The sequence below is a fragment of the Sulfuricurvum sp. genome, from assembly GCF_028710345.1.
GTDB lineage: Bacteria > Campylobacterota > Campylobacteria > Campylobacterales > Sulfurimonadaceae > Sulfuricurvum.
The window spans coordinates 57,672-173,014 of record NZ_JAQTUH010000007.1 but is presented as its reverse complement, the minus strand read 5'-3'; the positions used below and the strand labels follow the sequence as shown (position 1 = coordinate 173,014).

117 protein-coding genes (2 of these 117 cut by a window edge) are annotated in these 115,343 nt (G+C 40.3%); 59 read left to right on the top strand and 58 right to left on the bottom strand.

The genetic code is table 11. The features are described 5' to 3' along the window. The 7 genes from cysS to PHC76_RS10680 form a co-directional block, all read left to right on the top strand. Positions 1 to 970 carry the 3' portion of a cysteine--tRNA ligase gene (gene cysS / locus PHC76_RS10710; protein ID WP_299971735.1) on the top strand. Its footprint begins 428 nt before the window's first position, so only the last 970 of its 1,398 coding nucleotides appear in the window; its start codon lies beyond the left edge, outside the window; its stop codon occupies positions 968 to 970. Then, positions 967 to 2,679, top strand: coding sequence for an ABC transporter transmembrane domain-containing protein (locus PHC76_RS10705; RefSeq protein ID WP_300210048.1), 1,713 nt, complete (start codon positions 967 to 969; stop codon positions 2,677 to 2,679). The genes cysS and PHC76_RS10705 overlap by 4 nt, the downstream gene beginning before the upstream one ends. Before the next feature lie 9 nt (positions 2,680 to 2,688). Next, positions 2,689 to 3,777 (top strand): glycosyltransferase family 9 protein, encoded by a 1,089-nt coding sequence (locus PHC76_RS10700; protein ID WP_299971730.1) that lies wholly within the window; start codon positions 2,689 to 2,691, stop codon positions 3,775 to 3,777. 66 nt (positions 3,778 to 3,843) lie between these two features. Next, positions 3,844 to 4,902 (top strand): quinone-dependent dihydroorotate dehydrogenase, encoded by a 1,059-nt coding sequence (locus PHC76_RS10695; RefSeq protein WP_299971727.1) that lies wholly within the window; start codon positions 3,844 to 3,846, stop codon positions 4,900 to 4,902. Then, complete coding sequence (locus tag PHC76_RS10690; protein ID WP_299971724.1) at positions 4,899 to 6,200, top strand: pitrilysin family protein; 1,302 nt, start codon at positions 4,899 to 4,901, stop codon at positions 6,198 to 6,200. The genes PHC76_RS10695 and PHC76_RS10690 overlap by 4 nt, the downstream gene beginning before the upstream one ends. Next, on the top strand, positions 6,197 to 7,090 hold the full coding sequence (gene dapA, locus PHC76_RS10685) for a 4-hydroxy-tetrahydrodipicolinate synthase (RefSeq protein WP_299971721.1): 894 nt from the start codon (positions 6,197 to 6,199) through the stop codon (positions 7,088 to 7,090). The genes PHC76_RS10690 and dapA overlap by 4 nt, the downstream gene beginning before the upstream one ends. 3 nt (positions 7,091 to 7,093) lie before the next feature. Beyond that, a complete protein-coding gene (locus PHC76_RS10680; protein WP_299971718.1) occupies positions 7,094 to 7,873 on the top strand; it encodes an enoyl-ACP reductase in 780 nt (259 codons plus the stop codon). A 66-nt stretch (positions 7,874 to 7,939) separates the two neighbouring features. On the opposite strand, the gene PHC76_RS10675 is transcribed toward PHC76_RS10680, so the two are convergent. Further along, a complete protein-coding gene (locus tag PHC76_RS10675) occupies positions 7,940 to 9,727 on the bottom strand; it encodes an alpha-amylase family glycosyl hydrolase (RefSeq protein ID WP_299971715.1) in 1,788 nt (595 codons plus the stop codon). 167 nt (positions 9,728 to 9,894) lie between these two features. On the opposite strand from PHC76_RS10675, the gene pgsA reads away from it, so the two are divergent. The 4 genes from pgsA to PHC76_RS10655 all read left to right on the top strand — a co-directional run bounded on the left by pgsA (position 9,895) and on the right by PHC76_RS10655 (position 14,442). After that, a complete protein-coding gene (pgsA, locus tag PHC76_RS10670; protein ID WP_299971712.1) occupies positions 9,895 to 10,443 on the top strand; it encodes a CDP-diacylglycerol--glycerol-3-phosphate 3-phosphatidyltransferase in 549 nt (182 codons plus the stop codon). Position 10,444: 1 nt separating this feature from the next. Beyond that, a complete protein-coding gene (gene rseP, locus PHC76_RS10665) occupies positions 10,445 to 11,497 on the top strand; it encodes an RIP metalloprotease RseP (RefSeq protein WP_299971710.1) in 1,053 nt (350 codons plus the stop codon). Then, positions 11,494 to 12,168, top strand: a complete 675-nt coding sequence (locus PHC76_RS10660; RefSeq protein WP_299971708.1) for a YggS family pyridoxal phosphate-dependent enzyme — start codon at positions 11,494 to 11,496, stop codon at positions 12,166 to 12,168. Before rseP ends, PHC76_RS10660 begins: the two co-directional genes overlap by 4 nt. 81 nt (positions 12,169 to 12,249) lie before the next feature. Beyond that, entirely contained in the window at positions 12,250 to 14,442 is a 2,193-nt protein-coding gene (locus PHC76_RS10655) for an EAL domain-containing protein (protein WP_299971705.1), read from the top strand. On the opposite strand, the gene PHC76_RS10650 is transcribed toward PHC76_RS10655, so the two are convergent. The 11 genes from PHC76_RS10650 to PHC76_RS10600 form a co-directional block, all read right to left on the bottom strand. Then, a complete protein-coding gene (locus tag PHC76_RS10650; RefSeq protein WP_299971702.1) occupies positions 14,439 to 15,422 on the bottom strand; it encodes a HAMP domain-containing sensor histidine kinase in 984 nt (327 codons plus the stop codon). The genes PHC76_RS10655 and PHC76_RS10650 overlap by 4 nt on opposite strands. After that, complete coding sequence (locus PHC76_RS10645; RefSeq protein ID WP_299971699.1) at positions 15,422 to 16,657, bottom strand: M18 family aminopeptidase; 1,236 nt, start codon at positions 16,655 to 16,657, stop codon at positions 15,422 to 15,424. The genes PHC76_RS10650 and PHC76_RS10645 overlap by 1 nt, the downstream gene beginning before the upstream one ends. 11 nt (positions 16,658 to 16,668) lie before the next feature. Continuing rightward, the gene (locus PHC76_RS10640; protein WP_299971696.1) at positions 16,669 to 16,920 is read right to left on the bottom strand and encodes a type II toxin-antitoxin system RelE/ParE family toxin; all 252 of its coding nucleotides are present in this window, start codon (positions 16,918 to 16,920) and stop codon (positions 16,669 to 16,671) included. Further along, positions 16,913 to 17,143: a ribbon-helix-helix protein, CopG family gene (locus tag PHC76_RS10635; protein ID WP_299971693.1), complete on the bottom strand. Its 231-nt coding sequence runs from the start codon at positions 17,141 to 17,143 to the stop codon at positions 16,913 to 16,915. Before PHC76_RS10635 ends, PHC76_RS10640 begins: the two co-directional genes overlap by 8 nt. Before the next feature lie 79 nt (positions 17,144 to 17,222). Then, complete coding sequence (locus tag PHC76_RS10630) at positions 17,223 to 17,519, bottom strand: HigA family addiction module antitoxin (protein WP_299971691.1); 297 nt, start codon at positions 17,517 to 17,519, stop codon at positions 17,223 to 17,225. Positions 17,520 to 17,529: 10 nt separating this feature from the next. Next, on the bottom strand, positions 17,530 to 17,811 hold the full coding sequence (locus tag PHC76_RS10625; RefSeq protein WP_299971688.1) for a type II toxin-antitoxin system RelE/ParE family toxin: 282 nt from the start codon (positions 17,809 to 17,811) through the stop codon (positions 17,530 to 17,532). A 79-nt stretch (positions 17,812 to 17,890) separates the two neighbouring features. Then, the gene (locus PHC76_RS10620) at positions 17,891 to 18,517 is read right to left on the bottom strand and encodes a hypothetical protein (RefSeq protein ID WP_299971685.1); all 627 of its coding nucleotides are present in this window, start codon (positions 18,515 to 18,517) and stop codon (positions 17,891 to 17,893) included. Positions 18,518 to 18,523: 6 nt separating this feature from the next. Beyond that, a complete protein-coding gene (gene polA, locus PHC76_RS10615) occupies positions 18,524 to 21,298 on the bottom strand; it encodes a DNA polymerase I (protein WP_299971683.1) in 2,775 nt (924 codons plus the stop codon). A 3-nt stretch (positions 21,299 to 21,301) separates the two neighbouring features. Then, positions 21,302 to 22,114 carry an HDOD domain-containing protein gene (locus PHC76_RS10610; RefSeq protein WP_299971680.1) on the bottom strand — a complete coding sequence of 271 codons (813 nt, stop codon included), beginning with the start codon at positions 22,112 to 22,114 and terminating at the stop codon, positions 21,302 to 21,304. A 29-nt stretch (positions 22,115 to 22,143) separates the two neighbouring features. Then, on the bottom strand, positions 22,144 to 24,960 hold the full coding sequence (uvrA, locus tag PHC76_RS10605) for an excinuclease ABC subunit UvrA (protein WP_299971677.1): 2,817 nt from the start codon (positions 24,958 to 24,960) through the stop codon (positions 22,144 to 22,146). 3 nt (positions 24,961 to 24,963) lie between these two features. Continuing rightward, the gene (locus tag PHC76_RS10600) at positions 24,964 to 25,713 is read right to left on the bottom strand and encodes a sulfite exporter TauE/SafE family protein (protein ID WP_299971675.1); all 750 of its coding nucleotides are present in this window, start codon (positions 25,711 to 25,713) and stop codon (positions 24,964 to 24,966) included. Positions 25,714 to 25,823: 110 nt separating this feature from the next. Here PHC76_RS10600 and PHC76_RS10595 point away from each other — a divergent pair, with 110 nt between their 5' ends. The 3 genes from PHC76_RS10595 to PHC76_RS10585 are packed head-to-tail and all read left to right on the top strand — an operon-like array spanning position 25,824 to position 27,474. After that, positions 25,824 to 26,246, top strand: a complete 423-nt coding sequence (locus PHC76_RS10595) for a chemotaxis protein CheX (protein WP_300210047.1) — start codon at positions 25,824 to 25,826, stop codon at positions 26,244 to 26,246. Between the two features lie 2 nt (positions 26,247 to 26,248). After that, on the top strand, positions 26,249 to 26,599 hold the full coding sequence (gene fliN, locus PHC76_RS10590; RefSeq protein WP_299971669.1) for a flagellar motor switch protein FliN: 351 nt from the start codon (positions 26,249 to 26,251) through the stop codon (positions 26,597 to 26,599). Further along, on the top strand, positions 26,596 to 27,474 hold the full coding sequence (locus PHC76_RS10585) for a hypothetical protein (RefSeq protein WP_299971666.1): 879 nt from the start codon (positions 26,596 to 26,598) through the stop codon (positions 27,472 to 27,474). The genes fliN and PHC76_RS10585 overlap by 4 nt, the downstream gene beginning before the upstream one ends. Before the next feature lie 190 nt (positions 27,475 to 27,664). Here the strand turns inward: PHC76_RS10585 and PHC76_RS10580 are convergent, their stop codons facing one another. Then, positions 27,665 to 28,135, bottom strand: coding sequence for a tetratricopeptide repeat protein (locus PHC76_RS10580; protein ID WP_299971664.1), 471 nt, complete (start codon positions 28,133 to 28,135; stop codon positions 27,665 to 27,667). 490 nt (positions 28,136 to 28,625) lie between these two features. On the opposite strand from PHC76_RS10580, the gene PHC76_RS10575 reads away from it, so the two are divergent. Continuing rightward, positions 28,626 to 29,366, top strand: coding sequence for a hypothetical protein (locus PHC76_RS10575; protein WP_299971661.1), 741 nt, complete (start codon positions 28,626 to 28,628; stop codon positions 29,364 to 29,366). Positions 29,367 to 29,491: 125 nt separating this feature from the next. On the opposite strand, the gene PHC76_RS10570 is transcribed toward PHC76_RS10575, so the two are convergent. The 10 genes from PHC76_RS10570 to gltB all read right to left on the bottom strand — a co-directional run bounded on the left by PHC76_RS10570 (position 29,492) and on the right by gltB (position 44,728). Next, complete coding sequence (locus PHC76_RS10570; RefSeq protein ID WP_299971658.1) at positions 29,492 to 33,760, bottom strand: ATP-binding protein; 4,269 nt, start codon at positions 33,758 to 33,760, stop codon at positions 29,492 to 29,494. Positions 33,761 to 33,905: 145 nt separating this feature from the next. Further along, positions 33,906 to 34,895: a tRNA dihydrouridine synthase DusB gene (gene dusB, locus PHC76_RS10565; protein WP_299971655.1), complete on the bottom strand. Its 990-nt coding sequence runs from the start codon at positions 34,893 to 34,895 to the stop codon at positions 33,906 to 33,908. Between the two features lie 11 nt (positions 34,896 to 34,906). Further along, positions 34,907 to 35,923 carry a hypothetical protein gene (locus tag PHC76_RS10560; RefSeq protein ID WP_299971653.1) on the bottom strand — a complete coding sequence of 339 codons (1,017 nt, stop codon included), beginning with the start codon at positions 35,921 to 35,923 and terminating at the stop codon, positions 34,907 to 34,909. Between the two features lie 12 nt (positions 35,924 to 35,935). Beyond that, complete coding sequence (dksA, locus tag PHC76_RS10555) at positions 35,936 to 36,289, bottom strand: RNA polymerase-binding protein DksA (RefSeq protein ID WP_299971650.1); 354 nt, start codon at positions 36,287 to 36,289, stop codon at positions 35,936 to 35,938. A gap of 8 nt (positions 36,290 to 36,297) precedes the next feature. Beyond that, positions 36,298 to 36,756 carry a 23S rRNA (pseudouridine(1915)-N(3))-methyltransferase RlmH gene (locus PHC76_RS10550; protein ID WP_299971647.1) on the bottom strand — a complete coding sequence of 153 codons (459 nt, stop codon included), beginning with the start codon at positions 36,754 to 36,756 and terminating at the stop codon, positions 36,298 to 36,300. Positions 36,757 to 36,772: 16 nt separating this feature from the next. Then, entirely contained in the window at positions 36,773 to 37,333 is a 561-nt protein-coding gene (locus PHC76_RS10545) for a thiamine phosphate synthase (protein ID WP_300210045.1), read from the bottom strand. Continuing rightward, complete coding sequence (accD, locus tag PHC76_RS10540; protein WP_299971641.1) at positions 37,333 to 38,175, bottom strand: acetyl-CoA carboxylase, carboxyltransferase subunit beta; 843 nt, start codon at positions 38,173 to 38,175, stop codon at positions 37,333 to 37,335. The genes PHC76_RS10545 and accD overlap by 1 nt, the downstream gene beginning before the upstream one ends. Further along, positions 38,172 to 38,903 carry an inositol monophosphatase family protein gene (locus PHC76_RS10535; RefSeq protein ID WP_299971638.1) on the bottom strand — a complete coding sequence of 244 codons (732 nt, stop codon included), beginning with the start codon at positions 38,901 to 38,903 and terminating at the stop codon, positions 38,172 to 38,174. The genes accD and PHC76_RS10535 overlap by 4 nt, the downstream gene beginning before the upstream one ends. Positions 38,904 to 38,906: 3 nt before the next feature. Further along, positions 38,907 to 40,286, bottom strand: coding sequence for a glutamate synthase subunit beta (locus PHC76_RS10530; RefSeq protein WP_299971636.1), 1,380 nt, complete (start codon positions 40,284 to 40,286; stop codon positions 38,907 to 38,909). A 5-nt stretch (positions 40,287 to 40,291) separates the two neighbouring features. Beyond that, positions 40,292 to 44,728, bottom strand: coding sequence for a glutamate synthase large subunit (gene gltB, locus PHC76_RS10525; RefSeq protein WP_299971633.1), 4,437 nt, complete (start codon positions 44,726 to 44,728; stop codon positions 40,292 to 40,294). A 152-nt stretch (positions 44,729 to 44,880) separates the two neighbouring features. Here gltB and recO point away from each other — a divergent pair, with 152 nt between their 5' ends. Together recO and PHC76_RS10515 are read left to right on the top strand one after the other, a co-directional pair. Then, positions 44,881 to 45,498 carry a recombination protein RecO gene (recO, locus tag PHC76_RS10520; protein WP_299971631.1) on the top strand — a complete coding sequence of 206 codons (618 nt, stop codon included), beginning with the start codon at positions 44,881 to 44,883 and terminating at the stop codon, positions 45,496 to 45,498. A 164-nt stretch (positions 45,499 to 45,662) separates the two neighbouring features. Beyond that, a complete protein-coding gene (locus PHC76_RS10515; RefSeq protein WP_299971629.1) occupies positions 45,663 to 45,902 on the top strand; it encodes a hypothetical protein in 240 nt (79 codons plus the stop codon). On the opposite strand, the gene PHC76_RS10510 is transcribed toward PHC76_RS10515, so the two are convergent. The 5 genes from PHC76_RS10510 to PHC76_RS10490 form a co-directional block, all read right to left on the bottom strand. Further along, positions 45,899 to 46,303, bottom strand: coding sequence for an Rrf2 family transcriptional regulator (locus PHC76_RS10510; RefSeq protein WP_299971627.1), 405 nt, complete (start codon positions 46,301 to 46,303; stop codon positions 45,899 to 45,901). The two genes, PHC76_RS10515 and PHC76_RS10510, sit on opposite strands and share 4 nt — an antisense overlap. Continuing rightward, entirely contained in the window at positions 46,303 to 46,746 is a 444-nt protein-coding gene (locus tag PHC76_RS10505; RefSeq protein ID WP_299971624.1) for a DUF4395 domain-containing protein, read from the bottom strand. The genes PHC76_RS10510 and PHC76_RS10505 overlap by 1 nt, the downstream gene beginning before the upstream one ends. A 123-nt stretch (positions 46,747 to 46,869) precedes the next feature. Next, positions 46,870 to 47,241 carry a response regulator gene (locus PHC76_RS10500; protein ID WP_299971621.1) on the bottom strand — a complete coding sequence of 124 codons (372 nt, stop codon included), beginning with the start codon at positions 47,239 to 47,241 and terminating at the stop codon, positions 46,870 to 46,872. Then, entirely contained in the window at positions 47,238 to 48,560 is a 1,323-nt protein-coding gene (locus tag PHC76_RS10495) for a methyl-accepting chemotaxis protein (protein ID WP_299971618.1), read from the bottom strand. The genes PHC76_RS10500 and PHC76_RS10495 overlap by 4 nt, the downstream gene beginning before the upstream one ends. Then, on the bottom strand, positions 48,560 to 50,458 hold the full coding sequence (locus tag PHC76_RS10490; protein WP_299971615.1) for an ATP-binding protein: 1,899 nt from the start codon (positions 50,456 to 50,458) through the stop codon (positions 48,560 to 48,562). Before PHC76_RS10490 ends, PHC76_RS10495 begins: the two co-directional genes overlap by 1 nt. Positions 50,459 to 50,563: 105 nt before the next feature. Between PHC76_RS10490 and PHC76_RS10485 the strand changes: the two genes are divergently transcribed. After that, positions 50,564 to 51,076 (top strand): rhodanese-like domain-containing protein, encoded by a 513-nt coding sequence (locus tag PHC76_RS10485; RefSeq protein WP_299971613.1) that lies wholly within the window; start codon positions 50,564 to 50,566, stop codon positions 51,074 to 51,076. Between the two features lie 76 nt (positions 51,077 to 51,152). Here the strand turns inward: PHC76_RS10485 and PHC76_RS10480 are convergent, their stop codons facing one another. From PHC76_RS10480 to PHC76_RS10455, 6 genes are all read right to left on the bottom strand, one after another. Further along, a complete protein-coding gene (locus PHC76_RS10480) occupies positions 51,153 to 51,686 on the bottom strand; it encodes a transposase (RefSeq protein ID WP_299971610.1) in 534 nt (177 codons plus the stop codon). A 153-nt stretch (positions 51,687 to 51,839) separates the two neighbouring features. Beyond that, complete coding sequence (locus PHC76_RS10475) at positions 51,840 to 52,661, bottom strand: hypothetical protein (RefSeq protein ID WP_299971607.1); 822 nt, start codon at positions 52,659 to 52,661, stop codon at positions 51,840 to 51,842. 232 nt (positions 52,662 to 52,893) lie between these two features. Further along, positions 52,894 to 54,276 carry a hypothetical protein gene (locus tag PHC76_RS10470; protein ID WP_299971606.1) on the bottom strand — a complete coding sequence of 461 codons (1,383 nt, stop codon included), beginning with the start codon at positions 54,274 to 54,276 and terminating at the stop codon, positions 52,894 to 52,896. After that, positions 54,273 to 55,388 (bottom strand): tRNA (uridine(54)-C5)-methyltransferase TrmA, encoded by a 1,116-nt coding sequence (gene trmA / locus PHC76_RS10465; protein WP_300210042.1) that lies wholly within the window; start codon positions 55,386 to 55,388, stop codon positions 54,273 to 54,275. Before trmA ends, PHC76_RS10470 begins: the two co-directional genes overlap by 4 nt. A 9-nt stretch (positions 55,389 to 55,397) precedes the next feature. Continuing rightward, positions 55,398 to 56,123 carry a flagellar type III secretion system pore protein FliP gene (gene fliP, locus PHC76_RS10460; RefSeq protein WP_299975107.1) on the bottom strand — a complete coding sequence of 242 codons (726 nt, stop codon included), beginning with the start codon at positions 56,121 to 56,123 and terminating at the stop codon, positions 55,398 to 55,400. 74 nt (positions 56,124 to 56,197) lie between these two features. Further along, positions 56,198 to 57,031, bottom strand: coding sequence for an aldo/keto reductase (locus tag PHC76_RS10455; protein ID WP_299975104.1), 834 nt, complete (start codon positions 57,029 to 57,031; stop codon positions 56,198 to 56,200). Between the two features lie 81 nt (positions 57,032 to 57,112). Here PHC76_RS10455 and glmU point away from each other — a divergent pair, with 81 nt between their 5' ends. The 7 genes from glmU (at position 57,113) to htpG (ending at position 64,846) form a co-directional block, all read left to right on the top strand. After that, entirely contained in the window at positions 57,113 to 58,417 is a 1,305-nt protein-coding gene (gene glmU, locus PHC76_RS10450) for a bifunctional UDP-N-acetylglucosamine diphosphorylase/glucosamine-1-phosphate N-acetyltransferase GlmU (RefSeq protein WP_299975101.1), read from the top strand. Continuing rightward, a complete protein-coding gene (coaBC, locus tag PHC76_RS10445; protein ID WP_299975098.1) occupies positions 58,417 to 59,694 on the top strand; it encodes a bifunctional phosphopantothenoylcysteine decarboxylase/phosphopantothenate--cysteine ligase CoaBC in 1,278 nt (425 codons plus the stop codon). The genes glmU and coaBC overlap by 1 nt, the downstream gene beginning before the upstream one ends. Next, a complete protein-coding gene (locus tag PHC76_RS10440; RefSeq protein WP_300210041.1) occupies positions 59,691 to 60,371 on the top strand; it encodes a di-trans,poly-cis-decaprenylcistransferase in 681 nt (226 codons plus the stop codon). Before coaBC ends, PHC76_RS10440 begins: the two co-directional genes overlap by 4 nt. Beyond that, positions 60,371 to 61,123 carry an A24 family peptidase gene (locus PHC76_RS10435; RefSeq protein WP_299975092.1) on the top strand — a complete coding sequence of 251 codons (753 nt, stop codon included), beginning with the start codon at positions 60,371 to 60,373 and terminating at the stop codon, positions 61,121 to 61,123. Before PHC76_RS10440 ends, PHC76_RS10435 begins: the two co-directional genes overlap by 1 nt. Then, complete coding sequence (locus tag PHC76_RS10430; protein WP_299975089.1) at positions 61,116 to 62,141, top strand: LptF/LptG family permease; 1,026 nt, start codon at positions 61,116 to 61,118, stop codon at positions 62,139 to 62,141. Before PHC76_RS10435 ends, PHC76_RS10430 begins: the two co-directional genes overlap by 8 nt. Continuing rightward, positions 62,138 to 62,866, top strand: coding sequence for a tRNA pseudouridine(38-40) synthase TruA (truA, locus tag PHC76_RS10425; RefSeq protein ID WP_299975086.1), 729 nt, complete (start codon positions 62,138 to 62,140; stop codon positions 62,864 to 62,866). Before PHC76_RS10430 ends, truA begins: the two co-directional genes overlap by 4 nt. Positions 62,867 to 62,965: 99 nt before the next feature. Further along, complete coding sequence (gene htpG / locus PHC76_RS10420) at positions 62,966 to 64,846, top strand: molecular chaperone HtpG (RefSeq protein WP_299975083.1); 1,881 nt, start codon at positions 62,966 to 62,968, stop codon at positions 64,844 to 64,846. Between the two features lie 113 nt (positions 64,847 to 64,959). Here htpG and PHC76_RS10415 read toward each other — a convergent pair whose 3' ends face one another. From PHC76_RS10415 to PHC76_RS10400, 4 genes are all read right to left on the bottom strand, one after another. Next, positions 64,960 to 65,505 (bottom strand): hypothetical protein, encoded by a 546-nt coding sequence (locus PHC76_RS10415; RefSeq protein ID WP_300210039.1) that lies wholly within the window; start codon positions 65,503 to 65,505, stop codon positions 64,960 to 64,962. A gap of 336 nt (positions 65,506 to 65,841) precedes the next feature. After that, positions 65,842 to 66,087 (bottom strand): hypothetical protein, encoded by a 246-nt coding sequence (locus tag PHC76_RS10410; protein WP_299974485.1) that lies wholly within the window; start codon positions 66,085 to 66,087, stop codon positions 65,842 to 65,844. 58 nt (positions 66,088 to 66,145) lie between these two features. Next, positions 66,146 to 66,526 (bottom strand): hypothetical protein, encoded by a 381-nt coding sequence (locus PHC76_RS10405; RefSeq protein WP_299974488.1) that lies wholly within the window; start codon positions 66,524 to 66,526, stop codon positions 66,146 to 66,148. Positions 66,527 to 66,574: 48 nt separating this feature from the next. Next, positions 66,575 to 66,964, bottom strand: coding sequence for a 4Fe-4S dicluster domain-containing protein (locus PHC76_RS10400; RefSeq protein ID WP_299974490.1), 390 nt, complete (start codon positions 66,962 to 66,964; stop codon positions 66,575 to 66,577). Between the two features lie 191 nt (positions 66,965 to 67,155). Here PHC76_RS10400 and PHC76_RS10395 point away from each other — a divergent pair, with 191 nt between their 5' ends. The 3 genes from PHC76_RS10395 (at position 67,156) to PHC76_RS10385 (ending at position 68,653) form a co-directional block, all read left to right on the top strand. After that, the gene (locus PHC76_RS10395; protein ID WP_299974493.1) at positions 67,156 to 67,311 is read left to right on the top strand and encodes a hypothetical protein; all 156 of its coding nucleotides are present in this window, start codon (positions 67,156 to 67,158) and stop codon (positions 67,309 to 67,311) included. A 107-nt stretch (positions 67,312 to 67,418) separates the two neighbouring features. Beyond that, a complete protein-coding gene (locus PHC76_RS10390) occupies positions 67,419 to 68,066 on the top strand; it encodes a hypothetical protein (RefSeq protein ID WP_299974496.1) in 648 nt (215 codons plus the stop codon). 83 nt (positions 68,067 to 68,149) lie between these two features. Continuing rightward, a complete protein-coding gene (locus PHC76_RS10385) occupies positions 68,150 to 68,653 on the top strand; it encodes a DUF2059 domain-containing protein (RefSeq protein WP_299974498.1) in 504 nt (167 codons plus the stop codon). A 65-nt stretch (positions 68,654 to 68,718) separates the two neighbouring features. Here the strand turns inward: PHC76_RS10385 and PHC76_RS10380 are convergent, their stop codons facing one another. Further along, positions 68,719 to 68,949, bottom strand: coding sequence for a hypothetical protein (locus PHC76_RS10380; protein ID WP_299974501.1), 231 nt, complete (start codon positions 68,947 to 68,949; stop codon positions 68,719 to 68,721). A gap of 469 nt (positions 68,950 to 69,418) precedes the next feature. On the opposite strand from PHC76_RS10380, the gene PHC76_RS10375 reads away from it, so the two are divergent. The 4 genes from PHC76_RS10375 (at position 69,419) to PHC76_RS10360 (ending at position 71,835) form a co-directional block, all read left to right on the top strand. Next, positions 69,419 to 69,772, top strand: a complete 354-nt coding sequence (locus tag PHC76_RS10375; protein ID WP_299974503.1) for a 4-fold beta flower protein — start codon at positions 69,419 to 69,421, stop codon at positions 69,770 to 69,772. 85 nt (positions 69,773 to 69,857) lie between these two features. Continuing rightward, on the top strand, positions 69,858 to 70,739 hold the full coding sequence (locus PHC76_RS10370) for a DUF1566 domain-containing protein (protein ID WP_299974506.1): 882 nt from the start codon (positions 69,858 to 69,860) through the stop codon (positions 70,737 to 70,739). A gap of 9 nt (positions 70,740 to 70,748) precedes the next feature. Next, positions 70,749 to 71,579 carry a DNA/RNA non-specific endonuclease gene (locus tag PHC76_RS10365; protein ID WP_299974509.1) on the top strand — a complete coding sequence of 277 codons (831 nt, stop codon included), beginning with the start codon at positions 70,749 to 70,751 and terminating at the stop codon, positions 71,577 to 71,579. 19 nt (positions 71,580 to 71,598) lie between these two features. After that, positions 71,599 to 71,835 carry a hypothetical protein gene (locus PHC76_RS10360; protein ID WP_299974511.1) on the top strand — a complete coding sequence of 79 codons (237 nt, stop codon included), beginning with the start codon at positions 71,599 to 71,601 and terminating at the stop codon, positions 71,833 to 71,835. Here the strand turns inward: PHC76_RS10360 and PHC76_RS10355 are convergent. Then, complete coding sequence (locus tag PHC76_RS10355; RefSeq protein WP_299974514.1) at positions 71,832 to 72,299, bottom strand: heme-binding domain-containing protein; 468 nt, start codon at positions 72,297 to 72,299, stop codon at positions 71,832 to 71,834. The genes PHC76_RS10360 and PHC76_RS10355 overlap by 4 nt on opposite strands. Before the next feature lie 68 nt (positions 72,300 to 72,367). Further along, positions 72,368 to 73,063: a hypothetical protein gene (locus PHC76_RS10350; protein ID WP_299974516.1), complete on the bottom strand. Its 696-nt coding sequence runs from the start codon at positions 73,061 to 73,063 to the stop codon at positions 72,368 to 72,370. A gap of 303 nt (positions 73,064 to 73,366) precedes the next feature. On the opposite strand from PHC76_RS10350, the gene PHC76_RS10345 reads away from it, so the two are divergent. From PHC76_RS10345 to PHC76_RS10305, 9 genes are all read left to right on the top strand, one after another. Continuing rightward, positions 73,367 to 73,531, top strand: coding sequence for a hypothetical protein (locus tag PHC76_RS10345; RefSeq protein WP_299974519.1), 165 nt, complete (start codon positions 73,367 to 73,369; stop codon positions 73,529 to 73,531). A gap of 130 nt (positions 73,532 to 73,661) precedes the next feature. Next, positions 73,662 to 73,823, top strand: a complete 162-nt coding sequence (locus tag PHC76_RS10340; protein WP_299974522.1) for a hypothetical protein — start codon at positions 73,662 to 73,664, stop codon at positions 73,821 to 73,823. 51 nt (positions 73,824 to 73,874) lie between these two features. After that, positions 73,875 to 74,957 carry a spermidine/putrescine ABC transporter ATP-binding protein PotA gene (potA, locus tag PHC76_RS10335; protein ID WP_299974525.1) on the top strand — a complete coding sequence of 361 codons (1,083 nt, stop codon included), beginning with the start codon at positions 73,875 to 73,877 and terminating at the stop codon, positions 74,955 to 74,957. Beyond that, a complete protein-coding gene (gene potB, locus PHC76_RS10330; protein WP_299974528.1) occupies positions 74,947 to 75,810 on the top strand; it encodes a spermidine/putrescine ABC transporter permease PotB in 864 nt (287 codons plus the stop codon). The genes potA and potB overlap by 11 nt, the downstream gene beginning before the upstream one ends. Next, the gene (gene potC, locus PHC76_RS10325; RefSeq protein ID WP_299974531.1) at positions 75,797 to 76,564 is read left to right on the top strand and encodes a spermidine/putrescine ABC transporter permease PotC; all 768 of its coding nucleotides are present in this window, start codon (positions 75,797 to 75,799) and stop codon (positions 76,562 to 76,564) included. The genes potB and potC overlap by 14 nt, the downstream gene beginning before the upstream one ends. Next, on the top strand, positions 76,561 to 77,586 hold the full coding sequence (locus PHC76_RS10320; RefSeq protein WP_299974534.1) for an extracellular solute-binding protein: 1,026 nt from the start codon (positions 76,561 to 76,563) through the stop codon (positions 77,584 to 77,586). Before potC ends, PHC76_RS10320 begins: the two co-directional genes overlap by 4 nt. Before the next feature lie 67 nt (positions 77,587 to 77,653). After that, positions 77,654 to 77,932, top strand: coding sequence for a peptidylprolyl isomerase (locus PHC76_RS10315; RefSeq protein ID WP_299974537.1), 279 nt, complete (start codon positions 77,654 to 77,656; stop codon positions 77,930 to 77,932). 40 nt (positions 77,933 to 77,972) lie between these two features. Further along, positions 77,973 to 78,185 (top strand): hypothetical protein, encoded by a 213-nt coding sequence (locus PHC76_RS10310; protein WP_299974540.1) that lies wholly within the window; start codon positions 77,973 to 77,975, stop codon positions 78,183 to 78,185. A 6-nt stretch (positions 78,186 to 78,191) separates the two neighbouring features. After that, positions 78,192 to 79,454, top strand: coding sequence for an NAD(P)/FAD-dependent oxidoreductase (locus PHC76_RS10305; protein WP_299974543.1), 1,263 nt, complete (start codon positions 78,192 to 78,194; stop codon positions 79,452 to 79,454). A 193-nt stretch (positions 79,455 to 79,647) separates the two neighbouring features. On the opposite strand, the gene PHC76_RS10300 is transcribed toward PHC76_RS10305, so the two are convergent. From PHC76_RS10300 to PHC76_RS10290, 3 genes are read right to left on the bottom strand one after another with little or no spacing between them, the layout of a single operon-like run. Further along, the gene (locus PHC76_RS10300) at positions 79,648 to 82,935 is read right to left on the bottom strand and encodes a type I restriction endonuclease subunit R (RefSeq protein WP_299974546.1); all 3,288 of its coding nucleotides are present in this window, start codon (positions 82,933 to 82,935) and stop codon (positions 79,648 to 79,650) included. A 32-nt stretch (positions 82,936 to 82,967) separates the two neighbouring features. Next, positions 82,968 to 84,242, bottom strand: coding sequence for a restriction endonuclease subunit S (locus tag PHC76_RS10295; RefSeq protein ID WP_300210038.1), 1,275 nt, complete (start codon positions 84,240 to 84,242; stop codon positions 82,968 to 82,970). A 3-nt stretch (positions 84,243 to 84,245) separates the two neighbouring features. Beyond that, on the bottom strand, positions 84,246 to 86,336 hold the full coding sequence (locus PHC76_RS10290; RefSeq protein WP_299975281.1) for an N-6 DNA methylase: 2,091 nt from the start codon (positions 86,334 to 86,336) through the stop codon (positions 84,246 to 84,248). Between the two features lie 177 nt (positions 86,337 to 86,513). Here PHC76_RS10290 and PHC76_RS10285 point away from each other — a divergent pair, with 177 nt between their 5' ends. Both PHC76_RS10285 and PHC76_RS10280 read left to right on the top strand, forming a co-directional pair. Then, entirely contained in the window at positions 86,514 to 87,644 is a 1,131-nt protein-coding gene (locus PHC76_RS10285) for an exonuclease SbcCD subunit D (protein WP_300210037.1), read from the top strand. After that, complete coding sequence (locus PHC76_RS10280; protein ID WP_300210035.1) at positions 87,619 to 88,488, top strand: SMC family ATPase; 870 nt, start codon at positions 87,619 to 87,621, stop codon at positions 88,486 to 88,488. The genes PHC76_RS10285 and PHC76_RS10280 overlap by 26 nt, the downstream gene beginning before the upstream one ends. Before the next feature lie 264 nt (positions 88,489 to 88,752). On the opposite strand, the gene PHC76_RS10275 is transcribed toward PHC76_RS10280, so the two are convergent. Continuing rightward, complete coding sequence (locus PHC76_RS10275) at positions 88,753 to 89,169, bottom strand: helix-turn-helix domain-containing protein (RefSeq protein ID WP_299972201.1); 417 nt, start codon at positions 89,167 to 89,169, stop codon at positions 88,753 to 88,755. Positions 89,170 to 89,312: 143 nt separating this feature from the next. On the opposite strand from PHC76_RS10275, the gene PHC76_RS10270 reads away from it, so the two are divergent. Together PHC76_RS10270 and PHC76_RS10265 are read left to right on the top strand one after the other, a co-directional pair. Beyond that, positions 89,313 to 89,654: a hypothetical protein gene (locus PHC76_RS10270; RefSeq protein WP_299972202.1), complete on the top strand. Its 342-nt coding sequence runs from the start codon at positions 89,313 to 89,315 to the stop codon at positions 89,652 to 89,654. Continuing rightward, entirely contained in the window at positions 89,651 to 90,313 is a 663-nt protein-coding gene (locus tag PHC76_RS10265) for a hypothetical protein (protein WP_299972203.1), read from the top strand. Before PHC76_RS10270 ends, PHC76_RS10265 begins: the two co-directional genes overlap by 4 nt. A gap of 228 nt (positions 90,314 to 90,541) precedes the next feature. On the opposite strand, the gene PHC76_RS10260 is transcribed toward PHC76_RS10265, so the two are convergent. From PHC76_RS10260 to PHC76_RS10250, 3 genes are all read right to left on the bottom strand, one after another. Next, complete coding sequence (locus tag PHC76_RS10260; RefSeq protein ID WP_299972205.1) at positions 90,542 to 91,651, bottom strand: tyrosine-type recombinase/integrase; 1,110 nt, start codon at positions 91,649 to 91,651, stop codon at positions 90,542 to 90,544. Between the two features lie 341 nt (positions 91,652 to 91,992). Further along, the gene (locus PHC76_RS10255) at positions 91,993 to 92,415 is read right to left on the bottom strand and encodes a DUF3995 domain-containing protein (protein ID WP_299972207.1); all 423 of its coding nucleotides are present in this window, start codon (positions 92,413 to 92,415) and stop codon (positions 91,993 to 91,995) included. 1 nt (position 92,416) lies between these two features. Beyond that, positions 92,417 to 93,235 carry a methyltransferase domain-containing protein gene (locus tag PHC76_RS10250; RefSeq protein ID WP_299972209.1) on the bottom strand — a complete coding sequence of 273 codons (819 nt, stop codon included), beginning with the start codon at positions 93,233 to 93,235 and terminating at the stop codon, positions 92,417 to 92,419. 373 nt (positions 93,236 to 93,608) lie between these two features. On the opposite strand from PHC76_RS10250, the gene PHC76_RS10245 reads away from it, so the two are divergent. Next, a complete protein-coding gene (locus tag PHC76_RS10245; RefSeq protein ID WP_299972210.1) occupies positions 93,609 to 93,785 on the top strand; it encodes a hypothetical protein in 177 nt (58 codons plus the stop codon). Positions 93,786 to 93,864: 79 nt separating this feature from the next. Then, positions 93,865 to 94,305 carry a hypothetical protein gene (locus PHC76_RS10240; protein ID WP_299972211.1) on the top strand — a complete coding sequence of 147 codons (441 nt, stop codon included), beginning with the start codon at positions 93,865 to 93,867 and terminating at the stop codon, positions 94,303 to 94,305. A gap of 122 nt (positions 94,306 to 94,427) precedes the next feature. Here PHC76_RS10240 and PHC76_RS10235 read toward each other — a convergent pair whose 3' ends face one another. The 5 genes from PHC76_RS10235 to PHC76_RS10215 form a co-directional block, all read right to left on the bottom strand. Then, entirely contained in the window at positions 94,428 to 94,568 is a 141-nt protein-coding gene (locus PHC76_RS10235) for a hypothetical protein (protein ID WP_299972212.1), read from the bottom strand. Beyond that, complete coding sequence (locus PHC76_RS10230) at positions 94,565 to 96,061, bottom strand: response regulator (RefSeq protein WP_299972214.1); 1,497 nt, start codon at positions 96,059 to 96,061, stop codon at positions 94,565 to 94,567. Before PHC76_RS10230 ends, PHC76_RS10235 begins: the two co-directional genes overlap by 4 nt. Before the next feature lie 2 nt (positions 96,062 to 96,063). Next, positions 96,064 to 96,972, bottom strand: a complete 909-nt coding sequence (locus PHC76_RS10225) for a HAMP domain-containing sensor histidine kinase (protein ID WP_299972215.1) — start codon at positions 96,970 to 96,972, stop codon at positions 96,064 to 96,066. Next, positions 96,973 to 97,752, bottom strand: a complete 780-nt coding sequence (locus PHC76_RS10220) for an MBL fold metallo-hydrolase (protein ID WP_299972217.1) — start codon at positions 97,750 to 97,752, stop codon at positions 96,973 to 96,975. 104 nt (positions 97,753 to 97,856) lie between these two features. After that, on the bottom strand, positions 97,857 to 99,605 hold the full coding sequence (locus PHC76_RS10215; RefSeq protein WP_299972219.1) for a bifunctional diguanylate cyclase/phosphodiesterase: 1,749 nt from the start codon (positions 99,603 to 99,605) through the stop codon (positions 97,857 to 97,859). Between the two features lie 119 nt (positions 99,606 to 99,724). On the opposite strand from PHC76_RS10215, the gene PHC76_RS10210 reads away from it, so the two are divergent. The 9 genes from PHC76_RS10210 (at position 99,725) to PHC76_RS10170 (ending at position 107,012) form a co-directional block, all read left to right on the top strand. Continuing rightward, a complete protein-coding gene (locus PHC76_RS10210; protein WP_299972221.1) occupies positions 99,725 to 100,123 on the top strand; it encodes a hypothetical protein in 399 nt (132 codons plus the stop codon). 184 nt (positions 100,124 to 100,307) lie between these two features. Then, the gene (locus tag PHC76_RS10205) at positions 100,308 to 100,553 is read left to right on the top strand and encodes a hypothetical protein (protein ID WP_299972223.1); all 246 of its coding nucleotides are present in this window, start codon (positions 100,308 to 100,310) and stop codon (positions 100,551 to 100,553) included. Positions 100,554 to 100,605: 52 nt separating this feature from the next. Further along, entirely contained in the window at positions 100,606 to 101,025 is a 420-nt protein-coding gene (locus tag PHC76_RS10200; protein WP_300210033.1) for a hypothetical protein, read from the top strand. Positions 101,026 to 101,140: 115 nt separating this feature from the next. Further along, the gene (locus PHC76_RS10195) at positions 101,141 to 102,184 is read left to right on the top strand and encodes a YjgN family protein (RefSeq protein WP_299972226.1); all 1,044 of its coding nucleotides are present in this window, start codon (positions 101,141 to 101,143) and stop codon (positions 102,182 to 102,184) included. Then, positions 102,181 to 103,197, top strand: a complete 1,017-nt coding sequence (locus PHC76_RS10190; protein WP_299972227.1) for a M48 family metallopeptidase — start codon at positions 102,181 to 102,183, stop codon at positions 103,195 to 103,197. The genes PHC76_RS10195 and PHC76_RS10190 overlap by 4 nt, the downstream gene beginning before the upstream one ends. A 19-nt stretch (positions 103,198 to 103,216) precedes the next feature. Beyond that, entirely contained in the window at positions 103,217 to 104,167 is a 951-nt protein-coding gene (locus tag PHC76_RS10185) for an HlyD family efflux transporter periplasmic adaptor subunit (protein ID WP_299972229.1), read from the top strand. Further along, on the top strand, positions 104,160 to 105,077 hold the full coding sequence (locus PHC76_RS10180) for an ABC transporter ATP-binding protein (RefSeq protein WP_299972231.1): 918 nt from the start codon (positions 104,160 to 104,162) through the stop codon (positions 105,075 to 105,077). Before PHC76_RS10185 ends, PHC76_RS10180 begins: the two co-directional genes overlap by 8 nt. Then, complete coding sequence (locus PHC76_RS10175) at positions 105,064 to 106,206, top strand: ABC transporter permease (protein WP_299972232.1); 1,143 nt, start codon at positions 105,064 to 105,066, stop codon at positions 106,204 to 106,206. The genes PHC76_RS10180 and PHC76_RS10175 overlap by 14 nt, the downstream gene beginning before the upstream one ends. Before the next feature lie 38 nt (positions 106,207 to 106,244). Continuing rightward, positions 106,245 to 107,012 carry a polysaccharide deacetylase family protein gene (locus tag PHC76_RS10170; protein ID WP_299972234.1) on the top strand — a complete coding sequence of 256 codons (768 nt, stop codon included), beginning with the start codon at positions 106,245 to 106,247 and terminating at the stop codon, positions 107,010 to 107,012. A 73-nt stretch (positions 107,013 to 107,085) separates the two neighbouring features. On the opposite strand, the gene PHC76_RS10165 is transcribed toward PHC76_RS10170, so the two are convergent. Next, the gene (locus PHC76_RS10165; protein WP_299972236.1) at positions 107,086 to 107,880 is read right to left on the bottom strand and encodes a hypothetical protein; all 795 of its coding nucleotides are present in this window, start codon (positions 107,878 to 107,880) and stop codon (positions 107,086 to 107,088) included. Positions 107,881 to 108,047: 167 nt separating this feature from the next. Between PHC76_RS10165 and PHC76_RS10160 the strand changes: the two genes are divergently transcribed. After that, positions 108,048 to 109,031, top strand: coding sequence for a hypothetical protein (locus PHC76_RS10160; protein WP_299972238.1), 984 nt, complete (start codon positions 108,048 to 108,050; stop codon positions 109,029 to 109,031). A gap of 127 nt (positions 109,032 to 109,158) precedes the next feature. On the opposite strand, the gene PHC76_RS10155 is transcribed toward PHC76_RS10160, so the two are convergent. Beyond that, entirely contained in the window at positions 109,159 to 110,781 is a 1,623-nt protein-coding gene (locus PHC76_RS10155) for a YcaO-like family protein (protein WP_299972240.1), read from the bottom strand. A gap of 50 nt (positions 110,782 to 110,831) precedes the next feature. Between PHC76_RS10155 and PHC76_RS10150 the strand changes: the two genes are divergently transcribed. Together PHC76_RS10150 and PHC76_RS10145 are read left to right on the top strand one after the other, a co-directional pair. Next, a complete protein-coding gene (locus tag PHC76_RS10150; protein WP_299972242.1) occupies positions 110,832 to 111,443 on the top strand; it encodes a hypothetical protein in 612 nt (203 codons plus the stop codon). After that, on the top strand, positions 111,440 to 113,080 hold the full coding sequence (locus PHC76_RS10145) for a B12-binding domain-containing radical SAM protein (RefSeq protein WP_299972244.1): 1,641 nt from the start codon (positions 111,440 to 111,442) through the stop codon (positions 113,078 to 113,080). The genes PHC76_RS10150 and PHC76_RS10145 overlap by 4 nt, the downstream gene beginning before the upstream one ends. An 87-nt stretch (positions 113,081 to 113,167) precedes the next feature. Here the strand turns inward: PHC76_RS10145 and PHC76_RS10140 are convergent, their stop codons facing one another. From PHC76_RS10140 to PHC76_RS10130, 3 genes are all read right to left on the bottom strand, one after another. Then, entirely contained in the window at positions 113,168 to 114,499 is a 1,332-nt protein-coding gene (locus PHC76_RS10140) for a hypothetical protein (RefSeq protein WP_299972246.1), read from the bottom strand. Between the two features lie 328 nt (positions 114,500 to 114,827). Continuing rightward, positions 114,828 to 115,256, bottom strand: a complete 429-nt coding sequence (locus PHC76_RS10135) for a hypothetical protein (RefSeq protein ID WP_299972248.1) — start codon at positions 115,254 to 115,256, stop codon at positions 114,828 to 114,830. A gap of 11 nt (positions 115,257 to 115,267) precedes the next feature. Continuing rightward, positions 115,268 to 115,343: the 3' end of a Rieske 2Fe-2S domain-containing protein gene (locus tag PHC76_RS10130; RefSeq protein ID WP_299972250.1), read on the bottom strand. Its footprint extends 650 nt past the window's final position; only the last 76 of its 726 coding nucleotides appear in the window; the start codon falls outside the window, past its right edge; the stop codon is at positions 115,268 to 115,270.

Below are 115,343 nucleotides of genomic sequence, written 5' to 3'. Positions count from 1 at the left end.
TGACACCGCCAGTGATACAAACTACCTCTCTCTCAGCAACCGCCAAAGTTCTGAGAATGTGAGCCGTGTCGAAAAAGTCTCTGAGAAAAAAAATGAAGCCGATTTTGCCCTCTGGAAAGCAGTTCACGATGAGGGTGTTGCTTTTGATTCCCCTTTTGGGCGCGGTCGTCCGGGGTGGCATTTGGAGTGTTCGGCGATGATTGAGAACTATGTCAGCCCTCATGTCGGTGAGTATGCTATCGATATCCACGGTGGAGGTGCCGATCTGCTCTTCCCACATCATGAAAACGAAGCGGCACAAACTCGCTGTGCGACGAATCATGAGTTGGCAAAATACTGGATGCACAACGGTTTTGTCACGATTGATGGCGAAAAGATGTCCAAAAGTTTAGGAAACAGCTTTTTCCTCAAAGATGCCCTTAAAAGCTATGATGGCGAAGTGCTCCGATTTTATCTCCTCAGCACCCACTATCGTGGAGATTTTAACTTTAACGAAGAAGATTTAATCGCCTCTAAAAAACGGCTCGATAAACTCTATCGCCTCAAAAAACGGCTCTTTGGACTCACCGCCGAAATTATCGATACTGAATTTAAAAAGAATCTTCTTGAAGCGTTAGGGGATGATCTCAATGTCTCTCGTGCCTATGCCCTCATCGATGAGTTGGTGACACAAGCCAATGAAGCCCTCGATGCGAATCCAAAAGATAAAGGATACCGTCAAACACTCCTCTCATCGCTCTCAACCATTGAAACGGTGTTAGGATTTGGTGCTCAAAACCCATTCACCTACTTCCAGTTTGGAGTGGATGAAGCAACTAAAGAAAAAATCGATGATTTGGTAGAGAAACGCTCCGAAGCCAAAAAAGCTAAAGATTTCGCCGCTTCTGATGCCCTCCGAGACGAACTCACTGCTCTTGGCATTTCGATTATGGATACTCCATTGGGGACATTTTGGGAGAGTAGAGAGTGAGAGAGAGTTATAAACGGTTCTGGCCTTATATCCGAGAATATAAATTTCAATTTCTCATGGTCTTGATTGGGATCATTTTAACCGTCAGTGCAACAGCAGCGACTGCACACATCATGAAACCGTTGATGGATAATATGTTTATCAAAAAAGAGAGCCAAATGCTCTACATCATCCCAATGCTTTTAATAGGGATATATCTTTTTAAAGCAATCGGACGCTATATTCAATCGGTTTTCAATACCTATATCGGTCTCCATATTGTTTCAAAAATTCGAGAAGAGTTACTCTCTAAAATGATTCATTTGGATATGCAATTTCTCTATACTAACCGTAGCGGTGAACTCATCTCACGAATCACCAACGATATTAACCGAATTCAATACTTCGTCTCCTCCATGATGCCTGAATTAGTTCGCGAAAGCCTCACTGTCATTACACTCATCGGATATGTTATTTATCTCAATCCTACCCTTGCTTTTTGGGCATTGATCGTTATGCCTGCTGTTATCATCCCTTTGTTACAAATCACGAAACGGCTCAAACGGCTCGCTCATCGTTCACAAGAGAAAAATGCCGATATGGTTACCCGTCTAACTGAAGTTTTTAACAACTCCGAAATCATTAAATCCAATGCTACCGAGCACTACGAATTGGAACAATTTCGAAATGAAAACATCAATTTTTTTAAAATCAATATGAAATCAACCTATACCAGTGAATTAATTTCACCCATGATGGAGATTATCGCGGCAATCGGTCTCGCTACCGTTATCTATATCGGGGGTAAGCAAGTCTATGACGGCGCCATGAGTGTGGGAGAGTTCACCGCATTTTTAACAGCATTAGGGCTAGTATTCCAACCACTCAAAGGGGTCAGTAATATATTAGGAAGGGTGCAAGATGCCCAAGCGGCGAGTGAGCGGGTATTTCAAATTTTTGATATGGAAAACACGATAACAGATGGTCGACTTCAACTCGATGATCCTATCAAACAAATTCAATTCGATCACGTAACACTCAAATTTGAAGACAAAACGGCGTTAAATGCCATCAGTATAAATATTCATGCAGGAGAGACGATTGCTCTTGTCGGACAAAGCGGAGGGGGGAAAAGTTCTTTTGTCAATCTTCTCCTCCGATTTTACGATCCGATTTCGGGAACCATCTCGATCAACAACCACAATATCAAAGAGTATACGCAACATTCACTCCGTTCCCAAATCGCTTTTGTTTCTCAAAGGGTTTACATTTTTCAAGACACCTTGGCAGCGAACGTTGCGTACGGTGAAGCTATCGATGAAGAACGGGTTAAAGAGGCATTGATTATGGCAGATGCACTCGAATTTGCCCAATCTCTTCCGGATGGCATCTACACGGTGATGCAAGAGTTCGGTGCAAATCTCTCAGGTGGACAGCGACAACGGATTGCTATAGCCAGAGCAATCTATAAACATGCATCGCTGCTTATTTTGGATGAAGCAACCAGTGCACTCGATAATGAGACTGAACGAAAAATACAAAATACTCTCAATGAATACACAAAAGATAAAATCACCATCCTTATCGCTCATCGTCTCAGCACGGTTCAAAATGCAAATCGGATTCTTCTCTTTAAAGCAGGCCATATTCTAGCTGAGGGGAGTCATCAACAACTCTTACATACCTCTGAAGAGTATCAACGTCTCAGTCAAACACTGAGTGAAAGTTAAGGAGAGAGCATGGGAATACCATTCCATTCACAAATGCGAAAAAAAATCAAAAATGGATTTAATGCACTGTTGCGTTTTCTGTTTCCGACACGTGCGCAACACACCATCATTCCATCTGAAAACATCCGTCGTATTTTAGTTATCCGTATCAATTATCGCATCGGAAATATCCTCTTTACAACTCCTCTTCTTCGTGCACTTGAGCAACGATTCCCTGAAGCTTCTATGGATGTATTAATCGGAGCACGCTATCCTGCACCATTACTAAAAGGGTTTTCGACGGTTCACAATGTTTTTGATTTTCCCCGAAAATTACTCAAAAACCCATTACACCTTTTTCGATACATTGCTCAACTTCGTCAACCCTATTATGACCTTGTAATCAATATGAATACTGGATCGGCAAGCGATCGTGGGGCAACATTTTTAGCACGAGGAAAATACAAACTTGGCTTTGATTCTTTGGGGGATTGGTCACCCTCAACGCATGTTGTCAATGCACCAAACGGATCGGTGCATGAAGCGTTAAAACCACTCATTTTAATGGAAGCTTTTGGAAACAAAGCTACCGATTTTCCGCAAAAAATGGATATTGCTATTAATGAACACGAAGAGTCTGAAGCACTCGAGGAACTGAAAAAACGTCTTGTGGAACAGGGATATGTTTGGGGGAGTAAACGAAAGATCATAGGGATATTTCGCGATGCTCGATATGAGAAAAAAATCTCTAATGAGTGGTGGAATGAATGGTATATGTACATGAAACAGCGCAATCCTGATTTCGTGTTTATCGATATTCTCTCACCCGATGTAACCGAAAAACTTTCCAATGAGCTTTACTCTTTGCTCGAATCGAACTTGCGGTTTTTGGGTGCTATACTCTCTCAAATGGATGCGTTTGTATGCGGGGATACAGGTCCCATGCATCTTGCCAGTGCTTCAGGAGTCCCTACAATCGCCCTGTTTAAAGCCACTGCACCAACACTCTACGGAACACTCGGGAAAAACGACTTATCTTTGATACTTAACGATTCTACACCAAAATCTATCGCATTACAAATAACTGAACATATTGAAACACTCCCATTAAAGGGTTGATTAACAAACCATTCAACCTTTTTTGAGTATAATCGCGTCAATTTTAACTCTTGTGAGGCGAATGGCATGTTTGATTACGAATCTCTAAAACCTTGGTTTTTTAAACTACAACCCGAATCGGCTCATACACTGGTCGGTCTTGGTCTCCGTGCTGCTAATTATTGCCCTCCCTTGTTCAACGGCATGATTGCAAAAAATTTCGTAACCCATCCGATTCTCAAACAAGAGCTTTTTGGACGTACCTTTCTTAATCCCGTAGGACTTGCGGCAGGTTTTGATAAAAATGCCACTATGATAGAGGGGACGCTCGCAATGGGATTCGGATTTACCGAAATCGGAACTCTCACCCCAAAACCTCAAGAGGGAAATCCCCGCCCACGCCTTTGGAGACACATCGAAGAGGAGTCTATCCAAAACGCGATGGGATTCAACAATGATGGCTTATTTCGTATCAATCACCGCCTTAAAAACATTTACCCATTCAGCACCCCTATCGGTGTCAATATCGGCAAAAACAAAACAACAACCGAAGAGAATGCGATTAAAGATTACACGACCCTCATCAAAGCACTTCACCCGTATGCTGATTACATGGTTATCAATATCTCCTCTCCCAACACTCCGGGGCTTCGTGATCTTCAAAATGAGACATTTATCCATGATCTTTTTACCGCCGCGAAAGCCCTTACCGATAAACCTATTTTGCTCAAAATTGCCCCCGATATGTCTGAAGATCAAGCGGTTGCACTCTGTAGCCACGCCGTAGCGTGCGGAGCGGATGGGATTATTGCTACCAACACTACAATCGATTATTCTCTCGTATCTGAACCTGAAGATATCGGTGGATTAAGCGGTGAAGTATTACGCGAACGAAGTTTTTATATCTTCGATGCAATTGCTCGTGAACTCTATGGCAAAACAACCCTCATCAGTGTCGGCGGTATTGCATCACCGGAAGAGGCCTATCGCCGTATCCGTGCGGGTGCATCATTAGTTCAACTTTACACCTCATTAATCTACAAAGGTCCTGAAGTAATCGAAGAGATTAATCACGGTCTCATCGATCTTTTAGAGCGTGATGGATTCACCTCTATCACCGAAGCTATAGGCGCTGATCGAGTATGAAAAGACTCAGTGCGTTATTTTTTACAGTAGGAACCCTTATGGCCTCATCTTTGCCTCACTATGAAACAAAAACTTTGGATAACGGCTTACAAGTCGTTGCTATTCCCATGGACAATAACTCCAACGTCATCTCTACCGATATTTTTTATAAAGTGGGAAGCCGTAACGAAGTGATGGGGAAAAGTGGAATCGCCCACATGTTGGAGCATATGAACTTCAAATCGACTAAAAATCTCAAAGCGGGTGAGTTTGATGAAGAGGTCAAAAGCATCGGCGGAATGAACAACGCCTCGACCGGATTTGACCACACCCACTACTACATCAAATCGAGCAGTGAAAACATGGGCAAATCGCTCTCACTTTTTGCGGAACTCATGCAAAATCTCAACCTCAAAGATGAAGAATTCCAACCAGAACGTAACGTCGTTGCCGAAGAGCGTCGTTGGAGAACCGACAACAATCCGATGGGCTACCTCTATTTTCGTCTCTTCAACAGTGCCTATATCTACCACCCTTACCATTGGACGCCGATTGGATTTATGAACGATATCCAAACATGGAAACTCGAAGATATTCAAAAATTTCACGCTACTTACTATCAACCGCGCAATGCGATTCTCGTTGTCACCGGCGATATTAAAGCTGATAAAGTCTTTGAAGAGGCACAAAAGCATTTTGGCTCGATTGCTAACACCGTCGATATCCCTACCGTCAAAACCATCGAACCTGAACAAGACGGTGCACGACGGGTTGAGATACACAAAGAGAGTGAAGTAGAGATGATAGCCCTCTCTTTTCCTATCCCGAACTTTCAACACGCCGATCAGCCGAAACTCTCTGCACTGAGTGAATTGCTTAGTTCCGGCAAAAGTTCCCGCCTTTACCGCACCCTTGTCGATGAAAAACGACTTGTCAATCAAATCCATGCTTACAATATGGAGACCATCGATCCGGGAATATTTTTATTTTTAGCGATTGCCAATAAAGGTGTTACAGCAGAACAAATCGAAAAAGAGCTATGGAAAGAGATTAAAAAGCTCCAAGATAAAGAGGTCAAAACCAGTGAACTCGAAAAAATAAAAATCAGTACAAAATCAGACTTCATCTACTCCCTAGAGAGCTCTACCTCAGTGGCTGAACTCTTCGGCGGATACCTTTCACGCGGTGATTTAGCTCCGTTAGAACGGTATGAAGAGGAGATTAACAATCTCAATGCAAAAGAGCTTCAACGCCTTGCCAAACACTATTTCGTTAGCGAAAAGTCAACTACTATTATCCTACGCAAAGGAAAAAAATGAATCTAGTCACTGGCTCTACTACCGCCCTTATTACACCGTTTAAAAACGGGAAACTCGATGAGCAAAAATACGCTGAGCTTATTCAACGACAGATTAACAACGGTATCAACGCCGTATGTCCTGTCGGAACCACAGGAGAGAGTGCAACCCTCACCTACGAAGAAGATCGTATCTGTATGGAGATTGCCGTAGCCGTTTGTAAAGGAACCTCTACCAAAGTCCTCGCAGGTGCAGGGAGCAACTCTACCGCTGAAGCAATCGAAGCGGCATTAACAGCACAAAAATGTGGCGTCGATGCAATCTTTTCCGTCGCTCCGTATTACAACAAACCATCCCAAGAGGGACTTTATCAACACTATAAAGCCATCGCTGAGTCCGTTCCTGAGTTACCGTTCATGCTCTATAACGTTCCGGGGCGTACAATGGTCGATATCAGTGCCGACACCGTTATCCGACTTTTTGATGATCTTCCTAATATCTATGGAATCAAAGAGGCAACAGGGAGTATCGAGCGCACCATCGAGCTCCTCTCTCATCGCCCTGAACTCAAAGTGTTATGCGGCGATGATGCTATCGATTACGCTATCCTCGCATGTGGCGGAGCAGGTATTACTTCGGTCACCTCGAACCTACTCCCTGATTTCAAAAGTTCACTTGTTGCCAAAGCATTGGATGGTGATATGAACGGTGCAAAAGAGATTAATGATTTCCTTTTCCCGATCAATAAAGCCCTCTTTTTAGAGTCTAATCCGGTTATGATCAAAGCGGCAATGTATATCGCAGGACTACTCGATACCCTCGAATACCGATTGCCACTTGTTGCACCAAGCACGGATAATCTTAAAAAACTCGAAACAGTACTAAAAAATTACACTATTGTAGGAGCATAAAGAATGACAAACACCATGAAAGGTAAAACCCTCGTAATCACCGGAGCAACCAAAGGGATCGGTGAAGCTATCGCAGAGAAATTTGCGAAAAATGGCGTCAATATCGCATTTACCTATAATTCAAATGCCGAAACCGCTAATATTTTGGCACAAAAATGGGAAAGCGAATACGGAATCAAAGCCCGCGCTTATCCTCTCAATATCTTAGAACCTGATGAATTCAAACCCCTCTTTGAAGCCATCGATGCCGATTTCGATCGTATCGATTTTTTTGTTAGTAACGCGATGATTTACGGTCGTCCTGTTGTCGGCGGATACGGTAAATTTATGCGTCTCAAACCACGCGGTCTTAACAACATCTACACCGCTACCGTCAACGCTTTCGTCGTCGGAACCCAAGAAGCGGCAAAACGGATGGAAAAAGTGGGTGGTGGTGCCGTCGTTACGATGTCAAGTACCGGTAATCTCATCTACATCGAAAACTACGCAGGTCACGGAACCAACAAAGCAGCCGTCGAAGCGATGAGCCGTTACGCGGCAGTAGAACTCGGAGAAATGAATATCCGTGTTAATGCCGTCTCAGGTGGTCCTATCGATACCGATGCGCTTAAAGCATTCACCAACTACGAAGAGGTCAAAGCCGAAACTATCAAACGCTCCGCGATGAACCGTATGGGAAGCCCGAACGACATCGCAGGAGCCGTCTATTTCCTCTGTACCGAAGAAGCGAGTTGGATTACCGGACAAACTATCATCGTCGATGGCGGAACAACGTTTAAATAATTTTCCTCATTCCGTGATTGGCACGGAATTCACATCCTTTTTTCCCAGCTCTCTTAAGTAAAACCCTTATTGCGAAAAAATCACTACACTGTAAGCACCGATAGACACCGAAGCATAATAGGGGAGTCCATCACACTCTCCTCGGTCGGTGAGAATATCGGTACTCAGAAAATTACCGAAATCATCATTGTACCCTTCCCAGTCACTGTTGAAACGGAGTTTCCAAGCTCCTTCAGAGGGAAATCCGATAACGTAGTCTTCTTGTGCCTCATGCGAGAAGTTAGCAACAATAACAACATCGTCCGCAATACCCCCCTTATCCCAACGATGAAAAGCAATCACTTTGTGTTCATTATTCATGTGATAGACCTGAGTAAACTGTCCACACAAACCACGCGTAAAGCCATCATGGTTGGAACGTAACCGAATAAGATCTCGATACAATCGAACGATACCGTGAAACTCAGCACATTGATCCCAATCAACGCTAACCGTATCGCGAAACCATCCCCCCTCTAGGAATTCTTGACCTTGAAAAAGCATAGGGATGCCGGGAGAGGTAAAAACCATTGCGGCGGCCAATGTTGAACGTTTCTGAGCGTACCACCCTTTTGGGTCGTTTGGGTTAATCTCTTGGGGTACACGGGCATGACCGTTTGCGACTTCATCGTGCGATTCACTGTAGATAACCCGATCAAAGGCATCATCATTGTAACGGTACAAGATAGCATCACGGATAGAATCGAGTGATCGTTGCTCATCTTGAGGCGCGACCACCGCTTGACGTATGGGATGGACGAACATAGCATCCCACTGAGAGGCGAATCCGGCACCGCCGGCACCCACTTCTTTAGTCACCCATTTATTGTTTTGAAGATCCTCGGCGATTGTGATACGACCGGGAAATTTTTGTGCAATTTGGCTATTAATCCACTGGAGCAGACTCCGCCCCTCAGGAATATCTCTCTTGTCAGAATCATTGACCATACGAATAAACTGGGTGCAGTCTAAACGGATACCATCGATATGATACTCCTCGAACCACATCATAACATTGTCCATAAGATATTGACGAACTTCTCCCTGTCCGTAATCGGGTCTAGTATCTCCCCATGGGGTAATGGCTCTATCATCATTATAAAAATAGATACCGCCACGACCATTTTCACTCCAACCGTCAAACTGCCATAAATTAAGGTCACTGGGGCCAAGGTGATTATAAACAACATCCAGTATCACCGCAATACCCGCTAGATGAGCGCTCTTAATAAACTGTTTAAACGCTAATGGTCCTCCGTATTCACCATCTACCGAAAAAATATGGGAAGGGTTATATCCCCACGATCGCTCACCAGCAAATTCCCCTATCGGCATAATCTGAATCGCATTAATACCAAGCTTTTTCAAATGTCCCAAACGGGCAGATACCGATGAAAATTCACCTTTATGACTAACTTCCTCTTGATCATTGAACGTCCCCACATGCAGTTCATAGATGACAAGTTCATTCCACGGGGCAAGTGTAAAATCGTCCTCTTGCCACTCAAAATGGGTATCGTGAACAATACTGTTTCCGATTGAGCTTGTTACTTCACGGGCATACGGATCGATACGTTTAAACTCACCCTCTGGCGTAGAGAGGAGAAACAGATACTGATCATCCGCATGAGCCTCAGCTACATTGGTATACCAATACCCATTTTCTTCAGAATGCATTGGGTGTTTAGTTGCATCCCATTCGTTAAATGATCCTATAACGGATACGTGATGTGCATGGGGTGCCCACACACGGAAAGTAACTCCATGCGCATGTAGAATCGATCCCATGCCCTTGATTTTTGTTTCATTATTCATAGTTTAATTCTTTGTTGGACTAAGATATGACTTCATTGTATCGGATAGATTATTGTTTTGAATTTATTTAAGTAAATAGTCCAATTATTAACTCTATACCTAAGCCATAATACATTTTAGCTATAATCACGCAAATACAATAAATCGTAATTTAGTAAAGGTTATTTTTGTTCAATATTCCCAATATTTTAGCTTTAATCCGTCTCTTCATCGCTCCAATAATGTTTTGGATCATCCTAAATCCTCAAGTATTCACCGATATGGGATGGCATGTCAGTTGGACCTATTACATCGCCACATTGCTCTTTGTAATCGCCAGTACAACCGATTTTTTCGATGGTTACGTTGCTCGTGAACTCGATCAAATCACTATCGTCGGACAAATCCTCGATCCACTCGCCGATAAAATGCTCACTCTCGCCGCGTTTTTAGGTTTAATGATGAGTGGTGTTGCCTCAGCATGGGCAATTTATATCATTATCGTTCGAGAACTGTTTATCACAGGTCTTCGCACCCTCTCCCTCTCGGAGGGGATTGATGTTAGTGCCTCCATGGCAGGAAAGGTAAAAACTGTAGCACAGATGATTGCTATCGGATTTTTACTAATGCATTGGACTGGTGGAAGCACACTATTATGGATAGCTGTTGCCCTAACCGTCTATTCGGGTGTTGAATATGTAGTTGGGTTTAGTAAAGCCTATAAAGGGAAAATGTAAGATGTCGTGGATTGTCGCTTTTCTCGTCCTCTCTTTACTTATTTTTTTACACGAACTAGGTCACTATAGCGCAGCGAAATTTTTCGGTGTATACGTCGAAGTATTCAGTATCGGATTTGGGAAAAAGCTTTTTTCTTTTCGATGGCTCAATACCCAATGGCAAATATCTGCTATTCCACTCGGTGGATATGTCAAGATGAAAGGACAAGATGATTCTGATCCTACCGCCATTAGCTACGATAATGATAGCTATACGACTAAAAAACCATGGCAACGTATCATCATTCTCCTTGCCGGTCCTTTGGCTAATTTTTTAACCGCATGGGTCCTTTTTTACGCTATAGCACTGGGAGGACCACAAGCTCTCTCTCCAATAGTTGGTAAAGTAGTCGTCAACTCTCCTGCTCAACAAGTAGGGCTGATAGCAAAAGATAAAATTCTCTCAATCAATGGTAAAACCATTACGACATGGGATGAGATATCCGATACTATAAAATCATCTGAAGGCTCTTTAACACTCGGTGTCGAGCGTAATGAAACCAAACTCTTTATTACCCTCACCCCTCAGATCAGTGAAGCTACCAATATTTTTAAGGAAAAAGTTCAAAAACGGATGGTCGGTATCGCTCCATCAGGGATTACTCATAAACTCAATCTTGGCTTTAGTGAAACATTAGAGTATGCCACAAAACAAACCTATGAAACTTCCTTTTTGATTTTCCAAAGTGTTCAAAAACTTCTCACCGGTGTTGTTCCCGCTAAAGAGGTTGGCGGTGTAGTGAGTATCGTCCAAGTGACTGCGGATGCAACGGCATATGGATGGATATCCCTCTTTTTCTTTACCGCACTTATCTCAGTTAACCTCGGTGTCCTCAACCTCCTCCCTATCCCTGCCCTCGATGGGGGACATATTATGTTTAATCTCTATGAGATAATTCGCCGTAAAGCACCTAGTGAAGCGGTAATTACTCAGCTCACTATCGGAGGGTGGGTTCTTCTTCTTGGCTTGATGTTTTTAGGACTTTATAACGATATTACGAGGTTAATGCAATGAATACTTTAGAGCAAAAACGTCACTTTGATGCCATTATAGAGCGGGTAGAAAGAGCACGCTTACGTGTAAGTAATCATCATATCGTTAAAATCGTTGCCGCCAGTAAATACGTCGAACAAGACTCTATCCGTGACCTTTATGCCATCGGTCAGAGAGCATTCGGTGAGAATAAAGTACAAGATTTTGCAACCAAGGTAGAACAACTTGATGATCTCCCCTTAGAATGGCACTTTATTGGGAATTTACAAAAAAATAAAATCAATCACCTCTTAGCCCTCAATCCACATATGATTCACTCCATCGATTCACTCGACCTTGCGCATGCACTTAATGAACGTTTAGTGCGTGATGGAAAAACACTCCGTGCATTGGTTCAAGTAAATTCTGCGTATGAAACATCAAAATCGGGATTTGCACCCGAAGAGTTTTTAGAAGCTTATACCCACATTCATGAGAGTTGTCCGAACTTAAGATTACAAGGTATCATGAGTATCGGTGCCCATAGTGAGGATTCCAAAATTATCCGAAAAAGTTTTGAAATCACCCACACTCTCCATGAAAAACTCCCTCAAGGATCAATTTGTTCCATGGGGATGAGTAGTGACTTTGAACTCGCCATCGAGTGTGGTTCAACGATGATTCGCTTAGGTTCAATCCTTTTCCAAGAGTAATTGTTTTTTATAATTTGTACAAAAATGTGATATTTTTACGATACAATAATTACCATTAATATTTGTATCCTAAGGTCACTTTTGCATAAAATTCAGATACGGGCAACATTACTTGCAATGGGTATTGTCCTCCTCCTAATCGGTTTTTTTGTTTACTCTATTATTCAAGATAAAAAACGTGTTTTAGATGAAAAAACATCCGCACACCGTCAACTTTTAAAAAATACCTTTGAACTCTCCATGCTCGATACCGAAAAAGGGCTTAACCATTATGGCTGTAAAATACTCTCCGATCACCGAATCGTTGACGCATTTGAAGCGGGTGATCGAGATGCATTATACGCATTATCCTTACCCTATTTTAACGAAGCTCACTCTCGAGGTGAAGCTGATTTAACCGGATTCATCAAAGCAGACGGACTCCATTTCCTCAGGATGCAAGATCCGAAAAAATTTGGCGATAATATGAGTAAAAAGCGCCCTATTATTGCTCAAGCAATTCAATCACGCCAACCCATTACCTCTTTGGATGTAACACAGTATAATATCTCTGTTGTCAGTATTTTGCCTATTTTTAAAGACAACCGTTTTCTTGGCATAGTTCAAGTTGCTGCAAATATTAACCATATTCAGCAACGACTCAATGCCTATTCCAGTATTAAATCGGCATTAGCCTTTAATACCGATGCACTTCAAAAAGTTCTCCCTTCTACTAACAAGCTTAAACACTACGGAAAGTATTCCCTCATCTCTTTTAATGACCCACTATTTGAACATTTACCCGATAACTATCCCTTCAACTACTCCACAAGTTATACTATTAACGATAATACCTATATTATTGCATCACGTGAGTTGCGCACCTATGCCAACAAACCTCTCGCTAAAATGATTTGCGCCCTTGATATCACCCAAGATGAGCTTGTTTATAAACATGAGATTAACAAGTTATTGATGATTAGCTCCATACTTCTTTTACTTTTAGCACTTATCCTCCATATCGGATTTAAATCACTTATTCTACGTATTAAGCGCAAATCGGATTATCTCAACAACCAACTAAAACACCAACTCTATACCGAAGCCCTAACACAACTTCCCAATCGCAAAGCACTGATTCACAATATCGGTCATAAAAAATATGTAGGTATTATCCTCATTAATATCGATAATTTTAAAGAGATTAATGATTTTTATGGTCATGAAATCGGAGATAAACTGTTGCAAGCTATCGGAATATCTCTCCAAGATATAGCGCAAACGTATACATTATCACTTTACAAAATGCCCTCTGATGAGTATGCCCTTGCATTAGCAGGGAAGATGGAGAGTGTGCGATTTGATACAATGACTAAAAATATCCTCCATATTCTTAACGAAACCAACTATGAAATTGACGATATTACTATTTTTGCAACCGTCAGTATAGGAGTTGATTATGGGAGTAGTGATTTAGACTTAATGGGACGCGCGGATATGGCTTTAAAAACAGCCAAAAAACAAGGAATGGCACTTCTAAAATACAATGAATCACTTCGTATCAAAGAGGAGTATCTTAATAATATTTTGTGGTCTAAAAAACTCAAAGAGTCTATCAATCATCAACGTTTATCGCTCTATTTTCAAGGAATACATCATCCACTCACCAAAGAAATCCATGAGTATGAAGCACTTATCCGAATTATCGATACCGACAGCTCCGTTGTCTCCCCTTATTTGTTTTTGGATATTGCTAAGAAAACAAGGCTTTATCCCCATATTACCCGTTTTGTTATTAACACTATTTTTGAACAACTACGAACAACGCCACATCACTACTCAATCAATATCTCCATTACCGATATTTTAGATACCGATATTCAAGAACTTCTCTATAAACATCTGCGTGAATCTAATGCCGGAGATCGTCTTATTTTTGAGATTTTAGAGAATGAAGGGATTGAAAATCATGTCGAAATTTCTACCTTTATAGAACAGGTGAAAAAATTCGGTTGCCGGATTGCTATTGATGATTTTGGAACAGGATATTCAAATTTTGCCCATATTTTGCGGTTACATGTTGATTATATTAAAATTGATGCATCACTAATCAAAAACCTCGATACCGATTCCAGTGCACAAGATATCGTCCGAACCATCGTCGAATTTGCCCATCGTTTAAATATCAAAACAATTGCTGAGTTTGTCCATTCCAAAGATATTTACGATGAGTGCAAAGAGCTTGGTATCGATTATCTACAAGGCTACTATCTCAGTGAACCACAACCTCTTTAGGAAAGTGTAATTACAAACCCTTTATTCTCACCTTCATAGAGTGATATCTCTCCCCCATGGGCTTTAGCAATCTCTTGGGAAAGAACAAGTCCTAGCCCATTACCACGCTCTTTAGTGCTTTTAAATGCTTCAAAAAGCCATTTTTTATTGACGATAGGGATACCGGAATCAATAATTGTAAACTGATGTTTTCCATCAACCATTAAATGAGTCAAGCGAATAGCTCCCCCTTCCTCATCATCGAGCTCAATCGCATCGATAGCATTAAAAATAAAATTGGAAAAGAGCATCACCAACAGATCAAAATCACCGCTGAGTTCAAAATCGTGTTCAGGAAAACTAAACTCAATCTGTTTGCCATAGCTATAATACCCTATAGCATTGTGAAGTTCAGAGAGGATATATTCCCAACGAAGCGTGGATTTATGGGCCTGAATACCTTTGGAAAACATCAAAGTCGCTTTGATGATTCTTTCGATACGATAAAGTGATTTTTGGATCTCTACCACAATAGGTTTATTCTCAGGGATAACCCGCTTGATAAGTGTTGAAGTAAGAAGTGCGATAGAGCCGATAGGGTTGCGTATCTCATGGGATAAATGAGCTGCCATCTGTCCCATCGTTGCGAGATTCTCTTTCCGTTTTTGCTCGGTGATATCGGTTGCGCTGAGGAGATATTTTTCGTTATGATGAGCGGATTTAATGAGGTACGACCTCTCATAAAAATTCACCTCATAATCTTCAACATCCCATTGTAAAATTCCAAACAGCTCATCCAGCACTTTAGCTTGTGAGTTTTGTAAAAAAATCGTCCCATCTTCCTCCACAATCCAAATCGCATTGGGCAAAAACTCAATAACCTGCTCTATCGTCGATTGGAGATGCTCATACGAGTGACGAAGAGCCACATACTCCTCTTCTACCTTATAGGTCTGGTCGATTAGGGTTTTTAGCTCTTCGGGGGAGATGGTTTCACTCATTAAAACTCTCCGATATGGATTAGTATTTGACTTAATCCATAAGCATCCTCCGTGCCACACATCTCACGTATCGAATGCATGGAGAGTTGCGGCGTCCCTACATCGATTGTCTCCACCCCAAGGCGTGTAGAGGTAATCGGACCGATGGTTGAGCCACATCCCATATCGCTACGGGTGACAAAGGTTTGCGTTTTGATGCCGATACTCTGAGCGCACTGGACAAATCGTCCCATTGTTCGTGCTGACGTTGCGTAACGCTGATTGGAGTTGATTTTAATCGCAACCCCTTGGTTAAGAAGCGGTGCATGAGCACTCTCATGTTTAGCGGTAAAATTGGGGTGAAGCGCATGAGCATTATCACACGATACCATCAAAGATTGACGCATAAGCAACGAAAAATTCTCTCCAGAGATACGACGTAACACCTCTTCTAAAAACGTCCCCCCTGCTCCGACATGGCTATCACTCCCCACCTCTTCATGATCCATGCACGCTAAAAGCATCGGTGTCTCACACGCCATTATCGCCTTTAACCCCACATAACAGCTCAGGAGATTATCGAGCCGTGCAGAGGCTATCAGTTCCTGATTTACCCCGATGAATGAACCTTTTTGGGTATCGTAAAAACTGAGTTCGTGGGCGAGAAGTTTTCCATTATCTACCCCTGCTTCATTCAAAATCCACGATTCAAAATCGAGTTCACCACATCCAATAATCGGGACAATATCGGTTTGGGCATTGATAGAGTGTGATAAGTTCGCCTCACGATCCAAATGTATCGCCAATGAGGAGATAACACCGATAGGGCGTTTGATATTGATAAGCTTCTCACATCGCTCATTTGTGCTATCTAGGTAAACGATACGCCCTGCGAGGCTGAGATCACGATCAAACCACGGATTAAGCAGTAATCCCCCATACGGCTCAACACGTAACTGCAACACCCCTGCACTGCTACTAAGAGGATTAGGTTTGACACGGAGATTCGGAGAGTCGGTATGTGCTCCCACGATGGTATACCCTTTTTGCGGTGATGGCGGATAGCTAAAGGCGATGAGAGAGGAGTCATTTCGTGTTACAAAATAGTTTTTTCCCTCCTGTAATTCCCACACACGAGACTCATCGAGTTTTGTAAATCCAGATGAGAGGAGATTCTTTTCCATTTCACCAACCGCATGAAACGGTGTCACCGAGGCATCGATAAATTGGATTAGTTCTTCGTTAAATTGTCGCATGATCACCTTCTTTAATAAACTTCTTTTCGATGAGCAATTCGGATAAGAGTAATAAGCAAAATATCATTTTCTCGTAAATATACTATCCGATAATCCCCTGCACGTTTCCGAAATTTTCCTTTATGGTTCCCCTTGAGAGGTTTATCATTTGTAAATACACCATTTTGTAAATCAAGCAGTTTTTTTGCGATTTGCTCTTTGAGTGTTTTGTTTAACTTCAAAAATTCTTTTTCGGCATCTTTGTCAAAAACGACTTTAAACATTAATCCCTGCTCGTCTCAAAACTTCATCAAGCGGTATAACTTCACTTTTTCCACTTTTAATGTCATCGATGCGCTTATCACTAATAATTTCATCAAGAGTATCAAAATAGGCACTCACCGCTTTTTCAATCAAATACGTACGAGAACGATCCAATTCCTGAGCATATTGATCCAAATCACTTAACAACGATTCATCCATCCGAATATTGATCGCTTTTTTCATTGTCTACTCCTATAGAGTTTTGTAGATACATTATACTACAAAATTATTTTAACTCACACCAGTGATTGCTAATTCTTTTTTACGCCACTTGCAGTTTTTTAATCTTTTGAATCGATGTTTTTTCTTGCTTATAAGCTTGATACAAATCAAAATTATCTTGCAACGTCATCCAAAACTGTGGAGTCGTTCCGAAATATTCGGAGAGTTTGAGTGCCATTACCGCACTGATGCCCCGTTTTTGGTTATAAAGCTCACTGAGTGTCTTAATCCCAACTCCGAGGTCTTCCGCCATACGTGCTTGCGTTAGGTTAAGCGGTTCAGCAAATTCGAGTTTGAGGATGATCCCAGGATGGGTGGATGGTCGGATCTCTTTCATAATGTCTCCTTTAATGGTAGTCGATAATGTGAACATCATACGCATCTTTACCGTCAAAGCGGAACACGACGCGAAACTGGTTATTGATACGGATACTCATATATCCCGCCAAATTGCCTTTTAACTCTTCGAGATGGTTGGCGGGAGGGATACGTAAATCTTGTTTTTCTTGTGCAGCATCGAGCATATCGAGTTTGATCTTGGCACGCATCGCGAGATTGGCAGGGAACTTTTTACTGGGCTTTTCCCAAAACAGTTTTTCCGTCTCTTTGCATTTAAACGATTTTATCATATGGATATATTATCGCAATACGATAATAAAGTCAATCCATCATTCCCGCGCAAATGGAAATCCAGCTATAAAAATTATCTTATAAATTTGATTTTTTTGGTTTTACTTTGAACAATTTATGAAATTTGTTTGCTTTTTCCCAAAATCCGAACTGAATAGCGAGGAGAAAAAGGGCTATTTTTGAAAAATAAAACCATATTTTCATTTTTATAGATTCCTTATGACGTTCATATTGATTTTCCATTCTCAAACCGTATATTCTATTTGTCTCCATATTTCTTACTTCAAGAATTAATCTCTCTGTATTGTTATAGATTGGTAACCAAACAATTTTTGTTCGATGCCCATTAATCGACGTGTCACATGAAGTTCCGCCTGAACCAGTACCAAAAACATAACCAAATGCTCGCACATATTTGATACCATCCATTGTATATGTCCCGTAAATACCTCTTCCTGAAGTATTTTTGCAAACTGCAAATCCTTCAGATACTTGAACTTTACTAATATCTAGTACAGGAGGCTCCGCTCCTTTCCAAAATAGAGCTGCAATCAAACAGCCTACGGCAAGTGCATAGCGATATAGATTTATAGCCAGTTGCAATTTTTCCAGTTTGGTTCCGAAGTTTTGATATGCTTCGGTGATCATCATGTACCCAAGTTGAATGGGCATATAGAAGAAAAGAGCTATTAGTAAATATTTCATGAATTATTACTTCAACTCACCCCAGTGATTCCCGATATGCATCGACGTTTTCAACGGAACACGCAGTTCTAAAATATTCTCCATAACCTCAACAAAACGGCTTGCATACACTTCTGCCATATCCTCATCGACTTCAAAAATCAGTTCATCGTGGATTTGTAACAGCATTCGGGCGCGTAACCCCTCAGCGCGGATCATCGTATCAATTTTGTTCATCGAGAGTTTAATGAGATCACTCGCGGAGCCTTGGAATACGGTGTTGACTGATTCGCGCTCGTAGGCGGCTTTGAGCATCGGTGTGGCGGAGGCGAAATCAAAATATCGGCGGCGATGAAGCAACGTCTCGACGTATCCCATCTCTTTGGCTTGCTCTACGATGCCGCTAAAATATCCTTTGACACTCGGAAACGTCTCGAAATAGCGTTCGATTATCTCTTTTGCCTCTTTGGTCGTAATCCCCAGAGTATCGGAGAGTTTTTTTTGCCCCATGCCGTAGAGTAGACCGAAGTTAACCGTTTTGGCGATGTTACGCTTACGAGGTGCATCCTCAGCACCGAACAACGCTATCGCCGTTTGCATGTGGATGTCGTGTGATTCATTAAAGGCATTGACCAACACACTGTCTTGACTGAAATGGGCAAGGAGACGAAGCTCGATTTGGGAGTAATCGATCCCGATCAGTTTTTTCCCAGCAGGGGCAACGAACGCTTCTCGGATACGCATCCCTAACGCCGTTTTGACGGGGATATTTTGGAGATTTGGATTTTTGGAGCTAAGTCGTCCCGTTGCCGTTCCTGTTTGGACAAACGAAGTATAAATACGCGACTGCGGATCATTTTGAGCCAAAGCGATGAGTGGTTCGATGTAGGTGGAGTAGAGCTTATGATATTCGCGGTACTGCAACAACATCGGTATCACGGAATGCTCATCTTTTAGTCCATCTAAAACCTGCTCGTCGGTACTGTAACCCGTTTTAGTCTTCTTGCCGTGAGGAAGTTTTAGTGTTTCAAATAATATTACTCCGAGCTGTTTGGGGGAGTTGAGATTAAACACGGTTCCGCATGCGGTGTGGATTTGTTCGGTTAGGGTGGCGATTTCTAAGGCTACCTCTTTTTTAAAGGTCTCCAATACCGCTGTATCGACAGCTATCCCCTCGCGCTCCATCCCTAGTAACGTCACAGTAAACGGAAACTCGACATTAAATGCTTCATCAAGTGCCTCTTGAGCACCTTTTAGCAAGAGTTGCTCGCGAAGTACGTCGTAAAGGCGATAGGTGATATAGGCATCTTCTCCTGCGTATTTACACGCATCTTCTATCGCGACCGAAGCGAAGTTTTCCCCTTTTTTAACTGTGTCTTTGAAATGGATCATCTCATGGTGTAAAAGATTTTGTGAAAGGTTATCCATCGAGAGTGAACGTGCCGAATCGGTGAGCCATGCCATCACCATCGTATCAGCATAAATACCCAAACGATCCACCCCTAAAAAGCGGGTTACAAAATGGAGATCGAATTTGATATTATGTCCTATAACTTTACGTGTAAACAGTGCTTGTATCGCCTGCTTTGCCGCCTCATGGGTGACTTGATCCCCTACTCCGAGATAACTGTGCATCATCGGAACATAATACCCCGTTTTACCATCATAGCTAAAGCTAAAACCGACTAAATGATCTTTGCTCGGATCGAGTCCTGTTGTTTCGGTATCAAAAGCAACGATAGCATCGTGAGGGATAGCTTGAATAAGATTGTGCAGTGCTTCATTATTATCAATCAGTACACTGCAACCTTCCCCGTCATACCCAAAGGGCACAAGAACCTCTTCGTCATCCTCGTGCTTGACACGGGGATCCATCTTAATGATAGCTGGATTCCCGCCTTCGCGAGAATGACGGTCACTTTGTGACTCTTCAAACAACGCTTTGGCTTTGAGTGTACGGAGTACCGCATTCATCTCATAGTGAACCAAATCGTCATAAATAGGCAAGAACGGATTGTCAAAATGCATAGCATATTCTGAAAAATCGAGCGTCTCGAACACATCATCTTTGAGACGTACCAGTTCACGAGAACGGAAGGCATCGTCTCGATAGGTTTCCAGTAACCCTTTGATTCGTGGCGGAGTTACTTCATCTAATCTCAAATAGATTGCATCCAATGTTCCAAATTGGCTCAGAAGCTTTTGTGCCGTTACTTTCCCTATCCCTTTAACACCGGGGACGTTATCGGCGGTATCCCCGATGAGGGATTGGTAATCGATAAACTGGCGGGGATGGACACCGTATTTTTCATCACAATGACGTTCATTCATCACTTTTTTACTGATGGCATCGACCAATACAACCACATCATCTTCGATAAGTTGATAGAGGTCTTTATCGTGCGAAACAACACGTACTTTATGCCCTTGTGCTCTAGCATGATGGACAACGGATGCTATCATATCATCGGCTTCATAACCACTTTGCATCAGTGATTTGTATCCCATTTTATCAATCCACTCAATCGCTACGGGCAACTGTTGGACTAACTCTTCAGGTGCAGGGGAACGGTTGGCTTTATACTGCGGATCAATTTTTGATCGAAAACTAGGTCCTTTGGCATCGAGGGCAAAAATGAGGTAATCACTACTGTGTTCTTTATGGAGAGTGGCGATGAGATTTATGAATCCGGTCAAAAGGCCGGTAGGAAAACCCTGTTTATTTTTAAGTGGTGGGAGAGCATAAAACGATCGGAAAAAAAATCCGAACGTATCTATGATCGTAACGGTTTTTTGCGCCATACCTTAAGACAAATGTTCGATAATGGTATTGATAGCGTTTTGTAGAGCTGTTGTATTAAGCCCTGCTGCTTCGGCTTTTTTAACCCCTTGAATCACAGCTCTCTCTGATAACGGGTCGTTAATAGGCATTACGGTTTTGATGACACTAAGAACAGCTGAAAGTTCTTTAAGCTCATCCGGTGCTTTATCTGGAGCGTCTGTATGTTCGATCATTTGTACAAACTCACGATCAAAATTCCAATGGGTAAAGATAGCCGCTGTCACTTCCGCAGTCGTTGCTTCAACATAATTACGCTCTACAATAGAGATATCAATAGCCACTTCAATATCCGATTTGAAATTGGTCGTCAAATCTTCTTGGATAATATCGCTAGCGATAACGATTTTTCCCGTCTCTTGCAAAAATGCCGCAAGGAAAAGTTTATCTGCTTTAGCACGATCCACTTGCATATACCATTTTTGTGCCAATACTGCCTGCATCGAGGAAATTTCAGCAAATCGTTCAGAACTAATACCATACGGTTCCATATCAACATTGAGGAGTTTACGAACCGAATTACCAACACCGATAGAACGGGTCATACTCATCCCGAACAACGATACGGCTTGAGCAACGTTCGTAATCTCTCGACGAAGACTATAGAGCGGTGAATTAGCCGCTTTAAGTAGGTTAGCAACAATCATTGGGTCATGTTCAACCGTTTTTACCAAATCGTGGATCGACGAGTTTGGGTCATTACACACCCGTTGCATATCAATAACCGTTTTAGGAAGCGGTGGAAGCGATTTAATACTATCAATCATCGAACTTTTCATAAATATTCCCTACAGTAAAACTAAACTTATTATACCCTATCTAATTCAATTGCCAAATATTTTCCGGTAAAACTTCCGGTTTTTTCCCAATCACGTGCTACAACCTCAGGATTTCCGATGGCAACCAACAATCCGCCACCGCTTCCCCCTTCGGGACCCATATCGATAATATAGTCGGCATTTTTAATCATATCAAGATTATGTTCGATAACCAATACCGAATTCCCAAGCTCGACGAAATTATGGAGCACTTTGGTCAGACGGTTGACATCATCAAAATGCAATCCCGTTGTCGGCTCATCGAGGATATAGAGGGTACTTCCCGTATCACGGCGACTGAGCTCTTTAGCAAGTTTGATACGTTGTGCTTCCCCACCTGAGAGGGTAACTGCATTTTGTCCCAAGGTGATGTAATCGAGTCCCACATCACTGAGGGTTTGTAAAATTGCCTTGATTTTCGGAATCGGGGCGAAAAATTCCAATGCTTCACCGACCGACATGTTGAGCACATCAGAGATATTTTTCCCTTTGTACTCCACTTGTAATGTTTGGAGGTTATAACGACTTCCATGACACGCATCACATTTCACCATAATATCGGGCAAAAAGTGCATCTCAATCTTGATTTCACCCTCACCTTGACACTTCTCACATCGTCCACCCTTGACGTTGAAACTAAAACGTGATGCGGTATATCCGCGAATCTGTGCCTCTTTGGTTTTGGTAAACAAATTACGAATCTCATCCATCACCCCTGTATAGGTGGCAGGGTTGGAACGCGGTGTCCGTCCGATAGGGCTTTGATCGAGATAGATCACTTTATCGAGTTTTTCTAACCCTTCAACTTCTACCCCTGCTACACGATTAATTTTACGGGCATGATTGAGAATTTCACGGGTAACGGGGAGTAAGGTTTGCAAAATCAACGAACTTTTTCCGCTTCCGCTCACTCCGGTTACGCAGACAAAATTGTGCAATGGAATATCAACACTCAAATTGGTAATATTATTCAATGTTACATTTTTAATCGACATCCACTCTTTTTGTTCACGACGATAAAAATACTCTATTTTTTTCCGCCCTGAGAGATACTGCGCGGTGAGGGTATCTGATTTTTTCATCTCCTCTAATGTTCCTGCAAAAACAACATTCCCTCCGAATTTTCCCGCTCCCGGACCGATATCGACAATGTAATCAGCATTTTCAATCGTCTCTTTGTCGTGTTCAACGACGATAACGGTATTCCCTTTCTCTTGGAGAGAACGGAGAGTTCGGATTAGTTTGAGGGTATCGCGCTCATGCAATCCGATACTCGGCTCATCGAGAACATACATCACCCCCGTCAAACCGCTCCCGATTTGTGAGGCGATACGGATACGTTGCGCTTCACCGCCACTAATGGTACGGGCATCACGACTTAATGAAAGGTATCCCAATCCCACATCAAAGAGGAAGAAAAGACGTTCACGAATTTCATTCAAAATAGACGCGGCAATCATCGCACTTTGATCACTTAATCCCGCAAATGTTTGAGGGTCGCTAAACCATGCATACGAATCTTTTAGCGGCATCGTAATCACCTCTCCGATCCCTTTATCCGCAACACGAACCGCTAATGATTCACGTTTAAGACGATGAGAATTACAAACATTACACGGTTTTTCAGACATATAATCGGCTAGATCTTTTTCGTCTTTGAAAATATCATAGGCAATACGGACAATACCTGGCCATATACGCTTAATCGGATGATCTTGCCATTTAAACTCCACTTCATCAATACTGCCGTGGAGAATCGCTTTTTTATGATGTTCTTCGAGCGTATAAAACGGAACTGTAATATTGATCCCTTCCGCCGCACAAAACGCTTTCAAAAACGTAAAATAGTACCCTTTATTGAATCCGTAGACGATCTTGATCGCCCCTTTCTCGATAGGGAGTTCGGAGTCGATTATTTTGTCATAATCAAGCGCATAGCGAATCCCCAAACCGTCACATTCCGAACACGCACCTTTGGGAGAGTTGAACGAAAATGAGAGAGGCTCTAACGGATCAAAACTCACTTTACAATCAAAACAGGCACTGTGTTCACTGTAGTGAATCAACTTCTCCGCCATCCCTACTTCATCGTGGTTTTGAATTTCTATCTCTACTTCACCGTAGCTCTCTTTGAGTGCTTTTTCAACATCTTGAGCCACACGATCGTGGTTATCGGCTTTAACAACCAAACGATCTATGACCACTTTGATCGAATGTTTTTTGGTTTTAGAGAGTTCAATCTCCTCATCAAGACGTACCATAACCCCATCAATCATGGCGCGTACATACCCTTTATGACGGAGTGATTCGAGAATATCAGTGAATGATCCTTTCTTTTCGCGAACCAAAGGTGCTAAGATAATGATTTTCGACTCTTCAGGGAGCTTTAGTACCTGATCAATAATATCTTGAGCCGACATTTTAGATATTTTTTTACCGCATAAATGACAATGCTGTATCCCGATACGGGCATACAAGAGACGGAGATAATCGTAAATTTCAGTAATCGTCCCGACAGTTGAACGAGGATTTTTAGAGGTAGTTTTCTGATCAATCGCGATGGCGGGAGTAAGCCCTTCGATTTTGTCCACATCGGGTTTTCCGACACGATCCAAAAATTGCCGTGCATAGGATGAGAGTGATTCGATATAGCGACGCTGACCTTCGGCATAGAGGGTATCAAACGCCAATGTCGATTTTCCGCTACCGCTAATCCCCGTACAGACCACCAACTTATTTTTTGGAATTTCCAATGAGATATTTTTGAGATTGTGCTCACGCGCCCCAATAATTTTAATTTTATCCATACGTTACCTCATGATCAGCTTATACGCTGTAATAATAAAAATAATAATATAAAAAACAACAAGAATCTGCTTGTAGTGGGAAATTTTAACTTTTTGTAAAAGCCAAATCCCCAATACAATCCCCCCGATAGAACTTATTGCCATAATCAAACCGGCTTGAAAATTGATTAACCCTAAAAACACCATCGATACAAAAGCAGAAATAGAGGTAAACATCACAAAAAAGAGCCCGACTGCGGATGCTTTTTTGAGAGGAAATCCCATAAAGCTCACTAAAATCGGGGTCATCAAAATCGATCCTCCAACTCCAAGCATACCTGAAAAAATCCCAATTCCTCCACCGATAAGGGTATAAAGTGGTCGATGGACTACCTCTTCACGCGATGGAGCTGGATTGGATAATACTAATCGACCTAACGTAAACGCAACAATCGATAAAAAAAGCCACTCTAAAAAGGTCGATGCTAACACTTTGACCAACACAGCTCCTACTGCCGCACCGATAATCCCTCCGTATCCAAAATATTTGATATCCTGAACCACATACGTCTTATTTTTATGATGTACTCTTGCCGCCATTAATGATCCGGCAACCATCTGCATTATCGAAATACCGATCGCCTCTTTGATACCGAATCCTAGATACAAAAGGATAGGAACACTCACCGTCCCCCCTCCGATACCAAAAAAACCGGACATGGTTCCCACAACAATACCTAAAAGTACTAATCCTATTATGAGTTCTATTGTCACAGCAAACCACTTTTTCTTAATATAAGCGCGATTATACTCGTTATTTCCTTGTAGATTTACGCTATAATCTCTATCAATACTAAAATTTATATTTTAATAGGCGAGGCATGATGCTAACGTATATTCTCAAAGCAGCTGAAAACTTTTGTATCCATCAGATTCGTTTACCCCATCAGATTATTACAGAATTCCCAAAAAAGAGAACACTTCTTGCTTATTTAGATATTGAAGCACATGACGGAGAGAAATATCGTACCTATATCGGGTGTGATGAGACCTTATTATTGTGCATTAGTGAAATATTTTTAGGTCAAGAGATTACCGATACGGAGACGTTACGCGATATGTTACTCGAAACAACCAACATGATTGTCGGAAGTGCCAAAGTTCTCTGTGAAGAGGATAATTGTAACACTTTTAACATCTCAACACCACACCTTCTGGATAGTGATTCTCTCGATATGCCATTCGATAAATACAATACTATCCATATTGCCGATGGTGAAATATTTATGGCATTAAAGGCACTTTAAATATGGATCAAACACCTATCCCATCAAATGAGCCGATTGTTTTGGAGAAGAAAGGTTTTGATCCCGTTGCAGAGCTTTCATGGATGGACTACGAAGGATTACTCGATATGGAAGTTGAGTTTGTCTCCGATTTGGGGCAAACTACGCTGACATTGGGTGAAATCTTAAAATTGGAAAAAGGGTCTGTCATCGATTTAGGCAAACCGGCGGGTGAAAGTGTCGAATCGTATGTAAATCAACGTATTATCGGTAAAGGCGAAGTGATGGTGTATGAAAAAAATCTCGCCATCCGTATCAATGAGGTGCTTGATTCGAGTGCCGTTCTGTATTATCTATCCAAAGAGAGATTATGAAAAAAATACCCCTACTGCTACTTCTCCTCACCACTTTCGTGTGGGGTTCTAAAATTCTTAGCTACAATGTCTATGATCGTCACGAGCGTGTTGATGTTATGTTAACGTTTGATACTCCGTATGAGGGGGTTCTGCGTCAAAACCAACAAGGTCAGACTATCACCATCAAACTCGAAGAGGCTTCGATTGATTCACCGCTCAATAAAACGATTAACTCCACTTATCTCCAGAATATTACTATTGCTCCATCGGGTGATCAAATTATCATTACCGCGAAAGTGAGTAATAATGTTCTCCTACAAGCCTCTAAAACATCCGATTCATATGGATTACGATTACGCTTTAGCCCACCCGCAACCGCACCTGCATTGAATGAAACCGATAATGAGGCAACCGGAGCGCTCCCGACAAAAGATGAAAGTGAATTTGAACGAAGTTATTATGTTGTTATCGGGATTTTAATCGTAGGGATCATTATCCTTTTTTGGCTTAAACAGGGAATTGCGAAAAAAGCTACCGCATTACACAGTGAACCAAAAGCACCGTGGTTGTTTAATTCTTTACCGAAAAAAGGTCCTTCTCCTACTCTCCCGATTGCTGATTTGGATAGTAGCGGGATTCAAATACGATTTCAAAAAACACTCGACCCTTCTCACTCCGTCGCCATGCTCGATTTTGGAACCATGAGCTATCTTGTTTTATTAGGAAATAACACTATCTTACTCGATAAATTCCAAGACAATATCCCCATCACCCAAAATGAGTTTGAAGCATTGCTCCAAACCAAACACCGTGAACTTGATGGTTATTTTCAACTTGCCCCTGCACAAGACGAAGTGTTTGATGCGTATAAAGAAAAGGCGTCACTTATTTAAACGCCAAATGAGCAAAGCCCATTTTAGTGGCAGGGACTAAAGTCCCTACAACCCCCTAAAGCTTTCCACATCTTTCGGATGCGGAAGAAAATACTTTGGTTTCGTCATTCCCGCGTAGGCGGGAATCCAGCTAGACTCCCGCCTACGCGGGAGTGACGAGAACTTATGCTTTTGAGCATAATTTATCGTACTACTCTTTTACATTTCCTAAATCATAACGGCTGTAGACATCATACGCCTCTTCTCCACCCGTCGTAGCCAAAACCTCGCGTATGAGTTTCGCCGCCTCTTTACGGCTCCCTCCCGCCTCTCCTTTGGCATATATCTCGGCTAATGTAATCTTAGCCGCGCTATCACCCTGAGCTACCGCCATTTTGAGATAATAAGCCGCTTTATCAAAATCCTCAGGAACCCCCATCGAATTTGCATACGCAAACCCAGCATTCACTTGTGCCGGTAGAATCCCTGCTTCTGCTGCTTGGGCATAATAGTGGGTGGATTGAGTGAAATTACGCTCTACTCCTTGAGCGTTATAATACATCGTCCCAAGAGCATACAAACATCGCGGATCATCGGTCGCACTACTCAAAATATCAAATGCCTCTTTGTAACGCCCTACTTCATAGTTTTTCATTGCTGTTATGTAAAAATCGACTACCATAGTGTAAACCTTATTTTCGATATAAAAGAGAGGGATTGTAGCTAAAGAGGCTAATAGTAGACTATAAAAAATAATTTAATCGAAAAATAAATCTTCATTCTGTGGTATAACTTTATGCTAATACAAAACTTTCCATACGCTTAATGGAGTGGTACGATTAAGGTCGAGGGAGTAATTACCCTCGACCTTTTTTTTTGCCCTCCATTTTAATTCAGCCTATTCCCATTTCACGAACTTTAAGTAATATTTATCAAAAGATTAACTATTTATTTTGAGACTTGACGGAATTTTATCGATGGCTAGTATTTATCGCATAAATCTAAATTTTAGAGGCTTCAGATACAATATAGCGTAATAAATATTTGGGAAGTTTTGAGATTCTGAAGAGGATAATCTCAGAGAGTTTCAGCTCGAAGCTGATACAGCCAAACATCTTGAACGGTTCGACACCCTCTGAGGAGTGGTAAAATTATACATCTAGGCAACTTAAATGAATCATAGGCATTTTAAACAGATTTTATTAGCTAACAATATTATCCCAACCTCACTAAGCGAAACAAAAACAGCATTGAAACTTGTTCGCCAAAAAGAAAAATTCATTCTCGAAGACAGTGCTAAAGCCCTGATACATAACAAAAAAATTCTACCTATTAAAAATTATTACACGATTGAACAATATTTCGAAGAGATTAAAAATATCACGAACCAATATTATTGGCTTTATATTCAAATCAACCAGTTCGAAGCTTTTTTACGAACGTTCGTTAATCACCGAATGGTTAAAGCTTATGGAATACAATGGCATCTTGACCCCGTTATGCGAGATTTGAATGATTTCCAAATAGCAGAAATACGTTCTATTCAAAAACCGTCTCAAGCATTAAACAGCATCTCATTTGGGACGCTTGAGCTGGTGTTTTTGAACGGTTCGAGATACGTCAATATCTTTGAGAAATTCATCAAAAAAGAAACCATACTCAATGCCAACGGTACATCTAAATACAGTAATAAACATCAAATCAAGGGGTTGTTTTCCATTATTCGAAATGCGAGAAATGACATTTGCCATCACCGCCGTATAGGAGAAAGTATCAAAACCAATCCGAAATACACAAAACAGCGGATGAGTAAATCGGATGTTGTCAACGCCTTGAACGATTTAAAAATCCTGCTTGAATACGATGATAGGTTTGATGTTCAATCGATAAAGCTTAAATATCGGAGTATTTAAAACCTCCTTTATGAATTTACATTATCAAAAGTGAAGATTGAATACATGACCCCTCTTTTGCTGGCGTAGCCAAGGGGTTTTACCCCTTGCCCCCCTCATTTTCAATTCAGACTGTTTCCATTCACTCAATCAATTGCTGATTTAGTAGTATGCCGTAGCGTGTCACTCATTAAAAATTTATCCAATAAATCTAATATGCCTATTTTCTTTTCATCCGATTTTGCTCTAGTATTCAACTCTAATATAAACTCGATCAACGGTCTTGAATCATAATAACCCATCTCTTTATTTGCATCAATATTGTGTATGAGTACCTCTAAAAGTTCAAATATTTTTTCAGATAGATTAGTATCTAAATAATACTCATTTTGTAAATATTCAATAAAACTTTTGACTTCTTTTCTTATATTAAGAGATTCTGCTAAACTTTTAATAAATGCAAAATCATCTTGTATAAAATTCAATCCTTTCATTTTTGCTAAATCATACGTATAAAAGTAGTCATTCTCTTCATCATTTTTAAATTTTAAAATAAATTGCTTTGATTTTTCAACTTTTTCTTGATCTTTTGAATGTAGCTCTTGTTCAAAAATTTGATGTAATACTCCATGAATAATTTGGCTATTAGAACTAATCGCTTCATTCAGCATCTCTTCAAATATTTCATCTTTTTCTGTTACGTAATAGTAAAATAAAAACATTCCTAAATTATTTATATAATGAGCATCTTCTTTATCTTTTACATTGTTTGCAAAAGATATACACTTTTTAATATATACGAGCAATTGTTCTTTTGAGACATACTCATTCAGATATAAATAATGAAAATTGTGTAACGAAAATATTGAAACTTGTCCAATTTCATCTTTTTCTATAAGATTAACTAGAAGCTTTGCAAATAAAATTTTATCAACAGATTCAATATTTCCTAAAGTTCTTAATAATCCAAAAATGACAAAATCTACATTTTTATCAATAACATTATCAATAAGGCTCATAACCCTTTTTGTACTATTTTCATCATTAACTACATTTTTATAAACCAACGGGAGTAGTTCTGCGAAATCACCTTCAAAAGAATTAATTGAACTAGACATATAATCATGAATAGTCTGAAACTTATCCTTATCCCTTATTAAACCTTCATACTTGATATCTCTATTCGCTTCTAAAATAGTTATTAAGCTATCATCAAATTTATCCCGATGTATTAAATGTTTCATAGCTTTTAAAATCGTCCGTTTTAACCAACTATTTTCTATATCTGAATATAGATGAGTAATTTTTAAAACTTTCTCTGCATCATAGTTAGATGCTATTAATCCGCTTAATCCAGCTGACAAATAGTCCGCATGAATATTTTCAGATTTTAACTGTAGCAATAAATCATAAAAGTTATCTGGTTTTTCAGTAACTTCTTTTTCAAATTGCCTATGATGTTCAGTTTTACTACCTCTTAAAAAACTATCCATACTTTTTCTTGATACCGTACCATCAAATACTTTCATCGATTGAAGCCAATTATTCAAACTCATCTTCTTATAAACTTCTTCATCGAAAGGTGCTCCAACCCATCCAGATTCAACATTATGCGGTTTTTTGAGCTTATACCAATAAAATTTTCTTTGCAACTCTTGAAACTCTTTTAAATAACCAAATTTCTTTATATCCTCTATATCAAGTTGAGATAAAAGTTCATATTTTTTTAATCTAAAATATGTTCCGTGACACTTGCCTACATAATAGCTACTTTCCCATTTCGGATTTACCTGAAAAATAGAATTGAATATTTTTTCTTGTTCTGATACATCATATATGTGAAATGATTTAGTTAATAACATTACCAACTCATATCCATCATCGTGGTCAAAAGACATCTCTTCTAAAAGTTTTATATTTGTAAGCAATGCCAATATTTCATTTTTATAGTCATCTGGATTTTTTGAATAACCAAATATTAAAAATGAAATCAGGGAAAGATAGCGAGTATCCTGATAGGGTTTGATAAGTTCTATAAAAACATCTTTATCATCTATAGCAACTTGCGATATTTTTTCAAGTGTTTTTCTATATAGTCTCAATGTAGAATGATTTGAACTATCATATTTCCACATCCAAGAATCAAAAACTTGATCAGTAATTAAAAACTCTTTTTTAGCGTGTTTTCTCTCAAATTTGCTACTAATTTTTTGGATTGATTCCAAGAGCTTCTGAAAAATATATTGATTGTTCATTGCTACTAAAAATTCAAATATCTTATACCAATGATAATCTAAAAGATCATTTTTATTATTGTTAGCTTCTTTTATGAGAGTATCTAAAAAGTCAAAAAACAAATGTATCGCATATTCTTGATTGAATAAATATACTTTTTTATAAATCTTTTCTATATCAAATCTCACATTCTCTTTACGCATGACATGATGATATTTATCAAAAATTGCAAAACTATAATCATTCCAATTATCAAGTTTTTCCAGTGACAGCATTATGGCTTCATCTTTGAATTCAGAATCAAATTCACATTCGTCTAATATTTCTAAAACCAAATACGGCTCTTTGTTTACAAATGTTTCCAATCTATAATGCAAATTATATTTTTTAAAATTCTCATCATTAAAAAAACCATCTTTTTTAAAATAGATTAGCCAATCAGCGGATATCCAACTTTCTATAAAATACTTTTCAAAGTTTTTATCATCAGTAAAGAGTTTTTTTACAAAAGCGAATTCTTCGGTGGTCGGATTTTCAAGACTTCCAAGATATGAAATTAATAAAAGCTTGATATGAAATCGAACTTTATCTGAGTACAAAATGTTTTTAAGTTCTAACAGATATTGCTCTTCATTTGTTCCTTTTAAAAACTGAATGATTTGTTTAAATTGCTCTCTTATACTCAAATCTTGGGAGGTTATTACAATATACTGATAAAGAGATTTCCCTTTTTTCATAAATGCTTTTGCAAAAAGATACTCATAAAAAGTTTGATGAAAAAATGAGATTTTATTATTCTCTTGTTTCAAAATTCCATTACTACATAAAAGACGCATTTCTTCTTTAAATTCGTCTTCAAAATATAAAGCAGGAACTTCAATTTTTTTTATTTCATTCATTTTTTGAACGACTGAATTTAATAACTTAATACTATTTTGTCTCGTAGTTCTATCAATTGACTCACTATTGACTTTTTGTTCCCAAAATTTGTTATATAAATCTTGCAGTGTTTTAATGGATATACAGCTATTGTCATTAGGATATAAGTCTATAAAAATCGAAAGATGTAGTGGTGTTCGTAATAACTCAATTAAGGTATTATTTAATGTTACAGATTCTTTTACAAAAGATTTTAATTTGTCATTGACATATTCAAAACTCAATAACTGTGTTCTTATAACATTAGAGTCATCTAAATGTTTGAATAACGGATCATTTTTTAAATCATATTCCCTGATAGAAACGATTATTTTTACATTTGAGATGTATTTTAATTGTTCTATAAACCCCAAGATAATATTTATTACTTTTTGATTTGATGACATTGTTAAAGATAAAGCATCCAGTTGGTCTATCAACACAATGACTTTTTCTTTTCTTGATAACTGTTTTATAGAATGTAAAATATCTTCAACGCCAAAAAATTTAGAAAGTGAATCTCGACTTTCTATATCGATTTTATCACTTTTAATACTCAAATAAGCCATATTATTCTCTATAAGAACACTTTGTATCTTACTTAATATTGCGGTTTTACCGATACCAGCTTTTCCAGTCAGAACCAATAAATCATCTTTATAATTCTCACTATTTATAAACTCAAAAATCTCATCAAATTCGGGCATATCAATAAAACTTTTTTCAATATATAGACTTGATGAGGAAAGTAAAGATACTGAATTTTCGTGAAACTTTTGTTTGATGTCATTTTCGCTCAATACACTTTTATCAAATGCCCAAGGATAGTAATGTTTTGCTACTGTTGGATATTTTTCGAGTAATCCTTCAATCTCTTCCCAACTCCACAGAACAACAGTAAAGCCATATTGAAATGTTAATTCTATTGCTCTATCTTGTAGAACAGTATCTTGTTTAAAAGAGTTCGCAAAAATAAATGTATCAATATTTGTAAATTTAGTACTAGCCGATTGAACTTCATCTTCTATATCAGCTAAAAGCTCTTTTTGAATTTTTGTATCATCTCTAGCTATTAGTTTATTTTTGCACTGAAAAACAATTTGTTTTTCATTCTTTGCAAAAGAAAGCCCATCTATTCCACTTTGAGTTTGACCTTTTCTTCCATATACTTGAAAATCAAAGCCATATTTTTCTGCGCATAAATCATTAACTAATAATTCAAACTCTTTTTCATCTTTTAATGGAAATTGATACTTACTCATATTGTTATCGCAATATTAATCTCATTTATTCTAAACCTATTTCGTGGCAATGAATTTAAAAGAGATTTTAGAAAGAATGACAAATTATGTGCCTCACTGTTAAAGTGAGAATATTATAGCGAAAGAGGAGAGTTGAGAGGGTATTTTAACACTCACATTTCATATCAGAGGCTTTAAACCCTTCTCCGATTTGACGGTGGGTGAGAAAGAACTCATCGACAACGGCGCGATACTCACTCGGATCATCGATACGGTTAACCAAATCACGCAATGCCGAAGCCCCCTCGTAGCCTTTGGAGTAGGTATGGACATGTTTACGAAAAGTTATCACTCCGCGAGGACCGTAAAAGCGTACCATCCCATCAAGGTGTTCCATGATAATAGCGTGTTTAATGAGAGGATCGACGGTTGCGCTTCCGGATTTTAGTTGATGAAAAATCCATGGAGCACCGACAGCTCCTCGTCCGATCATCACCCCATCGGCTTTGGTATGTTCTAACACCCATTGCGCTTTTTCAAAAGAGTCAATATCTCCGTTGGCAATCACAGGGATAGAGACAGAGGCTTTGATTTCGGCAATCGCATCATAATCGACGGGTGCTTTAAATTTTCCCGCACGGGTACGTCCATGAACGGCGAGGAAATCGGCACCGCAATCTTGAACCAATCTAGCAATCTCGATGTGATTTTTATCTTCAAACCCAAGCCGTATTTTGACACTAAGGGTCGATTTATTGGAGGTTTTTTTAATCGTTTCGATGATGCTTGCCATACGGGGCAGATCACGCAAGAGTGAACTTCCCGAACCGTGACAGACGATTTTAGGGACGGGGCAACCACAGTTTAGGTCGATGATATCGATATTCTCTTGTTCATTTAAGACCTCGACGGCACGACGGACAACATCGCTCTCAGAACCGGCAATTTGAACCGAATAGGGATCTTCGTTGGGGCTTCGTTCCAACATTTTAAATGTTTTTGCCGAACCGTGTGCCAATGCATTGGAGCTGATCATCTCACTCACGGTCAAGTCAGCACCGAATTTTTTAACAACATTGCGAAAAGGGAGATCGGTATACCCCGCCAAAGGGGCGAGAGCATAAACAGGGGTATCAAAAGAGAGTTTAGGAGTCATCGATGAGAAAATTATTTTTTAATGAACAATGCAATATCGTAATGTTTATTGGCACGTTTCAAATCACGGTATGCTTTAAAGATCAAATAATCATCTTTAGAGGTGTTGTTCAAAATCTCATTTGCCGTATCGATCATTTGAAGATCATACAAGGTATAAAAATACCCTTCCATCGCATCGTCATTGGTTTCACTAAGATTTTCAAACAATCTCATACGTTGTTCAGGGATCATATTTTTCGCCATTGCCATCGAGAGATCTATGTAATCACGAGACGTAAGCTTGAGTGATTTGAAAAGATTAACCAATTCATCATTCCCTATCTCGATACCATTCGTTGAACTGTTAATACGCTCTACGAAAGCACACAGAGAGTTGATGTTAAAAAGTTGTTTGTATTTGAGTACAGAACCAACAGAAGCACTTTGTACATACGATTCATACGCCTTCATACAAACGATATCACCATAGGTATCAGCACGAGACAACACTTCATCCGCTTTTAATTCACCACGCTCAAAACGGTTAAGATTGTTTTCGATTGATAACGATGTTGACGCTGCCAAATGGAATTTTTTCAAATCCACTTTTTTCTTCTCTTTAACATTGCGAAGAGCATCCAAAACTTCATCAATTTTTTCATTACCAATATCACTAAGTGTATCATACGGCAAGATAGCCGAGTTATCAATCACTTTACCCAATAATTTATAAGCTTCTGTTTTGTAAGTGTAATTACGCTCTTTTACCCCAAGTAATGCATCACGCACTGCATCGACCATTTTTTCATTGTCTCGATCAAGTTTACGAAGTTTTAAACTTCCAAGTAATGCGTGAAATGCCATATGCAAGATACTTACAAAATACATCAAAGCAACAGGAACAGCAACCCAAAACGCTATCGGAAGATTTGGAAAATGAATCCCTAGTAAATCAAAAGAGATAGTACTGTTATCAATACTATAAGTAGCAATCCCTACTAAAAAAATAAAAATAAATGAGGCGATAGTATAACGTTTGAGTTGCATTGAGTTCTCCTTTTAAGCTTTGTTTTTCTCTACAATAGGACGACACACAATACAGTAGCGAGCATGAGGTTTCACTTTAAGACGTTGAAAACCAATTTCATCTTCACACATTTCACATATACCGTATTGTTTAGATTTTATTTTTCCGATTGCAACTTCAATTTCTAGTAACTCTTGAGATTGTTGTGCACCAATAGCACTCTCAACCATGTTGTCATTACTGACCGACGCATAATCACCCTCATCATTGAGTTCACAATCACGCAACTCTAACATCTCTGCTTCAACACCATTGATATTTTTAATAATTTGTATTTTTCGTGTTTGCAATATTTCCTCGAAATAGTGCAGTTCATTATCTCGCATGCGATTCCTTATTTGTGATAGGGGTGATTATTGAGTAAGCTAAAAGCGCGATATATCTGCTCCAGTAAAACTGCTTTCGCAATCTTATGACTCATCGTCATTTCCGAGAGACTTATTACACTGTCACACTTAGCAACAAACGACTCTTCAAAGCCGTACGCCCCACCTATGAAAAATTGTACCGCGATTTTATCACAAAGGAGCTTACTAAAAGCCAAAGAATCGATTTTTTTTCCATCAGGATGTAACGCAATGGAATAACTTTTTCCTATCATTGGCTCTAAAACCTTTGTGTAGGCACTTTTCGATGCCTCGGCACTTATTGTATGAGCTTTCACAATCTCTTTGGGAAAAAGTTCCATGTCCTCTAATTTTGCAAATCGAGAAATCATTTTTATCTGTTCTTGATAAAGAGGGTCATACAGTGAACGCTCTTTTTTCGCTATTGAAACAAGGGAAATGGTCATAATTTTACTACCGTTCTCATTCCAATAACCCACTTCCAATGACATGATAAGTGACGTGTTTAAAGATATCATCCATATTCACTCCACCGATAGCCCCTACAGGATGTTTAGAGTGCGATGCAAGCTCGTCGAGACTCTCGCCCAGTACTTTGGCTTCACTCTTCGTTACGGTAGCTCTATACGCCCCTAAACCGATGTAATTGATGTCCAGAGCATTGGCTATCTCAATCTCTTTTAAATTATGGGTAGAGAGTCCAATAATTTTATCGTTTCCGATTGCGGTTTTGAGGATGGTAATCGCACGGAGGGGATTAGTATCAATCGCGTACAAATCTTCTTGTCCGATATGAACTCCGTCACAAAACGGTATCAGTTCATAATAATCGTTGATGATTAAAAACCCATCCCAAAGAGCGCGCAGTGTGATAAGATCATTTTTGATTGCCGCAATGTCATCGTGCTTGTTACGATATTGGATTATTTCGCCATTATGTTTTTTGACTATCTCTACAAAGTTTTCTAAATCGACCTCTCGTGAGCGTAACGCATCACGATCACATAGAGCATACAGACGCATTAAGGGAGGAGAAGTTTAAGAAGGTTGCCCAAAGTCTCTTTGAGCTCATAGCGTGGGACAACCATATCGATAGACCCTTTTTCGAGTAAGAATTCAGCGCGTTGAAAACCATCGGGCAAATCGCTTCCGATAGTTTGTTTAATAACCCTCTGACCAGCGAAACCGACCAATGCACCCGGTTCAGCGATGATAATATCGCCCAAAGTTGCAAACGAGGCACTAACACCCCCCATCGTCGGATCGGTAAGAAGTGAGATATATGGGAGTTTTGCATCCGCTAAACGTGCCAATGCCGCAGAGGTTTTGGACATTTGCATCAGTGAAAATGTAGACTCTTGCATACGAGCACCCCCACTGGCACTGACGATGATAACACCCATTTTTTTATCAATCGCACGGTTGATGGCACGAACAATTTTCTCACCTTCAACCGAACCGAGTGATCCACCCATAAAATTAAAATCAAAAACAACAAGCTGTACAGGAGAGCCCTCAATCGTACACTCTCCACTCACTACCGATGAGTAGCGTCCGTTTTTCGCATACCCCTCATCGATTCTCGCCGCATAACTTTTTTTATCGACGAATTGGAGCGGATCGATTGGTTTTAATGTAGCATCAAACTCAACAAAACTCCCCTCATCTGCGATGAGCGCTAGACGTTCATTAACACCTATACGGAGATGAAATCCACATTTAGGACAAACATTGAGCTGTTTTTCCATCTCTTTGTAATACATCAAGGATTGGCATGAAGAACATTTAACCCAATGAGAAGGGGCTTCACTTTTGGTAGGTTGTTGCTTTTTTTCAGGATTTCCAAAAAGATTAAATAGACTCAAAAATACTCCTTTTCAACGATATTACGCATCTGAATGAATACCTCTTTACTGGAACTGATGAGGATATACCTCGAATCATAAAAACAGTAAAGATGTTGGCTCAAAAATAAGCCTGCATCTATATCGAACTTCCTCATTGTACCCAAAAATAGCATATATTTCACATAAGGGGCATAGGCTAATGAGAGGGCAACAGCTCCGGGAGAGCGATATTTTAATCCGTTTTGGATCAGTTTTTCACCTAAAAACGGGTGTTCATGAGCTTTTTCAAAAAGACCAATTTTTGGATGAAGTGTGATTTTAACTTCCTCTTTGATCAAGCTATTTTGGAGCGATGTTTTATAATATTCACTATCTGTTCGGATAAAAATATCACCATTTGCAAGATTACACACTACTGCATCAGTTGTTTTAGAGGAGACTTCACGTGATACCGCAACACCGTAATAGGGGAAAAAAGAGGAGAAATTATCACTTCCATCGATGGGATCTAGGATAATAATGGTATCACTTTGGGGAGACATCCAACCACTCTCTTCGGAATACAAAGAGCCAAAAGGGGAGAGATGGTTAAAAAAGATCGACTCAGCAAGCAAATCAAAACCACTACTAACATCGCCCCCCTCCCCTATGGAGAAAGAATCGAGTAAGGTGGTATTTGAGGTATTGTTTAACGCACCATCTACTTCACGTAATGCAAGGAGTACCGCATCGATAAAGGGGTTCATATCCTACAATAGCGATTTTGCAATAGCACGCGCCGCTTCACGACCGTCATACGCCGCTGTTACCACCAAATCGGCACCGCGATAACAATCACCGCCGGCATAGATACCTGCTGTCGTTGTTTGGTATTTCTCATCGATGATAATACCACCCCAGTTATTGACATTGATACCATTTTCAGCCAAGAAACTTGGGACAACCGGATCAAATCCCAGTGCCATAATGATAACGTCGGCGTTGATATTAAAATCACCACCTTTAATCTCTTCCATTTTTTGGCGACCCGATTCATCTTTGGCACCCAAAACGGTTTTTGCCATGTGTGCCGCAACGGCTTTGCCACCCTCACCCAAAATAATCTCTTTCGGAGAGGCATGGAATACAAATTCTACCCCCTCTTCAATCGCATTTTTGTACTCTTTTTGAGAACCCGGCATATTGTGAGCATCACGACGATACAAACACGTTACGTTTTTTGCCCCTTCACGTTTTGCAGTACGGACACAGTCCATCGCCGTATCACCGCCTCCGATAACCACTACTTCAAGATCTTTAAAATCGAACTGTTTATCATAAGAAAGTCCAAAAATTTTGCGTTGAATAGCAGTGAGATATTCGATTGCCGTATAGACATTCGAAGCGTTTTCACCAGCAATTTTAGCACCTTTGGATTTCGTTGCTCCGATACCGATAAATACAGCATCGTGTTGATCAGCGATGACATCAAACTCAATATCTTTGCCAACTTCACAGTTCAATACCAGTTTTAATCCCGCTTCTTGCAAAAAGCCTAATCGTCGCTCGACAATTTTTTTATCGAGTTTAAATCCCGGAATACCATACGTTAACAATCCCCCTGCACGATCTGAGCGCTCATACATGGTGACCGAAATACCTGAACGTAGCAGATAGGTTGCGGCAGAGAGTCCAGCAGGACCTGAACCGATAATCGCTACTTTTTTATCGGTAGTAATTCCTGGGAAATAAGGTTTTAGACCGCTTTTAAATCCCTCTTCGTTGATAAAGGTCTCAACTGAACCGATAGTAATCGCTCCATGACCGTCACTCAAAGTACAATCCCCCTCACATAGACGATCATGAGGACAAATACGCCCCATCACTTCAGGAAACGGTGATGGCTCATTGGAAAGGTTAAATGCAAATTTCAAATCTTTCTCCGCAACCGCTTTAAGCCATTGGGGAATATAGTTGTGCAAAGGACATTTGTTCAAACAAAACGGATCACCGCATTGGATACAACGGTCACTTTGCGACGTTGCTTCATACGCTTCGACAGGCTCGTAAATCTCACTAAAATCTTTGAGTCGTTGGACGACTCCTCGTTTGATTGGTTCAATTCGTTCAATAGTTAAAAATTCTCTCATAAATATTAGTCCCCTTTATCAGGATTAAGTGGCAATTTGGTTAAGTTTTTCGGTCTTACAAGCCAAAAATTTCGGATTTCGTTGCGGAAATTGTTAAGAAGCAGTTGTGCTTTTTCACTTTGGGTCTCTGCAACGTAATCTTTTAACAGACGTTTGAGATAATGGCGTGCTTCGTCTCCATCATCGGTATCGATACGCAATGCATCAACCAATTCACGGTTGACATTTTCGACGAAACTGTGGTTTTCATCATACACAAACGCAATACCGCCTGTCATACCAGCACCGAAGTTGATTCCCGTTTGACCCAAGATGACAACAATACCGCCCGTCATGTACTCACACGCATTATCACCTGTCCCCTCGACGATTGCCAAAGCTCCTGAGTTACGTACCGCGAAACGCTCTCCTACGGAACCCGCGATAAATAATTTACCGCCAGTTGCCCCATAAAGACACGTGTTACCGCCCGCTGCAAACGCTTCACCTTGGTTACGAGATTTGATGATGATTTTACCGCCGTGCATCCCTTTACCGATGTAATCGTTCGCCACACCCTCCAAACGGATAGAGACACCGTGGATTAAAAATGCACCCAATGCTTGACCTGCGATACCATTAAGATCGATTTTAATCGTATCGGTTTTAAGCCCTTTATCCCCATAATATTGGGCGATTTCACCACTGATACGAGCACCGAAACTACGGTTAAGGTTACAAATATCACGTACAATACGGATAGGGCGTTCAGGGTTTTTAATCGCATCCATCGCTTCGGCTAATACGTCGATTTCAAATGCGTTATCATCAAACGGTTTATTGGATGGCTCTTGACACGTATTGACTCCCTCTTCGCGATGCAATACGGCACTAAAATCAAATTTACGGGCGAAATCGTTATCGGTGACTTGGAGGAGATCACTGCGTCCCACCAACTCTTCCATAGTTTTATATCCCAATTTTGCCATAATTTGACGAACATCTTCGGCTAAATAGGTGAAATAATTGATGAGTTGTTCTACCGTACCATTAAAATATTCACTACGCAACGTCTCATTTTGAGTCGCAATACCGACAGAACATTTATTGACATGACAAATACGGAGCATTTTACATCCGATAATCGCGAGTGCACCCGTACCGAATGCATAACTCTCAGCCCCTAACATCGCCGCTTTGACAACATCGACACCGCTTTTGAGTCCACCGTCTGTTTGAACATGGACAAGCCCGCGAAGATTATTTACTTTTAATGCATTGTGCGCTTCTGAAAGTCCAAGTTCCCACGGATTCCCCGCAAACTTGATCGAGGTGAGCGGTGCAGCACCCGTACCGCCATCACCACCGGAGATGATGATTTTATCGGCGTATGCTTTGGCAACACCCGCTGCAATCGTCCCGACACCGGCAGCTGAGACGAGTTTTACCGCTACTTTTGCGGATGGATTAACTTGCTTCATATCAAAAATAAGCTGTGCCAAATCCTCGATAGAGTAAATATCATGGTGCGGAGGAGGTGAAATCAGTGTAACCCCCGGAGTCGTATGACGAAGACGGGCGATTAGTCCTGAGACTTTATGCCCCGGAAGCTGTCCACCCTCACCCGGTTTTGCCCCTTGGGCTACTTTGATCTGAATCTCTTCAGCAGAACGGAGATACGCTGGAGTAACCCCGAAACGTCCAGAAGCTACTTGTTTGATTTTAGAGTTTTTCAGAGTATCAAAACGGGCTGAATCTTCTCCACCCTCACCCGAGTTGCTTTGTGCACCGATAGTGTTCATCGCTACCGCTAGACACTCATGTGCTTCAGGAGAGATAGAACCCAGTGACATTGCCGCAGAGGCAAAACGTTTGAAGATTGCCTCTTTCGGTTCTACTTCAGAGATATCGATAGCACTACGATCTGATTTGAACTCAAAGAAATCACGGATAAATTTTTGACCCCGTTTGTTAATCAAATTGCTCAAGAAATCGAAATCTTCACGTTTTCCGCTTTTTGAGACACGATGGATTGCGTGGATGACATCCGGATTAAAATCGTGGTGCTCTTGTCCGTTATAAAACTTGTAAAAACCACCAATTTTGAGAGGGAAAATACGGTTAAAACCACCCACTTCAAACGCCTCTTTGTGGTTGCGATCCAAACGAGCATCGATATCTTCATAGCTAAGACCTGGAATCATCACATGAGACTCACCAAAACAATCATGAACAATCTCTCGACTCAAACCGATAACGTCAAATAAGCCAGAGTTACGGTATGACGCAATCGTTGCAATCCCCATTTTTGACATGATTTTTAGTAATCCGCCATTAAGGGCGTGATGAGCTGCTTTGAACGCTTCAACACAGTTCTCTTCACTTTCATTAGCTTGTTTTACACGCGCCGAAATCGTTGAGAACAAAAGTGTTGGATAAACCGCACTCGCACCGTAAGCGATCAATGTCGCTGCACCGTGAGAATCAATCACTTCAGAGGTACACGCAACGATAGAGCCTAAATGACGTACTTTTGCATCCAACAACGCACGGTTAATTCGACCGACTGCCATTAACATAGGGATCGTTTTGTGGTCTTTGTCAAATCCGCTCTCTTCTAAAATGATGACACGGACACCCTCTTCTTTAACCCCTTTGATAACTTTATCAGCTAAAGCATCCAAGGCAGCCCTCAAGCTTCCGCTAAAAGCGGTTGAGAATATCTCATTACTGTACGATGGGTGATAGCGGGGTGATTTTTTATCCCCAAATGATTTTAGAACTTCCAATTTCTCTTTGAGCATAACCGGTGAAATCGCTTTTAAACGGTTCGCATGAGAAGGAATCTCATCCAAAATATTATGAATTTCCCCAAATCCGGTATTCAAACTCATCACCACTTTTTCACGAATAGGGTCAATCGGAGGGTTGGTAACTTGGGCAAAACGTTGTTTGAAATAGTCGCTAAAGTTGCGCTGGACACTACTAAATGCCGCAAGAGGGGTATCATCACCCATCGATCCAACTGCCTCTTTACCATCACGCATCATCGGCTCGATAACTTGTTCAATCACCTCTTGGGTGATATTGTAATAGCGTTGACGTTGAACCAATTCATCAGCGGTACAATCACATTTGGTAATAAATTGGTGTTCAACATGCTCTTGGAGATAGGTCATGTGATTGTTCAACCAACTCATATACGGATTAGACGATTTTAAATATTCGTTAATATCACCATCTTTAAGAACTTTGCCGAATTTCAAATCGAGTCCGATCATTTGTCCTGATTGGAGACGACCGCGTTCTTTGATATTCTCTTCAGCAATATCGATAACCCCATACTCACTTGCGATAAGGAGGGTATCATCATAGGTAATAATGTATTTCGATGGACGAAGACCATTACGATCGAGGACACATCCGATATAGCGACCATCGGTGAGTGAAAATGCCGCTGGTCCGTCCCACGCTTCAAATACGGTAGAGTGATACTCATAAAACGCACGAAGTTGTGGATCCATATGGGGTGCATTTTGCCACGGTGCAGGGATAACCGCGCGCGCCGCTTTGAAGAAATCCATACCGTTGGCAATCAAAAATTCAAAGAAGTTATCGGCACTTGCACTGTCTGATCCGTATGGTTGTAAAATAGGTAAAAGTCGTGCAATCTCTTCATCAGTAAACACTTCACTTTTGATGGATTCTGATTTAACCGCAACATTAAAACGGTTTGCTTCGACAGAGTTAATCTCACCATTGTGTGCAACCGAGCGAAACGGTTGAGCCAAACGCCATTTTGGGAGGGTATTGGTTGAGAAACGTTGGTGAAACAGTGAAAATGAGATTTTAAAGTTTTCATTTTGTAAATCGATATAAAACTCTTTGATATGCGTCGGCATAATCAAACCTTTATACGAAATCACCCGTGAACTCATCGATGGAATATAAAAATCTTGGTCATCAACCAAAAGATGTTCGGTCTCTTTACGACTCAAATACAACAATGCATCAAAACGTTGACTTGCCATCAATGAATTTGGAGTGATAAACACATGGTAAATCTCAGGGAGAGACGCTAGTGCTTGTTCACCCAATGCATTGGTATCCAGTGGTACGGTACGTTTCAATACCACTTTGAGATCGTTGTTGATACAGGTACGTTCCAACACATCCAGCTGTGCTCTATCACGGGTAAAAACTACCGCAATAGCATACATTTCAGGAAGCTCTACACCATTGTCCAATGCCGCTCCACGCATAAAATCATGAGGAATAGAGAGAAGTAATCCACTACCGTCCCCCGTTTTACCATCAGCGGCAACTGCACCACGATGCATCATCCGCTCTAATGCCGTAATCGCATTCTCCAAAGTTTCATGAGAAGGACGATTTTTAATGTTGGCAATCAGCCCAAAACCGCAGTTGTCTTTAAAAGAACGTAATAAATCTTGATATTCCACGAATAAAACACCTTTTTTAATCTCTTTTTAAACATAAGTAGTTTAAAGAGGATGGAAATTTCTTTATTTTACCCGTTTTTAGGTTAAAAAGTTTTAAAATTAGTGTAATTTTCAAGCAAAAAATAAATGATTGTGCGGTGCAGTAACAGAAAATGCAAGGATTTATAATCAAACTTAGTCGCGTCAAAGATGAAGATATGATCGTCACAATCATATCGGAGACAAACTTAACAACCCTTTATCGCTTCTATGGAGCGCGTCATAGTCCTATTAATCTTGGGTTCAAAATCGACTACGAATCCGAATCTTCTCTCAAAAGTACCATCTCTAGAATGAGAGATGTAATCCATTTGGGATTTCCATGGATGGGAGAGTATGAGCGGATTCGAATATGGCAACAATTTATCACCCTCTTCTACCCCCATTTACAACACTCCGAAGAGATTGGGAGTTTTTATTTTAATCTTCTCGAAGATACGGCACAACGGTGGAAAAATCAAAATCCTAAACGGCTCGCTATCGAAGCGTATGTCCAACTTTTAGAACATGAAGGGCGACTCCATCGAGAGCTAAACTGCTTTTTTTGTGATGAACCCATTCTTAACGGCATCTCACTTATACGGGCGTTTTTACCTGCTCACAAGGAGTGTTCCCATACCCTTAGCATCAATGCAAAAGGGCTTTCATGGCTTTATGAACATTACTCTACCCTTTTTCTCGATGATGATGAAGTAGAACGGTTGTGGTATATTATTAATGAGGGGCTTTAGGAATAAAAATTGCTATACATTTAGAATAAGACCCTACTCACTATGTGACTAAAAATCTCAAAAACAAAGTTTTTGTAGCTTTAGGGGGTTGCAAGGGACATTTGTCCCTGCTACTAAAACGGATGTATTCGTTTTAGTACACAAAATATTTTAAAGAGTATACGATGAGCAAATACCCCCTTCGAGAAGCAATTCTTGCCAAATTTGAAGAACCTTCAAACATTGATTATTTCACACTACGGAAAAAACTCCCCGCGACTAAAAAAGGGAAAACATTAGCCGATTTTTATGCAGAAGTTTTTCAGTCCTCGCAACCTATCTATGAACAAAAAAGTGCTAAAGAGATTGAAGTGATGATGATGCAAAACCGCCGTCTCATCGAATCGAAAAATAAGAGACGCTAAATATCGTAAAAATGGGGTTGATAAGCACGATCAAGCTCAGAGAGTTTTGAGGCGAACAACCCTCTCATTTTTTCCTCAATCTCTTTCCAATAATATTCTAAAATCAAACTTGATCCTACATTGCCCTCAATCTTATAAAACGGCCCTTCCAACGCTTCGACGATTTCAATCACCTCTATCTCATGCGCTCCACGAGCTAGTTTATATCCACCTGATGCTCCACGAGTACTGACAACGAGATGACTTCTCCGCAATGCTGAGAGAAGTTGTTCTAAATAACCGTGGGAGAGTTGAGTCATTGCCGAGATTTCTCGCACTTGCATAGATCGCCCATTTGGGGCGTGGGAGAGAACATGCATCGCAGCCAAACCATATACTGCTTTAGTAGAGAGTGCTGCCATTATACAAACCCTTTTGGATAGATTTTTTTGGCAATATAATAAATTTTACACGCAATACAAAATCCAAATACCAATTCCAATCCGGCACAAAATAAAAATATTCCGGCAATCAAAGCACCCGCTATATCCGCACCAATAGATGAACACACTAGCAGTGCAATGGTAAACCCTACCCCAAAAAAAGCGGCAAGACGTTTTGCTCCGGCATCTTCCATTTTACTCGGAAGTGCAAAAGTTTTTTGTATCCATAATGAACTGATATTGATAGGACTTATATGTTTATATCCATATAACCGAAGAGCAAAATCGATGATTAATGCTATTAATATTATCGACAATTGTGTCGCTAAAAAGGCAATAATACCGACCATGACAAATAACGTATTAATACGTGTAACAGTTGCATCGACTTGTCGAAAAATTAAAGGGCATTGTTGAGCCATAGTTTTCTCCTATATTTTTTACACATATTAATATAGCTTTTTCTTATTGTCAAGTATTCATAGCGATTTACTAATGTATAAAAAATTTAGACAAAAAAAAAGGGGAAGCCATCCCCCCTCACATTATTTACGCTCTTTAACTAATTCACGCACTTTCTTCTCAACATTGCTGAGTGAATCAAAGGGCTTAAGAATATAGTGATCAGCTCCGATTTTATGACTTTGTAGTACTTTATCAAGGGTAGAATAGGCCGTCATCATAATAACTATACATTCAGGATCTTTAGCTTTAATCTCTTCAAGAACACTTATACCATCTTTTTGGGGCATCATAATATCGAGCAATACCCCATCGTATTCACCTTTGCGAAATCGCGATAGTGCAGTCACAGGATTATCAAAATAGGTTACACTAATATCTTTGGAACGTACAAGTGCTTTTTCCAACATAGTTCCAATCGACGTTTCATCATCGACAATCATTAAACGGATCATTTTTTCCCTCCAAACAGATTATTAATAGCGCTGCTCATCATTTGTTCATTTTTTTCAGCGACCAGAATATCCAATGCTTCAAACACCTCTTTGCTGGCTGCTTCAATGGTTCTGATACGTTGTTCGATTTGTGTGCGTGAGCAGAGTTTATGTCCATCACCGCAATCGGCAATCAACGCATTCGCATTTGAGTGAACCGTCGCATGTGGACCTTCTAATCGACTGTACGATTTAAGCATTCCAAATTGCTCTTTACCAACACCATTTTCATACCATTTTCCTAAACGACACGAATGATGATCAACCGCTTTAAAGGCATTTTCTTGACCGAATAAGAAAGCGTACACATTATTTTTATAGATAACATGGTCAATTTTTGCCAAATTACTAAAAATATAGTTACTGATATCCATAATTTCAAATACACTTCGAGAGGAGTTGCGCTGAAAACTTTCCATCCGATCAGACATTTGACTCACTTCACCTTTCGTACTTGTCACAATTCCTGAAAGCTCTTCGGTAGCGGTTTCGATCTCACTGGTATCTTGTTGCATCGATTGAATCACAATCTCAATCTCTTTGGTCGCTTTTTGGGTTCGCTCCGCCAGTTTTCTCACCTCATCGGCAACAACAGCAAATCCTCGACCGTGTTCCCCTGCACGCGCCGCTTCGATAGCAGCATTTAGTGCCAGCAAATTGGTTTGATCGGCGATATCTTTAATCAATGCAACAACACTCGAAACTTCATGTGATCGATTGACAAGATTGGCGGTTGTCGAGAGAGTACCTTCCATCAATTCGGCTAGTTTACCCATATCTTCATCAACATGTTTGGCTATTGTGAGCCCTTCATCAGAACCTCGAGCCGTTTCATTCGACTGTTCAACCATCTCTTTGAGTTTATCTAAAATATCAATAAATACATGTTGAGTCGCATCCAATGCCCCTTTAATACTCTTTTGGTGCATCTCAAGCAATCCACCATCTTCGCCTCCGATTATAGATGCTTTTGTAAGAATAAAGCCTTTGATGCCGTTACTCAGTTTTTTGCTCACAACCGAAGCTTCACACTCTCCGACAACGATCTCTTTTGACTCTTTGGTCAGTTCTCTAATGACTGCATCTTTGTTCGTTATTAAGTCAGCTTTAGAGTTGTAAAAAATCGCCTCATTTCGCTCATTTAAAACCATCACCGCTTCATTAAGACTCAATGCGGCAATCTCTTTATATAAAGCTAGTTCCTCTTTTAATCTATCTCTCTCAACCCGTAAAGTATCTGCTTCTTCTTTATATTTCGCCGCTTCTTTTCCAAAAAACATTATGATTCTCCCTTAAATTTTTTTAAATGAATTTCAAATACAGCACCTTGCTTCTCATTATTGACATAGATTGCTCCACCGTGTTTGTCAATAATCGCTTTGGCTACATTCAGCCCGATACCCATACTTTGCTTTTTAACACCGCTTACCGCAAAATCAAAAATTCCATTTAAGATCGATTCAGGTATCCCTCCGGCATTATCGGCTAATTTTACTACAATATCATCTTCATTGTAGTTAAGTGTAATATTAATTTCTCTATCTTCGTAAGGTATCTCCCCTTTTTCAAATTCATCGAGTGCATTATTGATGATAATAATCCACACTTGTTCCAAACGGGTCGAGATACCCATTGTTTTACAACTAAGTGGATCATATTGGGTGGATAAATTAAAAGCTTCTCCATTGATACGTATTGTGACAATATGCTTTGCACGATTCAATATGATACGCAGTGCATAAATCAATGTCATATGCACATTGAATGGCTGTATCTCCTCTTTACCCGTTCCTGCAAACTCATACATTGATTTCACAATCGATTCTATCCGTGAGATACCTTCATCTATAGGTCTAAATAGCTCTTCCGCATCACTAATTTTATCTTCACATTCCCATTTCAATAGTTCAAGATTACCTTTGATATACGTAACTGGTGTGTTGATTTCATGGGTAATCGCTGCGGCTAAACGTCCAACACTCATCAGTTTAGCATCGTTAATCTTGTCCTCTTTATGACGTTCAATATCGCTAACATCCACAAAATAGAGGATATGATAGTGTTCATTTTGTATCAGAGGATTACTCATAGAACTCATGTGGACAGTATAGTATGTCTTGATATTATTCACACCTATCGAAATGATACGCCCCTGAATATGCCCTTTTTTAATCTTTTTAACGATAAATTCCAAACTCTCTTTTTGTGAGCACTGTGTACTCAAAATAGGTTCCAGTCCTTCATTCGTTTCGACCATCCATGAACATAAATCACAACTATGAATGAGTTCATCAAAACTTTTATAATTATTCGCTTTTAAAAACTTTTTATTCGCCATGATTGCTTCATAATTGTGATCAAACAAAACTGCCAAAGAGGTATCATAATCGATAAGCTGTTTCATACTCTCTAAAATAGCCCTTTTCATCTCACTCACATCATGACCGATAAAAACAATCTCTTCGATCCGATTATAACCATCAAGAACCGCATAAATCGTTGAGTCTACTGTAATCGTTTGTTTCTCTTTACCAATAAGTTCGATAATACCGCGATAAATCTCACCCGCTTCTAATCGTGCACGAACTAATGTCCTAAGATAAATCCAAAAACGGCGTTCTACAAATCGGAGCCAATAATGATCTACCATCGCTGTAGATTCTAATCCAACTAACAAGCTTAATAAAGAATTAACTTCCGAAATCATCCCGTTTTTACGGATACGTATGACCAATGCCGTTTTAGAAATCGCACCAAACATCAGATTAATTTGTTTGTACGCTTTTTGTGCATTCTTCGCTTCAATCGATTGGTGAGTCAGACGTTCAACTACCTTTTGAACGGCACTCGGTAGAAGTGGCTTAAGAAGATATTTATCAACACCGACATCGATAGCACGTAAAAAAAGATCGCTCCCGTGTGCGCTTGAAATAACGACTGTTTTAATAGCAGGATTAGAGAGTTTGCTTTTACTAATAACCTCAAATATCTCCAAATTCATCTGCATCGGATGTAAAATTAAAAGATCAATTTGTGTAAATGACTCGGGGAAATTACTACGAATAGTCACTTCAGCATGACACTCGTTTAAAACTTTTAAAAATGGGTCTTGGTCTAATAGCTCTTGATCGGAGATGGCCCAATCACTTACATAAACAATCCTAATACTTTTAAGCATAGATTCTCACCACTTTTTTCAAATAATACCCAATTTTTTCATTATTAATGTTAATTCACTTTTTAGATATAATTGTGATATTAATTGGTAACTAGGAGTTTATGCATGAAGAAATTACTGCTCATCTTGCTTATGTGCGCGGCACTTGGAGCTGAAGATGTGTATGAAGGTGATCTCACCGCAACCGAAGCATTTGAGATGCAAAAAAAAGGGACGGCGATTATCGTCGATGTTCGAACTACTCTTGAATATATTTATACCGGTCATGGTGAAGGGGTTATCAATATTCCCGCTTATGAGTGGACCTATATACCTCACTCTATCGAAGAGAGGGTAAAAAGTTCGGAATTTGAGATCAAAACCAGTAAAACAAAAGAGCATAAAGATGTCCAAAAACTCTACGATGCTAAAGAGGTTTTCAACCAAAACTTCGTTCCCGATGTTATGAAGGCGATGAAAATGCGTAAAGTCGATGCCGTCATTCTCGTCTGTCGAAGCGGTCCACGCTCAAGCGCTGCTGCCAACCTTCTCGCTAAAGAGGGGATTAAAGCATATAATCTCGAAAACGGATTTATGTTCGGATGGAAAGAGGCAAAATTACCATACGATGGGTTTTAAACCTATCGTTTGATAACGTCACTCTCTTTCCTCGTTCCCAAGCTCCAGCTTGGGAATGCAGACTCATATACAATCTCTACCAAAACCGCTCCACCTCAATCAACCCTTCGTTTCCCTCATAATCTCTAGCACTTGAGTAACGCCAATACTTCGCTTCATCCACATAGCCTCTTTTTACTGGGTTATTATGAATATAGTTTATTCGCTCAATCATCATAGCATCACTTTGAATCAACTTAGGAGCTGATCCTTCTTGCCATAGTTGATATTTGCTATCTGTTTTATGAGCTTTTTTATAAAAAGCTAACTGATCGAGAATCATTTTGACATTATGGGTATGGAGTAGTTTTAATATCTCTTTTGCAGTGAAACTTTTGAATTTTTTTATACTGTTATCAAGGTCATCACTTTGAATAATCATATGCAAATGGTTTTCCAAAATCACATAAGCATAGATTTTTAGATTATCAACTTCTTTCAAATAGTTAAGACTATCAATCAGTATTTGAACACTATCAGTACGGGTGAAAATTGGTATCCAATGCAATACCGTGCAGGTAATAAAATGAGGATGTGTCGGCTCATATATTTTATATCTGCTTCGTCCCATTGTCTTATTCTCCAATTATATTATTATTCCCACTCTCGCTCCCAAACTCCAGTTTGGGAATGTATAGCCATTAGTCTGCATTCCCAACGAGGACGTTGGGAACGAGGAAAAAATATTGTTGCAACATACCTATTTCACCGGATGTTAATTTTCTCATTTTTGATCCTTTGTTTTTATGGTACTATTGTATTCATCCGTTTCTTTAACGATATTATTATCTTCTGATGGAAAAAGTTTTAGCATAAGGTGTTTCTCAAAAATATTGATTTGCTCCTGAGAAGCTAAACTAATTTCACTGTTACCCGTTTTTGGATTTTTAGATAGATAAAAATATGAATCTGCCATTATTTGATCAACACCGCCAACTTTTCTCACTCCATTTATCGCTATTTTATATAGAACATTTGTTTCTAATTTTTTATGCTCTTTGGTATGAATCTCATTATTTAACCCATATGGTATACACTGATCCTTGCCCACAATCGAAGTTAAGGGAATATGAAGCTTTAACTTATAGTGTGTAACTCTCCAAGTATCTTCATAAAAGTAAGAATCCTTAATCTTTATGTATTTAAATCCAACAATATAGCCAATTTCAAACTCATCAATCTCTTTAGATGAATCGATATAAAAACAGGGAACATTATCTTTCATTATAACATTGAGTCTTTTATCGATCTTAACAATACCAATTTCTGTGCTATTCCTAGAAGCAGACATAAGCAAAAGTACAAAAGCAATAATGGTAGCAACAAACATCCAAGCTGCATATAAAATCCATTTACTGACCAACAAAACACTCCGACGTTCAGGAGAATACGGTTTGTGAGAATTAGTAGCAACAAAAAAATAGGTTGCATTGATTGCTATGAATATCAAAAGAATTGTAAGCCAGTAGGATATCAACACAGGTCCTAGCAAATCAAGATTTATCACTGTCAGAATAACGATAATTAATCCAAATAAAATTTTCATGCAGCACTCCTTTTCACTCGCTCCAAAACTCCTGTTTGGGAGTGTATAGCCTTTAGTTACTAAACTTTTATCTGACGTTATGCATTCCCAACGAGGACGTTGGGAACAAGGGGAAAAATCACCATCTATTTTTATTTGTTAAAAGATGATAATGATTTATAGCTTTAGAGGGGATAAAATTGATGTATGCATTCCCAACGAGGACGTTGGGAACGAGTAATGGGTTTTAAAGCTATCGTTTGATAACGTCACTCTCTTTTACCCACAACTCTTCATCCGCTCTCGTCCACACACGATTCACAAAGTACCCCGTAATCTTTACCCAGCCATTATTTGCTGTGCCTGAGGTAAATGAACGTCCTGACTCCCACATATCGATTTTTGTTCCGTTAATAGCGTTATAAATACCGGCATTAGTTGCCATACGATAAGCGGATGGGGTACTTCGCTTTACAGTAGAAGATGATGTTTTTACTGCCGAAGAGACAGCTTCTTTAGAAACCACAGGCGGTTGTTGCGGTTGCGGTTTAGCAACAGGGGTTTGATGAGCAAGCAAACGTTCACGTTCCAAAGCTAACTTATCAATTTGGCGTTGTCTCTCATCCTCCAAACCTTTTACAGGGGATTGTGGTTTTGATGGAAGCGGTATTTGTGGAGTAATTGCCTGCGCATGAATAACAGTTTTTGTTTTGGGGTTAAATACACCCCCCTCTTCATCGGTAACTATTTTTCCGTTAACTTTGAGTTTATCAATAGTTTTAGGTTTTGGGGAGAGTTGTTCCACTTTGGCAACAGGTTTTTCTACAGGTTTTAGCTTATCAATATTTTTAGGTTTTTCGATCGGTTTCTCTTTATAAACTACTTTCTCTACAATTTTCTCTTGAGGGCGATCTTTATAGACTACTTTTTCAACCACTTTGGGTTTCTCAATCGGCTTGTCTTTATACACCACTTTTTCAACAATACGATCTTTATACACCACTTTCTCGACTATTTTTTCTTTGAGCGGTGATTTAGAAGATGCTTTGAGATTGGCAATCGTTGCGTGTGCCGATTCGAGTTCACGTTGCAACTGGTTAAGTTTTTCAGTGTATTCACCTGTTTTAGTTACAATTTTTTCGGTAACTACAGGACGATCTTTGTAGACGATTTTTTCCACAATCTTTTCCGTTGTCACGGGATGGTCTTTATAGACGACTTTAGCTGTTCCAGCTTGTTTGAGAGCTTTTTGCGCTTCGGCAAGCTCTGTTTTGGCAGTAACTAAAGAGCGTTTAAGCATTTCGCGCTCTTGAAAAGAGACTTTATCGCTATGGAGCTGTGAGATTAGATTTTTATTTTTCTCAGTGGTTTCACGCAAGGCACGATCACGTGCCGTAAGGGTTTGTTCTAAACTTTTGATAACTCCATTTTTTTGGGACAATTCTAGTTCAAGTGACTTATTTTTTTTACTGTACTCTTGGAGTGTTTTAGAGTTACCGTTCCCACTCTCCAATGATGTTCGGCACTCTTCATATTTTTGACGTAGTTTAGTCACTTCCCCCAAAATAGCTTGGGGATCGTTTGTCGTTGCACACAACAAACTTGCAGTACACAATGAAAGCAATAGTATTCTCATAAATGCCCCTTACGAGTCAATTTGACCCCCATTTCCAAATGGTGGGTATAGGGAAATTGATCAAACAGTGCCATCGCTGTTACCTCATGTGTTTGGCTTAGAAGTTCTAAATCGCGCAACAGTGTTTCGGGATTACAGGAAATGTAGAGGAGATGATCGAACCGCGCGGCAAAGGCACACGGTTCTTCTCCCAAACCTGCGCGAGGTGGATCGACGAAAAGGGTTTTTAAGTGATAATCGGCAACTTTTAATCCCTCTAGCCGACGAAATTCGCGTGTTCCATCGAGTGCTTGAGTAAACTCTTCGGCAGATAGGCGAACAAAATCGATATTACTTACCCCATTGAGTTCCATATTCCGTTTTGCGGCACTAATCGAGGCTTTGGAAATTTCTGTTGCCAAAACGCGATCAAATTTTGTAGCAAAGGGGATAGTAAAATTCCCTGCACCGCAATAAAGTTCAAGCAAATCTCCCCCAACACCTTCTAGCTGCTCCATCGACCATGAAATCATCTTTTCATTAACGAGTGCATTAGGCTGAGTAAAACTGTTTTCGATGTGGATATAACGGTAATCTCGTCCAAAAATATGCAAAGTCTCGGTGACGTAATCTTGGGTCAATACAATCTTTTGTTTACGGCTTCGTCCGATGATAAATATACCTAATTTGGATTCGATTTCACGAGCACTCACACTCCATGACTCATCCAGTGCTTTGTGATAAATCAGTGTAGCCAACACTTCACCGCTACTACTGGTGAGAAAATCAATCCCGAAAAGTTTATGAGCAATACCGGCTGAGCGAATAGATTCCAGTAATGGTTGCATAACACGGGCAATATTCTCATGGACGATGGAACATGAGGAGATTTTCACTACCCCTTGCTTATCAGCACGATTCATCGCATAAAACGACCCCTCATCATCATGATAGACTTTAAACTCGGCGCGAGAGCGATAATGCTCCTCTTTGGACTCAAATATACCAATTTTACCACTGAAATAAGGGGAAAAATGTTCTTCTATTTCTTCTGTTTTAGAGCTCAGTTGTCCATGATACCCTGATTCATAAATCCTACAACTGCCACAAATACCGAAATAATCGCATTGCATGCTTACTCCTTATTTGACACTGGCAATCAAGTTACCGATGAGGAGATTCCACCCATCAACCATGATAAAAACCAGTATCTTAAACGGCATCGAGATCATGACAGGAGGCAACATCATCATCCCCATCGACATGAGGATAGAGGCTACAACCATATCGATGACAAGAAACGGTAAAAAGAGTAAAAACCCGATTTCAAACGCTGTTTTGAGTTCACTAATGACAAAAGCGGGGATAACAATCGTCAACGGAACTTCTTTAATCGATTGGGGATTTTCCATATGACGAATCCGTAAAAAGAGGGCTAAATCTTTTTCACGTGTATTGCGCACCATGAAATTTTTAAACGGATCGGTGGTTTTAGTGAACGCTTCATCGTAGCTGATTTTATTTTCGCTGTAAGGTTTTATCCCCTCATCATACGCTTTCGTCGCTACTGGTTCCATCACAAAAACGGTAAGGATAAGTGCGAGCATAACGAGTAACTGTGTCGGAGGGACTTGTTGTGTCCCTAATGCTTGACGTAAAAAACCAAAAACAATGACAAAACGGGTAAAAGTAGTCATGACCAGCACCAAACTCGGTGCGAGGAAAAGAATCGTGAGCATCAACAATACGTTGAGTGAACTCACCATTTGTTGCGGTGTATCGGGAGCTCCAAGATTAAAACTCATCGCCGGAACGGGTGAATTAGCCCCCCAAAGAAGCAATGGAAATAAAAAAAAGATAACTGCTATACGGCCCAAATAACGCTCCCGAAATTAAAGAGTAGATAATAGCACACACTTACTCTAATTCTAATTTAAAGGTGTTATAAAAGCGATGTAATCGTTTCTACCTCATCATCGCTCAATGTAAAATCAAAAATACGTAAATCTTCGTTTATATGATGTTGAGAGGTTGAACCAATCAATGGGACGATGTTACATTGATGGAGATATCGATACCATATCTGTGCAGGGGTTTGGCTATATTTTTCTCCTAAAGTGATGATAATCTCATTTCTCAAAATATGTGGGTTCGCCGTCAAACTCCAAAAACTCTGATAGCGTATCCCCATCTCATTGCACCATTCACGAAGTTCTTTGTCATAATCGGATTCTTGATAAAAACGGTTTTGTACCACAGAAGGTTTGATCGTCGCATCCCTATAGAGTCGTTGCAACAGCTCAAGATCATAACAGTTGCTAATCCCAATTTGCCCCACTCCACCATGAGATACACTCTCTTCCATCGCGTTCCATACACGGATAAGTTGCGAATAGGGAAAAAGTGGAGAGTGTAAAACCAATGAATTGATAAACTCTACTCCCAGATTATCCAAAGAGCGTTGATACGATTGTACCACCTGAATCTCTAACTCTGCACGAGGATCATAGGGGATACGTTGTGGATCTTGACCACTAAGAGGGGTGAATTTTGTTTGGATAAAAAGTTCATTGCGAGAGAATCCCTGTTCAAATAATCTGCGCAACGCCTCCCCGACTCCCGCTTCATTGTAGTGCTTGGGCTGACAAGCGGTATCAATCCCGCGAAACCCGCTTTTTACCGCCATTTCGACAAGATCGGCAGTTCTCTCTTCTTTCCATGCTGTCCCATACATCAGAGGCGGCATAGAGATATTTTGGTGTGCTTCTATACTCATTACTTTTTACCCTTACTATAAACCTAAGATGATTGTAGTGAAAATCTGCTAAAATAAGAAATCTATTTTTTTGGAGCATGCATGTCTTATTCTCTCTCTATTGTCATTTTAGCCGCCGGTAAGGGATCTCGGATGAAATCACCGAAAGCTAAAGTACTCCATGAGATTTGTGGACGTGAGATGCTCTACTACAGTATCAAGGCCGCACGAGAGATCACCGATGATGTCATCGTCGTCGTCGCCCACCAAAAAGAAGCTGTCACTGCGGCTATGGAAAAGCATTTCGCAGGATTGATATTTGTTACCCAAGATGCCGAAAACTTCCCCGGAACAGGGGGAGCGATGATGGGGGTCAAACCTCGCTATGAGGATGTTTTGGTTCTAAACGGTGACATGCCTTTAGTTGCGCGCACCTCTATCGAAAAATTCCTCGCCAATCCAGCCGACATCGTAATGTCCGTTATCCCCCTCGATAATCCATCAGGATATGGGCGTGTCGTCATCGAAAACAACCAAGTATTGCGTATTGTCGAAGAGAAAGATGCTTCGGAGAGCGAAAAAGCGATCAACACCGTCAATGCGGGGGTTTATGCGTTCAAACATCACGTACTGCAAACCTATATCCCCCGTCTTTCAAACGCCAATGCCCAAGGGGAATACTACCTCACCGACGTCATTGAGATGGCGCGAAATGACGGTCTATCCATTGCACCTCTCTATGTCGAAGAGGTAGAGTTTAAGGGAGTCAATTCCAAAAACGATCTCACACAAGCCGAGATGATTATGATGGATCGGCTCCGCCGCACGTGGATGGATGCGGGAGTTATTATGCAGTTGCCTGAGACGATCTATCTCGAAGAGGGGGTGAAATTCGAGGGTGAATGTATCGTCGAAAACGGTGTCCGTCTTTGCGGAGAGACCCTCATCTCTAACTCCCATATCAAAGCCCACAGTGTAATCGAAGAGTCCATCGTCAAGAATTCCGACGTAGGGCCATTGGCACATCTTCGACCTTTGAGCGTTTTAGAAAACACCCATATCGGGAATTTCGTCGAGGTTAAAAAATCAACCCTCACAGGAGTCAAAGCGGGACATTTGAGCTATCTGGGTGATGCGACTATCGATGAGGGGACCAACATCGGTGCGGGGACGATTACCTGCAACTACGATGGAGTCAAAAAATACCAAACCATCATCGGTAAAAATGTCTTCGTCGGAAGCGATACCCAACTCGTAGCACCTGTTGAGATAGCCGATAACGTCATGATCGCCGCAGGAACCACCGTCACAGCGGGGAAATATGAGAGTGATATCCTCATCCTCAGCCGTACCCCGATCCGTAAAGTAGCCGGATTTTTCACCAAATTTTTCGGCAAAGGGAAATGATGAATATCCCTTCCAACCTTTTGGCAGGTAAAAAAATTCTCCTTGGTGTGACAGGCTCTATTGCAGCGTACAAATCGCTCGAACTCCTCCGCCTCTACATCAAAGCAGGAGCAGAGGTGCATGTAGTGATGAGCCCTGCGGCTAAAAAGTTTGTCCAACCGCTCAGTTTTGAAGCACTGAGTCGAAATCGTGTACTGGACGACACAAACGAATCGTGGGCAGGAGATGATTTTAACCATATCCAACTCTCCCAAAACGCTGATATTATGGTTATCGCCCCCGCGACCGCCAATACCATCGCCAAACTCGCCAACGGCATCGCCGATACCATCCTCACCCAATGTGCCCTCGCATTTTCAGGTGTAAAATTACTCGCCCCCTCAGCCAACACCAATATGATCCATAATCCGATGATCCAAGCATCCATGAAAATGCTCGCTATCGCTAATTATGAGATACTCAACACCCAGACCAAAGAGTTAGCGTGTCAAGTAGTCGGGGATGGTGCGATGGCAGAACCGATAGATATATTTTTTGAGACGGCAAAAATATTACTCAAAGAGCCATTTTGGGAAGATCGGCGCGTTGTGGTTACCGGTGGCGGAACACGAGAAAAAATCGATGAAGTGCGTTATATCTCTAACTTCTCTTCGGGAAAAATGGCAAAAGCTATTGCTCTCTCACTCTATCTCAAAGGTGCCGATGTCTGCTACATCACAACCAAAGGTAACGATGGACTCCCAAAAAGTATCTACACGATAGAAGTAGACGATGCCAAGGAGATGTTAGAATATACCCAAGATGCCCTCCGCGTTGCTAAAAAAGGGAAACTCTCTAAACCTTCACTCAACACCACCGAATCGATTCAACTCATACAAAAACGCCCCTTTTTGTTTATGGTTGCCGCCGTTGCGGATTTTACCCCCGCATTCCCGCAACAAGGGAAGCTCAAAAAATCGATGTTAGGGGAAAAGTGGCAAGTTGAGCTCAAACAAACATCAGATATTTTAAGTACACTTACCAAAGATCGAGAGGGTGTTACCACCATAGCCTTTAAAGCGGAGATGGATAGTCAAGAGGGGCTAAACAATGCCAAAGCACTTCTAATGACAAAAGAGGTCGATGCGGTGTGTTACAACCTTCTCGAAGATGCAAAAAGTTTTGGCGGAGACAAAAATAGCATTACGTTCATCACCAAAGAGGATGAAATTGATTTGGGTCGCCACAACAAATTTGACCTTGCCGAAAAAATAGTACAACAAGCCGAATCCTTATGAGTAATCAACCGCGCCATATCGCAATCATTATGGATGGAAACGGACGATGGGCAGAAGCTCAGGGGAAAAACCGTAGTGCAGGACATGAGAAGGGATCTGAAACCGTACGCACCATTACCACCTATTGTGCGGCACATCCTGAGATCACCCATCTCACCCTCTATGCTTTTAGCACCGAAAATTGGAAACGCCCGAAGCTTGAAGTTGAGTTTTTAATGAAACTGTTGGAAAAATATCTCAAAAAAGAGCTTCCAACCTATCTCGACAACAACATCCGTTTTCACCCTATCGGTGATTTATCTGTTTTTTCACCTTCATTGCACCAAACCATCGAATCGGTGCGTGAAGAAACCGAAGGGTGCACCGGATTAGTCCAAAATCTCGCTCTCAATTACGGAGGACGCGATGAGATACTCCGTGCGGTTCACACACTACAAACATCGAATGAATCGATTACGATAGAGTCACTCACAGCACATCTTGATTGTGAAATAGATGTCGATTTACTTATCCGAACAGGAGGAGATCACCGCATCTCCAACTTTTTGTTGTGGCAATCAGCCTATGCGGAACTCTTTTTCACCGATACACTGTGGCCTGAGTTTACGAGTGACGAACTCGGTCAAATTATCTCGCAATTTAAAAAAATTGAACGTCGTTTTGGAGGAGTGAACTAATGGAATGGTTATTTATTTTTATCTTGGGTGCCGCTATCGGCTCGTTTATGAATGTATTGATTGTCCGTACACCACGTGATGAGAGTGTATCTTTTCCCGCTTCACACTGTATGAGCTGTAATACTCCTCTTCGAGCTTGGCACAATGTACCTATCCTCTCATGGCTCTTTTTACGGGGGAAATGTGGGTTTTGCGGTGAGAAAATTTCTGTACAATACCCTATCGTTGAAACTTTGGCAGGACTTATCTTTATTTTTACCGCACTCAAATTGGGAGTTACTTTCCAAGCGTTTGGTATTGCGCTGGTTTTTACCCTCTTACTCTCCCTCTCGGTGATCGATTTTTACTACAAAATGGTACCTGATAGTCTCAATCTCTCAGCATTAACATTTGCAATATTGAGTGCAACTTCTCTCGGACAAGTGGGCTATAACTTTACCAATGCCCTCCTCTTTGCCGGTGGATTTACATTGCTCCGTTTTTACCTCTCCTACGCTATTAAAAAAGAGGCGATGGGAGAAGCCGATATCATGATTGCCGCTACCATGGGGGCTATCTTAGGGGTAAAACTTGCCCTTGTAGCTATCTTTCTCTCCGCCCTTTTAGCATTACCTGCATTACTACTTACCCAAAACAAAGAGGATGAAAATTCTCAACAACTCCCATTTATTCCGTTTCTAGCGATGGCAACGTGGATTGTCCTGATGTTTGATACCTATGTAACAGCTTATTTAGTAGGTTTATATGGGTAAATTACGCGGCTATATCTACTCCCATCTCAACGTTTTATTTTTCTCGATCTTTATCCCGTTGTTCGTGATTGCATCGGTTATTTTTTTAATCAAATTAGCCACCTATACCGCAATTATCCAGCTTACACTCGGTGAAATGGGGAAACTATACCTATTTGTACTCCCTGAATTGTTGTTTTACACGCTCCCTATCTCATTTATTATCGCAGCAATCCTTACCCTCTATCGCCTCTCGAATGACAATGAGATGGTGGTAGTTTTTTCGTTGGGTATCTCTCCTACTTTTTTGATTCGGATACTTGCTATCCCCTCACTATTATTAAGTATCCTATTGCTAACCGATTTTATTGTTGTGACCCCTTATATTAAATCGATTTCCAAAAACTTTCTCGCTCAAAAAAAAGCAGAAGCTAAATTCAACCTCAGTGCATCCGAATTTGGACATAATTTTGGCGATTGGATGCTCTTTATCAACAAAAGCGACAATGCAGAACATAGCTATGGCGACATTGTATTATTTAACAAAAACTTAGATCAAGAAGTTCTCTTATTAGCCAGCAATGCCGAACTATCCAATAATCAGGGGCAACTGCAACTTCATCTAAAAAATGGAGAAGGGTATACCTACGATAATGAAATATATCGCCGTATGCAATATCAAACCTTAACCATCAACGATTCAATCACCAAAGATCAAGTCGCTTATACTAATACACAGGACTATTGGCTCGCCGCACCTATTGATCAAAAATTTCGAAATTCTCTACTCGTTACCAATAGCCTTCTAAGTTGTTTCCCTCTCCTCTCACTCTTTCTTATTGTCGCATTGGGAGTCGTCCATGCCCGTCACCAAAAACGGTGGATCTATTTATGGATTTTTGTCTCTATTGTGATTTTTTATACGGTAGCCATCACGGTACAAAAATGGCTTGCCTTTAATGCCATTTTTGTGGTTTCATTTTTGTGGCTAGTTGGTACCTATTTTATCTATAAACGTCTCGTAGGAAACCGCTTTTGAACCGTGCTAAAATCACCCTGAGTTATAACGGCTCGGCATTTATGGGTTCCCAACAACAACCCACTACTCATGAAACCGTTATCGGCACCCTCATCATCGCCCTCAAACGGCTTAAAATCAACTCCGCACCCAAAGGCTCAGGTCGTACCGATCGAGGTGTTCACGCCACACATCAAGTGATGCACATCGATCTCCCACTGTTTTGGAGTGACTTACAACGGCTACTGGAGATGCTCAACCTCCAACTCCCCGCTTCGATTCGCATTTTAAAAATCGAGTTTGTCGAGAATGATTTTCATGCGAGGTACAGTGCCAAACGTCGCGTCTACCGCTACATTATCAAAGAGGGGACGACTAACCCTTTCGAGGATAACTTCATCACGTTCGTTCCCCATGTGAACCGTGAACTCATTACCGATGCCATCAAATGTTTCGAAGGGACACACAGCTTTGAACTGTTCAAAAAAAGCGGTAACGATATGGATCACTTCACCCGTATCATCTACCACGCCTATGCCTACTCGCACAAAGGATACTTTGTCCTCGTTTTCGAGGGAAATGGATTTTTACGTTCCCAAATCCGTCTGATGGTCGGTTTTTTACTCCGTATCTCGGCGGGGAAAGCAACGAAAGAGCAGTTAATTGAGCAGTTAAACTGTGTCAAACGGTACTCTACCGATATCGCTCCGCACAACGGTTTGTATTTAACACATATTAAATACTAAACTTTAGTCATTAACACTAAACTTATTTGATAGCACTTGCATTATTAATACTATTTCGTTACAATCACAGTTCAAAATTTAACCTTTAAGGATAGTCATATGGCAAAACATCAGTTTCAGACTGAAGTCTCACAAATCTTGCATCTCATGATCCACTCTTTGTACTCGAACAAAGAGATTTTCGTCCGCGAGTTGGTTTCCAACAGCTCCGACGCACTCGATAAACTCAACATGCTCGTCCTCACCGACGAAGCCTACAAAGGGGTCAACTTCGCCCCTCGTATCGACATCATCATCGACAAAGAGGGCAAAACCCTCACGATCAGTGATACAGGTATCGGGATGAACGAAGCGGATCTCGTAGAGAACCTCGGAACCATCGCGAAATCAGGAACCAAAGCGTTCTTAGAGAAACTCTCAGGCGATCAGAAAAAAGATTCGAACCTTATCGGGCAGTTCGGTGTCGGTTTCTATGCGTCGTTTATGGTAGCCGATAAAGTCGAAGTTATCTCTCGTAAAGCGGGAGAAGAGCAAGCCTACAAATGGAGCTCAATGGCGGGGTCAGAATATGACCTAGAACCAGCAGAACGCGACAGTCACGGTACAACCATCATCATGCACCTCAAAGACGATGAGAGCGAGTTTTTAGAGACTCACCGTATCGATAGCATCGTTAAAAAATACTCCAACCACATCCCTTTCCCGATCTACATGGACAAAGAGGAGTGGGTAGCCCCAGCCGAGGGTGAGGAAAAAGGTCACAACGAACTTGTCAACAAACAAATCAACAAAGCCAACGCATTGTGGACGATCAGTAAATCAGAGATCACCGACGAAGAGTACAAAGATTTCTACTCCAGTATCGCTCATGATTCCAGCGAGCCGTTACTCTGGATGCACAATCGCGCGGAGGGTACATTAGAATACACCACCCTCTTCTACGTCCCCTCAAAAGCACCGATGGACTTGTACCGCGTCGATTACCAAAGCGGTATCAAACTCTACATCAACCGTGTCTTTATCACCGACGATGAAAAAGAGCTTATGCCGACTTACCTCCGCTTCCTACGCGGGGTGATCGACTCTGCCGACCTTCCATTGAACGTCAGCCGTGAAATCCTCCAAAGTAACCGCGTTATGGCAAAAATCAAAAACGCATCGGTTAAAAAAGTGTTGGGCGAACTCGCAAAAGTAGCTGAAAATGACGCTGATAAATACGACGCGTTCTACAAAGAGTTCGGAAACGTCCTCAAAGAGGGACTTTACAGCGACATGGGCAACCGTGAGCGTATCCTAGAGCTTCTCAAACTCAATACTTTAAACTCTGCCGAGCCGGTAATGTTTAGTAAATTCGTCGAGGGTGTCGATGCTGAGAAAAAAGAGATCTATTATATCTCTGCCAAAATGTCTCTCCAAATGCTCAAAAACTCCCCTGCCCTAGAGCGTTTCAAATCAAAAGGGATCGATGTCCTCGTCCTCAACGAAGAGATCGACACCATCGTATTCCCGATGGTAACCGAGTACAACGACTATAAATTCGTAAACGTCTCGGATGCAAAACTCGAAGAGTCTGAAGAGGAGAAAAAAGAGCACGAAGAGAAAGCTAAAGGGATGGAATCATTCGTTGGTCAGCTCCAAAACGCTTTGGGAGAGAACGTATCGAAAGTCGAAACGACGTTTGATCTCACCGATTCTGCGGTGTGCTTGAGAGTCGATAAAGAAGACCAAGGGTACATGATGGCGCAGATGATGAAACAGTTCGGGCAAATGGGCGGAGATTTCCCAGCTCCGAAACCGATCCTACAAATCAACCCGAACCATGAGTTGATTAAAAAACTTAGCGATTCAGCTGATATGAACCTCATCGACGATGCGGCGCATGTGTTGCTCGATCAAGCAAAACTTTATGAAGGTGAAACGTTAGCGGATACCGCAGGGTTTATTGCACGACTTAACCGTATTATGGCTAAGGCGCTGTAAGGTATCCCCTCTTCCCCGTCATTCCCGACTTGATCGGGAATCCAGCTTTAAAAATCACGAATATTTAAGATAAAATTATTTTTTTTCAGATAGAGCGTAAAAATATAGAATACCTATCCCTCATCAGCTAGTTTATATTGTTGTTTTAGCTTAGTAACCATTTCATTGCCTTTATCTATAGCTTCTACCCTAAATTTAAGACTATTTATTAGTTCAACAAATTTGTATGAAGAATAATCGAATACATCATGCCAAATGACTTTAAAATAAATCTCGTAAAGTATTCTGTCATTTGTGTCTTTTATCTCAATAAAGTCATAAAAAGGATAAACTAAACGAGCAGAGGGAGGATAAGAGGGTCCAAATTTTCTTTTACATTGTATATCTTTTATCTCTAACTTATATTGAGAATTAATAAGAATATGATCTTGAAAGACTTTAATTGTCTCGCACATTTCAACATCATTAAATACTTTTTTATCAAACGTTGATAAATAATACAGATAGCCAACTAACACTAAAAAAAATATAAAAATTTTATTAAAACTGGCGTCATCAATTATTGAAACAAGAAGAATGAGACTAACAGGGAGTCCATAAATCATTGATGAATAATATCTTGGAATATTTTTTGATTTTAAAGTTAATATCGCTTCCATAAACATACCTATATATTTTTACTTCAATTGAAATCTTTCCCTCGTTCCCAACGTCCTCGTTGGGAATGCAGACTAATGGTATACACTCCCAAACTGGAGCTTGGGAGCGAGAAAAATCGTATTATGCCTAAAGCACTGTGATCTCTCTATCATTCCACTTTTTCAATTTATTTTTATTTTTTTATACTTATTTTATTAATATTTCTACAATACACAGTTCCCTCGTTACTAATAATATACACTCCCAAGCTGGAGCTTAGGAGCGAGAAAAAGACAGAGCTCGTGATCGAAAAGATTTACGGCAGGATCAAAGAAATAAATAATATCTTTTTCAGATTACTTTGCCGATAACTGTAAACGGTACAGATAATTTTCCAAATTGAGAGAGTTTTTAATCTCTCTCTTCTCTAACATTTGGCGTGAAAGATCATCATTTTCAAGAATATCAAAGATATCATCAAGATTCACAATATGGTAATACCCACGAATGAACTCGATCAATAACTGAAAATTATCCATTCCTAGCTGGGATGATCGTTCTTGTTTATAAAATTTAAATTTATTCCAGTTAATTTGCTGCATTTCAAAAATCTTTATTCAATTTATTCAAATCATTATACAAAATCAATCCAAAAACTTCTCAACTTTTCCCTTCCCTCATAATTTCCTTCCCATCCAAATCCACAATCACCCTCCGTGCTTTGAGAAAAAAACGGTAGTAAATCAGATAGATAAATAGTCCAAAATAGGTCAAAGCCCCCAAACAGATAAATAGTACTCCGATATTAAAATGTTTTTTCTCTACAACAAGTCTGGAATCATCACGCTCGATACGGGTGTAACCGTTTTGATAAAACATCTCATCAATGCGATCCATTTTTTCATTCTCGGAGAAATCGGCATGGTTCATCTGGACACAATACTCTCTAAACATTTCAAGACTCTGTGCGTAATTTCGGCGATCCCAAAAATAGACGATAATCCCCAGCGGTAATACGAACAGCATGATTATTGTGCTCATTTGCTCTCCTATAATCGTCTCTGAAGATTATAACGTGAAAAGACACCCCTAATTATAAAGCTTCAACGTCTCCCCGACACTCACACGAGCTTCTCTTTGCTCCATGCTGATACTCTCACGCCACGGCATCGGACTCACTTCAGGAGACATCAGCCCTTTGCTCTTATGAACACGGATCACATACTCGCCACTGTTTACAAAATGGTCGTTATATTCAGCTGTATAAGGCATATCCCACACGATGCACCCCTCGGTCGGACACACATCGGCACATTTCGGTACGGCAGAGTCCACACACTCGATACATTTTTCAGGCTTAACGTAAGTGTATTCTCCACTGCTCAGCGGGGAATCATCAGCACTGACGATCGCGGTCGCAGGACATTCATCGATACACGCGTCACAATTTATACATAAGTCGGTAATCATAACAGCCATAAAATCCCCTAAAAATTAGTAATATTTTATGATATGCATAATATATTCATCCCTCTTTCCCACTCTCCTGAGTGGCAATGCAGACTATTTATATTTCAAATTCTTTCCTCCCACGTCTAGTTACAATATTTAACATTATATGTTATTTTAAATGATACAATAATCTAAATTCATTCGAAAAAAGGATCAACATGAAACGTACACTACTTATCGCTATCGCATTACTACTCTGCACAGGATGCTCGGCTACCTGGAAAGGGATGAAAGAAGATACCTCCAATGCAACAACATGGAGTAAAGGGGAAGTAAACAAAGGGGCAACATCCGTCAAAGCGAAAACGGAATAATCCCCCCTCATTCCCACGTTCTCTCTCACGTGGGAAATACCTCATGCACACTACAGCTCATTTAATCACCATCTAAACACGCTATAATTATTAAAAAGATAATTGAGATGGAAAAAATCATCATCGCTCTTGTTCTACTCAGTGTCGCACTTTTGATCTATAACTACTCTATCAAAACCTCCCGACTGAAATACCTCGAAACGTACCGTTTTCATCCAGCATTGCGTAAAAAAGTTCAAGCACGCTATCCCCATCTGAGTGATGACAATATCACTTTGGTTTTCGATACTCTGCGTGAATATTTTTTTATGACCCATCGTGCAGGTAAAACCATGGTCTCTATGCCCTCACAAGTTGTCGATGTCGCATGGCATGAGTTTATCCTCTTTACCCGTACATACAAAGAGTTTTGTGATCGCGGATTAGGACGTTTTTTGCACCATACACCGACCGAGGCGATGAAAACACCTACACTGGCACAAGAGGGGATAAAAAGGGCATGGAGGCTCGCCTGCACCAACGAAAAAATCGATCCTAAAAAACCCGATCGACTGCCGATGATATTTGGTATCGATGCGCTCCTTCTCATCTCCGATGGCTATCACTATGTTCTTGATTGCAACGATCCTGCTTCTCCCGCATACGGTGATGGTTATTGTACGAGTGATATCGGATGCAGTAGTGGTTGCGGAGGCGATTCAGGCAGTGATAGCGGTGATGGTGGCAGTTGTGGGGGTGGATGCGGAGGTGATTAAAAACAATATTTTATATATAAAACTATGTATTTTTGTTATAATGACACTCAAAATTTCCACACAATACCAACGGAGTTCCCATTATGTTTCACTTTAAACGTATCATCCTTTCTCTCTTGATCGTATCCGCAACCCTGATGGCAGCACCTGCCAGTGATAGTTCTATACAAGAGCTTTTAGAAGTTGCAGAAGCACGTAAACTCGTTGATACAATCAAAGAACAATCAGAGACGATGATTAATCGATCAATTCAGCAGATTCTTGTAGGTAAAAATCCTACTCCCAAACAAATGAAAGCAATTGAAAAGATGAAGAAAAACATGTTGATAGTTATGCAAGATGAAGTCTCATGGGAAAAGCTCGAACCAATGTACATCCGTCTCTACAAAGAGACCTTTAGCCAAGAAGAAATCGATGGGATAATCGTATTTTACAAAACACCTGCCGGAAAAGCACTCATCAACAAGATGCCTACTTTAATGCAAAAAACAATGATAGAAGTGCAAAAAGTAAGCTTGGAAATGATGCCTAAACTACAACAAGTACAACAGCAATTTCTAATTGATATGAAAGAAGCAAGTAAATAATTTTTACCCGTTTTTACTCATAAAGGCAAAAACGGATATACACGTGGATTCTGAGTCATAAACTCTTAAGCATTGTTAAATCGCATACCGATCAATGTACTGAAATGATCAATATTGATTACATTGGAGTTAAATGAAGTAATATCAAACTTTTCAATCTTATCAAAAGTATTTGAAACAACTTCATACGCACTATCCATCAACTCTTTCATATCATCTGCATCAATATAAAACTGATGATTATCATGACTGTTGGATAATGTCATTTCTATATATGCCATTGAATTGTTAAACATTGTCTCCCCTTTTCAAAGGATAATTTAGATGAAAGAAAAGAATGATTTTTCATCTAAATAGTATTTACATTCACCAAGCTTTAACACATCTTTTAATTGCTCTTCACTTTTATCATCATTCTCTGACACGATGGTCCCATTATATTATCCGTAACCGATACAGATATGTCTTCACCTGAGTCAATGTGATGCACATGCGTATAAAGAGCTATTCTCTTTACCTAAATACACATTCGATATTTATGTAAGTGTTAAAACAGATAAACAGTTTAAGACTTATATCCTTAAATAAATGTTATAAAGTCACATATCAGTCATATTAAATTGACTATTTATGACCATAATATGACTTTTATGGTATATTACACAAATCATTAGTGTTTAAAAATACTAATAAATATTTATCTATTTAAGAGAAATATACGATACAATTGATTCCCTGAAAATTATGATTAAAGGAGAAGCCCTAATGCAACCTATATTTAACCGCCATGGACGAACTATCGGATGGCTTGATAATGGGATCATCTATGACCGTACAAACAGTTACAGAGCATTTATTCGTGATAATCATATTTTTACCTACGATGCCAAACACCTCGGTATTATCTATAATGGAATTTTTCGTGATACACGAGGGCAGTATATAGCATTCATGGATGATGCATCCAGCGATCCGACGCTTCCGATACCAGAGATCACCCCTACTCCACCGATTCCTTCAATCCCACCGGCTATGCCGATTCCTCCGCAACCATCTAATATCTCTCTCGCTTTTTCACATTGGAATCCTTTAAAATGGGAAGATTTTTTAGACGGTTAATGGAGGAATAGATTTTAAAACTATATTTCTGCTAAAATTAATTCCCTAATATGTCAATTCTCATAACATCACAAAAGGGTTTAATATGAATTTCAAATATTTCTTATTCTCTATCATCGCAACATCTCTTTTTGCCCAAAGCACCCCTACTCTTTATTCTCTTTTAGGAGATAAGCTTTATGATGCAAACTCTAAATTTGAAACTTTTGCAGAGGATAAAACACTAGAACCAAAAATCACTCTTTATACTAGTAAAAGCGAATCGGTACTCCAACAAGGTTTATATATGGAAGCCAAAGAAACTATTACTTTGGAAGAAAAAGATGCATACCTCAAATCTTTACGTTCTCTTGAAAAAGAGTACGTTGAAATTATCCGTTTATTACAAGTCATGGTATTAAAAAGTATCCATAATAATGATTACAATACCTTTACTCATCTTGCAAAAAGTGATTTATCCGATATCTGGCTATCCTATAGTATCACCGATGAGGCTAAAATATTTTACGAAAACAACCAAGCAAAAGAGAGACTTCCTTTGCTTGAAAAATGGATATATCCTCAATTAACACCTAATAAAGTTGAAGCAGCCAAAATAGATGACATCACAGGTCTCTATATTGCAAAAGACTCACCCCAGCCTACAATCATGTGGCAAGATAACAACGATACAATAAGTATCAAAAAAAATTATAATAATGCAATAAATTATTGTAAAGAACTCACTTTAAACGGCTACAATGATTGGAATTTACCGGATAAAGAACTTCTATTTGCCCTCTTCTTTGGACAAACGGGTTTAAAAAATATTTCAAATACCCCCTATTGGACTTCATCTGAAAATGATGCTAATCAAGGGTGGCAAATATCTTTTGACTATTCAGGCGGTACAAGCCGTCAAAAAAATATGGCAGTTACCCATAAAGATGAACAGTTAAATGTACGATGCTATCGAAAAATTCGGTAAAATTCATCCATGAAATTATTTCTCACTTTAATTAGCCCTATTCTCCTCTCGTCCCTCTTATTTTCTGCCCCGACACAATGTGACGGACTCTATTACGGTAACGAAGCACCCGAGATTCTCAATACGAAACTGCAACCTAAAACCCAAGAGCTATGCTACAGTAGCTTTGCACTAATGCACTCAGGAATTTCTCGTACACCACTATGGAGTGCCGAACATCTCACAAAAGAGGGACTGCGTCATAAAAGCAAACGTAGCAACGATTTTCATCCTGATGATCAGTTGAATGCCGATGATCGCGCAGAGCTCATCGATTATGCCCGATCGGGATATGATCGCGGACACTTAGCACCCGCTGCCGATATGGGAAATAAACAAGCACAGCATGAATGTTTTACCCTCGCCAACATGGTTCCGCAAAACTCTGAAAATAACCGTGGCATATGGTCGGCGATAGAGGGTGCAACACGTCATCTAACCAACCAAAAAGGTGAACTATACGTTATCACAGGACCGATTTTTAGCGGTTCACAAGTGAAAAAGATTGGTGGAAGAGTTTTAGTACCCTCCAAACTTTATAAAGCGATCTATGATCCCTCAAGCAATCAAGGGGGAGCCTATCTCGTAAGTAATGCAGTGAGCAACGATTTTGAAGTAGTTAGTATTGCCGAAATTGAACAGATGAGCGGAATAAAACTTTTCCCTAAAATGAGCCAATCCGCTAAAAAGAGTGCAATGGATTTACCTGATCCACAAGATAGAAATGGCGGTTCATACAACAATCTTTCAAATAAAGATATAATTTATTTGATCGAAAAACTTTTGAAATGGATATTTTAAAATGCCCACACAATCTTTTATGGCATACGAAAATGAAGTTGATTCGTTCCAAATCGATAATCTCACGGTAGAAAATCGTCTGGATCGGATATCTCTGTACGGCTCTTTAGATATTACGAAAGACCTACACGGGCTTGAATCGGCATTGAAGCTCAAACGGATTATCGATGCTTCCATAGAAGCACTGAGACGAGATAAAAATTTACCCGATAAACTGGAGATAAAAACACCCGAAAGCGTTCAAAATCCATTTTAAATATTAAACTCTTTCACATCGCTGAGAGAGCCACCCAATGCTTTGATTTGTGCATCGAAAAATTCTTCAAGCAACTGTTTCTCTTCATGATTTAAAACAGCATTTTTATGCATCAAAAGATATTCGTGTTTCGGCATCAAATCATTACTTATCATCTGTTTCGCACGTTCTAAACGTTTTAATCTCATATTTGTGTCAATATTTGCCCAATTTGAGAAATCAAGAGCCTTACGCCCTTGGGTAATGTGATCCGACATAATCCATGAAACAGGGGCAATATTTTGATACCAAGGGTATTGCGTTTCACTCGAATGGCAATCATAACACGACGTTTTGAGTACACTCATAACTTTTGGATCACCATTGAGTGCAATCTTCTCATCGACGGCGGGATTTGTAAAATCGGGTCGGATAAATTGGATCGCGATTGCAAAACCAAGCACTACAATTACTACATTTTTCATTTTTCCACCTGTATGTCAAATCTTTACGTGGAATAATACCTACGAAAAGTAACCAATCACCCTCAACATCAAGGAATAATCTCTCTCACTTTATTACGTGCTTGTTGTGCACGTGCAGAATCACCCGCTTTTGCATAAATAATTGCGGCACGGTTAAGATAATCAATACTGTTTGTAGTTTTTATATCTAACATTTCAACAGCATTAGTAAAATCATTCTGGCTGACAAAACATTCGGCAATATCGATCGCGTGTGCGTGCTCAGCATGCGATTCAATACTGTAGTAACGTCCATATTTATAAAGATCATTCCGTGTATTACTCGCTTGTTTGTATTGGTCTACGGCACTAGAGCAATCCTCTTTGTTAAGAAAATTTTTTATATTATTGATTTCACTTTCGTATCGCTTTTCAACATCTTTAAATTTTTTATTTTGGATATCGGAGAGGACAAGAATAGCGATTAGAGCACCTAATGTTAATATGACTATTGCTATTAAAAGGATTGAAATATTTTTTTTTGATTTTACCGCTAATAATTTTTTACTTTTATTCTCTTCTTGAATTGTCGTATCATCCACACTATCATTAATAGTAATAGTGATAGCTTTTTCACCGTCATGCTCAAAATCAACATTAGCACCAAGTTTAATTTTTTGCGGATTTTTACAATCACCTATAAAAAAAGGATATTTATGTTCATTCTCATCTCGAACATGCCCACTTTTCATTTCACTGTTAAAATCTAATATTTTACCTTTCATGCTCGTGCAACCCCTTTCTAACAATTTTTTGCTAATATATTTCCTATTTACACATATTATAGCCGTGTTTAAATATATTTCAATACAATATTAAAATGAATTGTACAACATTAAGGATCACCCATTAAACCTACCAATACCCATAAAAAGTCTCTTCCAAAACGAGATTCTAAACATTCTCATCAAAATTTCGCTCGCAAAGCACCTCCCAAAAAAGAGAACATCGAAACAACTCAAAAAAATGAGATCAAAGCACTCTTTATAAACTGGTTTAAAGCGAGCCGTGCAGTTGAAGGTCATATCATGACCAAACAAGACGTCATTAATGCCGTTTTGAAAAAAATAGGTCCAAAACAAGATAAAGCGTTTACCAAAGCGATGGATGAACTAAAAAATGAGGGAATCATCGAGATAAAAGAGGATGGTGTAACTTTAATTTTAACCCAAAAAGGTGCTGAAGCATTTTAATAAGGGGAGTATTGAGATAAAAATTATTTTTGTTTTTATATATTCTTTTTAGCACTTTGGGTGTACTATATTTTCGATGTGTTTATTGCTCAAGAAACAGGCTACATAAAACTCACTAAAGGAGTTCATTATGCAAAAGTCACTAATACTAAAAAAATATGATGCACCCTATTCGTATGAAATAATACGAGATGGGTTGTTGGTTGGAACACTCGCAGGAATCTTAGAAGGGATAATTATTTATATACTGACAGACCTTTCGGGCGGTTTTGATATTGTCAAAATATATTAATTAAGATAAATTTCCATTGCTTTCTTTATCAGTTTTGATAAAATACCCCTTATGAACAAAATTTTACTACAACTTCAAAACATACATAAATCCTATGAAGGTAATTCTGTACTCAAAAATATCAATTTAGATATATATAACGGCGAATTTCTAACCCTATTAGGACCAAGCGGTTGTGGAAAAACAACCATGTTACGTATTATCGGCGGTTTCGAAGAGATTGACAGCGGTCTATTAACTTTTGAAAAAAAAGATATCTCTCAGCTTCCCCCTAATAAACGGAGCTTTAACACCGTATTTCAAAGTTATGCATTGTTTCCCCATCTCAATGTTTATGACAACATTGCATTTGGATTAAAAATGAAAAAAGTTCCGAAAGAGGAGATTCAAAGCGAAGTTCAAAATGCCCTTTCATTGGTTCGACTCGAACAGTTCGGACAAAAAATGGTCAATGAGCTCTCCGGAGGGCAACAGCAACGTGTCGCCATAGCCAGAGCCATCGTCAATAAACCCTCTATTTTACTGCTCGATGAGAGTTTGAGTGCTCTGGATTTCAAACTTCGTAAAATGATGCAGATTGAACTCAAACAGATGCAGCGTAAGCTTGGGATTACTTTTGTATTTGTTACCCACGATCAAGAAGAGGCACTGAGCATGAGTGATCGTATTGTGGTCATGAATCATGGGGTAATAGAGCAAATCGCTACCCCAAAAGAGGTGTATGAGAATCCTAAAAATATTTTTGTTGCCAATTTTATCGGTCAGACAAATTTACTCGATAGCTCATTAATCGATGCCGATCAAGCGTTGTTTGAAGTAGAAGGAAAACAGATGGCATTAGAGCATTTTATCTCTAAAACTTCTGCTAAAAATTTTACGATTTTAATACGTCCCGAAGATTTCCGATGCGAACGGAACCTCGAAGATATAAAATCAACCAACTATTTTGAAGGGGAACTCAAAGAGATTATTTATAAAGGGGTGACCATTGATTTAGTCATCGAACTTGTCAGTGGAAAAATTATTTTTGCGAGTGAATTTTACAACGAAGAGAGTGATGCACTAGATTATAAAGAGGGGCAAAAGCTCTATATTTATTGGCATGACGGATGGGAAAGTATCCTTGAAGACTAAAATCGGTTTTTTTGGAAATTTTTCCATATTCACTATCTCATCATGGCTTATCGTCTTTGGTTTATTGCCTTTTTTATTGGTCTTTATTGCCAGTTTTTTAACCCGTGGAGATGAAGAATTTATCCTCTATATTTTCAGTTTTGAGAGTTATATTAAAATCTTCGATCCACTCTATTTGGATGTTTTTTTAATCTCTTTTAAACTCTCTATTATCTCAACGATTCTGTGTCTGATTTTGGCATTCCCGTTTGCCTATTTCCTCTCACAAGTCTCTAAAAAATACACTTCTGCCTTACTCGTTTTAACCATCATCCCTTTTTGGACCAGTTCATTGGTTCGAACCTACGCGTTAGTGGTTATTTTAAAAACCAAAGGTGTTTTGAATGCCGCCCTTATGGGTATAGGGCTCATCAATGAACCGCTTGAGATTATTTATACCGATGTTGCCGTGATTATCGGTATGGTATATACACTCTTGCCTTTTATGATTTTGCCGCTCTATGCCTCTTTTGAAAAGTTTGATAAACGTCTGATCGAAGCGGCTCATGATTTGGGTGCGAATAAAACCTCCGTCATGCTCCGTATCATTATCCCCCTCGTCTCACCGGGGATTATCGCCGGTATCAGTTTGGTATTTCTCCCCTCTTTGGGTATGTTTTTCATCTCCGACTTACTCGGTGGAGCCAATAATCTGGTTATCGGGAACTTTATTAAAAATCAGTTTTTAACTTTTAGAGATTGGCCGTTTGGAAGTGTTGCTAGTGTTCTTCTTACCTTATTAATGCTAGGTTTGATTTGGCTCTATTCATTAGCCGATAAATTGACAAAAAAGAGAAACAGTGAACTTTTTTAAACGACTCTATATTGGATTTATCTTTCTCTTTTTATATGTACCGATTTTTATTTTGATACTCTATTCGTTTAATAACTCCAAATACTCTTTAAATTGGACCGGTTTTACCCTCAAATGGTACGATAAACTTTTCCTCAATGAGGAATTATTAGATGCGGCTATCAACTCCATCATGGTGGCTACAAGCTCCTCTCTCATCGCAACCTTGCTTGGGACTCTTGGAGCTATCGCTTTTTTTCGTTATACCTTTTTTGGCAAAAAGTTTCTCAACTCTATTGTTTTTGTCCTCATCATCTCACCTGAGATTGTGATGGGTATTGCTTTATTGCTTTTGTTTGTCTTACTCAATATCGAGCTTGGATTCAACTCCCTCTTGATAGCCCATATCTCTTTTTCTCTCCCCTTTGTCATCGTTACGGTGATGAGCCGTTTAAGCGGCTTTGATAAAAACATCATCGAAGCAGCCCGTGATTTGGGAGCTCATGAATTTGATATTTTCAGACTCATCATCCTCCCCAACATTTTCCCAGCCGTCATTGCGGGATTTTTACTCAGTTTTACCCTCTCGCTTGATGATGTCATCATCAGTTTTTTTGTCAGCGGAACCGATTTTGAGATACTCCCTATCAAAATATTTTCTATGGTTCGTCTCGGTGTCAGCCCCGAAATTAATGCATTATCTGCTATTATGTTCGGCTTTACGATTCTTATTGTCGCACTATCTCAATTTTTAATCAGGGAGAAAACAAAATGAAAAAAATCTTACTAGGCTTGTTGCTACTGGGCACCTACCTGTTTGGTTCGAGCAATGTTTTATATGTATACAATTGGAGCGAGTATCTACCCGCAAAAGTTATTAAACAGTTTGAAAAAGAGAGTGGAATTAAAGTTAAATATTCCACCTACGACAGCAATGAAGCGATGTACGCCAAAATCAAAACCGATAAAAAAAGCAGTTACGACATCATTGTCCCCTCCACCTATTTTGTGAGCAAAATGGCAAAAGAGGGGCTACTCGCACCTATCGATAAAACAAAACTCCCCAATTTTGTCAACCTCGACAAAACGTTGCTCTATAAACCGTTTGATCCTAAAAATGATTACTCTATCCCTTATCTATGGGGAAGTACCGGAGTCTCTTACAACTCGGCATTACTCGGTAAAAATGCGGTCACATCATGGGGCGATTTGTGGAATCCGAAATACAAAAAATCGGTTCTTCTCACCGATGATTTACGCGAAGTATTCGGTATGACACTCAAAGTTTTAGGATACAGTGCGAACGATACCGATCCAAAACACATTGAGCAAGCATACCAAAAACTTCTTCTTCTCCGCCCTAATGTCAAAGTGTTCAATTCTGAATCACCAAAACAGGTCTATCTCAGCGAAGAGGTAAAACTTGGAATGAACTTTAACGGTGAAAACTACATGGCAAATAAAGAGTCTCCCGATCTCAAATACGTCTATCCTAAAGAGGGGATTATGTTGTGGGTAGATTCTTTGGTCATCCCTAAAAATTCTCAAAACATTGACAACGCCCATAAATTTATCAACTTTATCCTCAGACCGGAAATCGGAAAAATCATCTCCGAAGAGATTGGATATGCTTCTCCAAACGCTGCATCGGTAAAACTTCTCCCAAAAGCGGTTCAAGCCAATCGTATCATCTACCCTATTGCGCAAGATTTAACGAATAGCGAATTTCAAACCGATATCGGTAGTGCTGTCAAAGTCTATGAAAAATATTGGGAACGTTTCAAAGCGGGAAAATAATCCCGCTTATCCCCTTTATTTCAGTCAGTTATTTGAGTAAAATTTCAAAAACAATAAAAGGATCATCATGGCATGGGCAACCGCACGACATATTTTAGTCAGTAGCGAAGCAGAGTGTAATGAACTCAAAAAACAGATTGAAGAGGGTCTCTCTTTTGCCGAAGCAGCAGCAGACAACTCCCAATGCCCATCGGGACGCAAAGGGGGAGATTTAGGACGTTTTACCCCTGGTCAAATGGTTCCAGAGTTTGACAAAGCGGTATTCAACGGCGATGTCGGTGTCCTATATGGTCCGATCAAAACCCAATTTGGCTACCATTTGCTCGAAGTAACTGCAAGAGGGTAAGCCCTCTCATTTATAGCATCTCGTGTGCTATAATAATTCCATGCAAAAATATATCCACTACGATCCTTCTCCTGAAGAGATTAATACCTACCGTATGCAAAAGAGCAGTGATAACAACCATCACTACTACAAAATTCATCTCTCGGAACTCACCGAAGGTCAACGTAAACATTTCTCCCAAAAATTCGGCATCTCTTTGAATATCTTAGAAAGCGAACAGTACCTCACATTGGTTCGTATTACCGATATTTGAACCTCTATGCAAAACACCTCTCAAACCTCATATAATCTCATCGTTGTCGGTGCCGGTGCGGCAGGAATGATTGCCGCAATCACTGCCGCCCGACTGGGAAAGCGTGTAGTATTACTCGAAAAGCTCAAACACATCGGTGCTAAACTCAAAGCAACCGGCGGTGGTCGGTGCAATCTTACCAATACCCTCTCCAATGAAGATTTTATGCAGCGATTCGGTCGGGACGGTCGCTTTATGACCCCTGCACTAAACGCACTGGATCATAAAGCCCTTATCTCTTTTTTTGCCCAAATCGGTGTGAAGAGTCATGCCCCCGATGGGTATCGTGTTTTTCCGATTAGTCACAGTGCACTCACCATCATCACTGCCCTCGAAGAGGAGATGAAACGCCTTGGAATCACCGTAGTATGTTCAGAGAGGGTAGAGTCACTCGTGAGTGATGGAGAGAGCGTTTCGGGTGTTAGTACCGCGACAACAACTTATAGCGCTCCAAATGTCATTATCGCGACGGGAGGTTTAGGGTATCCGCAACTGGGAGCAGAGGGGGATGGATTTACACTCGCATCCCAAGCGGGTCACACCATCACCGATCTCTACCCTGCTATGATGCCTCTCAAAACCAAGGAGGTGTGGGGAGAAGGATGCCGTGCCGATACAATTCCTAAAGTCGAAATCAAAATCGATCTCCCAAAAGCCAAAAATATTCGTGCCAAAGGGGATCTTATCTTTACCTCTACAGGTATTCGAGGGCCAGTGGTTCTCGATATTGCCCGTGAGATTAACCCCTATCTTTCCAAACACGGTGGAGTTCCAATACTAATCAATATGACCAAAGGGATGAACGAAGATCAACTCCTCAACCACATCAAAAATGAGATACACAAACATCCTGAGCAGTCAATATTAACACATATACAAACACTCCTCCCCGAATCAGTAGGACGTGCTTTATGCATCTTGGCAGACGCCGATCCGCAAAGCGGATTTAATAAACTTTCAGGTGCTGTACGTGATCGCCTCATCAAACTTCTCGCATGGACTCCACTAACCGTCATCGGACATGATGGGTTCAAGATGGCGATGATTACCCGAGGCGGGGTGTCGCTAAAAGAGATATCTCCCGATACGATGGAGAGTAAAATTTTACGAGGGCTTTACTTTTGCGGTGAGGTGATGAACCTCGATGGACCATGCGGTGGATATAATTTGCAATGGTCCTTCTCCAGCGGGTATTTAGCGGGGCATTTAGGAAATAAAGCCACAATATAGGGCTTTATAGCATATATTAATTAGCATTAAAATACTAGGTGTTCCTTTAGGTGTTCCTTTTGAGTCCAAATAATTCAATAATTGCTTTATTTGTAAAAAGAAAAACAGTAAAATCAAATTAGGTGTTCCCATTACCTAACTACATTCTCTTTCACAATTCTTATCATTTTTGCTTCATAAGTAGCTAATTCTTCTACGCCGCCCATCTCTGACCTTGTGCCGCAAACCCTAAGATCATCTCAAAAACATTCTCGCTTTTTTCGTTAAAAATGACACGATCATAACTCTCAGGTAAATCTTCGTTCAAAACTTTACGAACGGTATCTCTGACGATCTCTTTACTCTGCGTGTCTTTCCACCAATCCTGTACCAGAACCTTAGGCTGCCCCTCTTTGAGCCGTGTGATCAAATGCTTGGCCGCTAGCTTCACTTTTTGCTCTTCTGCTTTGGTCAGCTTCTCTTTTTTCAGTACGTCATAAAGTTCGAGTTCGTCTTCACTCAACCCTTCGCGTGCATGGCGCTCATCTTCCTCTTTCATACTCTCGGTAAATTTCACCAAATCATCAAAATAATTTTCGGTGGATGATCCCCCAGAATTGTACTTATCGATAATCTCTTGGAGCCTTTGGGCGAAATCGATTCGGGTGTGGTTTTGTTCCAACATTTGACGGAGTTTATCTTCGATAAAAGCGCGCATCTCGGCGATTTCGATATTTTTGTATTGAACCACGGCGAAATCGGCTCTAAGCTTTTCAAAATCGATTTTGCTTAAATCCCACACTTTCCCTTTTTGGACGATCTGATATTCGGCTTGATGCTCTTTAATCGCAAACTTCTCGGCATTATCGACGACAACACTCTCATCAAGTAATTCGGCGATCTTGCGACTCACTTCGTCGATATCGGCTTTTTCGATATGCGAATCGATTACCCCGCGCAGATACTGCATGACAGCGATCATCAGACGAGGCGGTTGGGAGAATATCTCAGGCTTGCACGCTTCATACAGAGCCGACACCGTGTTGTCATACACATAAAACGATTTGCGCCACTCGTCTTTACTCAATAAAATATCGGCATAGGATTGGAAGTTTTCGATATTTTTAAACGTGTTGTTCTCTTCGAGAATCGATTCTAAATTGATATTTCGCTCACGGCAAAAACCGATGGCTTGGGCTATCGCATCATCGAGGAGCTTGAAAAGTTCCCCCTTCTCTTGGACAGGCGATTTTTCCTCGTCCTCCTCTTCCCCTTGGGCATAATCTTTTAACGCCTTTTTCATATTTCGAAAGACGTTGTAATAGTCGACAATCTCCCCGTTTTTCTTCTCGACCAACTGTCCGTTATATCCTCGTATCGTGTGGGAGGCAACACGGTTTGCCCGTGCTATCGTCTGCATGAGGGTGTGATCTTTCATCGGTTTATCGAGATAGAGAGTTGAGACGCTCGGAGCATCAAACCCCGTCAGCCACATCGCGCACACAAACACGAGCTGTAGAGGATTCTCAGGGTCTTTAAAGTTGTACTCGATGTCGTGCCCGTGCTGATCGAGCGATTCCAGCCGTTTGATATGTGGCTTGATGTCGAGCTTCGCTTTTTCGTATCGCTCTTCATCGGCTTTGGGATCACTGATCACCACTGCCATCTCGACCGACTTCATGTACTCGAGCATTTTTTTGAGCCGCTCTTTTTCGATCTCACTGGTCGATCTGCTGATAAGCCCCCGTAGGTTTTTGATCTCCTCTTTCCAGAGACGCTGTACTTTGTCATACATTTTAACGGCGGTAAATTTATCGAGTGAAATCACCATCCCCTTGCCCATATACCCCCGACGCGGGAAATGATAAACGATATCTTTGGCGATGGTCTCCAAACGACTATCACGCTTGATCACCTCCATCTCTTGGGCGAACTTTCGCTCCAGTTTTTGCTGTTGAGCCTCGTCGAGGTTTTCATCTTCGAGCAGTTCGTAAAACTCATCACCCAGATCATCGTTTTGGATCAACATTTCAGGAACCCGCTTCTCATAAAACAGCGGTACCGTCGCCTCATCCTCCATCGCCTGTTGAAAATTATACTCCGAGACGTATCCCCCGAACCAACTGTTCGTTTTGCGCTCTTTACCTAACAGCGGTGTCCCCGTAAAAGCGAGGAAATGCGCCCCTTTGAGTCCAGCGCGCATATTTTCGGCGAGAGATTTGTACTGGGTACGGTGTGCCTCATCGACGATAACGATGATTTCGCGTTCATCGGGGTTAAAGAGGTGTGGATATTTTTTCCCTTTGTCGTAACGGAATTTTTGGATCAGGGTGAAGACCACTTTTTTATTCTGCCCTAGAAATTTACGCATCTCTTCGGCATCTTTGGGTTGGGCGGCATCTTGTTTCGTTACCGTCCCCGTGTTAACAAAATTTCGGTATATCTGACCGTCTAGGTCTTGGCGGTCGGTGACAACGACGAAGCTGAAATTCCCCGTCACCTTGCGAAATATCTTTCGAGCGTAGAAGATCATCGAAAAGCTTTTCCCCGATCCCTGCGTATGCCAGAAAACCCCCAGTTTTCCATCCAGCTCTTTACGGTTCAAAAACCGTTCATACGCATTATTGACCCCGATAAACTGGTGGTTTTGGGCGATAATCTTGCTGTTTTCTTTGTGAAAGAGGATGAAGTTTTCAACATAATCGAGCAGCTTGTAGGGCTGACACAACCCCGCCACCGCATACTCCAGACTCGTCCCCTCACGGGCGATCTGTTTACGATCCACTTTCTCTTTTTCATCATCGACCCGTAGCCAGTTAAAGAAGTGTTCCCACCCTGCGGTGAAACTCCCCACTTTCGTCTCGATAGCATTGGAAAAGATACAAAACGCGTTCGTATGAAAGAGCTGAGGAATATCGTTTTTGTAGTTGGTGAGGTTATCATCATACGCAGATCGGAGTTTGACGTTGGAGTTTTTCAGCTCGATAAACACGATCGGCAACCCGTTGACGTACAAGATCACATCCGGTCGTCGGTAGGCAGCTTTAGGTGATTGTCCTGTCGATTTGATCCAGAGCTGTGAAACGGCGAGATACTCATTTGCCCCCTCAGCGGTTCGTGAATCGTTGAAATCGATCAAACGGACGCTCTCGTTTTGTTTAACCCCCTGTGCATCATCATAGCTCACGGGGACACCGTTTCGGATCAGGTTATCGAGTTCACGGTTAGCGGCGATAGAGGACATCGCCCCGCGACGATCCATAATCTTCTCGACAACACTCTCGATGATGTTTGCAGGGATGGTGGGGTTGAGGCGGAGGCATGCGGATGTGAGGCGATCAGCGAGGATGACATCGCGTTTATCGGCGCGTTTGGAGTTATCACGCAACTCTTCGGGCTTGGCGGTATAACAGTTGAGGAGTTCAAAGCCGAAATGCGTGTTGAGCTTTTGTAAAATCGCCTGTTCGATATCGTCTTCGGAGATAAAGTTTTTTGCCATCATGTACCGCCTAGTGTGTTTTCCTCAAGATATGGTTACGCCGCGCCATCTTCGCACATACTCGGCGGAAACTGGATGTCCAGATTTTCGACGGAGAGTTTGCCGGAGATAAGACGAGGTAAAAGAAGCTCTCTAGTCTTTATAAGATTTGAATTACATTTCGCTATTGATTGAATTTGATCAAAAATTGGAGTTAATTTTTCAGTAAATTCACGAATGATTGATTCTTTAGCAACTAAAATTTTAAATCCTTTAATTAAATCTTGGCTCAAATTTTGTTGAGCCGCACCATGCGCGAATTGAATCATATGATTTTGAGCAAATTTAATCAAATAATACGTATAAACATGACTGAGATATTTATGTTTTGGTAAAAATGCACAACATGCTTGATTTGTTGAAGATTCTTCGGCAAGAATAGTTATATCAGCCATTGCACAATACATTGCAATAATCACTGTATTGACAGGAAATATTTTTGCTGAAGATGATTCTAAACCTAGTAATGTTATTTTTTCTTCACTTCCAAACGCAAAAATATTTTTCAACTCTCCAGTTTTAAGCCAATTAATATCACCACCATAATTATTCAAATTTTTACGTGATGGAGTTCCACCTGAAGATGTATTATATATATCCCCTATTTTTTTGACATTCCACCCCTTCGGAATCCCTTTTTCAAACTCGGCACTTTGATATCCGGGGAAGCGGAAACGGACAAACCATTCGCGGTAAATCTCCTCTGCCATTTTTTCGAGGAGGGTAATGCGTCGTTGGTTGTTTTCGATCAAATCGTCGTAAGAGGAGAGGATAGCGGCGATTTTTTGTTGAACTTTTATATCATACTTAATCAGAGGTAAATTTCTTATCATTTCTAGACTAAGAAAGCCTTGTGCTGATCCACTTTTCATTGCCTCTACAGCCAATTGAAATGGAGAAGAAGTCATAAAATAATATAAATATTTTGGAGAAATATCCTGATTAGGTCTGATAATTCCAACACTACTTGATAATCCAAATCTGTCTGTCTGACGCATGACATATGGAGTACCAATCGATCCAATAATTCCAAATACAACATCACCTACAGAAGGTTTAACAATAGCAGATTTATTTTTTTCAAAGTATTTTTCAAAATCCGCTTCGCTGATGTAATCAACTTTTGATAAATCGATTCCACTTTTTTTAAAATTTTTTGATGTTAAATACATAACACCATTCATTTGTCTTTCTATACTTGCATGAGCTCCATCACCAACAGCACAAAAGTTTTTTATCTTATAATCAAAAATACTTTTATTTCCTATCATTTACTATTCACCGATCAATTCATGAATGTTATTATGTATAATTTGTTCAATATTTTTTGAGAACTTATTTAACTCTTCCAACTGACCATTTAAATCAACAATTTCTGCAATAAATTCTTCCTCTGTTTTCCCATCTTCCTCGATCACAACCCCAACATACCGCCCCGGATTGAGCGAATAATCCTGCTCTTTGACTTCATCCGGTGTAGCGAGCTTGCACAGCCCCGTTACGTCTTCGTAGCGTGCTTCGGGAAAGCGTTCTTGGAGCCAGTGGATATGACGGTAAAAACTCTCGGCGGTTTTTACCTCTTTGTGGAGCTGTTCGAGGGCATCTTTGAGCTTTTTGATCTCTCGATCCGCCATGGCACGTTTCCCCTCTTTTTGCGCCGCTTCCGCTTTGAGTTTCTCATGTGCTCTTACGATCTTGTCGAGCTGTTTTAGCCCCGCGTGCAATGAGAGGAAAAAAGGATCGAACGCTTCGCGCAGTATATGCTGTGCACGATTTAGACCATCGATCTCTGTGTCGCTTTTGAGTTTCGTGTCACGTTTGCGGTGCGCTTGGTAGAGACTCTGGAGTTTATCCAGTGCGCTCCACTGTTTCACCAGATCGCCTACGGCGAGTTTCCCCGCCTCGTCATCGAGGACACTGAGAAGCTGTGTACTCACAGGCATAACCTGAGTCTCGTTTTCGATCAACAGCTCCATCCCTCTCTCGAAATAACGCTCGATGAGACGGACAAACGCTTTTCGATTGCCTCGGTGGAGTTTGCTGATGATGGCGATGTTTTGTATCTGCTCTTCGCTGAACTCACGGTGGGCGCGGTCGATCTGGGTAAAGATATTGCGAGCATCGATAAAGAGGATTTTATCGTTGCTTTTTGCCTTGTCAAAAAACCATAACGTCGCAGGGAGCGTGACGGTGTAGAACATATTCGACGGCAGGGTTAGCATCCCGTAGATGAGATTGTTCTCGATCAAGCTTTGGCGGATGTCGGCTTCGGAGTGACGGGCATCCGAGGCGGAGTTTGCCATTACCAGCGCGGCTCGCCCTTTCTCTTTGAGCGACGTCGCAAACAGGTTGATCCACAGATAGTTGGCATTGGGGACGGTCTCTTTCCCCTCTTCCCCTTTTTTCACTTTCCCTTTGTTGCGCGGGATTCCGTAGGTGTTAAAGCGTAGATCACTCTCGATCGTGGCAATAGGGACATCATCGACGTTAAACGGCGGATTCGCCATCACGTAGTCGAACTTGCCGAATCCGTCAAACGGATCTTCGGCGTAGCTGTTGGCTTGTTTGATCTCACCGCGCAGACCATTAACCGCCAAGTTCATTTTCGCGAGTTTCACTGTATCGAGGGTTTTCTCTTGACCGTAGACAAAAAGCTGATCTTCCTCATGTTCTTCGCCCAGTGCATCCAGTTCGGCTCGGTGCTGTTCGACGAAATGCTGTGACTGCACGAACATCCCCCCAGAACCGCACGCGGGATCGTAAACCGTCCCTTTGTACGGCTCGATCATCTCGACCATCACTTTAACAACCGATGTCGGGGTGAAAAACGCTCCGCCCCCCTGCCCCTCTGCGAGGGCAAATTTTCCGAGGAAAAACTCATAGATTTTCCCCAACATATCCCCGCTGGCATCGCGCGGAATATTCGAAAAGTTTTTCAGTAACTGCGAGGGGATCGTCTTGTCGGTGCGGGTTAGCGGGGCGTATTCATCTTTAGGTAGCACCCCTTCGAGTTCGGGTTTGTATTTCTCGATGTCTTGCATCGCCTCTTTGATCCGTTTCGCGACATCTTCTTGTTCGGGGAGGTTGAGCAGATAGTCATACCGTGCATGATCAGGGAGATAAAATCCACATTTGCTGATGGCTATCTGTGAAATTGGCATTTCCATACGGGTACCGGAGACTCTGGCGAACTCGTCGTTGATCGCTTTTTCAGCACGTCGGTAGTTGTTGTCGGCAAATTTGAGAAAAATGAGACCCAAAACGGGGGTGGCGTATTCGGTCGATTTTAGATCGGTGTTAGCTCTCAGATTATCGGCTGCTGCCCAAAGATCGTTTTCTAGTTGTTTGATAGCTTCTGTGGTCAATGGATACCTTGATTCTTGAATTCATGTATATATTTGTTTGATTATAGATTTTAACAGATTCATCATAAAAAAACTAATATCTTTAGCTTATTGTTAATTTTTATCATTCTATATACAAACCTTTAAGCAAAAAACTATTATTGTGTCTTAATAATATATTTCATCTAAAGGCTCGCGTTGAGAATTTTCCATTTCTCAGATACCCATTTGGGGTTTAACGATCTTGAGATCGTCAATGAATCTGGTATCAACCAACGTGAAGCCGATTTTTACGATGCCTTTACTCAGGTGATCGATGCGATATTAGAAACTAAACCTGATTACGTCATCCACACCGGCGACCTCTTCCACCGCCCTCATCCATCCAACCGTGCCATCAGCTTTTGTCTTACACAGCTAAAACGGCTCAGTGTCACTCAGATTCCGACAATTATCATTGCAGGGAACCACTCCACCCCGCGCACCCGCTCCGCTTCCCCAATCCTCGCCGCACTGCGGACACTCGATCATATCTATCCCGTATTCGAAGAGCGTTATGAGAAAGTGATATTTGATAATATCAACTTCCATTGTATCCCCCACATCAACGATGAACTCTCCAATCTCACGGCGATTGAGGAGTGCGAAGCTTTGGTAGATGAGGATAAACATAACATCATGATGCTTCACTGCTCCGTCGGGGCGCAGTTTATGATGGAGGAGTACGGTGAGCGGGTTTATCCGCGTGAGAAAGAGGAGCTGTTTGAGAGAATGGATTACGTCGCTCTCGGACACTGGCACGGATTCGGAAAGGTCGGCAAACACCCTAACGTCTATTATGCAGGATCGAGCGAACGAACCAGCAGCAGCGATGCCCGTAACGACAAAGGATACGCCCTCGTTACTTTGGGCGAGAGTCTTGATGTGACATTTCACCCTATCACCCTCCGTCCCAGCCACCGCCTCCGTGTCGATGCGCAGACGTCAGAGGACATATTCGACGCCCTACGCTCACGTGGTGCATCCTTGGACGTTGAGGGGGCATTGCTCTCCATCACCCTAGAAAACCTGAGTGCCACCCAATCGATCGACATTGCCAACCGCGATATCGAGGCGTGTTTCCCTACCGCACTCAATGTTCAAATCCAGCGCAAGTTCCGACGTACCGAATCCTCCGCCGCGACGGAGAGTGTAAATGCCGCCTCGTTGCAGGAGTATTTCGGTGCGTTCTTGGAAGAGCAGAGTTCTACACCCGAAGAGTTCACACGTCTAAACTCCAAAGTAGCAACACTCTTTGCACGCTATGACGAGGTCAATAATGACGCTTGAATCGCTGAAACTACAGAACTTCAAACGCTACGCCTCGTATGAGATCACATTTGAGAGTGGTCTATGCGGGATACTCGGACGTAATGGACGGGGTAAATCGACAATCTTTGATGGGGTATTCTTCGCCCTCTACGGTGAAAACCGAACGGACAAAAAATTAATTCCTACTGCCGGAAGTGATGGAAGCGTCAAAGTCGAGCTTAACTTCGAGATCGAAGGGAAAAGCTACACCGCTATCCGCGAGTTTCGGGGCAAAGCCCTCACCGCTTACGCAAACCTCAAAGAGGGAGATGAGAGTATCGTTACCGGTGCCCGGGAAGTGACGACCGCCGTAACGAAACTGCTTGGGATGGGGAAAGAGGCATTTTTACATACGGTATTCGCCTCCCAAAAGGAGCTGACGGCTCTCAGCTCCATGAAAAACGACGAGCGCAAGGCGATGATGCGCCGATTGCTGGGACTGGAGAAGATCGATAAAATCGAGGAGATGATTCGCGAGGAGCTGCGGGAGCTTAACCGCGATATCAAAAGCACTTCGGGGTTTTTACTCAGTGATGACGTTCTCAAACAACACCGCGATGATCTATCTACCAAAACCGCCCTCTCCCAAACCCTCGAAGCGACCCTCAAAACCCTCACCGAGGAATCCCTAAAGCTAAAAACCGCCTACGAAGCCGCCAAAGCTCTCGTAGAAACGCACCAAAAAGCCAAAGAAGAACGGCAAAAGAAACTGGACGCACTCGAAAAAGCTCAACAGACCCTAACACTCCATCAAAAACAGCTAGGTGAACTCGAAACTGAGCTAAAAACCCTCACCGCTCACCAGACCCATTACACGATGTAGTTAATATCAATCATTTTTGAATTTATTTTTGTGCCAATTTGAGGCGGGGGTACTTCCCCACCCCCTATATGTTCTCAGACACTATAGGGGTTAATTGTAAATTGACTGCAAAAATTCAAATGACGGCGAATTAAAGTAATTCATTTTTGGATAAAAATAAAGTCAAAAATGATCGACAGTCGTTCATATTTGCACCCAATACTAATAACTAATTATCCTATAGCCTTTTTATAAATAAAAAGACTATATATAAAAGAATTTTTTTTAGAGCTTTGAAAGCTTTTCAAATTCTTCAAGACGAATAATTATTTGTTCAATAAAAGGCTTTGGAGCATGAGGTAATAATTCAATCAATTTTACAATCTCTTCATTTTCACAAAGATTTTTTAAAAGGTCCATGCTAATCGGTCCATTAAGTGCAAACTCGATTTTTGATACATCTTTGAGAAAACTTTCATTCGCATCATGAATGTACATGCTACCGATACCACGTGATAGCCAATCTATCGATATATTTTTATCTTCAGAAATTTTTTTAAAAATATAGGCAGGTATTGAATTTCTTTTTTTCCAAACACATACAGTATTTTTATCCACACCTAGTATACGAGAAAGGTCTGAATCTGTTTTACAGATATATACTTTTTTCAGTCTTTCAATTTGACTAATTATATTTTCCACAAGCACTCCTATTTACTAACAATATAATTGACACTATTTACAAAATAATATACAATATCAAGGTATGAAGTTTATTTTAGCATATTTGTGTCTTTAAAGCACTTACAAAATAAACGACTATATTTTTACAAGGATAAATAGAAATGATAGAAATGGCATATTTAGATTATCACAATATACGTGATTGGAAACTCAATATGAACGAAAGTATGTTAATGGCAGTCTTTTCTGAAATGGAAAAGTATAGTCCTAATCAGATTTTTCAAGATGCTAATACGTATCACGTCTTAAGCAGACGAAACATTTTGAATGAATTACCTATTCTTGAAAGTACATCTTGCATAAAACGCGGAATTTTAGGTTTGGAAAAAAAAGGTGTAATCAAATCTATTTCATTGCCAGATATTGATTACACCCATACAGCTTATGCACTTACTGAAAAAGGTCAAAGATGGAATAAGCTATTGAACGGTGAATCGAAATGATTTGGGGAGCGTATACCAATTATCAAAAAGTCAATGAATGGAAGTTAAAATTAAGAACTATCCATGTGATGCACGTTTTTGCCAATTTAGAAAATTGGGCAACTCCTTGCAAATCAGATAATATCGATGATAAAAATATGTATTATCTTTTATACCGTGAAAAAATTCTTTCAGAGTTACCTTTTCTTGGCAGTATCTCTACTATATCACGATGTATAAAAGAACTTGAAGATAAAGACATCATCAAAAGTATCAATAAAAATACTGCTCCTGCTTACTGTCTAACCGCAAAAGGATTAGAGTGGAAGAATAAAATGAAATCTGAAAAAATGCCAAATGTAGGCGAAATAGTTGGTAGTAAATCAAAACAAAAAAACAAAATAGAGAGAAAAATACATCCATTCTCTCTATCAAAGAAATGTATGTTGGATGAATGTAGTAATGAATATTTAGAACAGCTACAAAATGCAGCATATAAAAAATGTGATGAAAAAAAGATACCTCATGTTGAATATAATCGCTTTGTAAAGTATTATTTAAAAGTCGACAGACAATACCGTAATTGGTTGCTTGCTTTTAGTGATTGGTGTGAAAATTATCTGAATCGAATTGCGGAGATAAAACAGAAAGAAGTTTCAGATAGAGGCTTGTACCAATAAAACATTATTCATTACCCAGTAGGGATTACAACGAGTAAGCCGACAAACCCTTACGCTATCCCTACCCTTGTCAAATCGCTTCTATCTCATAGGATTTACAGTGAGATATTAAGAGATGAACCGAGTGTATCCATCGCGAAGAATGGAACTTTTTTATCATCTAAAGCTTTCAAAATTATACCAAAAAATGATTTCAAACTTGAAACTTAAGTCCAAATTTCTACATAATCAAATACAAAAATCTAAAACTACTTCCTCTTTCTTCACATTCACAATAGTATCGATCACATCGCTTGCCATCTCTGAGCTTCGGAGATAATTCATTGTCAAATATTTCTTAATCGTGTTCGGATCATTATGTCCTAATGCACCGGATAGGTGCATACTCTCTAGCCCCTGCTCTGCCATAGCTGAAACGATTACATTCCGAAGATAGTGTAAACAAAATGCCGGATTTTCGAGACGCTTTTTAAGCTTATCAATATGGTGCTGTATTCCCGTAATATGGGTTCCGGTATAACCAGAGGTAAACACATATTCTCCCCTGCCTCTAAATTCAGAGATTAAAAGCTTAATCCGCTCAGGTAAATATATCTTTTGCTCTTCATCATTCTTAGTATCACGCAGCACATAATAGTTATGCTCAAAACTTACATCTTCCCACTTTATCATCATGATTTCAGTGCGCCGTCTCCCCTGCATTGCAAAACTAAAATATGCCAACCAAAACGGATCATGGAAAAACTCATTATTAATAGCATCATAAATCTTTTTCAGCTCTTGGGTTGCATTTACTACGATCTTCTTCGTCTTATTACGCTTAATTTTAATAAACACCATTGGATCATATTCAAGAACTCTATTATCTATTGCTTGTTTAAACACCGGACGCAAAACCTCGATGAGCCTACCAACTGTTCTAGGCTTAAGTCCTCTATCTTTTAGCTTTGCCATTACCTCTTGTATATGAACCGCTTTAATATCTTTGATTGCCATCCTGCCGAGTATATCATTACGAACATTGTAATCATAGAATTTACGCTTCTCAGTTTTCCACCTACCCTCTTCGTGGTAAAGTAAATGTTTGTCCATCATTGCATTGAGCGTAAGTCTATCATCAGTGATATTGTCTTCGCGTTTTTTTCGGATCTTCAATAACTCCATCTCGGCATGAGCTATACGATCCTTTTTATTCCATGCTACTTTATCCGATAAATTAATTAATCCGCGATACCTTTTATCATTGAATTTAAAATTATAGTAAAAGACATCATATCCCTTATCTGCCCATAAATTTTGCTTCACCTTATTAATGTACAGCTTAGTATCAATTGCCATTATTCATCTCCTAAAATGAGGGGTGTCCCTTTAGGTGTTCCCTTTTCATATAAAAATATAGATTCTTATAGATTTTGATAGATGTATGATACCAGATAATAGGCGTTTATAGAAGGAAATATTTTTATGTATTTTATTCCTACACTAGTCATTCTCAAGCGGGTATTTGGCGGGGCATCTTGAAAATAATGCCATAAAATAGAAGCTACAATCCTATACCAGAACCTTCATTTGTCCCTCTTTAAGATGTGTGATCAAATGCTTCGCCGCAAATTTGACTTTTATAGTTTTTATATAGAAAAAAAAATCATCGGATAGTATTGTTTAGATTTTTGGCTACATTATGCTCCATACGCCAAAATAGCGAATACCAACCCCATAAATAACGCATATGGGGTGTAAAAACGGGTGTCATAATAGGCGAATTCAGATGATTTTATTTTTTTAAACAATCCGACTGCATTAAACTCTCCGATACCTCGAAGGGTAAATATACCCGATAAAATCCATCCGCTAATGATAAAATAATCCCGATAATGCGACGTACTCAAATCATAAAAATAGAGGATATAGGCGACAAAAGCAAATCCAAATAATGCCAATCCTACCATAACAGCAGCTATTTTTCCCGGATTTATCAATGGCTTGCCATTCTCTGTCGGTATCGCTTGTAAAGCTGCAAATTTACCACCCATCGCCCAATAAAAATGGAGCAATCCAATCAGACATAATGCGATAATAGTAAAAATGGTTATAACACTCATTTTATCTCATTTTAACAACAGAAATCAGACTATTCGCATTAAAATCGATACAGTTGTCTTTTGAAATTGATTGCAAATGCTCTATGTATTCTTTTTCAAATTGAGGATAATTGGATTCCAACTGATTTAATAACCCCTTGTATCCCGTACTGTTAAGGAGTTGCCACCATTCATTAATCTCCATCGGAAACACAATCTCAATATCATGGATTTCCAAACTATTGTATTCGATATGAGCACATAACGTTTCTATTTCATCTTGCGTAGAGAGTTGTCTTTTTTCTATCCGCTTGGGCGGTGCGATATTGTAATGACGCTCTAACAATTCTAAAAATATTTTGGAATACGGCTGAAAAGCTTGATCCGTAAAGGTTGAAAAAATGAATTTCCCCTCATCACTCAATCGCTCAGAAATATCGATTACAACTCTTTCCATATTTGGGTAGAAGAACAGCCCGTATCCGCACGTAATGAAATCAAACTTTATATCTTCAAAATCAAGATTTTCTACATCTTGAACCAAGTAGGTGATGTTGTTTATCCCGTGCTCTTTTGTCTTTAATCGGGCTATATTGAGCATCTCTTCGGAAATATCGACAGCGTAAATATTTGCATTAGGAAACTTTTTGGCAAGTTCTATCGCGATATGACCTGTCCCCGTTGATAAATCTAAAATATTCAAATTATCGTTTTCAGAATGGATCATATCGACCATTTTTTTGGCTGATAGTATAAATTGCTGATTTCTATCATAGCTTTTGGCTACATTGTCAAAAGTATTTTTGATATTCTCTTTAATGGTTTGTTCGTCGTTATTCATCTGTCATCCGCTTGTTTCTGAAATTGTTGCATCAACTGGATTGTTTCTTTGTCCATTATGCCGTTTCGCGCTTCTATGTGTTTGATAAGTGTATCGTACCGCTCTTTTGGTAAATTTTGATCTTCTATTATGACAAAGAAGTGGAATACGGTGGGTTCGAGATGGAGGAGATTGAGCCTGCGGTTAGAGCGTTTGCGGAAATTGTATTAAGAAAAACAGTGTAAAATGTTTTAAAATATGTCAGTATGTAAAATTTTGGTTTGATATTTCTAATATCAGAACATTTTAAATGTCCGATTATCTTGTAAATTTCTATCAAAATAGTATATTTTGGGTATGAAAAAATAGTTATGCATTAGAAAAGGATGAGGATATGGAAATAGTACAAAAACTGGAAAGAGCCAAGCGTTCAATACAACAAGCACTTGATTCCGTTCATAGAGCTAAGCGAGATGCTGATGACGATGCACGAAGAAAGCTTCGCGATGCAGAAGATGAGCTAGACCGAGCACTAAGGGATATCAAGCAAGCAATCAGAGAAATGGAATAAGTGCTAACAACTCAAAGGAGATCAAGCAAAAACCCTCCGGCGGCTTTTTGCTTGATCATTTTAAACATTAGGAAGTTTTATGAAAATCCAAGACAATGAGATCGGTATAGGAACAGCACGCATTAATGATGAAACTTCCTTTGATATCAATGGAGTTTACATTGCCCCACGTGCATTCAATATTCACTTAAAGGGTAGTGAAGCCATTACTATTTATACATTCAACTCATTGATGTTTCCGATTGAACAAAAGCGAAAAGGAACTGATGTATATGAATTCAAAGGCCCATGCATTGGATTATATTACGACGTTGCAGATATCCGAGAAGGCCCATATATCAACCACTTTATTGATAAATTGCTTCTATCAATCAAATATCAAGGCAAGTCCGCAACTTTTCATCTCAAAGGTCAAGCAGATATGTCAAAATCATCATTTGATGACTTTTGGTACAAAGGGCTCACCAATGGAATCTGGACATTTGAAGTTAGGTTTATACATTACTTCAATGAATCCTAACAGATGGGCAGGTGTTCCCCCTCCTCGTTTCTCTCCCAACATATAACATAACATATGGGATAGGCGTTAAATGTCAATAGCTAAATATCCCTCGTTCCCAACGTCCTCGTTGGGAATGCAAACTAACATATACGCTCCCAAGCTAGAGATTGGGAGCGAGGCAAATCATCACTGTAATACGATAAAACCGCACTCAAATCATGACTGTTCCACGCCTCGACCCACTCATGGGCGAAACGCTCTGCAAATGCTGTATCGATCATACTTTTCCGCTTTCGTACAAACGTACAAATGCCTCGACGATGTGCGGATCAAACTGTTTTCCAACTTCTTCTTTGATATAATCGATTGCCTTAGATTTTTCCCATGCAGTTTTATACGGTCTCGCGTTTACTAGGGCATCATACACGTCCACGACCGACACCATTCTGCCACTAAGTGGTATATCTTCACCTTGTATACCATGTGGATATCCGCTTCCATCATACTTTTCGTGATGGGTGAGTGCTATTTCAGCTTCGAGTGCAAATCGCTTATCACTGTGTAAAATAGATTTACCCCGCTCGGTGTGGACACGCATAATACGCATCTCTTCCTCATCGAGTTTTCCAGGCTTTTGTAAAATACTATCAGGAACCGCAATCTTGCCAATATCGTGCAAAATAGCTGCTCTACTGTAGCGTGTTGCTTCCTCTTCACTAAACCCTAGTTCCAATGCCAAAAGCAGCGTCATATTCTCAATGCGTTTGATATGTTCCCCAGTAGATTCATCTTTGTATTCGGAGGCTACCGCTAAAATATTGATCGTCTCAGTATGATCTTTTGAGAGAATATCATAGAGGTCAATATTTTTAAAGGATATGCTAATCTGAAGCGCCATCAACCCCAATAAATCGACGAAATAACCGTTCAATCTGAAATCTCCAAAAGCAAAAACGATAGCCATCGTCCCCTCAGCATCTTTGATCGGTATTACAAATCTCTCTTTATCCAAAAAAAAGAGTTTATTATCTTCTTTGATTCTCTCTAATACCTCTTTGATAACTGGCTCTATATTATGTTTCTCTCCTGCTGAACAATATTTGCCGCAGTTGATACACACTTTATATCCCCCCAGATCATCCACGGGAAACACTGCAAACGCATCCGAGAGCATCGTATTGGAGTTATCGACAAGCGAGATAAATTTTGTCAATACTTCTAAGGTATGGTTAAAAAAGTTTTCAAACGAATCGATGGTAAAAATATTGACTGCCGATTTTGCCAAGTACGAAAGAGCCTCTTTTTGTGCTTGTAGTTCGGTCAATCTAACATAATCTTGAATCCCTGTTCGAACACAGGTATAAAGTTTGGTTTGGGTAAGCTCTGTTTTTTCTTTGTAATCATTGATATCAAAGTGATCGATGACATACTTCTCAGGAGCTTGTCCCGGTTGACCGGTACGCAAAATAATTCGGATGATATTGTTGTTAATCTCTTGTCGGATAAAGGTGACGAGCTCAAGCCCCGCATCATCACTCTCCATAACCACATCTAGTAAAATCAAAGCAATATCATTGTGATTTCGTAATATCTCTTTTGCCTCTTGTGCACTCATCGCTTGCAAAAATTCGATCTCTTTTTGGGCGAATTCGAACCCTTTGAGTGCAAGCTTTGTCACATCATGGATAGCGGCTTCATCATCTACGATAAGCACTTTCCACGTACCTAATATTTGTTTTTCATCCGTAACATCCCGTTTTTTTAAAAATCCCATGATTAACTCTTTAATAAGGTAATATAAAAGTGCACACCGCACCCTTTTTCACTCTCTACCTTCACCGAACCGCCAAATGAACTGCTGATAAGGTTATAGACAATACTCAGCCCCAAACCACTACCACCTCGCGCCCTTTTGGTCGTTACAAACGGTTCAAAAACTTTATCTTTTACACTCTCATCGATACCGATACCATCATCGATATATTCAATATCTAAACGATCCCCTTTATCGATCACTTTAATCACTATTTTACCACTATCTTTCCCCTCAAACGCATGCAAAAGTGAATTTTGGATAAGGTTAGAAAAGATTTGCGCAAAAGAGCCGGCATAGCTGTTCACGATAATATTTTCAGGACACTCTAACTCTACGGTAGCGACACTTTTTTTGAGCTGTGGCTTGAGAGTTCGGATAATCTCTTCCAAATATTGTTTAACATCGAATTCTCGTTTTTGATCGCTCGTCTCATCCACCGATATTTGCTTGAACCCTCGGATAAGCCGTGCGGCATTTTCCAAATTTTGCAACAACAAACTACACGCGTCGATTGATCCATCCAAAAACTCTTTTAAATCTTCTTCTGTTAATTCTTCAGACTCAAAAGAGCGTCTAATTTTGTTGCAACTCTCCTGAATCATCGATGCAGAGGTGATAGAGACACCCAACGGAGTGTTGACTTCATGGGCTACACCTGCGACAAGCGAACCCAAAGAGGCCATTTTTTCTCTTTGGATTATCTCTTCTTGCATCTCTTGGAGTTTGGCATAACTCTCTTTGAGTTCTTTATCCTTTTGCTTGATGAGCAAAAGGGCATTATCATAACTTTTATGGATGCGCTGACTCTGATCTACCGCCTGTTTTAAGATAGTGACTTGTCGTTGAAGCTCAATGACATCATCAGACATTTAAATCCCCAAATGCGGATACAAAATATCCAGTCCACAATTTAGATTTTCCAGATACTCGATAGCAGCAGGAACATCAGGTTTAGAGATGATGGAGCCGTGTTGCGGAAGTATCGCTTCGATTGAGACGTTTTGGAGTTTTTCCACAAATCCCCTGCACGCTATATTGGAAGCGATATAATCTTTATGAAAAATATCCAGCCCCGAAATATGCCCTTCAAAATCATCCGTTACCAGCTTCCAATCCGAATCGATAGCCGCCCACACATCTCCGGAGAGCAAAAAGCCGCTTAGCGGATCATACGTGGCAAAAGCTCCTGGAAAATGCATAAATGGGCACTCTATAAATTTCAGAACACTCTCACCAAACGCAAACTCCGTATCATCTGAAGCATCAAACCTCTCATAATCCCCTTTACCATAATAGGGAAGAAGTACGTGCGTTCTGGGGGTAGATATAATTCTGATTGAGGGATTAAAATCTAACCAATCAACCATTGCCGCACACACATCGGGATCTTGATGACATAGGACAAGGGCTTTTACATTTTTAGGGTCTATAATCTTGGATACAGCATCCTTGACTGACTCATAGTAAGCTCGATGCCCAGGATCGACCAGTACCGCTTCATCACCATCTTTTATGAGGTATACATTGCTCCTAAATGCCGTATTCTCATTTATCCCTACCCACCAGATCGAATGATCACCATTTTCAAAAAGCTTGATAGGGGGAGTTGATACCCCACCAATACTAAGTTCTGACAATAAATTTTCCATAACCGTCCTTTTTTTGAGATTATGTTCGAAACAAATGAAGGCACTAAATAGGTAGTATAACAAATTTCATTAAATTAAATGCATAGCAATGAAAATATTTTCCATTAATTCTCAACCGGAACATGATTTACTACATCATACGAAGATGAGTGATTTACTTTTTGTCGGTAAATTTGATATTGATTTTTGCCTGATTGTTTAGCCTGATACATTGCCTCGTCTGCATGACGTAATAACAAATCGGCATCAATGTTATCCTTCCTCGTATAAAAAGTCACACCCAAACTTGCAGTTACTTTTAGTATCTCATCTCCCAATACAATAGGCTTTGATGCCGCATCCAACAAACGCTCTAACATTATGATACTGGACTCCCAGTTTTTGACATCTAATAAGAGCGCTACAAATTCATCTCCACCGATGCGAGAGATTGTATCTCCTTCGCGCAATGCATGTTTCAAATTAGCCGATATCGCTATCAGAAATTGATCTCCGACACCATGCCCATAACGATCATTGATATCTTTGAAACCGTCTAAATCCAGATAAACGACCGCCAACTGCTCTTTACGCCGATGAACATGTAGCATGGCTTGTTGCAAACGATCCGCCAATAACAAACGATTTGGTAACCCTGTCAATATATCATAATGGGCTATACGCTCTAACCGTTCTTCATTCTCTTTAAGATTAGTGATATCCGAAAACAACGCCACATATTGCTGAATTTCCCCATGAGGATCAAGAACGACACTAATGGTTTGCATCTCAGCGTAAATCTCACCATTTTTACGACGATTCCATATCTCTCCGCGCCAATGTCCTTTTTGAGTTAGATTATCCCACAATGAACTATAAAATTCTTTGTTTTGCCGACCTGACTTCAAAATACTAGGGTTACACCCTTTAACTTCTTCGTAGCTGTATCCTGTAATCCGTGTAAACGCATCATTGACTTCGAGAATATTACACTCTTTATTCGTTATCAATATCCCCTCACGTGCATGAGTAAAAACATTGGCAAACAACTCAAGCCGTTCCTCTGCTGATCTACGTTCAGTGATATTATGACCGATTCCTAAAATCCCTAATAATTCTCCCTTTGAATCGAGCATCGGCGTTTTAGTTGTCTCCAGTAATTCCCTATGACCATCATTGCTAAATGGCACCCACTCTTCATTCATCGACGGGGCTTGTTTCTCCATCGCGATACGATCATGTTCACGGAAAAAGTCGGCTAATTCTTTATCAACAAAATCATAATCGGTTTTCCCAACAATCTCTGCCTCTTTGGCACCAAAAAAATCCTCAAAACGTGGATTACAGCTAAGATAAACGCCACCTACATTTTTAAGCCAAATCAGATCTGGGATTGTTTGAATCAATGTTTTTAAAAATCCTCGTTCATGTTCAAGTGCCGTTTCTGCTTTTTTACGTTCCGTAATATCCTCTCCAGCAGAGAGGCTGGCGATAATATTTCCCTCAACATCTCGCATTGTACTGTTATGCCAAGCAATCAAACGTTCCTCTCCTGAACGTGTGATAACCAAGTTTTCAGCATACTTAGACTCTTCTAAATCACCGGATAATGTTTTTCGAAAAAGTTGACGAATGAAATTTTTATCAATAGTTGGAGGTAAACACATCTCAAACCAATCTTGAGCGATTAATTCAATTTCACTGTATCCCAATAATTCACACCCTTTTCGGTTGATAAGGATAATCTTACCGTTTGGTTCTATAGCAACAATAATAGCTTCAACCGTATCTAAAATATTCTGGGTAAACCCACGTTCATAACGAAGATCATTTTCAACTTGCAATTGTTTTGTAAAATCAATTTTACTTTGCATTTGTCATTGCCCTATCAATTTACTATTTAAAATTTTTACCCATATTACTTAATACACAGAATGACACATTCAGTAGTATACATTAAATTCAATTTTGATTACTAAAAAATATAATAAAGGTGTCAGGCACTTTTAGCCCTACTTTGCGTGTCGGATATATCGTACTGCCTCGTCATCTGATGGATCGATACCGCTCCTTTCACGGCACTTTTTCCCGTGTCAGCCTCATGACCCAAAAGACGTTGAAGCTGTTCATGCGTGAGAGGCATTGGGAACGTCATCTGCTACGGGTGCGAAACCTAAACCGTAAGAAACACGACCTGATGAAACAAAGCCTCATCAAATACTTAGGTGATTCGATACTCATACTCAGCGAAGGGGGAGGTCTCTCGATCAATATCCGCCCTTCTTCCGAAATCGATTACGATCACTTACGTAAATATGCCGAAGAAGCGGGGATCAAACTCTACGCAGCAAAAGAGTATTCAGGGGGAGAATGGGACGCGATAAGGATGTGATTTTGGGGGTTTAAGATGGAGGAGATTGAGCCTGCAGTTAGAGCGTTGCGGAAATCCTTTTAAGAGGAATAGAGTAAAATATTTGAAAATATGTCAGTTTGAATGTTCGATTATCTAATAAATTTCTAGCAAAATGGTAGATTTTTGGTATGAATAAATAGTTAACAGACGCAAGGAGCGAGAAGTGGCCGTTAAAAAATTTCAATTTCCATCAAAAGGATTTTATATTGTTGCAGCGAAGGTTGGCGAAGCCGACTACTTTCTTAAGAAACTTCAAGAGGTACAAGGTAACTATGATGAGTTTTCATATATTCTCAGTGCATTCACATCCGCAGCACGAAGTATCACCTTCTCTTTGCAAGCTGTTATGTCTAAGTATCCAAACTTTGATACATGGTATATTCCCCATCAGGAAAACCTAAAAAAATAAGCTAGCGAAGTATTTTGTAAGCCTCCGAAACCATATGCAAAAAGTGGGTACGGTGCCAGTCAGTCATACAGGTATGATTAGGGATGGAAAGATTAAGCATCTATCGTATTTCGTCGATATCGAAGATCTCAAAGATGCACCTCTGGGTGAGGTTACGAGATTAGCTGAAGAGTATTTTCTAGAAATACTGAAAGTGATTGAACAGTGTTATAGAGATTATTGGGTATACGTTGATCCAAGAGCCATTTTTACAGAAAAAGGCTTGGCGCTACTCGGATGGTCGATTGAAGATATTGAAGAGGCAGCAGGCTTTCCAAGAGGTTATACAGATGTCTCGTATGACGGTGATGATAAAAATTTTCAACGTTTAAGGCTTTTACAGCGAGAGGTTCAGGGGGATGAAATGATGGAACAATATTTTTCAAAATATGGATTACTAACTTCTGATAACCCATCATCCAAGCTAGACTAGCACGATCCCTCGTTTGTATAATCATATTGCAAAATATGATATTTTTCTATATACTAACGTTCTATATGTTATTTTGTTTAATAAATAACACCATCTTTACCTTGAAAGTATCTGCATGAAAGCAACCAAAAACTACCCTCTCGAATTTACAGGACACGGCGGTGAATATTTCCGAATTTGGATTGTTAATATCGCCCTTAGTTTAATCACACTCGGAATTTACTCTGCATGGGCAAAAGTACGTACAAAACGGTGGTTTTACAGTCATACGTTATTGGATAACAACCCATTCTCCTATTTAGCAACCCCTATGCAAATTCTCAAAGGGCGTTTGATTGCCGCTACTTTTTTGATTATTTATGTCATTAGCAGTAATATTTCACCACTCATTTCCGGATCGATGATGCTGGTTCTCGGTATTGCATCTCCATGGATTATCGTCATGGCATTACGTTTTGCCGCTCGTCAAAGTGCCTATCGCGGATTACGTCTCCATTTTTCAGGTACGGTAGGAGAAGCGGCGGTTGTTTATCTACTACTACCTATTACAACGATTTTTACACTCGGGCTTTCACTCCCCTATACTGCTTACCGTCAAGTGCGCTATTTGGCATCAAATTATTCTTACGGTCAAACAGCGACGATTTATACTGGAACGATGAAACCGTTTTGGGGTGTTTACCTCATCGCATTAGCTCTTTTGTTAATCCCTTTTGGGATTTTAGGCTTTGGTGCTTTCAGGGCCTATGGAATGATAGCAATGGGGATTCCCAAAGAGTTAGCAATGGCTTCTATGGCAGGATTTTTAATAGGAGGAGTTACCACCTTATACCTAACGATACCTATTCTCACCGCTTTTATCCAAGCACGAAAAGCCAATCTCTTTTACAATCACCTCGAATTGGGAGAGATTCGTTTTACCTCTGCTCAACGGGCACGCGATCTTATTTGGATTTATCTCTCTAATCTGGTGCTTATCGCTTTAACAGTCGGTCTTTATATCCCGTTTGCAATGGTTCGAATCACCCGATATCGAATCCATCGTCTCCAAGTTTACGGTAATAATCTTGATAATTTTGTCACCCAATCAAGTGAAAATATTAACGCTACGGGTTCTGAAATATCCGATTTATTTGACATGGACATCGGTATCGCATGATTCTCTATCAAGGAGAGTATTTCGACGGGCTTAGCTCTCGTCTACAACCCGTCACGATTTCTCTCCTAGAAGGGATTATTCAGCTACAAAGCGATACCGATACCATCACCTTCGATCTCTCAACACTCAAAATTGACCCTTCCGTCGGTAATGCACGCTCCATTATCTATCTCCCAAACGGTGGGGAAATTCACACCACCGACCATCAGCTTCTAAAACTCATAGAACAATCACTTCGACACAAATCGCCCGAATATTTCGCCCGTCATTTGGAAAACAAACTTTTATATGCCACTAGCGCACTTGTGATTACTATCGCAATTGTGGCTTCGGGTTTGGTGTGGGGAGTCCCTTTTATCGCTAAAGTATCGGCAATGGCGTTGAGTGTTTCTACTGAGCGCTCTTTAGGTGAAGATACGCTCAGTACGATGGAGAAGATTTATTTAAGCCCTACTCTCCTCTCTTCAAATCGTACACAAGAGATTACCAATCAGCTTGAACATTTTTGTACCGCTACGGAATGCCCCTCATACCGTCTCCTCTTCCGTAATTCCGAGACTATCGGAGCCAATGCCTTTGCCCTTCCGGGAAATACCATCGTGATCACCGATCAGCTCATCCAAAAAGCACACCATGACAATGAGATTATTGCCGTATTAGCACATGAGCTTGGGCATGTTCGCGGACGTCATACATTACGGATGGTACTGCAAGGGATGGGTTCGGGAGTTTTATTGGTTATGATTACCGGTGATATTAGTAATTTCTCCGATCTCGCTGCCGGTATCCCTGCACTGCTATTACAGCAAGGGTACTCACGTGATATGGAAAAAGAAGCCGATGCATTTGCCCTAACATCACTACATAAAGCCCATATTCCTCCTCACTACTTTGCCGATATTTTAAATCGAATCGATAAAGATGCCAACGAATCGCTCTCTATTTTTTCCAGTCACCCCGATACACTAACACGAATCAAACCATTTATAAAAGAGGATGATTCACAACACTAAAAACGCTATAATCTTCTTTATGAAATACCTACCATTTTTTATCTCTTTAACCCTACTCTCACTCAGTGGATGCAATGAAAAATCATCCCAAACCTATCAAGGCTACGCTGAGGGGGAATACGTCAATATCTCCTCAACCCAAAGCGGTAAACTCGAAAAACTTTTTGTCAAACGGGGAGATACAATCTCCAAAAACACTAATCTCTTTTTACTCGACCATGCCAACGAATCATTAGCGTTTGAACAAGCCTCTTCTGAACTTGCCATTGCACAAGCAACTCTCGATGATTACCAAAAAGGGTCACGCCCAGAAGAGATTCACGTCCTCGAAGCACAACTTACTCAAGCCAAAGCCGCTTCTGAAAATGCTTCACTCCAACTTGCTCAAAACACCCGTCTGTATAACTCCAATGCTATTTCAAAAGTCGAATTTGATACTACAACCGCACTCTCACTCAGCACTGCCGCCAAAGTCAAAGAGTTACAAAACACCCTCACCGTTGCCAAGCTCTCCAAACGAAACGATCAGATTATTGCCCAAAAAAATCGGCTGAAACAACTCCAAGCTGCACTCGATTTAGCGCAATGGAGGGTCACTGAAAAAGCACTCAAATCTCCCAAAGGTGCTTTGGTTTTCGATACCCTCTACCGTGAGGGGGAGTTTGTACCTGTGGGGGGGATAATTGTCCGTCTATTACCCCCTGAAAATATTAAAATACGATTTTTTGTCCCCCAAGCCATCATCGAAAAACTCGCTATCCATCAACCTATCACCATCACTTCTCGTGCTGATCACAAAAAGATTCCAGCCCGTATCACCTACATCTCACCCGAAGCAGAATACACCCCGCCCATCATCTACAGTAATGAGACCAAAGATAAACTCATCTACATGATCGAAGCGTATCCGGATAGACAATACGCCGCTTTGCTCCATCCGGGACAACCTGTGGAAGTGTCATTTGAATGAGTATGCTATCGATGTTCAGGGGCTGAACAAATATTTCGGAGATAAACACGTCGTCAAAAATCTCTCTCTCCAAGTAAAACGCGGGGAAATCGTCGGCTTTTTAGGACCTAACGGTAGCGGAAAAACAACCGCTATTCGGATGATGTGCGGACTTTTAACCCCTGATAGCGGAGAGGGGCACTGCCTCGGATACGATATTTTCACCCAAAGTGATGCGATAAAACGGGAAGTAGGATACATGACCCAAAAATTCTCCTATTGGGAAGATTTGAGTATCCGCGAAAATCTCGATTTTGTGGCACGGGTATATGAGCTGGCAAATCGTAAAAATGTGGTGAATGAAGCACTCGAGAACCTTGGACTCACCTCCAGAGCATCCCAACTGGCACGATCACTCTCAGGGGGATGGAAACAGCGACTCGCACTCGCCGCCTGTATGCTCCGCCATCCCAGATTGCTCCTCCTCGATGAACCTACCGCAGGGGTCGATCCCAGTGCACGCCGTGATTTTTGGGAAGAGTTGCACTCTCTTGCTTCACAAGGGGTTTCCGTACTCATTAGTACGCACTACATGGATGAGGCAGAGAGGTGTCATAAACTCGCCTATATTGCCTATGGAAATCTCCTCGCTCAGGGGAGTGCTCAGAGCATTATTGCCAAACAAGGGTTATCAACCTACGAAATACGAGGAGAAGATCTCATGAGTATTTCAAAAGATCTTGAACACCATGGTGCAATCGAACAAAGTGTTATTTTTGGCACCACTCTCCATGTGAGCGGACTAAATCCGCAATCCATCGAAACGGCACTCAAAGGTCTCAACTTTAGAGCCATTCCGACATCGCTCGAAGATGTTTTTATCTATCTGATGAAACATACTGATGATAATTTTGGGGATGACAATGGTTAGCCCTTTCAGCTTCTCACGATGGTGGGGAATCATCATCAAAGAGTTTTTACAACTCAAACGGGACCGTATTACCTTTGCCATGATGGTTGTCATACCCATCATCCAACTCGCCCTTTTTGGTTTTGCTATCAACACCGACCCAAAACACCTCCCCACCGCTATCATCTCGTATGATAAAAGCGAATTTACCCGAACCATGGCATCCGCAATGCAAACATCGCAATACTATAAGATTATGCCCCAATACACAACACCAAGCGAAGCCCAAGAAGCATTACAAAAAGGGGAAATACTCTTTATCCTCACCATCCCCTCTGATTTTAGCCGAAAACTTTTACGGGGTGAAAAACCCTCCCTCCTCCTCGAAGCCGATGCCACTGACCCCGTAACCGTTTCAACCGCACTGTTATCGATCGAGGGGATAGCGACACAGGTGGCAAAAAAAGATTTAACAGGTCCTCTCTCTGGGTTTGCGACGCTTCAAAAACCTTTTGATGTGCGAGTTCACCGCCTCTATAATCCTGATGGCATCAACCAATACAACATCATTCCAGGGCTCATGGGGACACTGATGACGATGACCCTCACTATGATGACAGCACTGGCAATCACCCGTGAGCGGGAGCGGGGAACGATGGAAAATCTCCTCTCAACCCCCGCAAAACCTCTCGAAATCATGACGGGTAAAATCATCCCCTATATTATTATCGGACTCCTTCAAGCCACCCTTATTTTATGCGCCTCGTACTTTGTCTTTCATGTCCCGTTTAACGGGTCTATTTTTTTAGCGTATGGTGTCGCCTTACTCTTTATCGCGGTTAATCTCACCATCGGTATTACTATCTCATCGTTAGCCCAAAATATGTTACAGGCGTTACAACTCACCATCTTCTATTTTCTCCCTAGCATCATGCTCTCAGGCTTTATGTTCCCTTTTTCAGGAATGCCCTCATGGGCTCAACACGTAGGAGAACTCCTCCCCCTCACCTATTTTAATCGTCTCATTCGGGGCGTGGTTCTCAAAGGGAGCGATTTTGCTACATTATGGCCAAACATCTGGCCACTCATGGTGATTTGCACCGTCATGATGTTTTTCGCGGTCAAGTTTTACAAAAAGACCCTCGATTAGAGGGTATAATTCCCACAATTTTACAAAAAATGGTTACGATGAAACTTTTCTATATGTTGATTTTTATATTTTCGACCACCCTTTTGGGTGATACTGTCTATGACATTCGCGGTACGTCCCCCCTGCTCGATGCCAATATGACCCAATTCTTAGAACAATGGCGCACCGATACCGTAGCACCTATTCAACACGGAGAGTATACCAATGTCTTTGTCAATGGGGAAAGCACCAAAAAAATCATAGCATTAACCTTCGATGATGCACCCGATGAGAACAACACCCATCTTCTTCTCGATATTTTGGATAAACATGGGGTTAAAGCGAGCTTTTTTATGATTGGTGCGACCATGAATGATGAGAATATTACTTCTGTTAAACGGGCGTTTAATGAGGGGCATTTGGTTCTAAATCATACTTTTAATCATCCGCGATTGACAAACCTTGAGAATAATACAACAATCCTACAACTAGAGCGTACCGCGTCTCGTATCGAAGAAATTACAGGGAAATACCCATTACTAATGCGTCCACCATACGGCTCTATCAATACCCAAGTGGTAAATGCCGTTAATGGTTCGGGATATACCACCATTTTATGGTCACTCGATTCTCTTGATTGGACACTCAAAGACCCTTACGCAGTTGCCAACAACGTCATTGGTAACATTCGCAACGGCGATATAATCTTGATGCATCGAAACCGTACCAGCGTTGCTTCACTGGAGATGATTATCGAGACATTGCACTCTATCGGTTATACGTTTACTACACTTGATAAACTGCTGGGAATTAAAGCATATCGTTAATTAATTGTCATCCCGTACCTGATACGGGATCTGAGATGAGATGCCGAATCCAGTTCGGCATGACGCAGTAGATTTATTTGAAGATTTTTTGAAGACCTTTGGTAATCGCATCAGGCACTGTTGAGATTCCCATAAACTCTGTCATCGTTAAAAGCGGGTAACTAATCGCAATGTAATATTTGGCATTTAATGCTTTAGCTTGTCCCCCCTCAATCAAAACAGCATACGGTAAAATCTCTCCGTTTTGTGATCCGATTTTTTTAACAAAACCACTGGTACGTTTATCCAACTCAACGAATGCAACATAACGATCAGCTCCTACTTGAACGACTGTCCCCTTAGCCGCTTTCGCTTTGGCTACCAAATCAGCAGTAGAACCTGAACCTACCGTATCCATATCTTCATAATAGGGCATACCCATCATAAAGTGATAATTAGCAAGCCCTTTTGCATCCCACGCATCTTCAGAATCCTTCAACGAACCAAACGCTTTTTTGAGTGAATTCAATACTTTTAAACTCGCCGATTGTTTAAAATCTTTTTGCATAAATGCCGCACCAAAATACAATGGGTTAGCAATCGAAATTTGCTTACGCTCATCATCCACCAAAATGCGTCCAACCGCATTAAATGCACGATTCTCTTTTGCCGCTTCGGCTTTCATAGCTGCATTGGTGTACAAGATGGTTGTTCCCGCATCCGTTGCTTTGAGTGTCCCGACTACTTCAAACCCTTCAGCAGAAAGTTTTGATTTAGCACTCTCCACATCCACATAAGCCGCAATTTTATACGTAGAAACCATTTCAGCGGCAAAACCGCTCCCTGTAATGGCTAATGCCATCACTACTAACATTAAAAGTTTTTTCACACATTCTCCCGTTTTGCATACGAATATGCCTTTTTTTATCCAATTATTGTAGCATAAAGGGGCACAAAAACCCTATAAGCAATAACTCGCTATAATGTCGCAATCAAAATTGTGTCGCAAAACGGCATCCCTCACACTATCTGAGGTTACACCCCTAAAGGACATGTATGTCAAGCGAAATCCAACGTAAAAATCACCGTATCCACCCTTGTAACACGGAGCGCAAAACTGAGCTTCTACATTTTCTCATTGCTCAATACCCTGAAAAAAAGATTCTTGTTGCAACCGCTAACAATACCCAATCCATTCTCCTCACCAAGACAACCAATGTAACGGTTGTCTCAGATGGAGAGATGAGTCCTTCTGAGAAAAATCAATACGATATTCTCATCAGTTACGATCTTCCCGACAAAGCGATCATCTACATGACCCGTTTTGCCCATGCACGAGAAATGGCACTCATCTTACTCGGTTCTGAAGATCAAAAACACCTCTACGCTATTGAAACACTCCTCGGACGCACCATCATCCAAGAATCAATCGCCGGATTTGAGCCCAGTTTCGGTATCGCAGTAGACAATCAGCACAAAGCCGAAGCCAAAGCACGACGCGCCGCACGCGAAGAGGAAGAGGCACTCAAAAAAGAGAGATGGGCTAAAAAAGAGAAAGAGAAACCGAAGTTTTTAGGTAAAGATGCCAACGGTAAACCGATTTTTGAGAAAAAAAGCCGTGAACGCAACCATTACATCGACGGTACTCCTCGTAAAGATGATGAAAAAGCGACTCAAACACCTTATAAAAGTAAACCGGTCTTTTTTGGCGAGAAGTCGAATAGCTCAAATAGAGATACTTCCAAGAAGGATGAGCAAAAACAGTTTTCTAAACCAAAACCTGAGGGTGATAAAAAACCGTATGGCGACAAGAAACCCTTTGGTGAAAAGAAGCCTTTTGGAGAAAAAAAGCCTTATGGCGATAAGAAACCCTATGGAGATAAAAAAGCCTTTGGGGATAAGAAGCCTTATGGTGAAAAAAAACCATACGATGGAAAAAAATCGTTTGATAAACCAGCCCCTAAAGCCGATACAACTCCGGCACGGGCTCCACGACGTATCAATGTTAAATCATTGAAGCCAAAAGATGCTACAGAATAGAACGCCAAAGGAATAGAATCCCTTTGACTACGCTCGCCGCTAAGGCACTGAAGCTTGCCTCTTTGAGGCAGAACAAAGTTTCTCGTCATTGCGGACTAGATCCGCAATCTGAAATCCTGAGTCTAGCTCAGGATGACAATGTCACCTTCTTCTTTTCCAACCGATCATACATTTTTAACATATTGTGATAATCGTTATGAAGCGTTATATCAATCAAAAACTCTTCCCCCTCTAAAATCGCCAATGCCCGTTTTATTTTCTCTTGCCCATAGAGATTAAAAAGGGCGTTTTCGTACTCTTCCCACTCGTAATCCCCTTCCCCCATATGGATGAGTTCTGCTACGATATGTCCCATCTTCGAAGTTCCAAATTCGAGAAGCGAACGCGCCTCTTCGGTGTTACCTAGCAACAAATGGATTTGTGCTTTAAACTCCTGCATCGTAAAACTGTTTTCGAAGAGTACACCAATATATTTTTCGACATTCAACGTCTCTTCAAGAGACTCGATAGCATCAAGGATATCTTCACCGTCGTACTCCTCAAAATTGAGTACCATATCCCGAATCCACTTGCCGTTATTTTTGTTGTTAAAGCTCATATCTTCTATCGGATAGACTTCAGAAAGCCCAGGGATAATCATTTGGCACGAATAAAAGCCCAAATAGTCGTATTCACGAAAATAGATTTCTTTATCCATTTTTTTTACTATAGAGACTAAATAGTCAAACTCATCCATCGAACCGTTCCCTTTATAGTTCCATGATGCATACTTAAAACTTTTTTTACTGCTTAAAAATGGAAATCCAAGCTTGCCATTAGAGTCAATAAAATGGGATTCAAGATTAAAACTGTCCGAAACCACACTCATATCAAACGTCGGTACTTCAAAAGCATCCAGATTCTCCAATCCGCGTCCCTGCATCAACTCCGTCATGGTACGCTCCAGTGCCACTTCTAAAATCGGATGTGCCCCGAAAGAGACAAATAGCGTCGAGTTTTCAGGATTAATAAGTGAAATAGCCGTTACGGGAAATTGTCCCCCAAGCGAAGCATCTAACACCTCAACAATAAACCCTTTGGCACGTAATGCCATTACATCGTTGTATACACGCTCATAGCGCTCTATAACCTCATTTGGATAGTGTGGAAGCGCATAACCGTTTTTGATAATCTCTATTTTGGCGTACCGTTCCAATATCTCACTGAGTGCTTGTACTTGTGCTTCAAAAGGGGTATTTCCAGTCGCAAGACCGTTACTCACATAAAGATTGCTCAAAATATTAATGGGAATATTTACTTTGTCAAATGTTGAGTGCTGGATAAAAGGCAAGCAAACTATTTTATCCTCATAATCGCTGTTGTAATCAACAAAATCTTCATCTTCGAGTTCATTGTTGGGATCATATATAGCGCGTAATTCATCACTTAGATACGCTTCATCGAAACCATACACCACTTCATCGGGATAGTATTTTCTCCCTGGAAGATAAAAATCGATAAAAAAATTATTGGTCTGGAGACGCTCGATATACTCTCCCAACGCACTTGCTTTGGAGGCATTGGAGACAATCCCTTTGCCGTTTGAATAGATATGACTGGGAGCCTCAATAGAGGCTAGATTGACTGAATAGCAATTGTCTAATGGGTGTTTCTCATCCGAAAATCGTGCTTCACATCCCACATCCGCTAAAACAGCTTCCATTTTTTTAATAGACTCTTCGAGAGGTGCATTTTTAGATAAAATATTCATGATGGATCACTTTATAGTTTTAGCTCAAGTATAGCGTATTAAGGTTATAGTTGCACAAATATATTGTATGGAATCGTATGGCTATTATCTCTATCGCATCAACAAAAGGGGGGGTGGGCAAAACCTCCCTCGCATTCTCTCTCGCAAAAGACCTTGGATACCGTTACGCAACGAACGATATGTCCGTAGCTCTCAATAAATACAACAATGCCCGCTACTACCCAAAAAAAATCCCCCTCTACCCTGACACCGTCTACGATTTTGGTGGATTTGACGCTGACCATGCTGATGAGATTTTGCGTGCTTCGGATATCATTTTACTCCCCACCACTAATGATCTGAACTCCATTATGAAAAGTTTAATTTTTATCAAAAAATATTCCGAAAAGACTATCCTCGTTTTTGCCAATATGATTGATAATCCTAACGATGCAATCATGATTAAAGCAAAAATCCACGAACATTTTCCCAATCTCGCCTTTACCTACCTCCGTCGTACCAAACTTCTCAAAAATGCTCTCGAATCGGGGCTTAGTGCAACACAATTCTTTGAATCGAGCAAACAAAATCAACATCTTTATCGTCAAGCCTACAGCGAATACAATAAAATACTCAAACTTTTTACCACCGAGGGTCAATACTTTCAGGCTCCTAAAGCATGAGTACTATTTTACTCACCACTCTCAATGCCCGATATGCCCACAGCGCACTTGGACTTCGCTATCTCTATGCCAATCTCCATGAATACCAAAACGATGCACTAATCGTTGAATTTACTATCAATGAACAAATCCAAACCATCGCGGAAGAGATTCTCAAACACTCTCCACGTATCATTGGGATCAGTGTCTATATCTGGAATGCATCGGAAACCGCTCAACTCATCGAGATACTCAAAAAAGTCTCACCCGAAATCATCATCGTCCTCGGTGGCCCTGAAGCGGGACATCTTCCCCACCGTGTTGATTTTTCAAAAGCTGACTATATCATCAGTGGCGAGGGGGAGGTGGCATTTTATGAGTTGTGTAAGGAGATATTATCCTCTCGTCATTCCCGCGAAGGCGGGAATCTAGCTCGTCATCCTGAACTTGATTCAGGATCTAGCATCTCTTCTGAAAGCCATCCCAAAGAAAAAAGCTGGATTCCCGCCTTCGCGGGAATGACGAAGGGAAAGCCCCATTTCATCAAAGCCCCTATGGTTGATCTCAAATCCATTACCATGCCCTACCGTGCCTACAGTGATGAAGATATTGCCAACCGCACCCTCTACGTCGAAGCATCACGCGGCTGTCCCTTCGAGTGTGAGTTTTGCCTCTCCTCCATCGATGAAAAAGTGCGTAATTTTCCCCTCGATGAACTGCTCGAAGAGTTTGAAACACTTTGGCAACGGGGTGCACGAAGTTTCAAATTCATCGACCGTACCTTCAATCTCAATATGACCTTTGCTAACCGTATTTTGGACTTTTTTCTCTCTAAAGAGCCCCCCTACTTTGCCCATTTCGAAGTGATACCCGATCATTTCCCCGATGTACTCAAAGAAAAAATTGCCCGATTCCCCGCAGGTTCATTGCAACTCGAAATCGGTATTCAAACACTCGATCCTGTGATAGCTAAAGGGATAAACCGCCCCTTACGTGTCGAAAAAATCTATGAGAACATCCGCTTTTTAGAAAATGAGACCTCCTCACACATGCACCTCGATCTCATCGTCGGATTACCGGGTGAAACATTAGAGGGATTCGGTCGTAATCTGGATAAGCTTGTCTCTCTCACCCACAGTGAAATCCAAATCGGCATCTTGAAAAATCTCTCAGGAACCACCCTATCACGGCATGATAAAGAGCACGGGATGATTTATAGCGACACACCTCCCTACGATATCCTCCAAAACAATCTGCTCAGTTTTGAGCAGATACAAAAGATGAAACGATTCGCACGATTTTGGGATATTTTTTACAATAGCGGGAGTTTTGATAAAACTGTAAAATTATTGTGGATTGCCACGACTATGCCTCGCAGTGACGAAACAAGTGTCTTTAAAAGCTTCTACGCCTTCAGCGAATGGATCTATACCCAAACCCTATCCACATGGAAAATATCATTAGAACGCCAAATTATGCTATTACACACCTATCTCCTCCAATACCATGAAAAAGAGAACGTTGAAGAAGCATTAATCGACGATTTAGCAAAACGCCCTGAAAAAACGATCCCGTTTTTCTTGAGACAATCATCACACACAATGCATCAAAAAAATGAAAAGAGTATTACGCCAAAACGGCAAGAAAAAAGAGTCTAAAAGTGCACTAGAGTGACGAATTCTAGTGCGAAAAGCTTTATATAAGGAAAATCGAAAGGGCCCAAAGGCCCAGAAAAAGAGAAATTCTTAGAATTTCAAAGAAGCAATAATACGAAGTGTATCGGTTGTTTTATCTGTAGTATCTGTCGCTTTAACATCTTTATCAAATGATGTATAAATAGCTGTCAAATCGAGCATTCCAACTTTTGTATTTGCAACAACATCCCATGCAGAAAAATCAGTATCAGTAGTTGCAGCACGAGCAACTGCACCAAGTGCTCCACTATTAGCACCTACTTTAGCAGAACAATAACTTGTCGAAAGAGTTACACCTGGAACCATTTTTGTAGAAGCCCCAACTTTAAACGCTTTAGTATCTGGTGCTGCTACAATTTCGCCATCCATATAGACACTTCCAAGACCGGTATAAAGCATTGTTTTGTCTCCTGTAGCAACGTTTGCAAATCCAAGAGTACCAGTACTAACTTTTGAATACGCTGCATAAACATTTACACCAGAAACATCAACGGCAGCTTTAACAGCCAAAACATTTGAATCTTTTTTAACCACATCAAGATTTTCAGCTCCAGATGGATATCCAGCAGCAATTACTGTATTGTTACCAAGCTTAGGCATCATACCTGCAAATTGTGCTCCAAGATCAATCATACCCATCAATTTTGTATCTGCTTGCAACCAATATGCATCTGCAATACTTGGTACATTGTAATACCATCCTTGAAAAGTTGTATTTGGAACAGATTTATTAATCGCTGCAAACGCATACGCACCATCACTACCAAATGTACTAAATGCTCCACCGTTTGCTACCGTTGTACCACGACCTGTTGCTGGAAGCAAGCCAACACCATTATGTTTTCCAACCCATGCAGCTGCTAAAATAGTATCAGGCAAGAAATAACCATGCGCTACAGCCGCTTCAAACGTATTGTCAACGACGTTCCATGATTCTGTGAAACAAAGAGGAGTTTGAAGCGCCATACGTCCCATTGCTACATCGAACTCTTTTTGAGCATATTTTAAATTAGCAACTTCCATCCATGCTTGATCATTTAATTGACCAGCTGCTAACGCACCTGAATTATTGTATTTAGCAGCTGGAACGGCTCCAACCAAATTATTTTCAAGACCAAGTGTTGAAAGTGCTGTCATTTTAACTGCACCACTGATGTTTTGAAGTAGTTTTGCAGAAGCACCTACACTCAATCTTGCTTCAGCAGATGAGTTTGTGTTATGATCAAAAAAACTTTGTGATGTAGTTGCACCCGCACCCGCACCAGAAAATTCAGATGTTTGATACCAAAGTTTTGCTTCACCATCTACTTTAATATCATCAAGAGCGTATACGCTTGTTCCCAATGCCATTACAGCAACTAAACTCAATTTTCCTAATTTCATTCCTTCTCCTTCTAAAGCCGTCCAAATAAGTTAATCTTATAGGATCATGAGAGCAGTTTACCATTCATTTCTTAAATAACTCTTTATGTTATATAGTTTTTAGTGATAGAGTAACAATTTTGTAAGTATGTTTGATAAAATTGTGATTAAATCGTCATTTACTTATACTAAGGGATTTTATGACTATTAGATATTCAAAAAATAAATATTATAAAGCATATACTCTATAAATTTTAGACGATAATTAAAAAATTAATTGGTTATGAAATATAAAAGATTTATATATTAGCAACCTCTCAAAATTGAGAGGATAGTGAAGAAAATGTAATTACCAGTTGCGGATACGAATATGACAAGATGTACACTGCTTTAAAAGCTGCGAGTAATCTTCTAGAGCATCATCCATCCGACCGGCTTCAATTGAACTTATCATATCATTAGAATAGAGATGTAACATACTCGCTGTCTTTTGAGCAAATTGGTATGCATATTTTTGATCTTTTGGCAAAATCCATTTTACCTCATCACTCTCTAATGTTTTAAGAGTACCTTGAAGTTTTTTTACCCCTATTTTCATCTCATCTGTTGAGCTGTAAAGTCCACCTCGTTGAATCTGTTCCATTGCTTCTAACATGGTACGCATATCTTTCATCAGCATTGTACGATGATCGTTATCTTGTGATTTAGATTTGTCTGTTGCATAGATAGAACTTGCTACAAATGCAGAAAGTGCTATGGTTACTAAAATCTTTTTCATCCATTCTCCTTTTAGTATTGAATCAATTCTTTTGAAAACTCAGTAAGTTTAACGGTTTTAGCCGAAATAGAGACAAGTTTTTTTGCT

Coding starts and splice junctions, on each gene's coding strand:
- PHC76_RS10140 (WP_299972246.1), bottom strand. CDS start 114,499: ATGAAATTAGGAAAATTGAGTTTAGTTGCTGTAATGGCATTGGGAACA.
- PHC76_RS10195 (WP_299972226.1), top strand. CDS start 101,141: ATGAAAGCAACCAAAAACTACCCTCTCGAATTTACAGGACACGGCGGT.
- PHC76_RS10635 (WP_299971693.1), bottom strand. CDS start 17,143: ATGAAAAAAGCGATCAATATTCGGATGGATGAATCGTTGTTAAGTGAT.
- PHC76_RS10510 (WP_299971627.1), bottom strand. CDS start 46,303: ATGGCAGCACTCTCTACTAAAGCAGTATATGGTTTGGCTGCGATGCAT.
- PHC76_RS10260 (WP_299972205.1), bottom strand. CDS start 91,651: ATGGCAATTGATACTAAGCTGTACATTAATAAGGTGAAGCAAAATTTA.
- dusB (WP_299971655.1), bottom strand. CDS start 34,895: ATGACTCCTAAACTCTCTTTTGATACCCCTGTTTATGCTCTCGCCCCT.
- PHC76_RS10375 (WP_299974503.1), top strand. CDS start 69,419: ATGCAACCTATATTTAACCGCCATGGACGAACTATCGGATGGCTTGAT.
- PHC76_RS10310 (WP_299974540.1), top strand. CDS start 77,973: ATGCAAAAATATATCCACTACGATCCTTCTCCTGAAGAGATTAATACC.
- PHC76_RS10680 (WP_299971718.1), top strand. CDS start 7,094: ATGACAAACACCATGAAAGGTAAAACCCTCGTAATCACCGGAGCAACC.
- trmA (WP_300210042.1), bottom strand. CDS start 55,388: ATGCAATGCGATTATTTCGGTATTTGTGGCAGTTGTAGGATTTATGAA.
- PHC76_RS10355 (WP_299974514.1), bottom strand. CDS start 72,299: ATGAAAAATGTAGTAATTGTAGTGCTTGGTTTTGCAATCGCGATCCAA.
- PHC76_RS10320 (WP_299974534.1), top strand. CDS start 76,561: ATGAAAAAAATCTTACTAGGCTTGTTGCTACTGGGCACCTACCTGTTT.
- PHC76_RS10620 (WP_299971685.1), bottom strand. CDS start 18,517: ATGAAATATTTACTAATAGCTCTTTTCTTCTATATGCCCATTCAACTT.
- PHC76_RS10630 (WP_299971691.1), bottom strand. CDS start 17,519: ATGAAAGAGATCCGACCATCCACCCATCCTGGGATCATCCTCAAACTC.
- PHC76_RS10385 (WP_299974498.1), top strand. CDS start 68,150: ATGTTTCACTTTAAACGTATCATCCTTTCTCTCTTGATCGTATCCGCA.
- PHC76_RS10575 (WP_299971661.1), top strand. CDS start 28,626: ATGAATCATAGGCATTTTAAACAGATTTTATTAGCTAACAATATTATC.
- PHC76_RS10370 (WP_299974506.1), top strand. CDS start 69,858: ATGAATTTCAAATATTTCTTATTCTCTATCATCGCAACATCTCTTTTT.
- PHC76_RS10475 (WP_299971607.1), bottom strand. CDS start 52,661: ATGAAAATTTTATTTGGATTAATTATCGTTATTCTGACAGTGATAAAT.
- PHC76_RS10395 (WP_299974493.1), top strand. CDS start 67,156: ATGAAACGTACACTACTTATCGCTATCGCATTACTACTCTGCACAGGA.
- PHC76_RS10365 (WP_299974509.1), top strand. CDS start 70,749: ATGAAATTATTTCTCACTTTAATTAGCCCTATTCTCCTCTCGTCCCTC.
- PHC76_RS10215 (WP_299972219.1), bottom strand. CDS start 99,605: ATGCAAAGTAAAATTGATTTTACAAAACAATTGCAAGTTGAAAATGAT.
- recO (WP_299971631.1), top strand. CDS start 44,881: ATGCAAGGATTTATAATCAAACTTAGTCGCGTCAAAGATGAAGATATG.
- PHC76_RS10560 (WP_299971653.1), bottom strand. CDS start 35,923: ATGCAACTCAAACGTTATACTATCGCCTCATTTATTTTTATTTTTTTA.
- PHC76_RS10625 (WP_299971688.1), bottom strand. CDS start 17,811: ATGATAAAATCGTTTAAATGCAAAGAGACGGAAAAACTGTTTTGGGAA.
- PHC76_RS10580 (WP_299971664.1), bottom strand. CDS start 28,135: ATGGTAGTCGATTTTTACATAACAGCAATGAAAAACTATGAAGTAGGG.
- PHC76_RS10185 (WP_299972229.1), top strand. CDS start 103,217: ATGAAATACCTACCATTTTTTATCTCTTTAACCCTACTCTCACTCAGT.
- rseP (WP_299971710.1), top strand. CDS start 10,445: ATGTCGTGGATTGTCGCTTTTCTCGTCCTCTCTTTACTTATTTTTTTA.
- fliN (WP_299971669.1), top strand. CDS start 26,249: ATGGATCAAACACCTATCCCATCAAATGAGCCGATTGTTTTGGAGAAG.
- PHC76_RS10480 (WP_299971610.1), bottom strand. CDS start 51,686: ATGGGACGAAGCAGATATAAAATATATGAGCCGACACATCCTCATTTT.
- PHC76_RS10610 (WP_299971680.1), bottom strand. CDS start 22,114: ATGAAAAGTTCGATGATTGATAGTATTAAATCGCTTCCACCGCTTCCT.
- glmU (WP_299975101.1), top strand. CDS start 57,113: ATGTCTTATTCTCTCTCTATTGTCATTTTAGCCGCCGGTAAGGGATCT.
- PHC76_RS10535 (WP_299971638.1), bottom strand. CDS start 38,903: ATGAACCCCTTTATCGATGCGGTACTCCTTGCATTACGTGAAGTAGAT.
- PHC76_RS10295 (WP_300210038.1), bottom strand. CDS start 84,242: ATGATAGGAAATAAAAGTATTTTTGATTATAAGATAAAAAACTTTTGT.
- PHC76_RS10280 (WP_300210035.1), top strand. CDS start 87,619: ATGACGAGGTCAATAATGACGCTTGAATCGCTGAAACTACAGAACTTC.
- PHC76_RS10360 (WP_299974511.1), top strand. CDS start 71,599: ATGGCATACGAAAATGAAGTTGATTCGTTCCAAATCGATAATCTCACG.
- PHC76_RS10400 (WP_299974490.1), bottom strand. CDS start 66,964: ATGGCTGTTATGATTACCGACTTATGTATAAATTGTGACGCGTGTATC.
- coaBC (WP_299975098.1), top strand. CDS start 58,417: ATGAATATCCCTTCCAACCTTTTGGCAGGTAAAAAAATTCTCCTTGGT.
- PHC76_RS10550 (WP_299971647.1), bottom strand. CDS start 36,756: ATGACCATTTCCCTTGTTTCAATAGCGAAAAAAGAGCGTTCACTGTAT.
- PHC76_RS10455 (WP_299975104.1), bottom strand. CDS start 57,031: ATGAGTATAGAAGCACACCAAAATATCTCTATGCCGCCTCTGATGTAT.
- potA (WP_299974525.1), top strand. CDS start 73,875: ATGAACAAAATTTTACTACAACTTCAAAACATACATAAATCCTATGAA.
- PHC76_RS10350 (WP_299974516.1), bottom strand. CDS start 73,063: ATGAAAGGTAAAATATTAGATTTTAACAGTGAAATGAAAAGTGGGCAT.
- PHC76_RS10700 (WP_299971730.1), top strand. CDS start 2,689: ATGGGAATACCATTCCATTCACAAATGCGAAAAAAAATCAAAAATGGA.
- uvrA (WP_299971677.1), bottom strand. CDS start 24,960: ATGGATAAAATTAAAATTATTGGGGCGCGTGAGCACAATCTCAAAAAT.
- PHC76_RS10485 (WP_299971613.1), top strand. CDS start 50,564: ATGAAGAAATTACTGCTCATCTTGCTTATGTGCGCGGCACTTGGAGCT.
- PHC76_RS10675 (WP_299971715.1), bottom strand. CDS start 9,727: ATGAATAATGAAACAAAAATCAAGGGCATGGGATCGATTCTACATGCG.
- PHC76_RS10265 (WP_299972203.1), top strand. CDS start 89,651: ATGATTTGGGGAGCGTATACCAATTATCAAAAAGTCAATGAATGGAAG.
- dksA (WP_299971650.1), bottom strand. CDS start 36,289: ATGCGAGATAATGAACTGCACTATTTCGAGGAAATATTGCAAACACGA.
- PHC76_RS10220 (WP_299972217.1), bottom strand. CDS start 97,752: ATGGAAAATTTATTGTCAGAACTTAGTATTGGTGGGGTATCAACTCCC.
- PHC76_RS10145 (WP_299972244.1), top strand. CDS start 111,440: ATGAGTACTATTTTACTCACCACTCTCAATGCCCGATATGCCCACAGC.
- PHC76_RS10430 (WP_299975089.1), top strand. CDS start 61,116: ATGGGTAAATTACGCGGCTATATCTACTCCCATCTCAACGTTTTATTT.
- PHC76_RS10380 (WP_299974501.1), bottom strand. CDS start 68,949: ATGTTTAACAATTCAATGGCATATATAGAAATGACATTATCCAACAGT.
- PHC76_RS10405 (WP_299974488.1), bottom strand. CDS start 66,526: ATGAGCACAATAATCATGCTGTTCGTATTACCGCTGGGGATTATCGTC.
- PHC76_RS10695 (WP_299971727.1), top strand. CDS start 3,844: ATGTTTGATTACGAATCTCTAAAACCTTGGTTTTTTAAACTACAACCC.
- polA (WP_299971683.1), bottom strand. CDS start 21,298: ATGGCGCAAAAAACCGTTACGATCATAGATACGTTCGGATTTTTTTTC.
- PHC76_RS10500 (WP_299971621.1), bottom strand. CDS start 47,241: ATGATCCGTTTAATGATTGTCGATGATGAAACGTCGATTGGAACTATG.
- PHC76_RS10315 (WP_299974537.1), top strand. CDS start 77,654: ATGGCATGGGCAACCGCACGACATATTTTAGTCAGTAGCGAAGCAGAG.
- PHC76_RS10645 (WP_299971699.1), bottom strand. CDS start 16,657: ATGCGACAATTTAACGAAGAACTAATCCAATTTATCGATGCCTCGGTG.
- PHC76_RS10340 (WP_299974522.1), top strand. CDS start 73,662: ATGCAAAAGTCACTAATACTAAAAAAATATGATGCACCCTATTCGTAT.
- PHC76_RS10190 (WP_299972227.1), top strand. CDS start 102,181: ATGATTCTCTATCAAGGAGAGTATTTCGACGGGCTTAGCTCTCGTCTA.
- PHC76_RS10225 (WP_299972215.1), bottom strand. CDS start 96,972: ATGTCTGATGATGTCATTGAGCTTCAACGACAAGTCACTATCTTAAAA.
- PHC76_RS10245 (WP_299972210.1), top strand. CDS start 93,609: ATGGAAATAGTACAAAAACTGGAAAGAGCCAAGCGTTCAATACAACAA.
- PHC76_RS10440 (WP_300210041.1), top strand. CDS start 59,691: ATGAGTAATCAACCGCGCCATATCGCAATCATTATGGATGGAAACGGA.
- PHC76_RS10415 (WP_300210039.1), bottom strand. CDS start 65,505: ATGGAAGCGATATTAACTTTAAAATCAAAAAATATTCCAAGATATTAT.
- PHC76_RS10135 (WP_299972248.1), bottom strand. CDS start 115,256: ATGAAAAAGATTTTAGTAACCATAGCACTTTCTGCATTTGTAGCAAGT.
- PHC76_RS10240 (WP_299972211.1), top strand. CDS start 93,865: ATGAAAATCCAAGACAATGAGATCGGTATAGGAACAGCACGCATTAAT.
- PHC76_RS10530 (WP_299971636.1), bottom strand. CDS start 40,286: ATGAGAGAATTTTTAACTATTGAACGAATTGAACCAATCAAACGAGGA.
- PHC76_RS10175 (WP_299972232.1), top strand. CDS start 105,064: ATGACAATGGTTAGCCCTTTCAGCTTCTCACGATGGTGGGGAATCATC.
- PHC76_RS10410 (WP_299974485.1), bottom strand. CDS start 66,087: ATGCAGCAAATTAACTGGAATAAATTTAAATTTTATAAACAAGAACGA.
- PHC76_RS10690 (WP_299971724.1), top strand. CDS start 4,899: ATGAAAAGACTCAGTGCGTTATTTTTTACAGTAGGAACCCTTATGGCC.
- PHC76_RS10255 (WP_299972207.1), bottom strand. CDS start 92,415: ATGAGTGTTATAACCATTTTTACTATTATCGCATTATGTCTGATTGGA.
- PHC76_RS10505 (WP_299971624.1), bottom strand. CDS start 46,746: ATGGCTCAACAATGCCCTTTAATTTTTCGACAAGTCGATGCAACTGTT.
- PHC76_RS10230 (WP_299972214.1), bottom strand. CDS start 96,061: ATGGGATTTTTAAAAAAACGGGATGTTACGGATGAAAAACAAATATTA.
- PHC76_RS10545 (WP_300210045.1), bottom strand. CDS start 37,333: ATGCGTCTGTATGCTCTATGTGATCGTGATGCGTTACGCTCACGAGAG.
- PHC76_RS10270 (WP_299972202.1), top strand. CDS start 89,313: ATGATAGAAATGGCATATTTAGATTATCACAATATACGTGATTGGAAA.
- PHC76_RS10570 (WP_299971658.1), bottom strand. CDS start 33,760: ATGAGTAAGTATCAATTTCCATTAAAAGATGAAAAAGAGTTTGAATTA.
- PHC76_RS10595 (WP_300210047.1), top strand. CDS start 25,824: ATGCTAACGTATATTCTCAAAGCAGCTGAAAACTTTTGTATCCATCAG.
- PHC76_RS10390 (WP_299974496.1), top strand. CDS start 67,419: ATGGAAAAAATCATCATCGCTCTTGTTCTACTCAGTGTCGCACTTTTG.
- PHC76_RS10160 (WP_299972238.1), top strand. CDS start 108,048: ATGTCAAGCGAAATCCAACGTAAAAATCACCGTATCCACCCTTGTAAC.
- dapA (WP_299971721.1), top strand. CDS start 6,197: ATGAATCTAGTCACTGGCTCTACTACCGCCCTTATTACACCGTTTAAA.
- htpG (WP_299975083.1), top strand. CDS start 62,966: ATGGCAAAACATCAGTTTCAGACTGAAGTCTCACAAATCTTGCATCTC.
- PHC76_RS10345 (WP_299974519.1), top strand. CDS start 73,367: ATGACCAAACAAGACGTCATTAATGCCGTTTTGAAAAAAATAGGTCCA.
- PHC76_RS10300 (WP_299974546.1), bottom strand. CDS start 82,935: ATGATGGCAAAAAACTTTATCTCCGAAGACGATATCGAACAGGCGATT.
- PHC76_RS10250 (WP_299972209.1), bottom strand. CDS start 93,235: ATGAATAACGACGAACAAACCATTAAAGAGAATATCAAAAATACTTTT.
- PHC76_RS10585 (WP_299971666.1), top strand. CDS start 26,596: ATGAAAAAAATACCCCTACTGCTACTTCTCCTCACCACTTTCGTGTGG.
- PHC76_RS10640 (WP_299971696.1), bottom strand. CDS start 16,920: ATGTTTAAAGTCGTTTTTGACAAAGATGCCGAAAAAGAATTTTTGAAG.
- PHC76_RS10660 (WP_299971708.1), top strand. CDS start 11,494: ATGAATACTTTAGAGCAAAAACGTCACTTTGATGCCATTATAGAGCGG.
- PHC76_RS10235 (WP_299972212.1), bottom strand. CDS start 94,568: ATGATCGATACAGCATTTGCAGAGCGTTTCGCCCATGAGTGGGTCGAG.
- PHC76_RS10490 (WP_299971615.1), bottom strand. CDS start 50,458: ATGCTTAAAAGTATTAGGATTGTTTATGTAAGTGATTGGGCCATCTCC.
- PHC76_RS10155 (WP_299972240.1), bottom strand. CDS start 110,781: ATGAATATTTTATCTAAAAATGCACCTCTCGAAGAGTCTATTAAAAAA.
- PHC76_RS10495 (WP_299971618.1), bottom strand. CDS start 48,560: ATGTTTTTTGGAAAAGAAGCGGCGAAATATAAAGAAGAAGCAGATACT.
- PHC76_RS10305 (WP_299974543.1), top strand. CDS start 78,192: ATGCAAAACACCTCTCAAACCTCATATAATCTCATCGTTGTCGGTGCC.
- PHC76_RS10515 (WP_299971629.1), top strand. CDS start 45,663: ATGAGCAAATACCCCCTTCGAGAAGCAATTCTTGCCAAATTTGAAGAA.
- PHC76_RS10435 (WP_299975092.1), top strand. CDS start 60,371: ATGGAATGGTTATTTATTTTTATCTTGGGTGCCGCTATCGGCTCGTTT.
- PHC76_RS10170 (WP_299972234.1), top strand. CDS start 106,245: ATGAAACTTTTCTATATGTTGATTTTTATATTTTCGACCACCCTTTTG.
- PHC76_RS10470 (WP_299971606.1), bottom strand. CDS start 54,276: ATGAGAATACTATTGCTTTCATTGTGTACTGCAAGTTTGTTGTGTGCA.
- PHC76_RS10650 (WP_299971702.1), bottom strand. CDS start 15,422: ATGAGTGAAACCATCTCCCCCGAAGAGCTAAAAACCCTAATCGACCAG.